This window comes from Cupriavidus sp. L7L (genome assembly GCF_004353535.1).
Classification (GTDB): Bacteria; Pseudomonadota; Gammaproteobacteria; order Burkholderiales; family Burkholderiaceae; genus Cupriavidus; species Cupriavidus oxalaticus_A.
Window position 1 is genome coordinate 1 of record NZ_SMNY01000053.1, and the last position, 106,610, is coordinate 106,610.

A 106,610-nucleotide genomic window follows, 5' to 3' on the forward strand; every position below is an offset into this window, starting at 1 on the left:
GGACCTGGGCGGCGCCGACGTGCATACGCGCCTGTCCGGCGTGGCCGACTACTTCGCGCAGAACGACCACCACGCGCTGAGCCTGGCGCGCAATATCGTGCAGCACCTGAACCGCCGCAAGCCGGACCAGATCCGCCTGCACGAGCCGGTCGAGCCGCTGTACCCGGTGGAAGAACTGTATGGCGTGATCCCCACCGACACGCGCAAGCCCTATGACGTGCGCGAGGTAATCGCGCGCATCGTCGACGGCTCCGAGTTCGACGAATTCAAGGCGCGCTACGGCACCACGCTGGTGTGCGGCTTTGCGCGCATCTGGGGCTACCCGGTCGGCATCGTCGCCAACAACGGCATCCTGTTCTCGGAGTCGGCGCTGAAGGGCGCGCACTTTATCGAGCTGTGCTGCCAGCGCAAGATCCCGCTGGTGTTCCTGCAGAACATCACCGGCTTCATGGTGGGGCGCAAGTACGAGAACGAAGGCATCGCCCGCAATGGCGCCAAGATGGTGACCGCGGTGGCGACGGCGCAGGTGCCCAAGTTCACGGTGATCATCGGCGGCTCGTTCGGGGCCGGCAACTACGGCATGTGCGGGCGTGCCTATTCGCCGCGCTTCCTGTGGATGTGGCCGAACGCGCGCATCTCGGTGATGGGCGGCGAGCAGGCGGCGAGCGTGCTGGCGACGGTGCGCCGCGATGGTATCGAAGCGAAAGGCGGCAAGTGGAGCGCGGAAGAAGAGGATGCGTTCAAGCAGCCGATCCGCGACCAGTACGAGCACCAGGGCCACCCGTACTACGCCAGCGCGCGGCTGTGGGACGACGGCGTGATCGATCCCGCGCAGACGCGCACGGTGCTGGGGCTGGGCCTGTCGGCCAGCCTGAACGCGCCGATCGAAGACATGAAATTCGGCGTGTTCCGTATGTAGCGCCGTCACGGCATCGTCGCTGTCTGCTTTACTGGTTTCATGGCTTCATCGGTTTCATCGGTTTTTTGGCTGCTACTTCCATGCGTTGCGTGACCCGTCTGCTTTCCTGCCTTGCCACGGTGCTGGCCTTGCTGCCGGCGCTGCCGGCGCCGGCGCAGACCGGGGCCGGCACCGGGCAGGCCACGCCGCGCATGCGTTTCACCGAGCAGGTGGTGATGCTGCCCAAGGCCGCGATACCGTCGCGCATCGACCTGGAAGCGACGGTGTTCAAGCCGCCGGGAGAAGGGCCGTTCCCGCTGGTGGTGATCAACCACGGCAAGGCGCCGGGCCGGCCTTTCATGCAGGGGCGCGCGCGCTTCGCGGCGCAGAGCGCCGAGTTCCTGCGCCGCGGCTACGCGGTGGTGCTGCCGATGCGGCAGGGTTTTGCGCGCTCGGGCGGCGCCTACGTGGGCGGCAGCTGCGACATCGAGGCCAACGGCATGATGCAGGCCGACGACGTGGTGGCCGCGCTCGACTACATGGCCACGCTGCCCTATATCGACATGGAGCGCATCGTGGTGATCGGGCAATCGCACGGCGGGCTGACCACGATGGCCTTCAGCACCATCGGCTATCCCGGCGTGCGTGGCGTGGTCAACTTTGCCGGCGGGCTGCGCAACCTGAATTGCGCGGACTGGGAAGACCGGCTGGTCGACGCCTTCGCGAGCTATGGCAGCTCCGCGCGCTACCCGTCGCTGTGGGTGTACGGCGACAATGACAGCTACTGGCCGGTGCCATTGCCCGGCCGCATGTTCAACGCATACAAGGCGCAGGCCAAGGGAGAAGCGGCCAGGGCCTGGCTGGTCGACGTGGGCGACTTCGGCAACGACTCGCACCGGCTGTTCAGCGCGCGCGAAGGCATCCCGCTGTGGCTGCCCGAGGTCGCCGCATTTTTCCACTCGCTCGGCCTGCCGTTCGAGACCGGCTCCTGAGCCGCATCCGCCAATCATTCAGACATCCGCCAACGGAGCGAACCATGGAATTCACCACCCTCACCGTCAATATCGCCAACCACGTCGCCACCGTGACGCTGAACCGGCCCGACGTGCGCAATGCCTTCAACGAGACCGTGATCGCCGAAGTCACCGGCGCCTTCCGCGCGCTCGGCGACATGGACGAGGTGCGCGCCATCGTGCTGGCCGGCAATGGCCCGGCCTTCTGCGCAGGCGCCGACCTGAACTGGATGAAGAAGATGGCCGGCTACTCCGATGACCAGAACCGTGCCGATGCGCTGACGCTGGCGCAGATGCTGCATACGGTGTGGTCGTGCCCGCGCCCGGTGATCGCGCGCATCCAGGGCGACACCTATGCCGGCGGCATGGGGCTGGTTGCCGCGTGCGATATCGCGGTCGCCGCCGAGCACGCGCATTTCTGCCTGTCCGAGGCGCGCCTGGGGCTGCTGCCCGCCACCATCAGCCCCTACGTGATCCGCGCCATGGGCGAGCAGGCGGCGCGCCGCTACTTCATCACCGCCGAGCGCTTCGACTCGGCCGAGGCGCTGCGGCTCGGCTTCGTGCACGCGGTGGTTCCGGCCGAAGCGCTCGACGCCAAGGTGGCCGAGCTGGCGGCCGCGCTGGTCGGCAACAGCCCGAACGCCGTGCGCGAGAGCAAGCGCCTGGTGCAGGAAATCGCGGGGCGGATGATCGATGACGACCTGCTGGCGGATACGGCTGACCGGATCGCGAAGATCCGCGCGTCGGAGGAAGGGAAGGAAGGGGTGCGGTCGTTCCTGGAAAAGCGGTCGCCGTCGTGGCGGCCGGCCTGAGGCTTTAATCCAACCGAGTGTTTGCGCCCCTCTCCCGCGTGCGGGAGAGGGGAGCCACGTTGCAGCACACCGGAAGCTTGCAGCTCCGAAAAAAAGCTCGCCGAATTTTGCGTGGAGATCGCGGCACGCTAAGCGCAAGACTGGTGCTTCATCCCGATAACATCCTCTAATTCCTGTTAAACCACCCCCAAATCAAGAAATTCGGCAACATTGCCAACCCCAAGGAGACATCCCTAACATGACCCTCCCAACCCGTCCGCCAACGTCGCGTACCCGGTCCAGCCGGCAGCGCCAGACACCCGGGCGGTCAACAAAGGAGGGCTACCTTGGATCACCTGTCCCTTTCCCCAGGCGGCGCGCAGTCGCTGGGCCAGCGCAGCCGCAACGCGGTCTGGCACCCCTGCACCCGCCTGCGCCCCGATGACGACGCCCTGCCGCTGGCGATCGTGCGCGGCGAAGGCCCGTGGCTGTTCGATGCCGACAGCCGCCGCTATTTCGACGCCACCAGCTCGTGGTGGGTCAACCTGTTCGGCCACGCCAACCCGCGCATCAACGCCGCGCTGGCGAGCCAGCTGGAGACGCTCGAGCATGTGATGCTCGCCGGCTGCACGCATGCCCCCGCGGTGGAGCTGGCCGAGCGCCTGTCCGCGCTGAGCGGCGGCGCGCTCGGCAATGTGTTCTACGCCTCGGATGGCGCCTCGGCGGTCGAGATCGCGCTGAAGATGAGCTTCCACTACTGGCGCAACACCGGACTGCCGGCCAAGCGGGAGTTCGTCTGCCTGCGCAACGGCTACCACGGCGAGACCGTGGGCGCGCTCGCGGTGACCGACGTGGAGATCTTCCGCGACGCCTACGACCCGCTGATCCGCCGCGCCCACGTGGTGATGTCGCCCGACGCGCGCCAGGCCTTGCGCGGCGAATCGGCCGCCGACGTGGCCGCGCGCGCGCTGGCGGAGCTGGAAACGCTGCTGCGCGAGCGCGCCGGCCAGATCGCCGCGCTGATCGTCGAGCCGCTGGTGCAGGGCGCCGCCGGCATGGCGATGCATGACCCGTCCTACCTCGACGGCGCGCGCGCGCTGTGCGATCGCTACCGGATCCACCTGATCGCCGACGAGATCGCGGTCGGCTGCGGCCGCACCGGGACCTTCTTCGCATGGGAGCAGTCGCGCGGCGAAGCCGCGGCCGAGACGCCGCTGCCCGCGCATGCGTGGCCCGATTTCCTGTGCCTGTCCAAGGGCATCAGCGGCGGCTACCTGCCGCTGTCGCTGGTGCTGTCGCGCCCGGAAATCCAGCGCGCCTTTGTTGCCGACGAACTGGCGCGCAGCTTCCTGCATTCGCACTCATACACCGGCAACCCGCTGGCCTGCCGCGCCGCGCTGGCCACGCTCGACCTGTTTGAGCAGGACAACGTGATCGGTCAGAACCGCGAGCGCGCCCGCTGGCTGGCCGACGCGATGGCGCCGCTGGCCGCCGACGCGCGCCTGCAGCACGTGCGCCAGCGCGGCCTGGTCTGGGCCGCCGATGTGCGCGACGACGTGGCCGGCGCCGATTTCTCATCGCGCTTCCACCATGCCGCGCGCGCGCGCGAGCTGCTGGTGCGCCCCATCGGCAACACGCTGTACGTGCTGCCGCCCTATGTCTTCGATGCCGCGCAGGCAAGCTGGCTGGGCCAGCAATTGCTGGCCACGCTCGACGATGTCACCACCGGCGCGGAGGTCCGCCATGCTGCTTGAACAACTGAAACAGGCCGCCGCACAGCGCCAGCAACTGGCGCTGACGCGCCGCCGCCGCATCGCCCATACCGCGTGCGCGCCGCACCAGGCCGTGGGTGCCGCCGATGCGCAGCCACAGCCGCTGCTGACTTTCTGCAGCAACGATTACCTCGGACTGGCCAACCACCCGGAGGTGATCGCCGCGCTGGCGGAAGGCGCGCACCGCTACGGCGCCGGCAGCGGCGCTTCGCACCTGGTCAGCGGCCATTCGCTGGCGCATGCGCAGCTGGAGGAGGAACTGGCACGCTGGTTCGCGCCGCAAATCCCGCATGCGCAGACGCTGTATTTCTGCACCGGCTACATGGCCAACATGGCGGTGCTGACCGCGCTGGGCACGGCGGGCGCGACGCTGTTCTGCGAATCGCTCAACCATGCCTCGCTGATCGACGGCGCCCGGCTGGCGCGCGCCGACGTGCAGCGCTACCCGCATTGCGACACCGTCGCGCTGGAAGCGCTGCTGGCGGCGAGCACCAGCGAGCGCAAGCTGATCGTCACCGACAGCGTGTTCAGCATGGACGGCAACGTCGCGCCGCTGCGCGAGCTGCTGGCACTGGCGGAGCGCTACGACGCGTGGATCATCGTCGATGACGCGCATGGCTTCGGCGTGCTGGGCGAGCAGGGCCACGGCGTGCTGGAAGCGCTGGGGCTGTCGTCCGAGCGCTTTATCTACATCGGCACGCTCGGCAAGGCCGCCGGCGTGGCGGGCGCGTTCGTCGCCGCGCACGAGACCGTGATCGAGCACCTGGTCAACACCGCGCGGCCATACATCTACACCACGGCCGCGCCGCCGGCGGTAGCGCATGCGCTGCTGGCCAGCCTGGCGATCATCGAAGGCGAGGAAGGCCGGCAACGCCGCGCGCAACTGGCGCGCTGCATCGCGCTGCTGCGCGAAGGCCTGGCGCGGCTGGCGGCCAGCGCGGGTTGGTCGCTGGGCGAGAGCCAGACCGCGATCCAGCCGCTGATCATCGGCGATAACGCCGCGTCGCTGGCGCTGTCGGCGGCGCTGGAAACCGGCGGCATCCGCGTCGGCGCGATCCGGCCGCCGACCGTGCCGGAAGGCACCGCGCGGCTGCGCATCACGCTGTGCGCCGCGCACGACGAGGCCGATGTGCAACGGCTGCTCGACGCGCTGTCCGAGGCGATGCCGCGCAAGGAGGCTGCATGACCGCGCCGCGCAATTTCGCCTGCTTCGTCACCGGTACTGATACCGGCGTCGGCAAGACCCACGCCAGCGCCACGCTGCTGCATGCGTTGAAGGGCGCCGGCTACCGCAGCGCGGGCATGAAGCCCGTCGCCAGCGGCAGCGAATGGCGCGATGGCCACTGGCACAACGACGACGTGGCGCAGCTGCGCGCCGCCAGTTCGGTGACGGTGCCGCTCGGCCATACCTGCCCGTTCCTGCTGCGCACACCGTGCTCGCCGCATCTGGCCGCGGCGCGGGAAGGGGTGCGCATCACCCGCGCGCCGATCCGCGCTGCCTTCGACGCGCTGCGCCGGCAGGCCGACGCTGTGGTGGTGGAGGGCGTGGGCGGCTTCCACGTCCCGCTGGATGCCGGCGCGGTGCGCTGGAGCACCGCCGACCTGGCCGTGATGCTGGGCCTGCCGGTGGTGATGGTGGTCGGCATCCGCCTCGGCTGCCTCAACCACGCCGTGCTGACCGCCGAAGCGATCCGCGCGCGCGGCCTGGTGCTGGCCGGCTGGATCGCCAACCGGGTCGACCCCGACCTGCTGCTGGCCGACGAGAACATCGCCACGCTGCATGCATCGCTGGACGCGCCGTGCCTGGGCGAGCTGCCGTGGCAACTCGACCCCGCCGCCTCAGCAGGGCGCCTCGACCTCGCGCCGCTGTTCGCCGCCACCGCCAGATCCCGGGCCGAGGCCGCCGGCCTCGCCGCCTGAACCACAATCCGACTGAAAACAACATGACCCAAGCCCACACCGTTACCACCATCTCCGCCGAATCGCTGCGCCAGACTGCCCGCCAGCATGCATTGCCCGACGACGCCAAATGGCGCGTCGACGACGTTGCCGCGCTGTTCGCGCTGCCGTTCAACGACTTGCTGTTCCGCGCCCAGCAGGTGCATCGCGAGAATTTCGACGCCAACACCGTGCAGCTCTCGACTCTGCTGTCGATCAAGACCGGCGGCTGCGAAGAGGATTGCGGCTACTGCCCGCAAAGCGCGCACCACGACGCCGGCGTCAAGGCCGAGAAACTGATGGCGCTGGACGAGGTGCTCGACGCCGCGCGCGCCGCCAAGGCCAACGGCGCCACGCGTTTCTGCATGGGCGCCGCCTGGCGCAGCCCCAAGGACCGCCACCTCGAGCCGGTGATGGACATGGTGCGCGAGGTCAAGGCGATGGGCCTGGAGACCTGCGTCACGCTGGGCATGCTCAAGGCCGAGCAGGCGCAGCAGCTAAAGGAAGCCGGGCTGGACTACTACAACCACAACCTGGATACCTCGCCCGAGTTCTACGGCAAGATCATCACCACGCGCACCTACCAGGACCGGCTCGACACCATCGGCCATGTGCGCGACGCCGGCATCAACGTCTGCTGCGGCGGCATCGTCGGCATGGGCGAATCGCGCGAGGCGCGCGCCGGCCTGATCGCGCAGCTGGCCAACATGGACCCGTACCCGGAGTCGGTGCCCATTAACAACCTGGTCCAGGTCGAAGGCACGCCGCTGGCCGGCACCGAGGCGCTGGACCCGTTCGAATTCGTCCGCACCATCGCGGTGGCCCGCATCACCATGCCCGGAGCGATGGTGCGCCTGTCGGCCGGCCGGGAAGCCATGGACGAGGCGCTGCAGGCGCTGTGCTTCATGGCCGGCGCCAATTCCATCTTCTACGGCGAAAAGCTGCTGACCACCGGCAACCCGCAGGCAGATCGCGACCGCGCCCTGCTGGCCCGGCTCGACATCCGCGCGGAGGGTTACGCGGGGTAGTTGAGCGGGATGGTCTCGCGGCAAGGTTACGTGAGATAGCGACGCGGAATTAACCCATTGGACACCTCCCCGCCGTAAGATGCCGATAACGGCATAACAAGGAGGGAGCCATGTTCAGCAAGATCCTGATTGCCAACCGCGGCGAGATCGCCTGCCGCGTGGCCGCTACCTGCCGCCGGCTCGGCATCCGCACCGTCGCGGTGTACTCGGATGCCGACGCCGATGCCCGCCACGTCGCCTTCTGCGACGAGGCCGTCCATATCGGCGGCGCCGCCGCGCGCGACAGCTACCTGCGCGCCGACCACATCATCGAGATGGCGAAGGAGACCGGCGCCCAGGCGATCCACCCGGGCTACGGCTTCCTGTCCGAGAACGAAGCCTTCGCCGAGGCCTGCGCCGCGGCGGGGCTGGTCTTTATCGGCCCGCCGGCCTCCGCGATCCACGCGATGGGCAGCAAGAGCGCGGCCAAGCAGCTGATGGAAAAGGCCTCGGTGCCGCTGGTGCCCGGCTACCACGGCGAAGACCAGGACCCGGCGCTGCTGCGCCGCGAGGCCGACCGCATCGGCTACCCGGTGCTGCTCAAGGCCAGCGCGGGCGGCGGCGGCAAGGGCATGCGCGTGGTCGAGTCGGGCGATGGCTTCGAGGCCGCGCTGGCGTCGGTCAAGCGCGAGGCCAGCGCCAGCTTCGGCGACGACAAGGTGCTGGTCGAGAAGTACCTGACGCGCCCGCGCCATATCGAGATCCAGGTATTTGCCGACACCCACGGCAACTGCGTCTACCTGTTCGAGCGCGACTGTTCGGTGCAGCGCCGGCATCAGAAGGTGCTGGAAGAGGCGCCCGCGCCGGGCATGACCCAGGAGCGCCGCCGCGCTATGGGCGAGGCCGCCGTGGCCGCCGCCAAGGCGGTGGGCTATGTCGGCGCCGGCACGGTAGAGTTCATCGCCAACCAGGACGGCTCTTTCTACTTCATGGAGATGAACACGCGCCTGCAGGTCGAGCATCCGGTCACCGAGATGATCACCGGACAGGACCTGGTCGAATGGCAACTGCGCGTCGCCGCCGGCGAGCCGCTGCCGCTGACGCAGCAGCAACTGCGCATCGACGGCCACGCGCTGGAGGCGCGCATCTACGCCGAGAACCCCGACAAGCAGTTCCTGCCCTCCACCGGCACGCTGCGCTTCCTGCGCACGCCGCCGGCGGTGCAGTTCATGCGCGGCGAGGACGCCCATGGCCCGGCGGGCATCCGCATCGATGCCGGCGTGCGCGAGGGCGACACCATCAGCCCGTACTACGACCCGATGATCGCCAAGCTGATCGTCTGGGGCAAGGACCGGGACGAGGCGCTGGCGCGGATGCGGCAGGCGCTGGCGGCGTATCACGTGGTCGGACTGTCGACCAACGTGGCGTTCCTGCAGCGGCTGGTCAAGTCCGAAGCGTTCCGCACTGCTGATCTGGACACGGGGCTGATCGATCGCAACGAGAAGACCCTGTTCCCGCCGCCGGCCCCGGTCGGCATGGAGATTATCGCGCTGGCGGTCGCCGCACTGCTGGACCGCGAAACGCGCGAGCGCCGCATCGACGCTGCCGACCGGCATTCGCCATGGACTCACGGCGGCGCCTGGCGGCTCAACAGCGGCGCGTCGCGGCAACTGCGCTTCGGCTATGGCGACCAGGTGCTCGACGTGACGCTGCAGGTCAATGCGCGCGGCAGCACGCTGGCCTTCGCCGGACAGTCCGTGCCGTTCTCCGCGGTATGCAAGGCCGACGATATCCGAATCGACCTCGGCACGCGCCGCGTGCATGGACATGTTCATGCTGAGGCGGACGACTTCCACGTGTTCTCCGCGGGCCGCCAGGTGCTGCTGGGCTGGATCGATCCGCTGTCCCACGCCGGCGAGGCCGAAGGCGAGGGCGGCAAGCTGACCGCGCCGATGCCGGGCAAGGTCATCGCCGTGATGGTCGAGGCGGGCAGCACGGTCACGCGCGGCACGCCGCTGCTGGTGATGGAAGCAATGAAGATGGAACACACCATCAGCGCGCCGGCCGACGGCGTGGTCAGCGAAGTGCTCTACGGTGTTGGCGAGCAGGTCACCGAAGGCGCCCAGTTGCTGGCGTTCGGTACCTGATACTTTTACGGAGATCCGGCAGATGCATGCGGACAAGGTCAAGGTCGTTGAAGTCGGCCCGCGCGACGGCCTGCAGAACGAGAAGAATCTGATCCCCACCGAGACCAAGGTGGCGTTGATCGACCAGCTCACCGACGCGGGCTTTCCCAATATCGAAGTGGCATCGTTCGTCTCGCCGAAGTGGGTGCCGCAGATGGCTGACGGAGCGCAGGTCATGGCCGCGATCAGGCGGCGCCCCGGCACCATCTACTCCGCGCTGACGCCGAACATGAAGGGCCTGGAAGGCGCGCTTGCAGCAGGCGCCGACGAGGTCGTGATCTTCGGCGCGGCCAGCGAGGCGTTCTCGCAGAAGAACATCAACTGCTCGATCGCCGAGTCGATGGCGCGCTTCGAGCCCGTGGCCGCGGCCGCCAAGGCGAAGGGCGTGCGGCTTCGCGCCAGCGTGTCGTGCGCACTGGGTTGTCCTTACCAGGGCGAGGTGCCGGTCGATGCCGTGGTCGACGTGGTCCGGCGCATGCGAGAGCTGGGCTGCGACGAGATCGATATCGCCGACACCATCGGTGTGGGCACGCCAGACAAGGTGAAGGCCGTGATGCTGGCCGCGGCCACGGAATTCCCGCTGGCGCAGCTATCCGGGCATTTCCACGATACGTATGGGCATGCGCTGGCCAATGTCGAGGCGAGCCTGGAGGTGGGCATCCGCATTTTCCATGCTTCTGTCGCCGGGCTTGGCGGGTGCCCGTATGCGAAGGGCGCGACCGGTAATGTGGCGACCGAGGCTTTGCTGCAGCGCCTGTCGAGCCTGGGGATGGAGACCGGGGTAGATCTGGACAAGGTCATTGCCGCTGCCGGAATGATCTCCAGGGCCATCGGCAAGCCGGTGCTGCAGTAACGCAAGCGCTCTTGAGGCGGAACGCTTGTCTCATATTGAGACACCTCCCGCCTCATCCTGAGACACCCGCCGCAAACCTGCCTCACAACGCTTGAATTCGCCCGGGGGCTCTCTTAAAGTACCTCTCCAGTTCGCGCCGCCGCCACCACTGCAGCACCGCGCGGCGCGCATAGATGACCCGGCCGCAACGACGGCCAGGCTGGCCACCGGCATCGCCGCAGACCGCTTCCTCGCGGCACCGCGCGACGCCGACCACTGGAGACAAGGCAATGCCCCCCGCACCGACAAGCCTGCTTTGCGATGCCAACGTCGCGCGGCGGGACTTCCTCGATGGCAAGGATGTGCCCGCCGGCGTCGTGTCCGACCTGATCGTGCGCTCATGGCAGCGAGCCGCGCGCGCGGGCGTGCGTCCCGAGCAGCGCATGCTGTTTTCGGATGTGATCACGCACAGCGAAGTCCGCCGCAGCGAAGAAGAGAACCGCACGCTGATCGAACTGGCCGGCGCCGACATGGAGGTGCTGGCCGGCGCCTTTCCGTCGCAGCAATGGATCGTGCTGTGCACCAATGCCGCGGGCGTGATCGTGTCCTCCCACGGGCGCCTTGGCGCTGGGCCTGGCGGGCCGTCGCCACTGCAGCATGGCCGGCGCATTTGCGAGACCGGCATCGGCACCAATGCGCCAGGGTGCCTGCTGGCGGAGGGCGGCAGTGCCGTCGAAATCCGTCGCGGCGAGCATTTCCTGCACGAACTGGTCGACGTGGTCTGCGCGGCCGCGCCGATCTATGACTGCCATGACCGCCTGATCGGCGTGCTCGATATCACCGGCTTCGGCGTCGACTTGCCGGCCTACGCGATCAACCATGTGCGCGCGGCGGCCACGTCGATCGGCAATCGCACCTTTGAGCGGCTGCCCGGTTGCTGCATCGTGCGCCTGCACCACGACCGCCGCATGCTGCATACGCCGGCGGAAGGCATCGTGGCGGTGTCCGCCGACGGCGTGATCGTGGCGGCAAACCATACCGCCCGCGACATGCTGCGGCTCGGCAGCGCCGAGATCGGCGCGATCGATCTCGGCAGCGTCTTTGCCGAAGGCATGCATGGCCCCGGAGGCGCGGTGCAAAGCGTCGTGCGCACGGTCGCCGGCGCGCGCCTGCATGTCTCGGCGAGCGAAACCCAACGTGCGCGTTCCCGTGGCGCCACGCCACGCGCCGAGGACGCCGGTCCGCTGGCCGGCCACCTCATTGCCGATGCCACGCTGGCGCGCGCCTTCGACAAGGCCAGCATGGCGGTCGGCGCGCAGGTGCCGGTGATCCTGCTGGGCGAGACCGGCACCGGCAAGACCATGCTGGCGCGCGCGCTGCATGAGGCCAGCCGGCCGGACGGCAATTTTGTCTCGATCAACTGCTCGGCTATTCCCGAAGGGCTGGCCGAAGCCGAGCTGTTCGGCTATGCCGACGGCGCCTTTACCGGCAGCCGCCGCGGCGGCAGCGCGGGCAAGATCGAGCAGGCCAACCATGGCACGCTGTTCCTCGACGAGATCGGCGACATGCCGCTGGCACTGCAGACCCGGCTGCTGAGCGTGCTGCAGGAGCGCTGCGTCACGCGCGTCGGCGCGGCCAAGCCGATCCCGGTCGACCTGTCGGTAATCTGCGCCACGCACCGCAGCCTGCCGGAACTGGTGCGGCAGGGCGCCTTCCGTGAAGACCTGTATTTCCGCATCAACGGCATGGCGATCCGCGTTCCGGCGCTGCGCGACCGCACCGACCTGCCCGAGCTGATCGCGGCGATGCTGCAGACGCTGGCGCGCGGCCGGCGCAAGGCGCTCGATGCCGATGTGATGGCGCTGCTGATGTCGCATGCCTGGCCCGGCAATGTGCGCGAGCTGCACCAGGTGCTGCGCACTGCGGTGGCGCTGTCTGGCCTCAGCGAGGAAATCCGGCGCGAGCACCTGGACGAAAGCTGGCTGGATGGGGCAACGCGCGTGGCAGTGACTGACATCCTGCCCGCGGCGGGCCAGCCGATGCTGCTGGCGCAGGCGCAGGACGCGCTGATCCAGCGCACCCTCGACGAGCTCAGCGGCAACCGCTCCGAAGCCGCGCGCGCGCTCGGCATCTCGCGCGCAACGCTGTACCGCAAGATGGCGCGCGCCAAGATCCGCTAGACCGGTCCGCCGATCCCTCATGACCCCCGCCCGCCACGCCGTGGCGGCGGGGGTTTTTCCTTGATGGCGTGTCTTGCCTGTATCGAGACATTGGATCAGATTGCGACACACAGGGGCAGCGTCGCAACCACGCTGCCATGCGCAACTGGCGCAAGACAAGCGCAGGTGCGCGATTTGTGCGGCAGGCACGCCGCTTGCGTTGCAGGGCATCGCATTCCAACCAGGGAACAACATGAGGAGACAAGCGATGCACGGCAATGCAGGACTGCTGATCAACGGAAAAATCGTGCAGGGCAGCGCCACGCTCGACGTGGTCAACCCCGCCACCGGCAAGGTGTTCACCACGGTGTCGCGCGCCACCGAGCGCGAGGCTGCTGCGGCGGTCGCCGCCGCCAAGGCCGCGCAGCCGGGCTGGGCCGCGCTGGAACTGCCGCAGCGGCGCGCGCTGCTGCTGCGCTTCGCCGATGCGCTGCACGGCAACGCGGAGGACCTGGCCGCCACGCTGGTGCTGGAGCAGGGCAAGCCGCTGGCCGAGGCGCGTCAGGAACTGCAGTTCGCCGAAGCCTTCGTGCGCCATATCGCCGGGCTGGAGCTGCCGGTATCGCTGGTGCAGGACGACGCCACCCACCGCATCGAGCTGCACCACAAGCCGCTGGGTGTGGTGGCCGCCATCGCGGCATGGAATTTCCCGGTGCTGATCGCTGCCTACAAGCTCGCGCCGGCGCTGCTGATGGGCAATACCGTGGTGCTCAAGCCCGCGCCGACCACGCCGGTGGCAACGCTGCAGCTCGGGGCGATCCTGTCCGACCTGCTGCCGCCGGGCGTGGTCAACATCATCACCGATGCCAATGACCTGGGCAGCTACCTGACCTCGCACCCCGACGTGGCCAAGGTCTCGTTCACGGGCTCGACCGCGACCGGCAAGAAGGTGATGGCAAGCGCCGGCCCGGGGCTGAAGCGCATCACGCTGGAACTGGGCGGCAACGACGCGGCCATCGTGCTCGACGATGCCGACGTGGCGGAAATCGCGCCGAAGATCTTCGGCAGCGCTTTCTACAACTGCGGGCAGGTATGCCTGGCGCTGAAGCGGCTGTACGTGCATGCCTCGGTCCATGACGCGCTGTGCGACGCGCTGGCCGACCTGGCCGGGCGCACGGTGGTAGGCAATGGCGCGGAAGCCGGCGTCACGATGGGCCCGCTGCAGAACGCCATGCAGTACGACAAGGCCGGCCGCTTCCTGGCCAGCGCGCGCCGCGACGGCAAGATCCTGGCGGGTGGCGCCTTGCTCAAGGGCGATGGCTACTTCGTCGCCCCGACCATCGTGCGCGACCTGACCGACCAGAGCGAGCTGGTGACCGAGGAGCAGTTCGCGCCGATCCTGCCGGTGCTGAAGTTCGACAGCATCGACGAAGCCGTGGCGCGCGCCAACGGTACGCCGTATGGGCTGGGTGGCTCGGTGTGGTCCAGCGACGAAGAGCGCGCCTATGGGGTGGCGTGGCGTCTCGACGTGGGTACGGCATGGGTCAACCACCACCTGCATTTCGGCCCGCACATCCCGCTGGTGGGCGCCAAGGAGTCCGGCGTCGGCGTGGAATTCGGGCCGGAAGGGCTGGCCGAGTATGCGCAACTGAGCGTGATCAATATCGCGCGCGCGCAGGCCTGCTGACGCGGCCACGCCCGCTGCGCGGCGGGCGACACAGGCAAGAAGAAAACCGGAAGTCGCGCAGCGCGACCGCGTCTATGCGGGTGGCAACGGCGTCGCCGGCGGCAACCTGGATTCGGACGTAGGCATTGTTCGCTATGGGCGCTTCATGGAGGTCGGTGTTCTGACACGCCAAATCAATTAAGAAGACAGAGGAGACCAAGATGCATAGCAACAAGCAACGCCTGCTGGTGAGCATGGTGGCCGCGGCCAGCGTGGCGCTGCCGGCGCCGATGGCATTCGGCGCCGAAGGCAACGCCGCTCCCCGCCCGGCAAAAAAGGCGCACAAGCCGGCGAACGCCGCCGCGCGCGTGGACGGCGCCGCGATCCGCGCCAACGAGGCCGGCACGCCGAACTGGCCCAGCTACGGCCTGGATTACGCCGAGACCCGCTTCAGCAAGCTCGAGCAGGTCAACGCGGGCAACGTCAAGGACCTGGGGCTGGCCTGGTCCTACGACCTGGAATCGACGCGCGGCGTGGAGGCGACGCCGCTGGTGGTCGATGGCGTGATGTACGTCTCCGCACCGTGGAGCGTGGTGCATGCCATCGACGCGCGCACCGGCAAGCGCCTGTGGACCTACGACCCGCAGGTACCGCGCGACCAGGCCTACAAGGGCTGCTGCGACGTGGTCAATCGCGGCGTGGCGCTGTACCAGGGCAAGGTCTTCGTCGGCGCGTTCGACGGCCGGCTGGTGGCGATCGATGCCGCCACCGGCAAGAAGGTGTGGGAGCAGGACACCATCGTCGATCGCAGCAAGTCCTATACGATCACCGGCGCGCCGCGCGTCTACAAGGGCAAGGTGATCATCGGCAACGGCGGCGCAGAGTACGGCGTGCGCGGCTACATCACCGCCTACGATGCCGAGACCGGCAAGCAGCAATGGCGCTGGTACACGGTTCCGGGCGACCCCGCCAGGCCCTTCGAGAACGAAGCCATGGCAAAGGCCGCGGCCACCTGGGACCCCAGCGGCAAGTACTGGGTCAACGGTGGCGGCGGCACGGTCTGGAACACCATGGCGTTCGACCCCGGCCTGAACCTGATGTACATCGGCACCGGCAACGCCGGCCCGTGGAGCCGCAAGCTGCGCAGCCCGAAGGGCGGCGACAACCTCTACGCGGCCTCCGTGGTGGCGCTGAACCCGGACACTGGCGAATACGTCTGGCACTACCAGGAAACCCCGGGCGACAACTGGGACTACACCTCGACGCAGGACATCATCCTGGCCGACCTGAAGATCGACGGCCAGCCGCGCAAGGTGATCCTGCACGCGCCCAAGAACGGCTTCTTCTTCGTGATCGACCGGACCAATGGCAAGTTCATCTCGGCCAAGAACTTCGTCGACGTCAACTGGGCCTCGGGCTATGACAAGGACGGCCGGCCGATCGAGACGCCGCAGTCGGACACTTCGGGCAAGCCGGCGGATATCGTGCCGGGGCCGTTCGGCGCGCACAACTGGCATTCGATGTCGTTCCACCCGAAGCTGGGGCTGGCCTTTATCCCGGCGCAGCACGTGCCGCTGACGCTGGCCGACAACAAGGAGTGGGCCCACAACCAGAAGGACTCTCCCGAGGCGCATCGCGGCGTGGGCTGGAACCTGGGCATGCTGGTCAATGCCGAGCCCCCCAGGAGCAAGCCGATGGGGCGGCTGATCGCGTGGGACCCGCTGGCGCAGAAGGCGGTATGGCACCAGGACCATGCCGGCCCGTGGAACGGCGGCACGCTCGCGACCGCCGGCAACCTGGTGTTCCAGGGCACGGCGGACGGGCGGCTGGTGGCGTATCACGCCGGCACCGGCGAGAAGCTGTGGCAGGCGCCGACCGGCTCCGGCGTGGTGGCGGCGCCGGTGACCTACCTGCTCGACGGCAAGCAGTATGTGTCGGTGGCGGTGGGCTGGGGCGGCGTGTATGGCCTGAGCCAGCGCGGCAGCGACAGGCAGGCGCCGGGACGGGTCTACACCTTTGTGCTCAACGGCAAGAAGCCGATGCCCGAGTCGGCGCCCTACGCGATGGCGCCGCTGCTGAGCGGGGTGAAATACGACCCGGCCAAGGTCGCCAACGGGCAGAAGCTCTACGTCAACAACTGCGTCTTCTGCCATGGCGTGCCGGGTGTCGACAAGGGCGGCAATATTCCCAACCTGGCCTATGTCGGCGCGCCGATGATCGAGCACCTGGACAAGATCCTGTTCAACGGGCCGTTCGTGCAGAAGGGCATGCCGGATTTCACCGGCAAGCTGACGGCGGAGGACGTGGTCAAGATCCAGGCATTTATCCAGGGCACCGCCGACGCGGTGCGGCCGAAGAAGCCCTGACGGAAGTGCGCGCGCGGGCCGGCACTGGCCCGCGCGCTTCGTGCACGCCAAAGTGGCTGTTCGCCAAATCGGAATTGTTTGGGGCCGCGAATCGCGAGGAAATACCGCCTGGACAAATTTAGCCGTGGTGAGCAGTGAAATGAAAATCCAAGCAACGGAAATCGTGATGGAGGGTGGCGCCGGCGGCGGTTTCTCTCTCGACAATCCCGCCCTCGAAAGCATCGGTGTCCGCATCACGCAGTGGCGCCCCGATTACGTGGAGCTTGAACTGCCGGTCACGTCCAGCATGCTGAACCGCAGCCGCGTGGTCCATGGCGGCACGATCTGCACGCTGCTGGACGCCGCCACCGGCTATGCCGGCCTGTTCTCGGCGCCGGGCGAGGCGGCGCGGCATGCGGTGACGCTGTCGCTGACTTCCAACTTCCTGAGCAACGGCACGGGCAGTGTGTTGACGGCCAAGGGCACCGTCGATCGGCGCGGGCGCTCGATTTTCTTTTCGCGTGCCGAGGTCTGGCTTGACCAGGAGTTGCTGGTGGCGACCGGCGTTGCCACGATGAAATACCTGAAGTAGGCCCACGGGGCGTTCGCGCCCCTTTCTCTTCTTCGGAGGCGGAGCCCGTCCGCCCGATCCGTTCCTCCGGTGCTCCGCGCACCACCCTGGCATCCTTCGCGCGTCTACCCCTTGCGCTTGCCTCGATACTGTATAAATATACAGTTATCGTAAATATCCTATTTCCTCGCTTCCCGCGAGCGACACCGACTTCACATGCCTGCGCAATCGTACGCAGCCCCGCCCATGGCGGCGGAGGGCGTTCTTTTCCCTGCGCCGACGCCGGCCAGGTCCGCAGCCCCGGCAGCCCCGGCAGCCCACGCTACCCGGCAGCAGGCGCTTTTGGCGCTCGAGCAGCGCTATCCCGGCCTGTGGCGCGCCGGCCAGCTTGGCCGTGCCGGCAGCGCCGCGGTGTGCCCGACCGGGTATGACGCGCTCTCGGCCGAACTGCCGGGCGGCGGCTGGCCGGCGGGCGGACTGACCGAACTGCTGACCACGCAGGGGGGCGCGGGCGAACTGCGCCTGCTGCTGCCGGCGCTGCGCGTGCTGGCCGGGGCAGGGCGCCGCATCGCGCTGGTGGCGCCGCCTTGCTTGCCCAATGCCATGGGCCTGGCCGCGGCCGGCCTGCCGGCGCGCCAGCTGTACTGGCTGCGCCCGCCAGCCGGCGCGGCCAAGGCTGCGCAGCAGGCCGACATGCTGTGGGCGGCCGAGCAGGTGCTGCGCAGCCAGGCCTTCGGCGGCGTGCTGGTGTGGCTGCCCGCGGCCCGGCCCGAGGCGCTGCGCCGGCTGCAGGTGCTGGCCCAGGCCGGCGACGCGGTGGTGTGGGCGCTGCGCCCGGCCGCGGCGCTGCGCGAGTCGTCGCCGGCGGTGCTGCGCCTGCTGCTGGCGCCGCAGCCTGGCAATGTGCTGTCGATCACCTTCCACAAGCGACGCGGGCCGGTGCGCGATACGCCGTTGCTGCTGCGCCTGGGCGGGATGGAGGCAGCCACGCGCACGGCCGCCTGGCCCGTGCCCGCCGGCGCCCCGGCCGCCGCGCCTTCCGTTGTGTCTTCGTCTTCTCAGTCTTCTACCGATGCCGTACTGGATCGCGGTGCACCTGCCGCGCCTGCCCCTGGACGCACTGCAGCCCAACTGGCCTGAGCCGGCTGCCTCCAGCCCATCCTCCGTCACCGGCACGCTGCACCATGCGCTGCCGGTAGCAGTGATGGCGCAGGAGCAGGTGGTGCTGGCCAACGGTCCCGCGATGCAGCTGGGCGTGCGCTACGGCATGCGCCGCGGCGGCGTGCAGGCGCTGTCGGCGGACATCGTGCAGCTGGAGCGCGACCCGGTCGCGGAAGAGGCGCTAATGGAAACGGTGGCGCTGGCGCTGCTGCGCTTCACGCCGGCCGTGACCTTCGACGAGGAGCCGGAAGCGGCCACCGTGATGCTCGACGTCACCGCCAGCCTGCGCCTCTTTGGCGGCCACCGCGCGCTGTGCCGCGCGGTGCGCGCCTGCGTGCGCCAGCTCGGCACCATTGCCCAGGTGGGCAGCGGCCCGACCGCGCACGGCGCCGCCTGGCTGGCGCGCCAGCCGCTGCGGCGCACCCGCCGCGGCGTGGTGCGGCCCGCGCGCCGGGCGGTGGGCATGGCGCGGCTGCACCGGCTGACTGCTCAAGGCCAGCGCGGGCGGCGGCGGCAAGGGCATGCGCGTGGTCGAGGCGGGTGAGGGCTTCGAGGCCGCGCTGGCGTCGGTCAAGCGCGAGGCCAGCGCCAGCTTCGGCGACGACAAGGTGCTGGTGGAGAAGTACCTGACGCGCCCGCGCCATATCGAGATCCAGGTATTTGCCGACACCCACGGCAACTGCGTCTACCTGTTCGAGCGCGACTGTTCGGTGCAGCGCCGGCACCAGAAGGTGCTGGAAGAGGCGCCCGCGCCGGGCATGACCGAGGAGCGCCGCCGCGCTATGGGCGAGGCCGCCGTGGCCGCCGCCAAGGCGGTGGGCTATGTCGGCGCCGGCACGGTAGAGTTCATCGCCAACCAGGACGGCTCCTTCTACTTCATGGAGATGAACACGCGCCTGCAGGTCGAGCATCCGGTCACCGAGATGATCACCGGGCAGGACCTGGTCGAATGGCAACTGCGCGTCGCCGCCGGCGAGCCGCTGCCGCTGACGCAGCAGCAACTGCGCATCGACGGCCACGCGCTGGAGGCGCGCATCTACGCCGAGAACCCCGACAAGCAGTTCCTGCCGTCCACCGGCACGCTGCGCTTCCTGCGCACGCCGCCTGCGGTGCAGTTCATGCGCGGCGAGGACGCCCATGGCCCGGCCGGCATCCGCATCGATGCCGGCGTGCGCGAGGGCGACACCATCAGCCCGTACTACGACCCGATGATCGCCAAGCTGATCGTCTGGGGCAAGGACCGGGACGAGGCGCTGGCGCGGATGCGGCAGGCGCTGGCGGCGTATCACGTGGTCGGACTGTCGACCAACGTGGCCTTCCTGCAGCGGCTGGTCAAGTCCGAAGCGTTCCGCACTGCTGATCTGGACACGGGGCTGATCGATCGCAACGAGAAGACCCTGTTCCCGCCGCCGGCCCCGGTCGGCATGGAGATCATCGCGCTGGCGGTCGCCGCGCTGCTGGACCGCGAGGCGCGCGAACTGCGCATCGATGCCGCCGATCCGCACTCGCCGTGGACCCACGGCGGGGCATGGCGGCTCAATGGCGGCGTTTCGCGCCAGCTGCGCTTCGGCTACGGCGACCATGTGCTCGACGTGACGCTGAACACCAATGCGCGCGGCAGCACGCTGATCTATGCCGACCAGGCCGCGCCCTTCGCCAGCACCTGCCAGGCCGACGACCTGCGCGTCAACCTCGGCACCCGCCGTGCGCATGGGCAGGTGCACTGCGACCGCGAGACCTTCCATGTGTTCTATGGCGGGCGGCATGTCGCGCTGGCGTGGCTCGACCCGCTGGCCCACGCCGGCGAGGCCGAAGGCGAGGGCGGCAAGCTGACCGCGCCGATGCCGGGCAAGGTCATCGCGGTGATGGTCGAGGCCGGCAGCACGGTCACGCGCGGCACGCCGCTGCTGGTGATGGAAGCAATGAAGATGGAGCACACCATCAGCGCGCCGGCCGACGGCGTGGTCAGCGAAGTGCTCTATGGTGTCGGCGAGCAGGTGGCCGAAGGGGCGCAGCTGCTGGCGTTCGAGGGCAAGTAAGGGGCGCGTACGGTCCGGGTCCGGCCCGAAGCCTGACCCGGATCGCATTCCTCTGCCAAAATAGCCTTCTGGGTATCTGCTCACCCGTCGTTCCCGCCTGCGCGGGAATGACAGTCGATGCGCGCCCCGCAATATCCCCTGGAGACAAGATGAAGTTGCAGTTGTACGTCCCCGACGGCCGCTATGAGCCGTGGGTCGAAGGCTTTGCCGAAGCCCTGCCCGAAGCCGAATGCGTGACCTGGGAGGGCAGCCGCGGCGAGCCAGCCGACTACGCCGTGGTCTGGCGCCCGCCGGTGGAAATGCTGCGCGGCCGCACCGACCTGAAGGCGGTCTTCAACCTCGGCGCCGGCGTCGACGGCATCCTGCGGCTGCGCGACGAGGCACCCGATGCGCTGCCCGCAGGCGTGCCGATCGTGCGGCTGGACGATGCCGGCATGGCCGCGCAGATGGCCGAGTACGTCACCGCCGCCGTGCTGCGCTATTTCCGCAAGCTCGACGCCTACGAGGCGCAGGAACGCGCCGGCAACTGGAAATTCCTCAAGCCGCATCGCCGCGCCGACTTCACCATCGGCGTGATGGGCGTGGGCACGCTCGGCACCCATATCGCCCGCACGCTGGCCAGCTTCGGCTTCCCGGTGCGCGGCTGGAGCCGCACCGCGCGCGCGATCGAAGGCGTCAGCGGCTTCTATGGCGATGCGGGCCAGGCGCCGTTCCTGGACGGCCTGCGCGTGCTGGTCAATGTGCTGCCGCTGACCCCGCAAACCGAGAGCATCCTGAACACCGGCCTGTTCGCGCGGCTGGCGCAGGGCGCCTATGTGATCAACGTGGCGCGTGGCCAGCACCTGGTCGAGGAAGACCTGCTGGCCGCAGTGCAGTCGGGCCAGGTTGCGGGCGCCACGCTCGACGTGTTCCGCACCGAGCCGCTGCCGGCGGATCATCCGTTCTGGCAGGAGCCGCGCATCACGGTGACGCCCCATATTTCGGCGCTGACCCTGCGCGAGGACAGCATCGCCCAGATCGCCGGCAAGATCCGCGCGCTGCGCGCGGGCCAGCCGATTGCCGGCGTGGTCGACCTGCAGCGCGGGTACTGAGCGCCGCGGCACCCCACAACGAAGAACAGACAGCGAAGAACAGACAGGAGACGGCCATGACCATCCCGAACTACGTGAAGATCGTCGAAGTCGGCCCGCGCGACGGCCTGCAGAATGAAAAGGCCATGGTGCCGACCGACGTCAAGGTCGCGCTGGTCAACCAGCTGACCGACGCCGGCTTCGTCAATATCGAGGCCGCCTCGTTCGTCTCGCCCAAGTGGGTGCCGCAGATGGCCGATGGCGCGGATGTGATGGCCCGCATCCAGCGCCGGCCCGGCACGCTGTACTCGGTGCTGACGCCGAACATGAAGGGCTTCGAGGGCGCCATTGCCGCCGGCGCCGACGAGGTGGTGATCTTCGGCGCCGCCAGCGAGGCGTTCTCGCAGAAGAACATCAACTGCTCGATCGCCGAGTCGATCCGGCGCTTCGAACCGGTCGCCGCCGCGGCAAAAGAGAAGGGCGTGCGCCTGCGCGGCAGCATCTCGTGCGCGCTGGGCTGCCCGTACCAGGGCGAGGTCCCGGTCAGCGCCGTGGTCGACGTGGTGCGCCGCATGCGCGAGCTGGGCTGCGACGAGATCGATATCGCCGACACCATCGGCGTGGGCACGCCGGTGCGCGTGCAGGAAGTGATGCGCGCCGCCGCCGCGGAGTTCGCGCTGGACCGGCTCTCGGGGCATTTCCACGATACCTACGGCCAGGCGCTGTCCAATATCCTGGCCAGCCTGGAAGTGGGCATCGCGATCTTCCACGCCTCGGTCGCCGGGCTGGGCGGCTGCCCGTATGCCAAGGGCGCGACCGGCAACGTGGCCACCGAAGACGTGCTGTACATGCTGCACGGCATGGGCATCCATACCGGCATCGACCTGGAAGCGGTGGTGCGCACCGGCGACTACATCTCGCAGGCGATCGGCCGCGCCAACAGCTCGCGCGTGGGCCGGGCGCTGCTGACCAAGTGGGCCGCCGCCAGCGATGCGGCGCCGGCCTGCGCCTGAGTCCAGAAACAAGGAGAACCCATGACGGCAAGTAACGAAGCGCTGCCCGAATCCGCGCAGCGCGTGGCGGACCTGCTGGCCGGACTCGGCCACGACCGCCCGGTGGTGATGCTGCCCGCCACCGGCAAGACCTCCGCCGAAGCCGCGGCGGGGCTGGGCTGCAGCGTGGCGGAGATCGCCAAGTCGATCATCTTCCGCCGCGTCGAGGACGATGCGCCGGTGCTCGTGATCGCCAGCGGCAGCAACCGCGTCGACGAGGCCAAGGTGGCCGCCCGCGTTGGTGCGCTGGGCAAGGCCGATGCGCGCTTCGTGCGCGAGAAGACCGGCTATGCCATCGGCGGCGTCTGCCCGATCGGCCATGCGGTCGCGCCGGTGATGCTGCTCGACCAGGACCTGTTCCGCTACGACAGCCTGTGGGCCGCCGCCGGCCATCCGCATGCGGTGTTCAACCTGACGCCGCAGCAGCTGCAGCAGATGACCGGCGCGGAGGTTGCCGACGTGGCCGCCGGAGCGCCGGCATGAGCCCCGAGCTACGTCCGGGGCTGACCTTCAGCTGGCAATACACGGTGCCGCCCAAGGCCACCGTGCCGCGCCTGTACGACGATATTCCCTGCTGCCCGGAGATGCCCGACGTGCTGGCCACCGGCTACCTGGTCGGCATCATGGAATGCGCCTGCCTGCAGATGCTGCGCAAGCACCTGGACTGGCCGCGCGAGCAGTCGCTCGGCACGCTGGTCAGCTTCTCGCACCTGGCGCCGACGCCGCCGGGCATGACGGTGACGGTCAAGGGCCAGCTGGTCGAGGTGGACGGCCGCCGCCTGCGCTTCGAACTGAGCGCCTGGGATGGCGAGGACAAGATTTCCGAGGGCGTGCACGAGCGCCACATGATCGACGCGGGCCGCTTCAACGAGAAGGTGGCGGCCAAGGCGGCGCGGCAGCACAAACATGCCTGAAGCGCGCGCGGCAGCCACGCTTGCGGCATTGGCCGCGGAGCTTGCCGCGCAGGCCGCCCGGCTGGAATCGCCGGTGCCCTCGCCGTGCCGCAACGTCTGCCGCATGGACGCCGCCAGCGGCTACTGCGAGGGCTGCCTGCGCACCATCGAAGAGATCGCCGGCTGGTCATCGGCCAGCGACGAAGACAAGCGCCGCATCTGGGCGCAACTGCCCCGGCGCGCCGCCTGGCTGGCGGGCGAGGAGACACCCCCTTGAGCGAAGCATCGATGCCCGCGTTGCCCGCATTGCCCGACACCATGCGCGTGTTCGAGCGCGGCTGGCTGTCGGCCAACAACATCCTGTTCGTCGATGGCGACGAGACCGCGCTGGTCGACACCGGCTACGTCACGCATGCGCCCCAGACGGTGGCGCTGGTCGCTTCCGCGCTGCAGGGACGGCCGCTGGTGCGCATCCTCAACACCCACCTGCATTCGGACCATTGCGGCGGCAATGCCGCGCTGCAGGCACGCTGGCAGCCGCGTACCGCGATTCCCGCAGCCGAAGCCGCGGCCGTGGCCGCGTGGGATACCGAGGCGCTCACCTACCGTGCCACCGGACAGCAGTGCGACCGCTTCGGCTTCGACAGCGTGCTGCACGATGGCGATGCGGTGACGCTGGGCGGCATCGACTGGCAGGTGGTGGCCGCGCCAGGCCATGACCCGCATGCGGTGATGCTGTTCGCACCGGGGCCGCGCATCCTGATTTCCGGCGATGCGTTGTGGGAGAACGGCTTCGGCGTGATCTTTCCCGAGCTGGATGGCGAGAGCGGCTTCACCGAGCAGGCGGCCGTGCTGGCGCGCATCGCGGAGCTCGATGCGCGGCTGGTGATTCCCGGTCACGGGCCCATGTTTACCGACGTCGATGCCGCGGTCGAGCGCGCGACCGCGCGGCTGCGTCACCTCAGCGCCGATCCCGCGCGCAATGCCAGCCACGCGGTCAAGGTGCTGGTGAAGTTCAAGCTGCTGGAGCAGCAGCGGATGGCGCAGGCGGAGCTGGCGCGGTGGATGGCGGAGGCGCCGTTGATGGTGCGGATTCGCGACCGGTTCATGCCGGGGCAGGAGATGGCCGGGATTTCCGCGCAGACGGTGCGGGCGCTGGTGGGAGCGGGCGCGTTGGCGGTGGAGGGGGAGTGGGTGGTGAATCGGGATTGAGGTGGTTGCAGGGCTTGCGCGATGGGAAGCGCCAGCCCTCTCCCCGGCCCCTCTCCCGCTTGCGGGAGAGGGGCCGGGGGATAGGACCGGCGTCTCAACGAAGTCGCGCCAGCCGCTAAGCCGCCACGCGGCCTCAAAACGACGTCCTGAACCCCACCTTCACACTCCTGCCAGCCAGCGGTGCGATATCCCGCAGGATCGACGTCGCATTGCGCGCATCCTGGTTGGTAAGGTTATCCCCGCGCAGGTACACCAGCGTCTGCGTCCCGGCCACCTTGAACTTGTAGGTCAACGCCAGGCTTAGCAGCGTATATGCATCGGTCGGTGTGTCGTTGCTCGGCACGCGCGTCTGCTTGGCCGCGTACGTGACATCCACGCGCGCGCCCCACGGCCCCGCGCCATACACCAGCGCACCGCCCAGGCGCAGCGGTGCCAGCCGCGGCAGCGGCTCGCCGGTGTCGCGGTTCTCGCCACGCACGTAGTCGGCGCGCGCCTCGAAATCCAGCGTGTCGCTGGTGGTCAGCATCTTCTGCAGCAGTCGTGTCTTGCCCTCGGCCTCGAAGCCGTACAGCGTGGCCGGCACCCCCAGGTACTGGAACTCCGGCAGCGAATCCGGGCTGCCCGGGGCGACCACGTCGCCGGCCTCGTCGCGCGCGCGGCCCGTGGCCGACAGCGCCAGGTAATTGGCAAAGCGGCTGTAGTAGCCCGACACGCCCGCGCTGTGCGCCCCCGACTTGAAGCGCACGCCCAGGTCGATCGAGGTGGCGCGCTCCTTGTTGGCGTTGGGGTCGCCCAGCTCCCACGAGCCGGTGGCCACGTGCGGGCCGTTGGCGTACAGCTCGTAGAAGGTCGGCGCGCGTTCCGTGTAGGACAGGTTGCTGGTCAGCGACCACGCCGGGTTGACCTTGTACAGCAGGCCGGCCGAGGCGCTGGTGGCGTTGAAGCTGCGGTTGGCGTCGGCAAAGCGGTCGTTGCCGTTGGCGCTGGCCTTGATGCTGCTGTGGTCGAGCCGGCCGCCGAAGTTGAGCTTGAGGTCGCCCGACGCGGTCAGCGGCAGCTCCTCGAACAGGAACAGCGCGGCGTTGTCGGTATTGGTGCTCGGCACGAACGCTTCTTCGCCCAGCGCCGAGAAGTCGGTATGCCCGAACTGCGTGCCGATCACCCCCGTCATGTTGCCGATCTTCGCGTGCCTGGCCTCGAAGCGCGCGTCCCAGCCGCGGTTCTTGAAGATCGTGCCGGTCTCGCCGCCCTCGATCTCCTTGTGCTCATAGTCGGTGTACCCGAACTTGCCCTTGACCGATTCGATCCAGCCGCCGGTGGTGCCGGCCAGGTTGCGCGCCTCGCCTTCCAGCGCGAAACGGTCCTGCTTCATCTTCAGCCGCACGTCGTCCTCGGCGGGCGTGCCGTAGTCATTGCGGTAGGCGCTGTAGTTGGCGCCGACAAAGCCATCGGCCCAGGTGTAGGAGCCGCCCAGCGAGCCCCCCTGCTGATCGGCGCTGGTGTTGGGCAGGCGGCCGTAGGCCTCGCTTTCACCCTCGGGCAGGGGCTCGGCGGCGCGCAGGCGGTCGCTGCGGGCGTAGCCGGGGATGCGCAGGTCGCTGGTCTTGCGCGCGAACGCGTCGGCATGGACCGCGAACTGGCCGTTGCCGGCCTCGATCAGCGCGCTGGCATTGCGGGCCTGGTCGCCGCCGATGGTGCCGCTGGCATCCACGGCGCCGCCTACGCCTTCGATCGGCTCCTTGGGGATGCGGTTGTCGATCACGTTGACCACGCCGCCAATGGCATTGCCGCCGTACATCAGCGCGGCCGGGCCGCGCACCACCTCGATGCGCTCGGCCACCAGCGGATCCAGCGCCACCGCGTGGTCATAGGACAGGGTCGAAGCGTCGACGGTGCTGCCGCCGTTCTGCAGCACCTTGATGCGGTCGCCGTCCAGGCCACGGATCACCGGGCGGCTGGCATTGGGGCCGAAGTACGTCGATGACACGCCGGGCAGCTTGTCGAGCGTCTCGCCCAGCGTGCTGGCCTGGCGCACGGCCAGCGCGTCGCCGCCCAGCGTCGAGACCGGCGCGACCATGTCGTTCAGTTCGCTGCCGAGCGGGTTGGCGGTGACGACGACTTCGCGCAGCGTGCCGGTAGCAGTGGCGGTGGCAGGAGCGGTTTCGGCGGTGGCCGCAGGCGTGGCGGTCTGCGCGTGCGCGGGCGCTGCCAGGGCAGCGAGCGAGGCGGTCAGGGAGGCGGCAATGGCCGCGAGCGGGGTCAGGCGAGGGGCGCTGTTTTTCGTGCAGTTCTGTTTGGACATGGCGCGCGTAACGAAGCAGTGGCGATCAGCCCCGGGCTGGGCACGGCTGCATGGCGTGGCGTGGCGCGAGCCGCCCCATATGGGACGGCCGCACCAGGCGGGCGGCAGGCGTTCAGCTCAGGAAAATTCGAAAGCCGGGCACGCGGCGATGGCCGCGTCCCGGATCAGGCGAGGGCGATGGCCGACGCCGGTGGCGCGCGCGAATGGAAGGGGTGGGCGGCGGGCAGGTCGGGCCAGCGCCAGGCGAGGTTGGAAGGCTTGACCGGCTTGCCGAAGGCGAGCCGCGGCAGCGGCAGCTTGCCGCACAGCGTGTCGGCCACCGTGGCGCCGTCGAACAGCACGCAGGAGTGGCCGCTGAATTTCTGCGCCAGTGGATGGGAATCGGTATCGGCGTTGGTCGCGTCGGCCTCGGCCGGCGTGACCGACGTGACCGACGCGGCTGCGCTGGTCCCCGGCAGCCCGCCGTGCACGATGCGGTGGGTCAGCCCGGCATGCTGCGCCAGCAGCAGGCATAGCGCCAGCCACAGCGCGAGCCACAAGCCCGGGCCGTGCGCGCGCAGGCGGGTGAACCAGTCAGTGCGCATGGGGATGGTGCGGCGCGCCGCAGCCGCAATCGTCGCCATGGTCATGATCGTGGCCGTGGTCGTGTTCGTGGTCCTCGTCCAGCTCGTCGACCCACGCCGGGAACGGATCTGCGTAGTCCGCCCACGCCTGCGTGCCTGCCGCCATCTCGGCATCGTCCAGCAGGCAGGCATCGAGCCGCGCCGCCAGCGCGGCAGCGTCCAGGTCCAAGCCGATCAGCACCAGCTCCTGGCGGCGGTCGCCAAACGGTGCCGGCGCGCCGTCGACCTGCATGTCGGCCTCGATCCCGGCACGGTCGGCGTCATCGGTCGGCCACTCGGCCGGGTCCAGCGCAGACCACCAGGCGCCGGCGCCGCCGTGGCGGCATACGCCGCCGGCCTGGTTCCAGTCGCCGGCGGTGTCCATGCGGCTGGCCAGCCAGAACAGGCCCTTGGAGCGCAGCACGCTGCCTTGTTCGCGCAGCCATTCGGTATGGATCAGGTCGGCAAAGCGCTGTGGATGGAACGGGCGGCGGCGCCGGTACACCAGCGTCGACACGCCGCTGTCCGGCTCCGGCGCCGTGCCCTGCAGGGCAGCCAGCCAGCCGGGAGCATCCGCGGCGGCGGCGAAGTCGAAGCGGCCGGTGCCGGACACCCGCTGCGGCGGCACGCTGCCGAAGCTGGCCTCGACGATCTCGGCGCGCGGGTTCAGCGCATGCAGCACCGCGCGCAGCCGCGCCAGCTCGCCGGCACTGGCGAGGTCGGCCTTGTTCAGCACGATGACGTCGCAGAACTCGACCTGCGCGGCCAGCACTTCCGCGACGGTGCGGTCGTCTTCCGGGCCCTGCGCCAGGCCGCGGTCGGCCAGGAAATCGGCTTCGTTGAGGTCGGCGAGGAAGGTGGCCGCGTCGACCACTGTCACCAGCGTGTCGGGCTGCAGCGCGGCATCGGGGCCGGCGCCGTGCTCGGCCTCGAACAGGAAGCCCTCGGCGATGGCGAGCGGGTCATCCCGGCCATCGGCCTCGACCAGCAGCGCATCAAAGCGCCCTTGCGCGGCCAGCCGCGCGGCTTCGGCCATCAGCGTGCCGGCATCCGGCAGCACGGTGGCCTCGCAGCCGGGCGGTAGCGGCGCCAGCGTCTGGCCATCCTGCGCGCCGCAGACCAGCACGGCCACGCGCCCGCCGGCGCCTTGCGCAAGCAGGTGGTTCAGCAGCGTGGTCTTGCCGGCGCCGGTAAAGCCGGACAGCACGGTGACAGGCAGGCGATCAGCCATGGCAGGAGAGCGGAAAGGTGGCGAACCGGCGGCGCAAGCAGGGACTGCAAGCAGGGGCCGCAAACAGGCGCGCACCCGGTTGTTGCAACAAAGTTGCGAATTTACCAGAAAGCCCCGGCCGGCGACAGCGGGACGATTCTCATCATGGTAGGCCGTGGCCGGGCCACGACAAGTGCAGCGGTGCCCCGCGCTTGACCACCAATGCAAACGGCCCGGATAAACCGGGCCGTCGTGTCGCGGCTGCGCCGGCCAGGCAGGCCGGCTCAGTTGCCGGGCTTCAGTCCCCGAACAGCTTCTGGCGCAGTTCGCGGCGCTGCTGGGCTTCCAGCGACAGCGTCGCGGTGGGCCGGGCCAGCAGGCGCGGAACGCCGATCGGCTCGCCGGTTTCCTCGCACCAGCCGTAGTCGCCGGACTCGATGCGCTGCAGCGACTGCTCGACCTTCTTCAGAAGCTTGCGCTCGCGGTCGCGCGTGCGCAGTTCCAGCGCATGCTCTTCCTCGATGGTGGCGCGGTCGGCCGGATCCGGCACGATGACGGTTTCGCGCAGGTGTTCCGTGGTCTGGTCAGCGTTCTTCAGGATTTCGTCACGCAGCTGCTCAAGGCGATTCTTGAAGAAGGCGAGCTGCGCCTCGTTCATGTAATCCTTGTCGCTCATCTTCAGGATTTCAGCTTCAGTCAGAAGTTTGTTGCTGCTCATGGTTGCTGCTGATTCTCTTGTTGAGGCGGCCGGCGGCGTCTGGGTCCGCTCGGATTCGCTGTCCGTGCGCTTGCGCGCCACGGTCGTTTCACTCTGGCTGGCTGCAGTCTTGCTGCTTCGCGGGCCTCCCTTCGTTGCGCCCGCTTCGGCGTTCGCCGTACTGCCGCGGGGAGCGGGCGCGGCCTTCACAGGCTGCGCCTTGAGCGTCTCTGCCGCTGCACTACCTGTCTTGCTGCGGCTTTCTTTCGTCTTCGTTGCGGCTGTCATGGGACACCTCTCTCTCGCGTCAGTCAGTGACGGCGCGCGCCGAGGTACCCCTAGCGGAAAGGCGGTCTCCGCACGAAGCACTGCGACCGCACCTGCCCGGCGGCCTGCCTCATGCTGACGACGACCGCCGCCCTGCGGCCCGCCTGTTCAGCGGACCATACCGGCGGCGGAAAAAAGGTGCGCCACCGGTATCAAATCCGGCCTATTGTACTTGAACAAATTTTTCCGAGATACGGGGGAAAGCCAGCCAGCACTTCGGTATTTCCCCGGTACCCCGAACGGGGGTGGCCGTGAACGGTGTCCGAAGGTAGGGACCGCGCATGCGGCGGTCCGTGCACTCAGGCCAGGCAGTTCTCCAGGCCCTTGAGGATGGCGTCCCGCGGCAGGTCCACGCCGATAAATACCATCTTGGTGCCCGGCGTCTCGTCTTCCCACTTGGCGCCGATATCGCTGCCCATCAACTGGTGGACGCCCTGGAACACGACTTTCCGGTCCACGCCCTCCATATATAGTACGCCCTTGTAGCGCAGCAGTTTCTCCCCGTACACCGCCAGGATCCCCGACAGGAATTCCTCCAGCTTGCCGTAGTGGAAGGGCTTTTCGCTGCGGAAGACGAACGACGCGATGCGGTCGGTATGGTGGTGGTGATGGTGGTGGTCGTGCCCGTGGCCATGGTGGTGGTCATGGCCGCAGTCGGTGCCGCAATGCTCGCCGTGCTCGTGGTCATGATCGTGGTCATGCTCGTCGGCGCGCAGGAATTCTGGGTCAAGCTCCAGCTTCTCGTTCAGGTTGAAGCCGCGCAGGTCGAAGATGGTGTCGATCGGCGTCTCGCCGAAATGGGCGGGGCGGATCGGCGCGCGCGGGTTCATGTGCAGCAGGCGGTGGCGCAGCTCGGCCACGTCGCCCTCGCTGACCAGGTCGGACTTGGTGATGAAGATGGCATCGGCAAAGCCCACCTGGCGCTGCGCCTCTTCCTGCTTGTCCAGCTGCAGGTGCGCGTGCTTGGCATCGACCAGCGTGATCACCGCGTCGAGCAGGTAGCGCGAGGCGATTTCCTCGTCCATGAAGAAGGTCTGCGCCACCGGGCCCGGGTTGGCCACGCCGGTGGTCTCGATCACCACGCGGTCGAAGTCGATCTCGCCGGCGTCGCGGCGCGTCAGCAGTTCTGACAGCGCCTGCACCAGGTCACCGCGGATGGTGCAGCAGATGCAGCCGTTGCTCATCTGCACGATCTGTTCGCGGCCGTCCTGCACCAGGATCTCGTTGTCGATGTTTTCCTCGCCGAACTCGTTCTCGATCACGGCGATCTTCATGCCGTGCTGCTCGTTCAGGATGCGCTTGAGCAGGGTGGTCTTGCCGCTGCCGAGGAAGCCGGTCAGGATCGTGACCGGGGTCAGTTTGGACATTTGTTGTTCTCCGGGAAATGAGAGTGCCGGTCAGTGGGCGGCGGGCGTACGCTTGCCGCACTCGGCGCAGACGCCGTTCACGGTCAGTTCGACATGTTCGATGGCAAAGCCGCTGGGCACGCGCGGCGCGGCCGGCTGGGCCGGGGCGCTGGCGTCGTCCAGGCAGAAAGTGCGGTCGCAGCGGGTGCAGTGGAAATGGCTGTGCTGGCGGTGTTCCTGCGCGCGCGCGGCCTCGTGCTCCACCAGGCTGAAGCGGAACACGCGGTCGTTGCCGGCGCGCTTCTGCGCCACGCCTTGCTCCACCAGCCAGTCCAGCACGCGGTACACGGTGACGCGGTCGATGGTCTCGCCCTGCTCGGGCAGGTGGTCGATCACGGCCTGGTGGGTCAGCGCTTCGTCGCTGCCGATCAGGCAGGCCAGGATGCACAGCCGCGGCTGCGTCACGCGCGCGCCCAGCTGGCGCAGGCGCTCGTGGGCGGCTTCAAGGATGGCGGGCGCCGGTCCAGGGGCCGGCCCGTCCGGGCTAATGCGGGTCATGGGCCGATTTAACCATAGGCCCACGGTTGATGCAATTCAGTTGCAACGGTCCCTGGATGCGCCCGGTAGTCCCCGGTAGTCACGGGCGGCGCCGAGGGCGGGGTTTGCGCCTATGATCGACAAGCGACCCAGGAGCGGAGACAAGCCATGCTGAACGACGCCAGCGCGCTGCTGTTCCCTAATTTCGAGCCCTTCCGGCACCGCATCGGCGAGGTCGAGATCGCCGGCGTGCAGGGCGGCTCCGGCCCGCCGCTGCTGCTGTTGCACGGCCATCCGCAAAGCCACCTGATCTGGCACCGGGTGGCGCCAACGCTGGCCGACCACTTCACCGTGATCGCCACCGACCTGCGCGGCTACGGCAGCAGTTCGGCGCCGCCGGGCAACGCCGGGCATGAGCACTACAGCAAGCGCGCCATGGCGCAGGACCAGGTCGGGCTGATGGCGAAGTTCGGTTTCACGCGCTTTGCGCTGTGCGGCCACGACCGCGGCGCGCGCGTGGCGCACCGGCTCTGCGCCGACCACCCCGAAACCGTGAGCCGTGCCATGCTGCTCGACATCGCGCCCACGCTGGCCATGTACGAGCGCACCAGCATGGCCTTTGCCGCGGCCTACTGGCACTGGTTCTTCCTGATCCAGCCCGCGCCGTTCCCCGAGACGCTGATCAACGCCGAGCCCGAGTTCTACCTGCAGAAGCTGGTCGGCCTGCGCCACGCCGGCCCGAGCCCGTTCGCCCCGGACGCGATGGCCGCCTACGTGGCGGCCATGCGCGACCCGGCGCGGGTGCACGCCATGTGCGAGGACTACCGCGCCGCCGCCACCATCGACCTTGAGCACGACCGCGCCGACCGCGAGGCCGGACGCCGGCTGGCGCTGCCACTGCGCGTGCTGTGGGGCGAGCACGGTGTGGTGGCGCGCTGCTTCGAGCCGCTCGGGCTGTGGCAGGAGGTAGCCGCCGATGTCAGCGGCAAGGCGCTGCCGTGCGGGCACTACCTCCCGGAAGAAGCCCCCGAACCGCTACTTGAGGAAATGCTCGGTTTTTTCCGTTGAGCAGCGCCACATGTCGCAAAAGCGTGCCTTTGCGGCCGATCCCTGCCTGTTTCCGGATTTCCCGCCATATGCCGCGGATTGCAGGCGGGTTAGCCCCTATACCTGCGCATTGTCTGGAGTTGCTAACATCATCCCCCGCCCTTGCGGTTTACCGCAGGGGCAGCGGCGCCAGCCGGTCATGGTCCAAGCGCGGCTAGTGAGACCGCGCCAGAGCGCCCCCGCACGAGCAGGGGCCAAGCCGGCGGCAATGCATTGCAAGACGGGTATTGAAGGAACCAGGAGAAGAGAGCATGAAACGAGTGGCAAAGACGATCGCGGCCGCGCTGGCAGTCAGCGCGATGGGCGTGGCGGCAGGCGTGTACGCGCAGGAATTCCCGGGCGGCAAGCCCATTTCGGCCGTGGTGCCGTTCTCGGCGGGCGGCCCGACCGACAAGGTCTCGCGCGAACTGACCGCGATCATGTCCAAGCACCTGGGCGCGACCATCGTGATCGAAAACCTGGGCGGCGCCGGTGGCACCATCGGTGCCAAGAAGGTGGTCCAGGCCAAGAACGACGGCCACACCGTGCTGATCCACCATATCGGCATGGCCACGGCCCCGGCGCTGTACCGAAACCTGGGCTTCGATCCGCTGAAGGACTTCGAGATGGTCGGTGAAATCGCCGACGTGCCGATGATCCTGGTCGGCAACAAGCAGCTGCCGCCGAACAGCTTCAAGGAACTGGTGCCGTATATCAAGGCCAACGCCGCCAAGCTGTCGCTGGCCAACGCCGGCATCGGCTCGGCCTCGCACCTGTGCGGCCTGCTGTTCCAGAGCGCGATCCAGACCGAGCTGACCACCGTGCCGTACAAGGGCGCGGCGCCGGCGCTGACGGATATCCTGGGCGGCCAGGTCAACCTGCTGTGCGACCAGACCACCAACCTGGCCGGCCACCTGAAGGCCCACTCGGTCAAGCCGTACGCAGCCATGCAGGCGCGTCGCGTGGAGGCGTTCAAGGACGTCCCGACGGCAGCCGAACAGGGCATGCCTAACGTGGAAGTGAAGGTCTGGCACGCCATGTACGCGCCCAAGGGCACGCCCAAGCCGGTGATCGACAAGCTGTCGGCCGCCCTGCAGAAGGCCGTGGCCGACCCGGCGTTCCGCGCCAAGATGGCCGAGCTGGGCGCCGAAGCGGCGTCGGCACAGCGCGCCACGCCGGAATCGCTGCGCACCTACCTGACCGCCGAAATCAACAAGTGGACCCCGGTGATCAAGAAGGCCGGCGTCTATGCCGACTGAGCGGACTGATCGGATTGCCAGGGCGCATCGCTTGAAGTGATGCGCCGGGCGCCATGGAAGGGCCATGCGGCAACGCATGGCCCTTTTTGCATCTGGGGGGAGGCGCACGAGGCGCAGCGGCAGCCCCGCGCCCGGCGTCCTATAGTGGTCAGACGCCCGCGCGGCGCGCCGCCTGGGTGGCCCGGCGCACGAAAGGGCTTGAAACGGCCGGGGGCGTCGCCAACTACGGTCGTGACATATTCACGGAAGCCACCATGGAACAGTATCACGGCACTACCATCGTCAGCGTTCGCCGCGGCAACCAGGTCGCACTTGGCGGTGATGGCCAGGTCACTCTCGGCAATATCGTGATGAAGGGCACCGCACGCAAGGTGCGCCGCATCTACAACGGCAAGGTGCTGGTCGGGTTTGCCGGCAGCACGGCCGATGCTTTCTCGCTGCTCGACCGCTTCGAAGCCAAGCTGGAAAAGTACCAGGGCAACCTGACCCGCGCCGCGGTCGACCTGGCCAAGGACTGGCGTTCGGACCGCGCGCTGCGCCGGCTGGAAGCCATGCTGATCACCGCCGACCGCGACACCACGCTGGTCATCACCGGCAACGGCGACGTGCTCGACCCCGAGGGCGGCATCGCCGCGATCGGCTCGGGCGGCGCGTACGCGCAGTCGGCCGCGAAGGCGCTGATGGAGAACACCGAGATGGCGCCGAAGGACGTGGTCGAGAAAGCGCTGACCATCGCCGGCGAGCTCTGCATCTACACCAATACCAACTTCGTCATCGAGACGCTGGAATAAGCGAAGGCGGCAACGCGCGCCCTACTGAACGGATACCATGTCGCACACCATGACCCCGTCGGAAATCGTTTCCGAACTCGACAAGCACATCATCGGCCAGGACAAGGCCAAGAAGGCCGTGGCGGTGGCGCTGCGCAACCGCTGGCGCCGCCAGCAGGTGGCCGAGCCGCTGCGCCAGGAAATCACGCCCAAGAACATCCTGATGATCGGCCCGACCGGCGTCGGCAAGACCGAGATCGCGCGCCGCCTGGCCAAGCTGGCCGACGCGCCGTTCATCAAGATTGAAGCGACCAAGTTCACCGAGGTGGGCTATGTCGGCCGCGACGTCGACACCATCGTGCGCGACCTCGCCGAGATGGCGATCAAGCAGACGCGCGAATCCGAGATGAAGAAGGTGCGCACCAAGGCCGAGGACGCGGCCGAGGACCGCCTGCTCGACGTCCTGCTGCCGCCGCCGCGCGATATCGGCTTCTCGCAGCCGGAAGAGAAGGATTCCAACACGCGCCAGGTGTTCCGCAAGAAGCTGCGCGAGGGCCAGCTGGACGACAAGGAAATCGAGCTGGAACTCGCCGCCGGCGTGCCGAGCATGGACATCATGGGCCCGCCGGGCATGGAGGACATGACCGAGCAGATCCGCTCGATGTTCGCCGGCCTGGGCCAGGGCAAGAAGGCGCGCCGCAAGATGAAGGTGAAGGAAGCCTTCAAGCTGCTGGTCGACGAAGAGGCCGCCAAGCTGGTCAATGACGAGGAGCTCAAGCACAAGGCCATCGCCAACGTGGAGCAGAACGGCATCGTATTCCTGGACGAGATCGACAAGATCGCCAGCCGCAGCGAAATCGGCGGCGGCGAGGTGTCGCGCCAGGGCGTGCAGCGCGACCTGCTGCCGCTGGTGGAAGGCACCACGGTGAACACCAAGTACGGCATGATCAAGACCGACCATATCCTGTTCATTGCCTCGGGCGCGTTCCATCTGTCCAAGCCGAGCGACCTGATCCCCGAACTGCAGGGCCGCTTTCCGATCCGCGTGGAACTGGAGTCGCTGTCGGTGCAGGACTTCGAGGCCATCCTGACGCAGACCGATGCCAGCCTGACCAAGCAGTACCAGGCGCTGCTGAACACCGAAGAGGTCAACCTGGTGTTCGCGCCGGACGGCATCCGCCGACTTGCCGAGATCGCGTTCTCGGTCAACGAGAAGGTCGAGAACATCGGTGCGCGCCGTCTGTACACGGTGATGGAGCGGCTGCTGGAGGACCTGTCCTTCCACGCCACCAAGTCGTCGGGCGAGACCGTGACGATCGACGCGGCCTATGTCGACCAGCGCCTCGGCGACCTGGCCGGCAACGAAGACTTGTCGCGCTACGTGCTGTAAGCGGGCACGCAGGGCCGGAACAAGAAGGGCGCATCACGATGCGCCCTTTTTTTGTCGGGTCGCGGCTGGAATTTGTTGTCAGTACGTATCCGCCTGCCACATCGCGGTAAGCATCGTAAGCATTGGTAAGCACACTGGCGCACCCGCGCGCGGCAATGAGACCCTTGCGCACCTTGACGGTCGATTGACCGGTGCGGGAGCCACCGCATCCCACTCAAACCACTGCCAGGAGAAACCAATGGTCAACTACAAGACCCGCCGCGTGGTGCTTGCCACCGGAGGCTTGCTGGCCGCACTGGCCGCGGCCACGGCATTCCTTTGCATCCGTCCCGCCGTGCCTGCCGTGCAGGCAGCCGAAGTCACGCAGGCCAAACCGGCCACACCTGCTGCACAGGCCAGCGCGCGCGGCGCCGCCAAGGCCGCGGCCGCCACGCTGGCGCTTGAAGCCGGCGCGCTGTTCTCGCTGTCGGACCGGCATGCGGGCGATGCCATGCGCATCGTCGCGCAGGGCGATACTGCCGAGTCCAGCGAAGGGCTGGACTGGGAACACGTGCAGCTGCGCCTGTAAGCGCGGCAGCCGCAATCCGGTTTCCCTACCCTTCTACCGCGACACCGGCCGCTTCCCCAGCTTGCGCTGCAAGGTACGCCGGTGCATGTTCAGCGCCCGCGCCGTGGCGGAGATATTGCCGCCATGCTCGGCCAGCACGCGCTGGATATGTTCCCACTCGAGCCGCGCCACCGACAGCGGCACCGGCTCTTCCAGCGCGGCCTGCGCCGCGTCTTCCGACACCCCCGCCATCAGCGCAGTCAGGATCGAATCGACATTGGCCGGCTTGGCCAGGTACTCGTCCGCGCCTTGCTTGACCGCCGCCACCGCGGTGGCGATGCTGGCATAGCCGGTCAGGATCAGGATGCGCGCGTCCGGCAGCGCCTGGCGCAGCGGCGCGACCAGCTGCAGGCCGGATTCGGCCGGCGCGGTGCTGCCGGCCTCGGGCGGCGGCTCAAGGTGCAGGTCGAGCGTGACGTAGGCAAAGTCGGTTCGGCCCGCCAGCGCCAGCGCGGTGCGGCCGTCATGGGCCACTTGCACGGCGTAGCCGCGGCGCATGAGCGCGCGTGCCAGCGTGCCGGCAAAGACTTCGTCGTCGTCGATGACAAGGAACGAAGTGCCCGCCGGCGCGGTGGCTTCGGGAACCGGTTGGAAGGTGTCGGTCATGGTCAGGAGTCGCGCGTGGGTTCAGGATGCGCTGCGCGCACGCGGCGCCGATAGCGTAGACAGTGCGGGCAGCCGCAGCTCGGCCACGGTGCCGCCGCCGGAGCGGTCGCGCCAGCCCAGTTCGCCGCCCATCTGGCGCGCGCCACTCTGCGCCAGGTACAGGCCGATGCCCTGGCCGCCGTGCTGGCTGGCCACCGGCATTTCGCCGAGCTGGCCGCGCAGTGCCTCGGGAATGCCGTCGCCATGGTCGGCGACGCGGAACGACAGCCACGGCGCCACGTGTCCCGGCTCCATGGCGATTTCCAGCTGCAGCGGCCGGCTGGAGCGGCCGGCGTTCTGCTGGGCGCGCGCGGCGTTGTCGAGCAGGATGGTCAGGATCTGGCCGACGCGCGCGGTCTCCACCGGCTGCGCGCCGGCGCCCGGCGTGGCGCTTGCCTGCAGGCTGGCGTTGGGATGGCGCAGCTGCCAGCGCTCGGCAAAGGCCGGCAGCCAGGCGTCCAGGCGCTGCGGCGCCAGCGTGGCCGAGTCCTCGCGCAGCCGCGCCAGCGTGGTGCGGCACAGCGCCAGCTGCTGCTCGACGGTCTGCAGGTCGGGCAGGTAGCTGCGGATCGGCGTGGCGCCCAGCGCCGCGTCGGAGGCATCGGCGCGCAGCTCGCCGGCGATCACCGCCAGCGTCGCCAGCGGCGTGCCGATCTCATGCGCCACCGCGGCGGCCTGGCCGTTGAGGTCTTCCACGCGCGCCTCGCGCAGCAGCTGCTCGCGCGCCAGGTTCAGCTGCGCCTCGCGCTGGCGCAGCACGCCCGACAGGCGCGCGACGAACATCGCGATCATCACCGCGCTGGCGACGAAGTTCAGCCACATGCCCGCCAGGTGGTAGTTCACCGCGTTGTCGGGGTTGTGCAGGTCCAGCGGCACGTATTCGAACAGCAGCACCGTGTAGCAGGCGAGCGCATAGACCGCCAGCGCGAGCACCTGCCGCCACGGCAGGATGGCCGCGGCGATGGCGAGGCCCGGCAGGTAGAACGACACGAAGGGATTGGTCGCGCCGCCGGTGTAGAACAGGATCGCCGACAGCGCGGTCAGGTCCACCAGCAGCTGCCCCATCAGTTCGGCTTCGCCGGGCGCCGTGTTGCGCCGCGTGTGCTGGCGCAGGCGCAGCGCCGTGATCAGGTTGAACAGCGCCTGGAGCCCGAGCACCACCATCAGCGGCCCATACGGCAGCCGGATGCCGGCGATCGGGTCGCAGGCCAGCAGCGTCAGCGCCTGCCCCGACAGCAGCGCCCAGCGCAGCCAGAACAGCCGCCGCAGCGTCACCTGGCCGTGGCGCGGCGAGCTGGCGGCCGGCAAGGGCGACAGGAAGGGCAGGTCAGGCAAGCGGGATGAGGGGGATGAGGGGGGCACGGCTGCGGCGGTGGTCATGGCGCGAGTGTATCAATGCGGCCGGAAGGTGCCGGCGCGTGCGACACCTTGCCGCATTGGCGGCGCGCCGCCGCGGCTGCCAGACTAGCCGGCTTTGGCCGGCCCGCATGCCCTGGCATGCCTGCACGCGGCGCGCGGTGCCATGTTCTAATCTCTGCTTTCAGGAGAGACAACGATGCAAGCCAAATTCCGCGCGGCCACGCTGGCCGCATCGATTGCCGCACTGGCCACGGCGCTGGCGTCCGGGGCCGCGCTGGCCCAGGTCGACGTCAGCAACGCCTGGGTGCGCGGCACGGTGCCGACGCAGGCCGCTTCGGGCGCGTTCATGGTGCTGCATGCGCACGAGAACGCGAAGCTGGTGGGCGTCTCGTCGCCGGTGGGCGAGGCCGAGATCCACGAGATGAAGATGGAAAACAACGTGATGCGCATGCGGCAGGTCAAGTCGCTCGACCTGCCCAAGATGAAGGACGTAGAGCTGAAGCCGGGCGGCTACCATGTGATGCTGATGGGCCTGAAGAGCCAGCTCAAGAAGGGCGACACCGTGCCCATCACGCTGAAGATCGAGCAGGGCGGCAAGGTGACCGAGCAGAAGGTCAACGCCGAAGTGCGCGACATGGTGCCGGGCGGCGGCCACGCCGGCCACGGCGATCACATGCACTGATCAGCAGAAGCCAGGCCTGGCCCTGGCCGCCAGCCATCATGGCCAACAAGCAGCACGGCACGCGTCAGAAACTGGTGTTCCGCGGGGGCACGCCGCCCGCACGGCCTGCATCCCCCGAACCGCCGGCAAGGCGCCGTGACGCCCGGCCGCAGCCGCCGGTGCCGGGTGCCGCCAAGCCGGCGCGGCGGCGTCAGCCGCGCAAGCTGATCGGCTCTTCCGATTCCTGACTGGCCGCCGCCGCCAGCACGCGCTCGCGCAGCCAGGCGTGGGCCGGATCGGCTTCGGTGCGCTCGTGCCAGATCATGCTGAAGGTGAAGTCTTCCAGCGCAAACGGCGGCTCGAAGATGGCGTAGCGCGAGTCTTCCTCCAGCGCCGACAGGCTGCGCCGCGCCGTGGTCAGCACCAGGTTGGTCCCGGCGATCAGCGCCGGCGCCACGCTCCAGTGCGGCACCACGCAGGCGATCTTGCGCCGCCCGCCCAGCCTGGCGACCGCGGCGTCGATCGCGTCCATGCGTTCGCTGTGGGTGGCCACCAGCACATGCGAGCGCGCCAGGTAGGCCACCTGGTCGAGCCGGCCGGTGTCGCGCACCGTGGCCGCGTCCACCGCGCAGGCATAGCTTTCCCGGAACAATTCGGCCGACTGCACGCCTTCGGGCTGGTAGCTGAACACGCCCAGCGCCATGTCTATCTCGCCATCGGCCACCTGCGCCGTCATGCCCTCGCGGCTGGCCTGCGACACCACCAGGTCGATATTGGGCGCGGCCTTGCGCAAGGCGCGCAGCAGCCGCGGCAGCACCACCAGCGCACCGTAGTCGGACATCGCGAGGCGGAAGCTGCGGCGCGCGGTGGCGGGCTGGAAGCCGCTCGGCCCCAGCAGGATGCGCACCTGCGACAGCGCTTCGGCCAGCGGGCCGGACAGTTCATGGGCGCGTGCGCTCAGCACCAGGCCGCCCTTGCCGCGTACCAGGATGGGATCGTCGAGCAGCTGCCGCAGCCGCCCCAGCGCATGGCTGACCGCCGGCTGGCTCAGGTGCAGGCGCAGCGCGGCGCGTGAGATGTGGCGCTCGGCGAGCAGTGCTTCAAGCACCACCAGCAGGTTGAGGTCGATTCCGCGTAGGCTATTCATTCGGCGAATATTAAACGTATGAAAGCAGAATTGGGAATTCGCTTTGCGATATTTCAAACTGTCAGGCATCGCAGTTTGCCCTACGGAGCGTGACATGTCAGGCATCCAGTTGCCGAATTCTTTCCCGATTTCCTTGCTGTTGCCCCTAGTGTTGCCCCTTGCCACCGCCGTGCTGGCGGGCGCCGTGATCCCGTTCCAGGCGGGCGCCAACGCCACGCTGGCGCGTACGCTGGGACATCCGCTGGGGGCGACGCTGGTGTCGCTGCTGGTCAGCCTGGCGGCGCTGCTGCCCCTGCTATGGCTGCTGCGCGTGCCGCTGCCCGCGGCATCGGTGCTGGCGCGCGCGCCGGCGTGGACGTGGATTGGCGGGGTGCTGGGGGTGTTCTATATCTCGGCCGCCCTGGTGGTGGCGCCGAAGCTCGGCGCGGCCGGCTTTATCGCCGCGGTGGTGGCGGGGCAGGTGCTGGCCGCGCTGGCCGTCGACCAGTTCGGCCTGGCCGGATTCGCTGTGCGGGCCATGACGCCGGCGCGGCTGGCGGGCGCCACGCTGATCGTGGCGGGGATGCTGGTGATGCAGTGGAGCAGCGCCGGCGCGTCGTCCGGCCCTGTGCCGGCGGTTCAGCCCTCGGCGGGCTCCGGCGCCTGATCGCCGCGCTGGCGCGCCGCCAGGCAGCCGGGGCACAGGCAGTGCTGGCCGGGCACGATGCGCCGTGCCGGCAGCAGCGGCTGGCTGGCGCACCAGCACTCGCGCAGCCCCGCCACGTAGCCGCAGACGAAGCCGGCGCCGCATTGGCTGCAATGCTCGACGGGGCGAAGCTGGCCGGTCAGGACGGTGGCGGGATCGGTCATGGTGCGGGAACTGATACGGCGGGAACTGGTACGGCGAAGCGCAAGACAAACGGCAAAGGCCGCGAAAGAAGCTGTGCTGTTGCGCGAACGGAACGCCGGCGGGCCGCCGTGGTGCCCCGTGCGGCGCTTGCGGGGCGGATGGCCGGACCTGCCCGGGCCGCGGGACTCGCGCCCCGCGCGGTTTCTTGTAAAATCGGCGCCTGCCATAGCCGGATGGCGCACTTTCGGGCGATCCCTGTTGCGCGCTGTTGCGTTTTCCCCCGGCTACGCGGCTGTTAGCCATCATACCTGTTGAATCTCACGGATGTCCCCCATGAACGCCGACAACCCCGGGCCTGCCGCGACTGCGGTGGCCGCCATCGCTCCCGCACTGAAAGCCGAGATCCTCGCCGAGGCGCTGCCGTATATCCGCAAGTTCCACGGCAAGACCATCGTGGTGAAGTACGGCGGCAATGCCATGACCGAAGAAAAGCTCAAGCACGGCTTCGCGCGCGACGTGATCCTGCTGAAGCTGGTCGGCATGAACCCGGTGGTGGTGCACGGCGGCGGCCCGCAGATCGATGAGGCGCTGAAGAAGGTCGGCAAGGTCGGCACCTTCGTGCAAGGCATGCGCGTCACCGACGAAGAGACCATGGAAGTGGTCGAGTGGGTGCTCGGCGGCGAAGTCCAGCAGGACATCGTGATGCTGATCAACCAGTACGGCGGCCAGGCCGTGGGCCTGACCGGCAAGGACGGCGGCCTGATCCGCGCCAAGCGCCTGCAGATGCCCGACCGCGAGAACCCGGGCGCCTTCATCGATATCGGCTACGTGGGCGATATCGAGGCGATCAACCCGGCCGTGGTCAAGGCGCTGCAGGATGACGCCTTCATCCCGGTCATCTCGCCGATCGGCTTCTCCGACGACGGCCAGGCCTACAACATCAACGCTGACGTGGTCGCCGGCAAGATGGCCGAGATCCTGAAGGCCGAGAAGCTGGTGATGATGACCAACATCCCGGGCGTGATGGACAAAAAGGGCAACCTGCTGACCGACCTGACCGCGCGCGAGATCGAAGAACTGTTCGCCGACGGCACTATCTCGGGCGGCATGCTGCCGAAGATCTCGTCGGCGCTGGACGCGGCCAAGAGCGGCGTGCATTCGGTGCACATTGTCGACGGCCGCATCGAGCATTCGCTGCTGCTGGAAATCCTGACCGAGCAGGCGTTCGGCACCATGATCCGCTCGCACTGAGCGGCACCGCCGGGGCGGGCCACAACCGGCTGCCCCGGCATCCCATCATCTCCAGAGTCGCCCGGCGTGCCTACCAGTCTTCCTCCTCCGCGCCGTGTCCGCGCTCGCCTGCGCCGCCGTCCCGCCGGGGACAACTCGGGGCGCACGGTCTGGCTGTTCGACCTCGACAACACGCTGCACGATGCCTCGCACGCGATCTTCCCGGCGATCAACCGGCTGATGACCGCCTACGTGGCGCGCGTGCTCGGTTGCGACGAGGCCACCGCCAGCCGCGTGCGGGTGGACTACTGGCAGCGCTACGGCGCGACGCTGCTCGGCATGATCCGCCACCATGGCGTCGATCCCGCCGACTTCCTGCGCGCGGCGCATGAATTCCCGGCGCTGGCCGGGATGGTGCGCGTGCAGCGCGGGCTGGCGGCGCACCTGCGGCGCCTGCCGGGGCGCAAGCTCCTGGTCACCAACGCCCCGCAGGACTATGCGCGCGCTGTGCTGGACATCGCCGGCATCGGCCATTGCTTCGAGCGCGTGGTGGCGATCGAGCAGATGTGGGTGCATGGCCACCTGCGGCCCAAGCCGGACCGCCGCATGCTGCGGCGCCTGCTGGTGCAGGCGCGCGTGGCGCCGCATCGCGCGGTGCTGGTGGAGGACACCGTGTCGCACCTCAAGCGCTATGCCGGCACCGGCATCCGCACCGCCTGGGTGACCGGCTACCTGCGCACCATGGCGCCGTCGCGCCCGCATGACGTGCCTGGCGCGCCCAATTCGGCGCAAGACGATGGCAGCCGGCGCGATGCGGCGGTCCGCTCGACGCTCGAGGCGGAAGAAGACCGCCGCGCCGGCCACGCCGCGCAGGAGCATTCGGTCACGCTGGTGGCCGCGGAATCACAGGTTCCGCAGGCACCGCAGGCGCAGTCCGGCAACGCGCCTCGCGTGCGGGCCCGCGTGGCGAACCGGCCGGCCTATGTGGACATAAAAGTACAATCGATGCATCAACTCCAACGACGAATGCGGAGAAACGGGTCATGACGCAAAGCAACGGGGACCAGCCGGAGGCAGTCATTGCAGGCGGAGCCGACGAGATGGACACACCCGCGGACACGCCCGCGGCGCCTGCCGCGCCGGCGCGCAAGCGCCCGCGGCCGGGCGAGCGCCGCATCCAGATCCTGCAGACGCTGGCGACCATGCTCGAGCATCCGCGCGGGGAAAAGATCACCACCGCCGCGCTGGCCGCGCGCCTGAGCGTGTCCGAGGCGGCGCTGTATCGCCACTTCGCCAGCAAGGCGCAGATGTACGAGGGCCTGATCGGCTTTATCGAGCAGACCGTCTTCGGCCTGATCAACCAGATTGCCGACAAGGAAGAGCACGGCCTGCGCCAGGCACAGGCGATCGTGCGCATGCTGCTGTCGTTTGCCGAGAAGAACCCGGGCATGACGCGCGTGCTGACCGGCGAGGCGCTGGTGGGCGAGCACGAGCGGCTGCAGGAACGCATCAACCAGGTGGTGGACCGCATCGAGGCCTCGCTGCGCCAGTGCCTGAAGGTGGCAGTGACGCAGGCCGAATTCCCCGCGGATGCCGACATCCCGGCGCGCGCCGCGCTGATCATGGCGACGGTGCAGGGCCAGTGGCACCGCTATGCCAAGAGCGGTTTCCGCAAGTCGCCGTCGGACCATGCCGAGGCGCATCTGCGGGTGCTGCTGGGCTGAAACCGACACGCCGGGCCGATTGCTCTATAATTGCCCGGTCGCGCCGATTTGATGACTGGCTTGCGGGCGCGCGGCAGCTATGGGACTAAGGGACCAAGGGACCAAGGGACCAAGGGACCCCGGTCCGGGCTGCCACTATAAATGCGGCTAAAGAGGTTGGGTCGGCGCCCCATGTCACCACGACAATGATCGCCGGCACGCGGAATCCCGCAAGGAATCCAGTGAATCCCGACTTGGCTGCGATGCTTCACACGCAAATGCCGGTCGGGTTTTTTTATGCCCGTTCGCCGCGGGCCCGGATTCCATGACTGATGTCGCCTTGCCGTCTGCGCCCAGCGCACTCGCCCCGCTGTCGACCGATTCGGTCGGCGTGGTTACGCCGCAGCGCATGCACTTCGCCGAGCCGCTGAAGCTGCGCAACGGCACGTCCCTCGCCGGCTACGACCTGATGGTCGAGACCTACGGCACGCTCAACGCGGCGCGCTCCAACGCGGTGCTGGTGTGCCACGCGCTCAATGCCTCGCACCATGTCGCCGGCGTCTACGCCGACAACCCGCGCGACCTGGGCTGGTGGGACAACATGGTGGGCCCGGGCAAGCCGCTCGACACCAACCGCTTCTTCGTCATCGGCGTCAACAACCTGGGCTCGTGCTTCGGCTCGACCGGGCCGATGAGCGTGAATCCCGCGACCGGCCTGCCTTATGGCGCGACGTTCCCGGTGGTGACGGTGGAGGACTGGGTCAACGCGCAGGCGCGCGTGGCCGACGCGTTCGGCATCACGCAGTTCGCCGCGGTCATGGGCGGCAGCCTCGGCGGCATGCAGGCGCTGGCCTGGAGCCTGATGTACCCGGACCGTCTGCGCCACTGCATCGTGGTCGCGTCCACACCCAAGCTGTCGGCGCAGAACATCGCCTTCAACGAGGTGGCGCGCAGCGCCATCCTGTCGGATCCGGACTTCCACGGCGGCAACTACTACGCGCATGGCGTCAAGCCCAAGCGCGGGCTGCGCGTGGCGCGCATGATCGGCCATATCACCTACCTGTCGGACGAGGACATGGCGGAGAAGTTTGGCCGCGAGCTGAAGGCGGAAGACATCCGCTTCTCGTTCGATGTCGAGTTCCAGGTGGAAAGCTACCTGCGCTACCAGGGCGACAAGTTCGCCGAGTACTTCGACGCCAACACCTACCTGCTGATCACGCGCGCGCTGGACTACTTCGATCCGGCGCTGGCCTATGGCGGCGACCTGACCCGCGCCATCGCGCAGACGCAGGCGAGCTTCCTGGTGGCCAGCTTCAGCACCGACTGGCGCTTCGCGCCCAGCCGCAGCCGCGAGCTGGTCAAGGCGCTGCTGGACAACAAGCGCCCGGTCTCCTACGCCGAGATCGACGCGCCGCATGGCCACGATGCCTTCCTGCTCGACGACCCGCGCTACCACAACCTGATGCGCGCCTACTACGACCGCATCGCAGAGGAGATCGGCGCATGAACGCCCTGGCCAATCCCAATATCCTGGCGCTGCGCCCCGACTTCCGCGCGATCGCGCGCTGGATCGAACCCAACTCCACCGTGCTCGACCTGGGCTGCGGCGACGGCAGCCTGCTGCGCGTGCTGCAGGACGAGCTCGACGTGCAGGCGTACGGCATCGAGATCCGCGACGAAGGCGTGCTGGCGTGCGCGCAGAAGGGCGTGCATGTCATCCAGCAGAACCTGGAAGGCGGGCTGGCACTGTTTGAGGACAAGAGCTTCGACACGGTGATCCTGTCGCAGACGCTGCAGACCATCCACAACACCGCACAGGTGCTGCGCGACACGTTGCGGGTGGGGCGCGAGTGCATCGTGTCGTTCCCGAACTTCGGCTACTGGCCGCACCGGCTGTCGGTGTTCCGCGGGCGCATGCCGGTGTCGGAATCGCTGCCTTACCAGTGGTACAACACGCCCAACGTGCGCGTGCTGACCATCAGCGATTTCGAGGAGCTGGCGCCTACGGTCGGCTTGCGCGTCATCGACCGCGTGGTGATGCACGAGGGCATTACCGTTAACTGGGGCGTCAACTGGCGCGGCAGCCTGGCGGTGTACCGGGTCTGCGCGGCCTGACAGGCTTGGCCCTCCCGCACTGTCCCTGATAGTTGCGGCGGGCGCTGGGCAAGGACTGATCAGGCCGGCAGGCCGGTCGCGGTGGCGGCGAGGTGGTCGACAAAGGCGCGCACCTTGGGCGGCACGTGCCGCGTCGGGGTGTACACCGCGTAGGCCGTGCCGATGTAGGGCTCGAGGATGTCCCAGTCCGGCAGCACGGCGACGACGCGGCCCTCGTCCAGCGCGCTGCCCAGCGAGAAATCCGGCACCAGCCCGATGCCGGCGTCGCCTTCCACCATCGTCATGATCGCCAGGCTGTTGTTCAGCGTCAGCCGCGGCGGGATGCGCACCACCACGGCCTCGCCGCCGGCCTGGTGGCGCAGCGTCCAGCGCTCGCCGAAATTGCCGTAGCCCAGGTACAGGCAGCGCGCCGCCGGCAACTCGGCCGGCGCGGCGGGCGTGCCGTGCCGCGCCAGGTAGCGCGGCGAGGCCACCAGCCGGTAGCGCACTTCGCGCAGCGGCCGCGCCGCCAGGCCCGGCGCCAGTTCGCGCGCGATGCGCACCGCCACGTCGAGGCCCTCCTCGACCAGGTCGACCATGCGGTCGGCCAGGGTCAGCTGCAGGTCCAGCGCGGGGTATTTCTGCAGCAGCGCCGGCAGGCGCGGCGCCAGCCAGGCCTGCCCGAACGCGACCGGCGCGCTGACGCGCAGCACGCCATGGGGCGTGCCGCCGTGCTCGCCGGCCAGCGCGGTGACCTCGCGCGCGGCGGCGGTCATGCGTGCGCAGGCGGCGTAGACCGACTGGCCCAGCTCGGTCAGCGCGAAGGCGCGCGTGGTCCGCTGCAGCAGGCTGGCGCCGAGCGTCGCTTCCAGCCGCGACACGTGCCGGCTGACGCCCGAAGGCGTCATGCCGAGATCCTGCGCCGCAGCGGAGAAGCTGCCGCATTCGACCACGCGGGCGAAGACGGCCATCGCATTGAGTGGTGTATCCGACATGCCCAGTCTCCAATCCTTGAGCGCAACTCAAATACTAATTGAGCTTTAGCGGGATTGTTGAGTGGATGGCATGCTGGAACAATGCCGCCATTGCATCCCCGGAGTGCCCCATGCCTTCTCCTCAATCCATGCCAGGCGGTGCCTGGCGCATGGTCGCGGCCATGGTGCTGTCAGGCACCATCGGCTGGTTCGTCGTCACCAGCGGGCAGCCGCCGCTGGACGTGGTGTTCTTCCGCTGCATCTTCGGCGGCGCCGCGCTGCTGGGCACACTGACGCTGCAGCGCGGCTGGGTGCGCATGAGCCGCGCGCAGCTGGGGTGGCTGGCGCTGGGCGGCGTCACGCTGGTGCTCAACTGGCTGGCCCTGTTCTCGGCCTATGCTTGCAGCGGCATTGCGATTGCGACCGTGGTCTACCACACCCAGCCGTTCTTCCTGCTGTTGCTGACCTCGGCGATGCAGCGCGAGCCGTTCCCGTTCGCCAGGCTGCCGTGGCTGGTGCTGGCCTTTGCCGGCGTGATGCTGATCACCGGGCTGGAGCACGGCGGCACCGGCGCCGCGATGCTGGCCGGGATCGGCCTGGCGCTGCTGGCGGCACTGCTGTATGCGGTCACGACCATGGCCACGCGCCGGCTGCAGGCGATTCCGCCCGGGCAGATTGCGGGCCTGCAGATGGTGCTGGGCGTGGTGATGCTGGCACCGCTGGCGCATCCCGCGGCCGGCAGCTATCAGACCGGCACCTGGGCCGCGCTGCTGGCGCTGGGGCTGATCCATACCGGCGTCATGTACACCCTGCTGTACGGCGCCTTCCAGCGGCTGAGCGTGGTGTCGATCGCCACGCTGTCGTTCGTCTATCCGCTGGTGGCGATCGTCATCGACGTGATGGTGTTCGGCGTCGTGCTCGGGCCGCTACAGGTCGCGGGCATGCTGCTGGTGCTGCTGGGTGTGATCGCCAACCAGCTCGGCTGGAGCGTGGCGTGGCGGCGCCGGGCACAAGGCTGATGCGCCTTCTGGAGCGCTTGCATGCGGGGACGGTTGACCGAACTCCTGACTACGGTTAGTGTAGGCAGCTATCGAACGATCGTTCTATTTGCGCCCTTGCCATGACTGCTACCGCTGCCGCCCTGTCCGCCTCCGCCCCCATCGCGCTGCATGCGTTCGACGACGCCATCGCCCTGGAGGCCGCCGGAGAAAATCGCTTCCTGGGCCGCACCACACCGGCCTACTGGAACATGATCGGCCCGTTTGGCGGCATCACCGCCGCCACGCTGCTGCAGGCGGCGCTGCTGCATCCGCAACGGCTGGGCGACCCGATCGCGCTGTCGGTCAACTTTGCCGGCCCGATCGCCGAAGGCCCGTTCGAGATCGAGGCGCTGCCGGTGCGGACCAACCGCTCGACCCAGCACTGGAACCTGACGCTGCGCCAGGGCGATGCCGTGGCCACCACCGCCACCGCCGTGTTCGCGGTGCGCCGCGAGACCTGGGCCTGCGGCGAGGCGGTGATGCCCGAGGTGCCGGGCGCCGACACGCTGCCGGCGATGGGCGGCTTTGCGCCGGTGCGCTGGCTCAAGTCCTATGACATGCGCCCGGTGCGCGGCGCCAAGCCGACCGCCGAGGCCGGCACCGAGCACCCCGACAGCCTGACCCAGTTCTGGCTGCGCGACGCGCCGGCGCGCACGCCGGACTTCGCCGCGGTGGCGTCATGGGCGGACAGCTTCTACCCGCGCATCTTCCTCAAGCGCGCGGGCTTCGTGCCGGCCGGCACGGTGTCGATGACCACGTATTTCCACGCCGATGCGCCCACGCTGGCGGCGCTGGGCGACCGCCACGTGCTGGCCAGCGCGCAGGCGCAGGTCTTCCAGCAGGGGTACTTCGACCAGCGCGCGCAGCTATGGAGCCCGGCAGGCCAGCTGCTGGCCAGCTCGCACCAGATCGTCTACTACAAGGAATAAGCAAGGAACAAGCAGGGCGGGGCTCAGGCGATCGCTTCGCGCGCCTGGGTTTCGTAGCGGTGCACGGTGTTGCGCATTGCCCAGAGCAGCATCACGCCGGGCAGCGCCACCGCCACGGTGCCGAGGTAGAACGGCGCCCAGCCCCAGGCCTCGACCATGTAGCCGGAGGTCGGCCCGACATAGACCCGGCCCACCGACGCCAGCGCCGACAGCAGCGCATACTGCGTGGCCGAGAACGAGCGGTTGCACAGCGTCATCAGCAGCGCCACGAAGGCCGCGGTGCCCATGCCGCCGCACAGGTTTTCCACCGCGATGGTCGCGCCCATGGTCCACAGGTGCGGCGGCGTCACGGCGAGTATCCAGTAGCCCAGGTTCGATACCGCCTGCAGCACACCGAACACCATCAGCGAACGGTACAGCCCCAGCCGCACCATCAGCGTGCCGCCGAACAGCGCGCCGATGATGGTGGCGGCCAGTCCCAGTGTCTTGTTGACGATGCCAACCTCGCCGGCCGAGAAACCCACGCCGCGGATCAGGAAGGTGGTCGACAGGCTGCCGGCAAAGGCGTCGCCCAGCTTGTACAGCACGATCAGCAGCAGCAGCCACCATGCGCCGGGCCGCGCGAAGAAATCGCGCAGCGGGCCGAGCACCGCCTCTTCCAGCGAGCGCGGCGCGCGCGCGGGCACGTCGGGCTCGGGCGCCCACAGCAGGGTCAGGATGCCCACGGCCATCAGCGCCGCCATCAGCAGGTAGGTCTGCTGCCACCCGAGCACGCGGTCGGCCAGCCACAGCGCCAGGCCGCCCGAGACCAGCATCGCCAGCCGGTAGCCCAGCACCTTCACCGCCGCGCCGGCGCCGCGCTCGGCCGGACGCAGCACGTCGGTGCTGTAGGCGTCGAAGACAATGTCCTGCGAGGCCGACAGGAAGGCCACCAGCGTAGCCAGCGCCGCCAGCGTCCACAGCGCCTCGCGCGGCGGGCAGAACGCCATCGCGGCGATGCCCGCCACCAGCCCCAGCTGCGTCAGCAGCAGCCAGCCGCGGCGCCGGCCCAGCAGCGGCGGCGTGTAGCGGTCCATCAGCGGCGCCCACAGGAACTTGAAGATATAGGCCTGGCCCACCAGCGAGAAGAAGCCGATGGTCTTGATATCCAGGCCCTCGACCGTCATCCAGGCCTGCAGCGTGCCGGAGGTGAGCGCCAGCGGCAGCCCGGAGGCAAAGCCCAGGGTCAGCATGGCGCCGATGCGGCGGTTGCGGAAGATATCGAGATAGGCCTGGAAAGTCATGGATGCGCGGGGGGTGGAGCGCCGCGCGGCTGCGCGGGCGCCGTGTATTATTGCATCACCTGTTCGCCGCCCCGCCACTTGCGCTGCGGCAGCGTTGCCAGGGATCGCACCGGTCCGCCGCCACGATCCCTCCACTGCGCCCGAGGAACCGCAAATGCTCCGCCCCCAGCAATGTGTCCAGCGTCCGATTCGTGTCCGGCTCGTCCGCGCGCTCGCGCTGGCGGCGGCGTTGCTGGCCTGGTCCGGCATGCCCGCCCAGGCGCAGGAAACCGAATCGGGAGGCATCAGCATCCAGCGCGGCGGCTCGGCGGTGCGCAATATCGTGCCCGCCGAGGCGATCGAGCAGCAGGCCGCGCAGGAGTACGAGCAGCTCAAGCAGGAAGCCATCGCCAAGCGCGCGCTGGCCGGCGACGACAACCCGCAGCTCAGGCGCCTGCGCGCGATCGGCAAGCGGCTTCTGCCGCAGACCGTGCGCTGGAACGAGCGCGCGCGCAACTGGCCGTGGGAGATCAACCTGATCGGCTCGAAGCAGGTCAACGCGTTCTGCATGCCGGGTGGCAAGATCGCCGTCTACACCGGCCTGCTTGACCAGCTCAAGCTGACCGACGACGAGGTCGCGATGGTGATGGGGCACGAGATCGCGCACGCGCTGCAGGAGCATGCGCGCGAGCGCGCCGCCAAGTCCGAGATCACCAACCTCGGCGCCAACGTCATTTCGCAGTTGTTCGGCTTCGGCAACCTGGGCAACATGGCGCTCGGCACCGGGGCGCACCTGCTGACACTGCGCTTCTCGCGAGCCGACGAGACCGAGGCCGACCTGATCGGCATGGATATCGCCGCGCGCGCCGGCTTCGATCCGCGCGCCGCGGTGTCGCTGTGGCAGAAGATGGGCAAAGTGTCGCAGTCGGGCACTGATTTTTTGTCGACGCACCCGTCCGGGCGCAGCCGCATTGCCGACCTGGAAAAGCACATGCCCGAGGTGCTGCCACTCTACGCACGCGCGATCAATACCCCGGTCGACAGGCTGCCACCGTACCGCGCCAATATGGCGGGACTGGGCGATGCGCCGGTCGACGCGGGCGACGACGACAGAAGCAAGCCGCTGAAGCGCTAGCCGCTGCTTGCGGCGCCTGGCGCCGGCAACCAGGGCGGCCACCGGATCGAAGGACAATGCGACAACCGCAGGGGAACCCGCATGAGCCTGAACCGCATGAGCCCGTCGGAGCAACGGGCCGCCTATATGCTGATCTTCGCGGGCAGCGAGGCCGAGCCCGACCGCTTCACCAGCGACCTGCCGGTCAGCTCCGAAGTCTGGCTGCTGTATGCGTCGGGAGAATCGTTCGAGGTGCCGCGCGGGCTGTTGCTGACCCCGCACCACGCCGCGGGCATTGCCGCCCTGCGCACTGCGGTGCTGCGCCGCCTGCCGGCGCTGGCCGAGCCGGCGGCGGCAGGCCAGCGCTTCCTGGCGGCAAATGAATCGCACCTGCTCGCGCAGATCGATTTCTTCGACATGCTCAGGCTGCTGCCGCTGACGGCATGGTGGCACCGGGAGGTACGGCTGCCGATGGCCAGCGCCAGCTGGTCAACCGCCGCGCGCCACGCGCTCGAGCGCAGCCTCACCGGCGACGCCTTCGTGCGCTGGCTGGGCGAGTCGGTGCTGGCCCATGTGTCCAGCGAGACAGCCATTGCGAGGTTCAAGGACATCGGCTACACCGCTTCCCGGACGCGCTTCGGCGGCATCCCGGCGCCGGCCGGCCAGGCGCTGGGACGGCTGGTCAATGTCGCCGCGCAGTATGTTGCCCTGACCTTGCTGGGACTGGACGACGACAGCTTCCCGCCCGGCGGCCTGACCCGGCGCATCGGGCAGGCGAGCCGGCAGGTGCTTGAAACGCTATGGGCCTGCCTGCAGGACGACCATGCGGCGCCGCCGGATGCCGATGCCGCGGATGCGGCGAAGGTGGCCGCAGTGGCGCCGCTGTGGCGCATCTCGGTCAACCGGCCGGCAGAGCACGCGGTGTTTTCGTCGCGCAAGACCGTGAAGGCGGATGCGGCGATCCGCGTGTTCGATACCGGCGGGCAGGGCGTGCGCTGGGCGGTGATCGACTCCGGCATCGATGCGCGCCATCCGGCGTTCTTCGATCCCGCCAGGCTGGAGGGAGCGCTGCCGGTCAGCGACGGCCTGATCGCACCGCGTCTGTCGCGCGTGGTCAGGACGCTGGATTTCACCCGCCTGTCGGCGATCACCAGCGGCCGCCTGCCGCCCATGCCCAAGGGCAAGCGCGGCCCCGGCGAGGCCGAGCTCAGGGAGCGCATCGCGGCGATCTCCGACGACCTCGCCAACGGCCGCATCATCGACTGGTCCGTGATCGAGCCGCTGCTGGAAATCAGCCAGGAAGACCTGGCGCAATACGTGCCGCCGGGCGGCAGCCACGGCACGCACGTGGCCGGCATCATCGGCGCCGGCTGGCCGTCTTCGGCCTACCTGGCGCGGCCGGAGCCCATGCCGCTGCCGCCCGAGCTTGCCGAAAGCGGCGATGTCAGCGGCATCTGCCCGCGTATCGAGCTGCTCGACCTGCGCATTTTCGATGCGCAGGGCAGGGGCGATGAGTTCGGCATCCTGGGCGCGCTGCAATATGTGCGCTGGCTCAACCAGAGCCGCGACCGGCAATATGTGCACGGCGTCAACCTCAGCGTGGCGCTGCGCCATGACGTGCGCACCTACGCCTGCGGCAGCACGCCGGTGTGCGTCGAATGCGACCGGCTGGTGGCCAACGGCGTGATCGTGGTGGCGGCGGCCGGCAACTATGGCTATGACGAGCAATACGCGGCCGCGCACATGGGGGCGGGCTTTCGCGGCCAGACCATTACCGATCCTGGCAATGCGCGCACCGTGATCACGGTGGGAGCGACCCATCGTACCGATCCCTACCGGTACGGCATCTCTTATTTCTCCAGCCACGGTCCCACCGGCGATGGCCGCATCAAGCCCGACCTCGTGGCACCCGGGGAGAAGATTACCTCCACCGTGCCCGGCGGCACGCTGGCGTCGATGGATGGCACCAGCATGGCCGCGCCGCATGTGTCCGGCGTGGCCGCGCTGCTGCTGTCGCGCAACAATGAGCTGATGGGCCAGCCCGAGACCGTCAAGGCCATCCTGTGCGACGCGGCCACGGATCTTGGGCGCGAGCGCGCATTCCAGGGGGCCGGGCTGGTGGATGCGTTGCGGGCGCTGCAGCGCGTGTAGGCCGCGCCGGTTTCCGGCCAGTAAAAAAGCCGGCAGTGCCGGCTTTTTTGTTGTGTCCAGGAAGCAGCCGTATCAGGCCTGCAGCCCCGTGGCCTCGTCGGCACCGACATGCACGTTCATGCATTGCACCGCCGCGCCGGCCGCACCCTTGCCCAGGTTGTCCAGGCGCGCGACCAGGTTCAGGCGCTCGGGGGTGCCGAACACGAACAGGTCGACACGGTTGGTGTCGTTGTTGGCCTGCACGTCGAAGAAACCGTCGTCGAGGTTGTCCTCGCTGTTGTACGGCATCACGCGCACGAACTGCTCGCCTTCATAGTGCTTGCGGTAGATGTCGACGATCTGCTCCGGGCTCACCTTGCGCGCCAGGCGCTCGCCGAACACCGGCACCGTCACCGCCAGGCCCTTCAGGAAGTTGCCGACGATCGGGTTGAAGATCGGGTCCGACGACAGGCCGCCCTGCACGCGCATCTCGGGCAGGTGCTTGTGCTGCAGCGCCAGCGCGTACGGGCGCGGGCTGTGCAGCTTCGGGTTACCGCCGGCTTCAAAGTCGGCAATCATCTTCTTGCCGCCGCCGCTGTAGCCGGTCAGCGAGAACGCCGTCACCGGGTAGTCGCGCGGCAGCACGCCGGCATCGACCAGCGGCCGCACCGCCAGCACGAAGGCGCTGGCGTGGCAGCCCGGCACGGCGATACGCTTGCTGGCACGGATCTTCTCGCGCTGGCCGCGCACCAGTTCCGGCAGGCCATAGGCCCAGTTGTCGGCGGTACGGAACGCCGTGCTGGCGTCGATCACGCAGGTATTCGGGTTGGTCACCAGCGACACCGCCTCGCGCGAGGCCACGTCGGGGAGGCACAGGAAAGCGACGTCGGCGGCATTCAGGAAGCGTGCTCGCTCGGCCGGGTCCTTGCGCTTGTCATCGGCAATGCGCAGCAGTTCCACGTCGGAACGACCGGAAAGATAGTCAAGCAGCCGGAGACCGGTCGTGCCTTCCTGACCATCGACGAACACTTTGAAAACCATGGCGGACTCGCTCTATGAAATGCGGGGGAATACGCGTGAATGCGCGCGTGAATGCGAAGTATCTCCTGCCGGGCGCAGGGGCGAACCTGCATTGTAGCGGGGATGGGGGCCGGTCGCAGGGGTTTGTACCGATTGGATTCTTGCGGTTTGGCACAGTTCGCGGCTTGCGGGATTTAACCAGGTAGGTTAATTTTCATGGAGAAGGGGACGGCGCATTACAAGCTGGCACGGGTACGGGATCTGCTACAGGCGGGGCGGCTGAGGTTGACGCGATCTGCTTTCGTTGGGGCGTCCAGCATGGGATTGAATGAGGCTGCAGTGCGGGAACTGTTACTGCGGCTCGACTCTCGTGATTTCTATAAGAGCATGACAACGTATGAGGATCACCGGCTATGGCAGGACGTCTACAGGCCTGTCACGCGACACGGGGCGTTGTATTTGAAGCTGATCGTCGTGGACGACGTGCTGGTCGTGTCATTCAAGTTTCGATAGCTATCCGCTACGGATGCAGGGAGGTACCGAAATGAAGTGCCCGGAATGCGGCGGCGCTGAACTGGTGGATGAAGTCAGGGATGTGCCTTATACCTACCGTGGCGAGTCCACGCTGATACGCGGCGTGCGGGGCGACTGGTGCCCGAAGTGTGGCGAAGGCGTTATGCCGAGGGGCGACGACTCGTTGGGTGAAGCGATGCTCGCCTTTAACAAGCAGGTCAATGCCAAACTGGTCGATCCGGCCTTTATTGTGCAAGTGCGGAAGAAGCTTCGCCTCGACCAACGCGAAGCCGCCGAAATCTTCGGAGGCGGTGTCAACGCCTTTTCGCGCTACGAGACCGGCCGGATGCTGCCCCCGCTGGCGCTCGTCAAGCTGCTGAAACTCCTTGACCGCCACCCGGAACTGCTAGAGGAAATCCGGGCGGCCTGACTACATCGCTCAGAGCGGATAGTCATAATCGATCGACAGCGGCGCGTGGTCGCTGAACTTCTCGTCCTTGTAGATCGAGCAAAGCCGCGCCGTGTCGGCGATCTTCGCCGTTGCCAGGTGGTAATCGATGCGCCACCCCACGTTCTTGGCATAAGCCTGGCCGCGGTTGCTCCACCACGTGTACTGGTCCGGGCGCGGGTCGAGCTTGCGGAACACATCGACGTAGCCATGGACGTCGAACAGCTCGCCGATCCAGGCACGTTCCTCCGGCAGGAAGCCCGAGTTTTTCAGGTTGCCCTTCCAGTTCTTGATATCGATTTCCTTGTGCGCGATGTTGACGTCGCCGCACAGAACGATCTCGCGCCCGCTGGCCTTCAGCTGCAGCAGGTGGGGCAGGAAAGCCTCCATGAAGCGGAACTTGGCCAGCTGGCGTTCCTCGCCGCTGGAACCGGAAGGCACGTACACCGAGATCACTGCAAGGTGCGGGTACTGCACTTCCACATAGCGGCCTTCGCCGTCGAACTCGGCGTTGCCGAAACCAGTGATGACCCGCTCAGGCTTGTGCCGCGTGTACAGGCCCACGCCGCTGTAGCCCTTCTTCTCCGCATAGTGGAAGTAGCCGTGGTAACCGTGTGGCGCCAGGAACGCTTCGGTCATGTCTGCGGCCTGTGCCTTCAGTTCCTGCACGCAGACCATGTCCGCGTCCTGCTTGCCCATCCAGTCGAAAAAGCCCTTCTTGGACGCGGAGCGGATGCCGTTGAGGTTGGCGCTGATAATCCGTAACATTCGGGGAAATTTTGAATTCAGAGAGAAATGATGACGCAGCAGAACACGCCGGCCGCCTTGCCCGAGGGCATGCAGGGCACCGACCTGAGCCAGACCTTTATCCGCTTTGCGCTCGACGCCGGCGTCCTGTCCTTTGGCGAATTTGTCACCAAGGCCGGCCGCAAGTCGCCCTACTTCTTCAATGCCGGCCTGTTTAACCAGGGCGCGATGCTCGGCGAGGTGGCGCAATTTTATGCGAAAACCCTGCTGTCCTCGGGCGTGCAGTTCGACGTGCTGTTCGGGCCGGCCTACAAGGGCATCACGCTGGCCTCGGCGACCGCGGTGGCGCTGGCCGGCATGGGACGTGACGTCGGCTTCGCCTACAACCGCAAGGAAGCCAAGGACCATGGCGAAGGCGGCACGCTGGTTGGCGCCAAACTGCAGGGCAAGGTCGTCATCGTCGACGACGTCATTTCCGCCGGCACCTCGGTGCGTGAATCGGTCAACCTGATCCGCGCCGCCGGCGCCGAGCCGGCCGCCGTGCTGATCGCGCTGGACCGCATGGAAAAGAGCGGGACCGCCGACCAGGTTGGCACGCATTCGGCCGTGCAGGACGTGCAGCGCGAATTCGGCATCCCCGTGATCGCGATCGCCAGCCTGAAGGACCTGCTGGCCTATCTCGACGCGTCGCAGGACCAGTCGCTGGCTGCTTCGCGCGAGGCCGTGTCGGCGTATCGGCAGCGCTACGGCGTCTGACGAAGCCTTGCGCCCGCGCGCGGATGCGCCGGGCGCTGCAACGATCCAGGGCAGGCGGAAAATCCAATCGGCAGGGGGCGTGCGTGGCGGCGAAAGAGCGGCAGGAACGGGCAGGGCGGCAGCCGGCAGCGGCGGCAGCGAAGGAAGCGGAAAGCGAAACAGCCAAGACCAACGGCAACGGCGATTCGCTGGCCGAGCGCGGCGCGCAGGTGCGTCCGCGCAAGCCGGTGCGCCAGGACGCCAAGGCGCCCGACAGGCCCGCGCATGAAGCCTATGCCGTGCGCGCACTGGTGCTGCAGGGCGGTGGCGCGCTCGGTGCCTACCAGGCCGGCGTGTACCAGGGCCTGGCCGAAGGCGGGATCTACCCGAACTGGGTCGCCGGTATTTCCATCGGCGCGCTCAATGCCGCGGTGATTGCCGGCAATCCGCCCGAGCGGCGCATCGAACAGCTGCGCGCGTTCTGGGAACACATCTGCGCGCAGCCGTGGCTGCCCAGCCTGTCGCCCACCTGGCTGACCGACGGCGCCGAGAGCTGGCCCGAGCCGCTGCGCGTCTGGTTCGACGGCCTGCATGCCACGCGCGCCATGGTCGAAGGCCAGCGCGGCTTCTTCCAGCCGCGCAGCTGGGTGGAGCTGATGATGCGCTATGCCGAACCCGGCCGCGCCAGTTTCTACGACACCTCGCCGCTGAAGGCCACGCTGGAGCGCTTCGCTGACTTCGACCTGATCAACCATCGCCCCGACCTGATGCGGGTCTCGGTGGGCGCGGTCAATGTGCGCACGGGCAATTTCGCCTATTTCGACAACACCCGCGACAAGCTCTGCCCCGAGCATTTCATGGCCTCGGGTGCGCTGCCGCCGGGTTTCCCGGCGGTGGAGATCGACGGCGAGTACTACTGGGACGGCGGTCTCGTGTCCAACACCCCGCTGGCCGAGGTGCTGACCGCGCAGCCGCGGCGCGACGCGCTGATCTTCCAGGTCGACCTGTGGAGCGCGCGCGGCAAGCTGCCGCATGACCTGATCGATGTTGCCGAGCGCGAGAAGGAGATCCGCTATTCCAGCCGCACCCGCGCCATTACGGACTACATGCGCGAGCAGCAGAACATGCGCCGCATGCTCAACGAGGTGATGGCGCTGGTGCCGCAATCCAAGCGCAACAGCGAGTGGTACCGCCGCGCCGCCGAACAGGCCTGCGACGCGCGCCGTAACGTGATCCAGCTGATCTACCGCGACAAATCGTTTGAGAACATGGCCAAGGACTACCAGTTCGGCCTGCTGACCATGAACGAGCACTGGACCAGCGGCCTGGACGATATCCGCCAGACGCTGCGCCATCCGCACTGGCTGGCGATGCCCAGCCGCGAGCACCCGTTCGTCACGCACGACGTGCATCGCGGGAATGGTGGCTGAGGCGGCTGAGGTGGCTGAGCCGGGCGGCCAGCCGTCTGCACCGGGGCGCTATTCGACCTTGATGTTCGCCAGTTCCGGCTTGGTCGGCGGGTAGGCGGGCTTCAGGTCTTCGAACACCCGCGTCAGGATCTCCGCCACCATCAGGTTGCGGTGCGTCTTGGAATCGGCCGGCACCACGTACCACGGGCATTCCTGCGTGCTGGTCGCCATGATCGCGGCCTCGTACGCATCCATGTAGGCCTTCCAGTGCTTGCGCTCGGCGAGGTCGGTGGTGTCGAATTTCCAGTGTTTTTCCGGGTCTGCCAGCCGCGCCTCCAGCCGCGCCTTCTGCTCGTCGCGCGAAATATGCAGGAAGCATTTGACGATGGTGGTGCCGGTCTCGGTCAGCATTGCCTCGAAATCCCGGATCTGGCGGAAGCGCCGTTCGGTTTCGGCATTGTCGATCCAGCCGTGCACGCGCGTGACCAGCACGTCTTCATAGTGGCTGCGGTTGAACACCACGATCTCGCCGGCCCTGGGCACCTGCAGGTGAATGCGCCACAGGTAGTCGCGCGCCAGTTCATTGGGCGTGGGCGCCTTGAAGCCGACCACGCGGATGCCCAGAGGATCGAAGCTGCGGAACACGCCGCGCACGGTGCCGTCCTTGCCGCTGGTGTCCATGCCCTGCAGCACGACCAGCAGCTTGCGGCGGTGTTCGGCGTAGAAGATGTCCTGCTTTGCGTCCAGGCCCTCGCTCAGTTCGGCAATCAGGGCCAGGTCCTCGGCCTTGCCGCCGCGCGACAGCGGCTTGCTGCCGGGAGGGAAATCGGCAAGGCGGAATCGCTTGCCCGTCGTGATGCGGAAATCGTCCAGCGGCATGGGCGCTCCATCGGTATGACCTGCAAGATCAGGGAATGGGCGCCCCGCCTGGGCCGGAAACAATGCGGGCTGTGTCGTGGGGCGCGCTGCCCCTATGGTCAGGCCGGCAGGGCCGCCAGGTCAATGGTGCCTTCGAACACCGTGGTCGCCGGGCCGGTCATGCGCACCGGTTCGGCGCCGCCGTCCCAGGCAATGGTCAGGTCGCCGCCATGCGTATGCACCTTGACCGGCGAGTCCAGCAGGCCGCGCCGGATGCCGGCGACCACCGCTGCGCAGGCGCCGGTGCCGCAGGCCAGCGTCTCGCCGGCGCCGCGCTCGTAGACGCGCAGGCGAATGGTGTTGCGGTCCTGCACCTGCATAAAGCCGGCATTGACGCGGTTGGGGAAGGTGGCGTGCTGCTCGATCACCGGGCCGTCCTGCAGCACGGGGAAGTCCTCGACGTCGTCCACCACCTGCACCGCATGCGGGTTGCCCATCGACACCGCCGAGATCCACGCGGTGCGGCCGTTGACCTCCAGGCCGTAGACCGTATCCACGCCTTCAGCCCGGGTCGGCAGCCCCTCGGCACGGAACGGCACCTGGGCCGGTTCCAGCTCGGGCGCGCCCATGTCCACGGTGACCTGGCCGTCGTCCTGCAGCGTCAGCGTGATCACGCCCTTCATCACCTCCACGCGCACCGAGCGCTTGTCGGTCATGCCCTTGTCGCTGACAAAACGCACGAAGCAGCGCGCGCCGTTGCCGCAGTGCTCGACCTCGCTGCCGTCGGCATTGAAGATGCGATAGCGGAAGTCGACATCGCCGCGCGACGGTTTTTCGACCACCAGCATCTGGTCGGCGCCCACGCCGAAATGCCGGCTGGCGAGCGCGCGCCATTGCGCGGGCGTCAGGTCGATCTGCTGGTGGATGCCGTCGAGCACGACAAAGTCGTTGCCGGCGCCATGCATCTTGGTGAACTGGAGTTTCATGGTGGGGATTGTAGCCGCGGCTCGCGCAAGTTGCTGCCGCCCTCGGCGGACGCTCAATAGATCTCGGGTTCGCCCGGCAGGCGGTGCTTGAAGCGCTTGTGCACCCAGTAATAGTCAGGCACGCGCGGGCGGATGCAGTCCTCGAAGAAGGCATTCATGCGGCGCGTGTCGTCGGTGACGCTTTCGCCGGGGTAGTTGTCCCAGGCAGGCAGGATGCGCAGCACGTAGCCCTGGTAGTCGGGAAGCATCTCGGTGTAGATCGGCACAACCTTGGCGCCGGTCAGGCGCGCCAGCCGCGACACCGATGTCAGCGTCAGCGCCTGCACGCCGAAGAACGGCACGAATTCCGAATCGCGTTCGCCGAAGTCCATGTCGGCGATCAGCTGCAGCGCTTCGCCCTTCTTCAGGCAGCGCAGGATGTCGCGTGCGCTGTCGTTGCGCGAAATCATGTTGGCGCCGAAGCGGCCGCGCGCGTGCTTGAGGAAGCCATCGAACAAATCATTCTTCTGCCTGGTGTACAGCGATGCGCCGGAACGCCCCACATGCTCGCGCAGGTGGATGGTCAGCCGGATCGCACCGGCCTCCACGCCAGACAGGTGCAGCGTGACCAGGATATGCGGCGTGCCGTCCAGCGACACCAGGTCGGCCTGGTCGTCGATCTGCACCCAGCGGCGCATCTGCGCCTCGCTGCCGGTCCAGAAGATGCCGCGCTCGGCAAAGCTGCGGAACACGGTGCGGAAGCTCTGGCGCGACAATTCGTCGATCTCGGCCTCGGTCTTGTCCGGGAAGCACAGGCGCAGGTTGGCCTGCACCACGCGGCGGCGTGCGCTGGGAATCAGGTAGAGCAGGCTGCCCAGCGCTTCGCCGAAGCGGGCAACGAACGGATATGGAAGTTTGCCCAGCACCGTGAGCAGGCCGATGCCGAGCCAGGTGAACACGCGGCTCATGAAATCGATTGGTCAGTGGTCGGCTCGGTGCTGCGGCTGGGGGCGGCGGCGGGCCCCTTGTAGCGGCTGTATCCCCACAGGTACTGGGTGGGACACTGCCTCACCAGGATCTCGACGGCCTGGTTGATCACCGCGGCCGCTTCGGCCGGGTCGTCCGGCAGCATGCCGCCCTCATTGAGCACATGCAGGTGGGCGCGATAGCCCGCGCCTTTCGGCAGCCGTTCCGCAAAGACCGCGACCACCGGCGCGCCGGTCAGCTGCTGTAGCCGGTGCACCAGCGCCATGGTGTAGGCCGGCTTGCCGAAGAACGGCGCCCAGTTACCCTCGCCGCCGCTGGGTACCTGGTCCGGCAGGATCCCCACCGCCTGGCCGCGCTTGAGCGCCTTGACCAGCATCCGCACGCCGCGCGGCGTGGCGGGCGCCATGTGCATATTGGGCCGGGTGCGCATCTTTTCGATCCAGTCGCGCAGCCAGGGCTGGTGTGGCGGCTTGAACAGCGCGGTGACCGGGCGCACCAGCGCGTGGGACTGCGGCAGCACTTCAAAGCAACCCAGATGCGGCGTCAGGATGATGAGGCCCTTGCCTCGGGCCTGCAGCTTTTCCAGTTCCGGCCACATGTAGTCGTCGAAGCCATGCAGCCGTGCGCCGATCTTCTTGCGGCTCCAGAAATAGGGCATCTCGATCATCATGCGCCCGGCCGAGCGGGCGGCTTCATCGATCATCGCCTGCGTGGCGTCGGGAAACGCCAGGCGGAAATTTTCATTCAGGCGCTGGCCGTAGCGGCCGGGCAGCCGTGCTGCCAGCAGTCCGAGCGCGCCGCCTGCGGCCTGCAGCAAGCGCAGTGGGAAACGGGAGATCAGCCAGAAAAGAAAGGTCATCGGCGTGGATTGCAGTCCGGGCTGCAAACAGGTCAAATCCGGCGCATTTTTTTCCCGGCGCGGAATTCAGTTCCACGCCGGCTTGCCGTAAATCCGGGCAAACGGCATGCAGTGGCGGCAGCGTGTTGCGTCGGCGCCTTTGGCGCGCTGCAACGAGCCCGGCAGGCGCGTATAATAGCGTGTATCGCCGAGTTAACTGACAACTTGCGGGGCGATGCAGCTCAAACCGGGCTGTTTTAAATACCGCTAAAGCGTCGCCGCCATGAACCCGACCGGGTGGCACGCAATAGCCAACCTGGAGAATAAGTTCGTGGCAAACGACTTCCTTTTTACTTCGGAATCGGTTTCCGAAGGCCATCCCGACAAGGTCGCCGACCAGATTTCCGACGCCGTCCTCGACGCCATCCTGGCGCAGGACAAGTATGCGCGTGTGGCCGCCGAGACGCTTTGCAACACCGGCCTGGTGGTGCTGGCAGGGGAAATCACCACGACCGCCAACGTCGACTACATCCAGATCGCGCGCGACACGATCAAGCGCATCGGCTACGACAACACCGAATACGGCATCGACTACAAGGGCTGCGCCGTGCTGGTGGCCTATGACAAGCAGTCGCCGGACATCGCCCAGGGCGTGGACCGCGCCTCGGACGACTACCTGAACCAGGGGGCCGGCGACCAGGGCCTGATGTTCGGCTACGCCTGCGATGAGACGCCGGAGCTGATGCCGTTCCCGATTTACTACGCGCACCGCCTGGTCGAGCGCCAGTCGCTGCTGCGCCGTGACGGCCGCCTGCCCTGGCTGCGTCCGGACGCCAAGTCGCAGGTGACGGTGCGTTATGTCGACGGCAAGCCGCACAGCGTCGATACCGTAGTGCTGTCGACGCAGCATTCGCCGGATATTACGCAGGCGCAGATCCGAGAAGCCGTGATCGAAGAGATCATCAAGCCGGTGCTGCCGGCCGAGATGCTGAAAGAAACCACGTATCTGGTGAACCCGACCGGGCGTTTCGTGATCGGCGGCCCGCAGGGCGACTGCGGCCTGACCGGGCGCAAGATCATTGTCGATACCTATGGTGGCGCTTCGCCGCACGGTGGCGGTGCGTTTTCGGGCAAAGACCCGTCCAAGGTGGATCGCTCGGCTGCCTATGCGGCGCGTTATGTGGCCAAGAACGTGGTGGCCTCGGGGCTGGCGCGCCAGTGCCAGGTACAGGTGAGCTATGCCATCGGCGTGGCGCGGCCGATCAATGTGACGGTGTACACCGAAGGTACCGGCAAGATTCCGGACGCCAAGATTGCGGAACTGGTGCAGGAGCATTTTGACCTGCGGCCGAAGGGTATTGTGCAGATGCTGGATCTGCTGCGTCCGATTTATGAGAAGACTGCGGCTTACGGCCACTTTGGGCGTGAAGAGCCGGAGTTCTCTTGGGAGGCTACGGATAAGGCGGCTGCCTTGCGCGCTGCTGCTGGACTGTAAGTGGGTCTTCGGAGTCCGGATCCTCGACTCCTGCACTTCTGACTTCGGCAAGCCCCGCTGGCCCGCAAGGGACGGTGGGGTTTTTTGTTTTTGGTGGTGGGTCGCCGTTGATGACATGCTGTCGGGTGTTTGGGTACCCGCTGTCACTGTCGCTGTTGATGACATGCTGTCGGCCGTTGAACCGCCTGGTTCCGCCCTGCGGGCCCGCCCTGCGGGCGTAGGCCGCCTGCTGCCGGCGTCAACGCGGGGACGCCTACGGCTGCGCTGCGCGCGCTCAGTATCGTAGGTCGGGAGCTCTGGCACGGCGGAGCGCATCGCTGCGCTCGCACAGCGCCGTCGTGAAAGACGCCAGGCCCGAAGCCGGGGCGAGGGGACGTGGGCGCAGCCCTGCCACCTTAGGGCCGGCGCACAGCGCAGCCGTAGGCGTTCCTGCGTCGCCGCCGGCAGCAGGGGCCACGCCCAGCTCTGGGCTCGTTCAATCATCGCAGGCGGTTCAACAGCCGACAGCATGTCATCAACAGCGACAGCAGACGCTAAAACAGCCAACAGCATGTCACCAGGCCAGAAAACCCCCGCCCCCTGCGCCCCAATCGCCACCCAAACACCCAGGTAGTAAAATCCCAACCACCACAAAATTCCTTCACGGGGGTCCCGTCCCCAGAGGACTGCCATGCCCGCAGCACCAGCCATTTCCAATGCCACCGCGCCGACCCGCTCCGCGTCGGGACGCAGCCTCGACCTGATCCGCCCACAGCCCTACACCAACTGGGCCCCCCAGGTCACCCCCGAGGAACGCGCCACCCTTCGCCGCGAGCTGGAGCAGGGCGCGGTGCTGTATTTCCCCAACCTGAAATTCCACTTCGAACCCGGCGAGGACCGCTTCCTCGACGCCCGCTATTCCGACGGCAAATCCAAGAACATCAACCTCCGCGCCAACGACACCGCGGTGCGCGGCGCGCAGGGCACCCAGCAGGACCTGTCCGACCTCTACACGCTGATCCGCCGCTATGCCGACAACAGCGAGTCGCTGATCCGCACGCTGTTCCCCGAATACATCCCCCACATGACCCGCGCCGGCACCTCGCTGCGTCCCAGCGAGATCGCCGGCCGCCCGGTCAGCTGGCGCAAGGACGACACCCGCCTGCACGTCGATTCCTTCCCGTCCAACCCGATGCTGGGCAAGCGCCTGCTGCGCGTGTTCCATAACATCGACCCGGCCGCGCCGCGAGTGTGGCGCGTGGGCGAGCCATTCGGTGATTTCGCGCAGAAGTTCGTGCCGAAGACCCACGGCATGTGGCCGGGACAGGCGGCGCTGATGAAGCTGCTGCATATCACCAAGCGCAAGCGCTCGGAATACGACCACCGCATGCTGCAGCTCCACGACCTGGCCAAGGCCGACCTGGACTACCAGCGCGACGTGCCCCAGCAGGAATTCCATTTCCCGCCCGGTTCGACCTGGATTGTCTTCAGCGACCAGTTGCTGCACGCCGCCATGCGCGGGCGCGCGATGATGGAGCAGACCATCTATCTCGAGCCGCAGGCGATCTCCGACCACACCCACTCGCCCGAGGCCGTGCTGTCGCGCATGCTCGGGCGGCCGATGCTGGTGTCCTGACCCGCAGGCCAGACGCGCAGTCGGTTGCAACACCCCGGGGCATCGGGATGGCGCGCCGGCTGCCGCGCGCATCACTTGAAGGCCAGCCAGGGCCATTGATGCCTGTTCCTCCATCGGCATGACAACCGCCCGCCCGGACCACCAACGCCGGCACGCCGCAACCCTTCACCCCCGCTCAGGCTAGCGCCTACACTGAATTTCACGGCTTGCCATCCGCTGGCCCGGCTGACTCTCGCCGCCTGCGGACATGCGGGGAGACAGATGGAAACCACCTACGACTACGTCATCGTCGGCGCGGGATCGGCGGGCTGTGCGCTGGCCGGAAGGCTGGCCGACAGCGGGGACGACACCATTGCCCTGGTCGAGGCCGGCCAGCACGACCACCATGTGCTGGTACGCACACCCGCCGCGTGCGCCGCCATGCTGCCGCGCGCCAGCGCACGCAACTATGCCTACGGGACCGTGCCGCAGCCGGGACTGAATGGCCGGCGGGGCTACCAGCCGCGCGGACGCGGCCTGGGCGGCTGCTCGTCGATCAACGCGATGATCTACACGCGCGGACGGCCCGCCGACTACGACGACTGGGCCGCCGCAGGCTGCGACGGCTGGTCATGGGACGACGTGCTGCCGTATTTCCGCCGTGCGGAATGCAATGAGCGCCTGGCCGGCAGCGACGACGATCCGCTGCATGGCGGCAACGGCCCGCTCCATGTATCGGACCTGCGCACGCCAAATCCCTTCGCCGAGCGCTTTATCGAGGCCGCGCAGCAGGCGGGCTACCTGCGCAACGATGACTTCAACGGCGAAGAGCAGGAGGGCGTGGGCTGGTACCAGGTCACGCAGCATGCGGGCGAGCGCTGGAACGCGGCGCGCGCCTACCTGCACGGCGGCAACACGCGCGACAAGGCCTGCAACGGCGGGCGCGCGCGGCTGCAGGTGCTGACCGGCACACAGGCCCTGCGCATCGTCTTCGAGGGCCGCCATGCGGCCGGCGTGCTGGTCGCGCGCGACGGCCGCCAGCAACTTCTGCGCACACGGCGCGACGTGATCGTTTGCGCCGGCACCTTCGGCTCGCCGCAATTGCTGCTGGTGTCCGGCGTGGGACCGGCGGCGCAGCTGCGCGAGCTTGGCATCGACGTGGTCCACGACCTGCCCGGCGTGGGCGCCAACCTGCAGGACCATCTCGACATCATCCTGCACAAGCGCGTGGCGGCGCCCGAGTTGTTCGGCGTGTCGTTCAGCGGCTTCATGACCCTGCTGTCGGAAATGCTGCGCTACCGGCGCGAACGCACCGGCATGCTGTCGAGCAACTTCGCCGAGGCCGGCGGCTTCATACGCAGCCGCCCCGAACTGGCCGAGCCCGACCTGCAGCTGCATTTCGTCGTCGGCATGGCCGACAACCACATGCGCCGGCTCAACTTCGGCCACGGCTACTCCTGCCACGTATGCGTGCTGCGTCCGCGCAGCCGCGGCGAGGTGCGGCTGGCATCGGCCGATATCCGCGAGGCGCCGCTGATCGACCCGCGCTACCTCAACGATGTGCGCGACCTCGACGACATGGTTGCCGGCGTGCGCATCGTGCGCCGGATCTTCGCGCAGCCGCAGCTGGCCAGCTATGGCGGGCGCGAGCTGTACTCCGCGCACCTGCGCGCCGACGGCAGCGACGATGCCGACGTGCGCGAGATGATCCGCGCACGTGCCGACACCATCTATCACCCCGTGGGCACCTGCCGCATGGGCATGGACGCGCTGGCGGTGGTCGACCCGCAGTTGCGGGTGCGCGGCGTGGAAGGGCTGCGCGTGGTCGATGCCTCGGTCATGCCGACGCTGGTCGGTGGCAACATCAACGCGCCCGCGATCATGATCGGCGAACGCGCGCATGACCTGATCCGCTACGCGCCGCGGGTGATGCTGCGCGTGCTGGAGTCGATGGAGGCGTGACGCAAGCGCCGGGTCTGCGCGGCTAGCCTTCGAAGCCGCGCGATGCCACGCGCTTCAGCAATTCGGCCTCCGCATCCAGCGTGCCGAACACGCGTCCATGCTGGCGCCCAAGCCGGCTGGCGACAAACAGCTCCGCATTCTCCGCATCGGCATGCGCCAGCATCAGCGCCGCCTGCGTGGTCAGCACCAGCCCCTGCGCAAAGCGGCGCGCGTTGGCCTCCAGGTGCTCCGGCGCTTCGCGCAGCAGCGCCTGCAGCGATGCCAGCTCGGCGCGCACCGCTGGATGGCCGCCGGCGCGGCGCTGCAGGTCCTGCAGCAGGCGCGCGCCGTCGTCGGGGTTGCGCTGGATCGCGCGCAGCACGTCCAGGCACATGATGTTGCCCGAGCCTTCCCAGATCGAGTTGACCGGCGCTTCGCGGTACAGCCGCGCCATCGGGCTTTCTTCGACGTAGCCGTTGCCGCCCCAGACTTCCATCGCCTCGCCGGTGGCCTCGATGGCGCGCTTGCAGATCCAGAACTTGGCCGCTGGCGTGACCACCCGCTTCCACGCGGCGGCGAGCGGGTCGGGGTTGTCGCCCTCGGCGTGCTCGAAGGCGTGGCCCAGTTCCATCATCAGCAGCGAGGCCGCTTCGGATTCCAGCGCCAGGTCCGCCAGCACATTGCGCATCAGCGGCTGGTCGGCCAGCAGGCGGCCGAAGGCGCTGCGGTGGCGCGTATGGTGCAGCGCCTGCACGAAGGCCGCGCGCAGGATGGCCGAGCTGCCGATCACGCAGTCGAGCCGCGTATTGGTCGCCATCTCGATGATGGTGGGGATGCCGCGTCCTTCCTCGCCGATCAGGATGCCGGTCGCGTCGCGGAACTCGACCTCGCTGCTGGAGTTGGAGCGGTTGCCGAGCTTGTCCTTCAGGCGCTGGATCTGGATCGGGTTCTTGCTGCTGTCGTCGCGGAAGCGCGGCACGAAGAAGCACGACAGCGGGCCGTCTTCGGCGCCCATGCGCGCCACCACCAGGTGCGCGTCGCACATCGGCGCCGAGAAGAACCACTTGTGCCCGGTCAGCGCGTATTCCGCGCCGCGGCCTTCGCCACGCACGGCGCGCGCCACGGTGGTGTTGGCGCGCACGTCCGAGCCGCCCTGTTTCTCCGTCATGCCCATGCCGATCATGATCGCGGTCTTGTCGCGCCAGGGCAGGTCGCGCGCATCATGCTCGCTCGCATACAGGCGCGGCTCCAGCTCGGCGAACAGCGCGGTTTCCTTGCGCAGCACCGGAATGCTGGCGAGGGTCATGGTGGGCGGGCACAGCGAGCCGGACTCAACCTGCGCCTGCAGGAAGTAGCCCGCGGTGCGCGCGCTCCACACGCCCGCGCGCGGCAGCGCGAAGGGCAGGGCCTGCAATTGCTGGCTGCGCAGCAGCGACAGCAGTGCGTGCCAGCTTGGGTGGAATTCCACGGAATCGATGCGCTCGCCGGTGCGGCTGTGCGTGTGCAGCTCGGGCGTATGGCGGTTGGCGTCGGCGGCCCATTGCTGCACTTCCGGCTCGCCCAGCCGCGCGCCGAACTGCCCCAGCGCCTCGGCATGCCAGCCGCCGCCAAGCCGCTCCAGCGCGGCGCGGACGATGGGATCGCAGCCGAAGAGGTTGTAGTGCGCAAGGTCCGGCACCTGGTTGAAGACACGATGCGTGGCGGCGTCGGTCATTTTGGGAGGTCTCCTGGATCGGTTCGATGCTTGCCCTTTGCTTTGCATGGTAGAGCACCTGACACGCGTTTGAGTGCATGCTCGGCCGCTTGATGCCTGTTTTTGCGCTGCACCATGCGCGATTCGATACCTATGCGCACAGGTGTGGCACCACAAACGACGGGGAACTGGCACTGGCGCCCACCGGTGCTCTGTGCTTAAATTCACCCCGTTGGATGAAACAGGGGTGCCGTACGGATGGGCCGTGCGGCTGAGAGAGTCCCTTCGAACCCGATCCGGTTAGTACCGGCGTGGGAAGTTTCAGCAAGACCAAGCCTCTAGTCCCTCCGGGACTCGCCGCCCAGGCCACCACGCCGCCGGCAGCGCTCACAGGGCTCCTGGTTTCGTCCACCCCGCAAGAGAGAGGACGACACCCATGGCCCGTACTGCCCCCGCTGCTTCCTTCGAATCGCTCGAGAGCGACCTCGACCAGAAATTTGCCTACCCGGCTTCCAGCAAGACCTACCTGACCGGCAGCCGCCCGGATATCCGCGTGCCGCTGCGCACGATCCTGCAGACCTCCACGCGCACCGAGAAGGGCGAGATGCCCAACCCGCCGATCCCGGTGTACGACACCTCGGGCCCGTACAGCGACCCGGACGTGCATATCGACCTGAAGGCCGGCCTGCCGGCGGTGCGCGCCAAGTGGATCGAAGAGCGCGGCGACACCGAAGTGCTTCCCGGCCTGTCGTCGGAATACGGCCGCGACCGCGCCAACGACCCGGCCACCGCGCACCTGCGCTTTGCCCAGCTGACCAACCCGCGCCGCGCCAAGGCCGGTGCCAATGTGTCGCAGATGCACTATGCGCGCAAGGGCATCATCACGCCTGAAATGGAGTACGTGGCGCTGCGCGAATCGCTGAACCTGCAGGCGCTGTACGACAAGCCCGAATACAAGGCGCTGCTGCGCCAGCACCCCGGCAACGCGCTGGGCGCCGGCCTGCCGCTGCGTCCGGAAGACATCACGCCGGAATTCGTGCGCCAGGAGATCGCCTCGGGCCGCGCGATCATTCCCGCCAACATCAACCACACCGAGCTGGAGCCGATGGCGATCGGGCGCAATTTCCGCGTCAAGATCAACGGCAACCTGGGTAACTCCGCCGTGACCTCGTCGCTGGCCGAGGAAGTGGAAAAGATGGTGTGGTCGATCCGCTGGGGCGCAGACACCATCATGGACCTGTCGACCGGCAAGCACATCCACGAAACCCGTGAGTGGATCCTGCGCAACTCGCCGGTGCCCATCGGCACGGTGCCGATCTACCAGGCGCTGGACAAGACCGGCGGCATCGCCGAGGACCTGACCTGGGAGATGTTCCGCGACACGCTGATCGAGCAGGCCGAACAGGGCGTGGACTACTTCACCATCCACGCCGGCGTGCTGCTGCGCTACGTGCCGCTGACCGCCGACCGCGTCACCGGCATCGTCTCGCGTGGCGGTTCGATCATGGCCAAGTGGTGCCTGGCGCACCACAAGGAAAACTTCCTGTACACGCACTTCGACGAGATCTGCGAGATCATGAAGGCGTACGACGTGTCGTTCAGCCTCGGCGACGGCCTGCGTCCGGGCTGCATCGCCGACTCCAACGACGATGCCCAGTTCGGCGAGCTGCGCACGCTGGGCGAGCTGACCGCCAAGGCGTGGAAGCACGACGTGCAGGTGATGATCGAAGGCCCGGGCCACGTGCCGCTGCAGCGCATCCAGGCCAATATGGACGAAGAACTCAAGCATTGCTACGAGGCGCCGTTCTACACCCTGGGACCGCTGGTGACCGACATCGCCCCCGGCTACGACCACATCACCAGCGGCATTGGCGCGGCCAATATCGGCTGGATGGGCACGGCCATGCTGTGCTACGTCACGCCCAAGGAGCACCTGGGCCTGCCGGACAAGGAAGACGTGCGCGAAGGCATCATCACCTACAAGATCGCTGCCCACGCCGCGGATCTTGCCAAGGGCTGGCCGGGCGCACAGCTGCGCGACAACGCGCTGTCCAAGGCACGCTTCGAGTTCCGCTGGGAAGACCAGTTCAACCTCGGCCTGGACCCGGAACGCGCGCGTTCGTACCACGACGCCACGCTGCCGGCAGAGGGCGCCAAGATCGCCCACTTCTGCTCGATGTGCGGGCCGAAGTTCTGCTCGATGAAGATCACGCAGGAAGTGCGCGACTACGCGGCATCGCTGCCCAAGGAAGCGCAGCAGGGCATGGAAGAAAAGTCGATCGAGTTCCTGAAGAAGGGCAGCAAGATCTACTCGTAAGGCAACGGCAGTACGGGCATGGCCTCGCAACCATGCCCGCGCATGTTCCGCCGCCGCGCAGCGCCCCGCGCGGCGGCACAGACAACAAGGAGGCCGGCGCGGCGGCATGCCCGCATGCCCATGCGCCGGCACAACATCCCTCATGACAGCAGTACAGTCGTTTGACGTCGCCATCCTTGGGGCCGGACTTGCCGGCCGCCTGGCTGCCTGGCAACTGGTGCGCAGCGGCGCCCGCGTGGCGCTGGTGGAGCGCGCCGGGCCGGACGGCGCGGGTTCGGCCGCCTACGTGGCCGCGGCCATGCTGGCGCCGCTGGCGGAATCGGCCATCGCCGAGCGCCGCATCGTCGATCTGGGCATCGCCAGCGTCGACCTGTGGCGGGCGTGGCTGGCCGAGTTGCCGGAGCCGGTGTTCTTCCAGGAGGACGGCACGCTGGTGGTCTGGCATGCGCGCGACCGCGGCGAGATGTCGCTGTTCACCAGCCGCATGCGCGCGGTGGCGCCGCCCGAGCTGGTGTCGCAGCGGCTGCGGGCGCTGGACGGCAAGGGCGTGGGCGAAGTCGAGCCGGCGCTGGCGGGCCGCTTCCCGCAGGGGCTGCTGCTGGCCGGCGAGGGCCAGCTCGACAACCGCGGCGTGCTGCGCGCGCTGCTGTCGTGCGCGGTCAGCGAGGGCGTGCATTGTGTCTGGGAAGCCGGCGAGGTAGAAGCCGACACGCTGCCGGCGCTGGGCATCCGCGCCGACGTGGTGCTGGATTGCCGCGGCCTGGGCGCGCGCGCGGCGTGGCCGTCGCAGCCCGGCGGCAGCGCGCCCGGACTGCGCGGGCTGCGCGGCGAAGTGGTGCGCGTGCATGCGCCCGACGTGAAGCTGCACCGGCCGGTGCGGCTGCTGCATCCGCGCTACCCGATCTATATTGCTCCCAAGCCCAACGACCTGTACGTGATCGGCGCGACCGAACTGGAAAGCGAGGACGATTCGCCGATGAGCGTGCGTTCCGCGCTGGAGCTGCTGTCGGCGGCGCATTCGCTGCATCCCGCTTTCGGCGAGGCACGCGTGCTGGAACTGAACGTGCAGCGCCGCCCCACGCGGCCCGACCACCTGCCGGCGATCCGCGTCGACCAGCAGGCGCGCGTGGTGCGCGTCAACGGCCTGTACCGCCACGGCTTCCTGATCGCGCCGGCGGTGACCGAGGCCGCGTGCGCGGTCGTGGGCGCGTTGCTCAAGGGCGATCCTGCCGCCCATGCAGTGCCTGCCGCGCTGCGCTGGCCCGGCATGATCGAGGCAGTGACGGAAGCGCCGGCCGCAACGCTGCACGCGCGCACCGGGCTGCTGCACTAACGCAAGACTGACATGGAAATCCTGCTCAACGGCCGACCTCTCGCCCTTGCCGAATCCGCCACACTGGCGGATGCGGTGGTCGTGGCGAAGATCGCGCCCCCTTTTGCCGCGGCGGTCAACGGCCAGTTCGTGCCGCGCGCCGCGCATGCCAACACCCCTCTTGCGGCCGGCGACCGCATCGACCTCGTGCAACCCGTGACGGGAGGCTGACCCCATGACATTCGAACCTTCCGAAACCCTGCGCGATCCGTTCGTGCTGTATGGCGAGTCGTTCGGCTCGCGCCTGCTGCTGGGCACCGCGCGCTATCCGTCGCCGGCCACGCTTGAAGCGGCCGTGCAGGCCTGCGCGCCGGCCATGATTACCGTCGCGCTGCGCCGCCAGGGCGCGGTGGGCGACGGCGAGGGCGGCCAGGCGTTCTGGCAGATGCTCAAGGCGCTGAACGTGCCGGTGCTGCCCAACACCGCCGGCTGCTTCACCGCGCAGGAGGTCATTACCACCGCGATGATGGCGCGCGAAGTATTCGAGACACCGTGGATCAAGCTCGAGCTGATCGGCGACGACTACACGCTGCAGCCCGACACGCTCAACCTGCCCGCTGTGGCCGAGACCCTGATCAAGGAAGGCTTCAAGGTGCTGCCCTACTGTACCGAGGACCTGGTGCTGTGCCGCCGGCTGCTCGACGTCGGCTGCCAGGCGCTGATGCCGTGGGCCGCGCCGATCGGCACCGGCCGGGGCGCGGTGAATCCGCATGCGATGCGCGTGCTGCGCGAGCGCCTGCCGGATACGCCGCTGATCGTCGATGCCGGCCTGGGCCTGCCGTCGCACGCGGCGCAGGTGCTGGAGTGGGGCTACGACGGCGTGCTGCTCAACACCGCGGTGGCGCAGGCCGCCTACCCGGTCAACATGGCGCGCGCGTTCGCGCAGGCCGTGGAAGCGGGCCGCACCGCGTACCTGGCCGGCCCGATGCCCGAGCGCGAGGTGGCGCAGGCCAGCACGCCGGTGGTCGGCATGCCGTTCTGGCATGCGGAGGCGGAGCAGCGGGAGCAGCGCGCATGACCCGCCGCCCCGTCCACGTTCCCAGCGACGGTCCGCTGCGTGCGGCAGTGCTGGAGCATTATGGCGAGACCTTCGGCATCGACGACAAGCCGTGGCAGGCCTGGCGCCTGGAAGACGCGCCTGAGCATCCCGGCGCGCACGATGTGCTGCTGTCCGACGGCGAAGCCACCGAAGAAGCCATTGCGCGCGTCGCCGCCAGCGGCGCTACGCTGATCGAGACCGACCGCGAGGGCGGCCGGTGGATTGACACGGTGCGCTCGCCGATGGGCACCTGGGTGTTCTCGGTTGCCGCGGACAGCGACCAGCCGCATTCGGCAGCGTTCGTCGCGGTACTGCTGGCGAGCCTGTCGCTGCATTTCCCCGCGCATGATGCGCTGGCGCTGGCGCGCGCCTGGGCGCCGGGCTCGGCCGACTGGCCGACGGATTTCGCGCGTTTCCCGCACGTGCGCCATGTCGCGCTGGTGGCGCCGGAGCAGGCCGTCGAGCCGTTCGCGCCGTGCCCCGCGCTGGGCCTGTACGTGGTCGTGCCGAGCGCGGAATGGATCGAGCGCCTGGCGCCGCTGAACGTGCCGACGGTGCAGTTGCGCTTCAAGTCCGACGATCCCGCCGCGGTGCGCGCCGAGATCGCGCGCGCGGCCAGGGCCATGCAGGGCTCGTCGTCGCGCCTGTTCATCAACGACCACTGGCAGGCGGCGATCGACTACCACGCCGCCAATGGCGCGCAGAGCGGCATCTACGGCATCCACCTCGGCCAGGAAGACCTCGACGACGCCGACCTCGACGCGATCCGTGCGTCCGGGCTGCGGCTGGGCATATCCACGCACGGTTACGCCGAGATGCTGCGCGTCGCGGCGATCCGTCCGAGCTACCTGGCGCTGGGCGCGATCTTCCCGACCACGACCAAGGTGATGCCGACCCAGCCGCAAGGCATGGGCCGTTTCCGCGCATATGCAAAGCTGATGCAGCCGGTGATCCCGTCGCTGGTCGGCATCGGCGGCGTCAATGCCACGAATATGCGCGAAGTGCTCGCCGTGGGTGTCGGCAGTGCCGCAGTGGTGCGCGCCGTTACCGAGGCCGACGACGTGCCGGCCGCGGTGGCGCATCTCGTCAGCCTGTTCCCGACCGGCTGAGCGCGCGATTACGTGCAGAGTGTGTCCGGCGGTGTGCTCCCCTCTCTCCTTGACAGAGGGGAGCACACCGCACCTGGTGAGGGGCATCGCGTCGCCAAGATTTGTGCGACATTCGCCCAGCCGCGGGAACCGAAGCGGACCCCGCCGCTATGATGTCGGGCAGCATTCCCCGCCAACCATCCCGCATCGCGCACCATGTCGACCCAGCTCCCCGAGATCATTCCCGCCGCTCCCGGCACGCCTGAGAAGCCCTATTTCGGCATCGATGTCCCGCTGATGCGCTATTTCGGCCTGCAGCCGGAGGTGATCGAGGAGGGCTACTGCCGCACGCGCCTGCCGGCGCACCCGCAGCTGGTGAACAGCCGCGGCGACGTGCACGGCGGCACGCTGATGGCGACGCTGGACTTCACGCTCAGCGGGGCGGCGCGCTCGCATGCGCCCACGGAAACGGGCGTGATCACCATCGACATGTCGACCCACTTCCTTGCCGCCGCGCGCGGCGAGCTGACGCTGGAAGCGCGCTGCCTGCGCCGCGGCGCGCGCATCGCCTTCTGCGAAGGCGAAGTGAAGGATGCGGCCGGCACCGTGGTGTGCGTGGCGCGGGCGGCGTTCAAGCTGGTGCCGCTGTCCAGCGGCGGCAACTGATCCCTGCCTGAACCTGCCCGAAAAACCCGGCCGCTCAGTCCTGCAGCGGCCGGTACACCTGTTCGAACCTCGCGCGCTCGGTGATGCCATAGTCGCCGGGCGCGTATTGCATCAGCCAGTCGCCCGGCTTGCCGTGCAGCACGTCGCCGCCGGCGCTGCGTTCGATGCTGAAGGCCTCGTGCATCTCGCGCGCCAGCACCGGGATCGGCTTGTTGCGATAGGCGCCGTCCTGGCCGTGCACCAGCGGCGGGATGGCGTCGTACTTGGGGTCGAAGCGGTCGCGCGACACGCACCAGCGGTCGCCGGTGCGGCTGGTGATCAGCGCATCGCCGGGCTGGTAGCGGTTGGGGCCTTCGCGGCTGACCAGCTCGCCAGCCTCGGTGGCGAATGCAACGTCGACGACTTCATGCTTGAGGTAGAAGGCGGCGTCGGGATCGCTGCGCAGATCGATATGGGTGAGCCTCTGCATCTCGCGCTCAACCCAGCGCGCGCGGCGCGAAGGCGTGGTTCAGCGGGCCGTTGCCGCTGCCAAGCCGCAGTCCTGCGCCGGCCGCGATGGCCTGCGCCACATAGTCCAGCGCCTTGCCCGCGGCATCTTCCAGCGCATCGCCACGCGCCAGCTGCGATGCGATGGCCGCTGCCAGCGTGCAGCCGGTGCCATGCAGGTTGCGGGTATCGACGCGCGGGTGCGTGAACATGCGCACGGTCCCGTCCTTCAGCATCAGCAGGTCGTCCAGCCCGCCGGCAATGCCGGCCGCGCCATCGTCTTCCAGGTGGCCGCCCTTGAGCAGCACGGCCGGGCAGCCCATCGCGATCAGGTCGGCGGCGGCCTGTTCCATGTCGGCGCGGCGCGCAATCCTGCGGCCCAGCAGGTAGGAGGCCTCGGGCAGGTTGGGCGTGACCAGCAGCGCGCGCGGGAACAGCAGCCGCACCATGGCCTGCGTGGTGGCGTCGTCGGACAGCGTCGCGCCCGAGGTCGAGATCATCACCGGGTCCACCACCAGCTTGCGGATGCTATGCCGGTCCGCCGCCGCGGCCACGGCCTCGACGATGGCGGCGGTGCCCAGCATGCCGGTCTTGGCCGCGTCCACGCCGATATCGCCGGCCACCGCGTCGATCTGCGCGGCCACCATGTCGGCCGGGATCGCATGCACGCCGGTCACGCCAAGCGTGTTCTGCGCGGTGATCGCAGTGATCGCGCTCATGCCGAAGCAGCCCAGCGCGGAGAAAGTCTTCAGGTCGGCCTGGATGCCGGCGCCGCCGCCGGAGTCGGAGCCGGCGATGGTCAGGGTGCGGGGTGGCGTTGGGATCATCTGTGAGGAAATCAAGGAGGGCCGGTGCGCAAGGCGGCCGGGCACGCTACAATACCGCCACTCCGAGGAGCGTTGCAACGGATGCGGTAGGCAAAAAGTGCTACCCCATGCATCCGCCAGGCTCGGACTGTCTTCAACGGCGCTCGCTGATCCGTGGTTTCGCACGGAGGCGAGTCGACCTATCCGCCCGCTGCGCATGTGCCCGCTGCCATGCCGCCGCCCGATTTCCCGATCTCGTCACCTGCGTGCCACTCTTCACCGGAGTGAAACATGAACGCCGTGACCGACCTGAAGCAAGACTACCTCGTCGCCGATATCAACCTGGCCGGCTGGGGCCGCAAGGAAATCGCCATTGCCGAGACCGAAATGCCCGGCCTGATGGCAATCCGCGACGAATTCGCCGCCGCGCAGCCGCTCAAGGGCGCGCGCATCGCCGGCTCGCTGCATATGACGATCCAGACCGCCGTGCTGATCGAGACGCTCCAGGCGCTGGGCGCCGACGTGCGCTGGGCCTCGTGCAACATCTTCTCGACGCAGGACCACGCCGCCGCCGCCATCGCCGCGGGCGGCACGCCGGTGTTCGCCTTCAAGGGCGAATCGCTGAAGGAATACTGGGACTTCACGCACCGCATCTTCGACTGGGCCGACGGTGGCACCCCGAACATGATCCTCGACGACGGCGGTGATGCCACGCTGCTGCTGCACCTGGGCGCGCGCGCCGAGAAGGACCAGTCGCTGATCGCCAACCCGGGCAGCGAGGAAGAAACCTACCTGTTCGCCGCGATCAAGGAAAAGCTGGCGAAGGACCCGAGCTGGTACAGCCGCAACCTGGCAGCCATCCGCGGCGTGACCGAGGAAACCACCACCGGCGTGCATCGCCTGTACCAGATGGCCCAGAAGGGCGAGCTGCGCTTTCCGGCGATCAACGTCAACGACTCCGTCACCAAGAGCAAGTTCGACAACCTGTACGGCTGCCGCGAATCGCTGGTCGACGGCATCAAGCGCGCCACGGACGTGATGATCGCCGGCAAGATCGCCATCGTGGCCGGCTACGGCGACGTGGGCAAGGGCAGCGCACAGGCGCTGCGCGCGCTGTCGGCGCAGGTGTGGGTCACCGAGATCGACCCGATCTGCGCGCTGCAGGCCGCGATGGAAGGCTATCGCGTGGTGACCATGGACTACGCCGCCGAGCATGGCGATATCTTCGTCACCTGCACCGGCAACTACCACGTCATTACGCATGAGCACATGGCCAAGATGAAGGACCAGGCCATCGTCTGCAACATCGGCCACTTCGACAACGAGATCGACATCGCCTCGATCGAGAAGTACGAGTGGGACGAGATCAAGCCGCAGGTCGACCACGTGAAGTTCCCGGACGGGAAGAAGCTGATCATCCTGGCCAAGGGCCGCCTGGTGAACCTGGGCTGCGCCACCGGCCATCCGTCGTACGTGATGAGCAGCTCGTTCGCCAACCAGACCATCGCCCAGATCGAGCTCTGGCAGGAACGCGACAGCGGCAAGTACCCGGTCGGCGTCTACACGCTGCCCAAGCACCTGGACGAGAAGGTCGCGCGCCTGCAGCTGCGCAAGCTGAACGCGCAGCTGACCGAGCTGACCGAGCAGCAGGCCGCTTATATCGGCGTGAAGAAGGAAGGCCCGTACAAGGCGGATCACTACCGCTATTGATGCGCGCAGTGAGGTAGCAACTCCCCTCTTCCGCTTGCGGGAGAGGGAGCAATCCCGCCATTGAGCCAACCAAGGAGCCGTCATGAGACTACTGGTCGTCTGGATCATCAACGCCGTTGCGCTGTTCGTGCTGCCGTACATCATCCCGTCGATCCACATCAAGAGCTTCGGCTCGGCGATGCTGGCGGCGCTGGTGCTGGGCCTGGTCAACACGCTGATCCGTCCGATCCTGGTGATCCTGACGCTGCCGGTCACGCTGCTGACGCTGGGGCTGTTTATCTTCGTCATCAACGCGCTGCTGTTCCTGTTTGTCGGCAACCTGCTGTCGGGCTTCACGGTCGGCGGCTTCTGGGCGGCCTTGCTGGGCTCCATCCTGTACAGCGTGATCTCGTGGCTGCTGTCCAGCCTGCTGCTGGGCAACCGCGACGACTGACCTTATTTCGCGCGCCGCGCCAACGCGACGCGCCACCATCATGCAAGACCGCTACTTCAGCTTTGAATTCTTCCCGCCCAAGACGGCGGAGGGCCTGGAAAAGCTGCGCAACACGCGCGCGCAGCTGGCTCCGCTCAAGCCCAAGTACATCTCGGTGACGTTCGGCGCCGGCGGCACCACCCAGCAGGGCACGCTCGACGCCGTGCTGGAAATCCAGCGCGAAGGCATCGAGGCCGCGCCGCACCTGTCGTGCGTGGGCTCGTCGCGCGAGAGCATCCGCGCAATCCTGCAGCAGTACCGCGAAGGCGGCATCCGCCATATCGTCGCGCTGCGCGGGGACATGCCGTCGGGCATGGGCGAGATCGGCGAGTTCCGCTACGCCAACGAGCTGGTGGAGTTCATCCGTGCCGAGACCGGCGACTGGTTCAATATCGAAGTCGCAGCGTACCCGGAGTACCACCCGCAGGCGAAGTCGCCGCGCCATGACCTCGACAACTTCGTGCGCAAGGTCAAGGCCGGTGCCGACTCGGCGATCACGCAGTACTTCTACAACGCCGACGCGTACTTCCGCTTTGTCGACGACGTGCGCGCGCAGGGCGTGGAAGTGCCGATCGTGCCGGGCATCATGCCGATCACCAACTACTCGCAGCTGATGCGATTCTCCGAGATGTGCGGCGCCGAAGTGCCGCGCTGGGTGGCCAAGCGGCTGGAGAGCTTCGGCGACGACCGAGAATCGATCCGCGCCTTCGGGCTGGACGTGGTCACCGCGCTGTGCGAGCGGCTGCTCGCCGCGGGCGTGCCGGGGCTGCATTTCTACACGCTCAACGCGGCCGCCGCGACCAAGGCGATCTGGCAGCGGCTGAAGCTGTAAGGAACCCGCTGAAGAAGAGAGCGGTTTTGGGTGCTCCAAAGCGGCTCGATCTTGCCAGGCAAGGTGTTCTCCCTCTCCCCTCATGGACCTCATGGGGAGAGGGGAGCCTGCTGCATGCGTCCGTGGTGCCACCAGCGTACTGACACGGCAAATCGGTGCCATACTCGCCCCATGGTCACCGCCACCTTCCGCTTCTACGAGGAACTGAACGACTTCCTCGCGCCGGACCAGCGCCGGCGTGACCTGCCCTGCGCGTGCGCGCGCGCCGCGACCGTCAAGCACATGATCGAGGCGCTGGGCGTGCCGCACACCGAAGTCGAGCTGATCCTGGTCAACGGCGAATCCGCCGTCTTCGAGCGCCAGCTGCGGGACGGCGACCGGGTCTCGGTCTATCCCAAGTTCGAACGTCTCGACGTCACGCCGCTGCTGCGCGTGCGCGAACATCCGCTGCGCGCGACGCATTTCGTTGCCGACGCGCATCTGGGCGGACTGGCGCACCTGCTGCGCATGACCGGCTTCGACACCCTCTACGACAACCACTTCGAAGACAGCGAGATCGAGCGCATTGCGGTCGACGAAGGCCGCATCGTGCTGACGCGCGACCGTGAACTGCTCAAGCGCCGCGGCATCACGCACGGCTGCTATGTGCGGGCGCTCAAGCCGCGCCAGCAGGTGCGCGAGATCTTCGCGCGGCTCGACCTGGCGCGCAGCGCGCGGCCGTTCTCGCTGTGCCTGGACTGCAACGTGCCGCTGCACGCGCTGGAAGCGGCCGCCGCGGCCGGGCGGGTGCCAGACGGCGTGCTCGAGCGCCACCGCAGCTTCGTCACCTGCGACCAGTGCCGGCGGGTATTCTGGGAAGGCTCGCACTGGCGCTGCATGCGCGCGCTGGTGGACGAGCTGGTGCAGGCCGGCTGAACCCGGCCGTAGCCCGCACGCTGCTGTCACCCTATCGGGCTAGAACGCCCCCGCTTCGGTAACGATCCAGTCCATCGCCACGTCATGCGGCTGCGCGGGCAGTGCGATGCGGCACGCTTCATAGCCGATGCCGATCGCCACGGGCCGCTGCGCCATTGCCGCCAGCGTGCGGTCGTAGAAGCCGCCGCCGTAGCCCAGGCGGAACTTGTCCGGGCTGAAACCGACACAGGGAATGACCAGCGCGTCGGGCGTCACGGCCTCGGTGCCGTCGGGGACCGGGATGCCATAGTGGCCCCTGGTCATCGGCGTGTCCGGGTCCCAGCGATGGAAGTCCAGCGGCGCGCCGGGCCGGCTTACCGCCGGCAGCGCCGCCTGGCGCGCGGGCACCGCCGCGAGCCATTGCGCGACCGCGCCGCGCGCGTCGAACTCCTGCTGGATCGGCCAGTAGAAGCCAAGGCAGCGCACGGCCAGGCCCGCCAGCAGCTCGGACAATGCGGCGGCGATGCGCGCATCGGCATCGTCGCGCGCGGGCAGGGCGGCACGCAAGGACAGCAGGCGCGCGCGCTGCGCGCGGCGGTCCTCCGCAAGGTCGATTGGCGAACTGCCGGAGGAGGTGGCGGCCGAGGTGGCGGAACTTGAGGACATGGCGTGGGATAATGCCCGCGTCCGAACCAACACGGACGGCGGAAGCTGCTGCGGCCCTTGCCTTGCATGGCGGCACCGGCGCCGCCGTCATCGACAAGGAAGCAAAGAATGCTGAAGGGAGTATATCTGCAGCGTGCAGGGCGGGCCGCCTGGATCGCCATGGCATGTGCACTGCTTGTCACGCCGGTCCATGCGCAGAAGCGCCCGCAGGCGCCCATGCGCCAGCAGCAGCCGGCGGTGATCCCGAGCGATCCGGACGAGGCCTTCGCCGCGCTGCGCGAAGCGGCGCGCAAGAATGACGTGGAGCGCGCCTACGCGATCTCGGCCACGCTGGTCGACTACCCGATCCCGTCGTACGTCGAGTACTTCCGCATCAAGCCGCAGATGTTCGACGCCAGCGGCCTGGCGCGCATCGACGCGCCCGACGACCAGGTGCGCGCCTTCCTGCAGCGCTACAAGGGCCAGGCCATCGCCGACCGCATGCGCAACGACTGGCTGCTGGTGCTGGGCAAGAAGCGCGACTGGGCCAGCTTCGATGCCGAGTATCCGCAGTTCGCGCTCAAGGACGACACCCAGGTCGAATGCTATGCGCTGCTGTCGCGCGCGCTCAAGGGCCAGAACGTTGCCGCCGAGTCGCGCCAGGCGCTGAGCGATCCGCGCTATTTCGGCGAAGGTTGCGTCGACCTGATCGGCTACCTGGTGCAAAGCCAGCAGATCCAGCGCAGCGATGTCGCCTTCCACGCGCGGCTGGCGCTGGAGCAGAACTACCTCACGCTGGCCGGCAAGATCGCCGCGCTGCTGCCCGATGCACGCGTCGACGGCGACGCACTCGCCACCATCGTCAAGATGGCGCGCACCGATCCCAACCAGGCCGTCGCCTACCTGGGTACCGTCCAGGGCACGCTGTCGCGCGACGAGCAGGGCGCCGCCTGGGGCGTGATCGGCCAGTTCGCGGGCAAGAAGCTGATGCCGGAAGCGGCCAACTACTACCGCCGCCAGATGGACCTGGGCGGCAACCAGTGGTTGTCCGACGACTCCCAGGAATGGCGCGTGCGCGCCGCGCTGCGCCAGGGCGACTGGAAGCAGGTGCGCCAGGCAGTCGAGCTGATGCGTCCCGAGCTGCGCGCCAAGGACCCGGCGTGGCTCTACTGGTACGGCCGCGCGCTCAAGGCCGAAGGCCGCGACACCGAGGCGCAGCAGAACTTCCAGCAGATCGCCGGCCAGTTCAACTTCTATGGCCAGCTCGCCAGCGAAGAACTGGGCAACCGCATCACGCTACCGGCGCGCACCGCCGTCGGCGATGCCGAAGCCAATGCCATGCGCGCGCGCGCCGGCTTCCAGCGCGCGCAGAAGTTCTACGCGATGAACATGCGCTTCGAGGGCAACCGCGAATGGAACTGGGAATTGCGCGGCATGAACGACCGCGAGCTGCTCGGCGCGGCGGAGTACGCGCGCCGTCTCGAACTGCTCGACCGCACCGTCAATACCGCTGACCGCACCCGCAACGAGCATGACTTCGAGCTGCGCTTCCTGATGCCGTACCGCGACATCATGCAGCGCGCGACCGACGATGTCGGCCTCGACATGGCGTGGGTCTACGGCCTGATCCGGCAGGAATCGCGCTTCCTGATGAACGCGCGCTCGTCCGCCGGCGCGCACGGCCTGATGCAGGTGATGCCGGCGACGGCCAAGTACGTGGCGCGCAAGATCGGCATGAACGACTTCTCGCCGCAGATGATGGGCGATCCCAACATCAACATCCTGCTCGGCACCAATTACCTGAACATGGTGCTGACCGACCTGGACAGTTCCTGGGCGCTGGCGTCGGCGGCATACAACGCCGGTCCGGGCCGGCCCAAGGCCTGGCGCAGCACGCTGGCGCGGCCCGTGGAAGGCGCGATCTTTGCAGAGACCATCCCGTTCAATGAAACGCGCGGCTATGTGAAGAATGTGCTTTCCAACGCTACGTACTATGCTGCATTGATGAGTGGCCGGCCGCAGTCGCTGAAATCGCGCCTGGGGACGGTCGCGCCGTCGCCGGTGACCACGACCAGCCTGCCCTGACGGGCACCCGACGGGACGGGCCGCTGGTGTGCCGCGCCGGGCGCGTCGCGGCGGCCTGGCTTGCGCAATGCGCCGCGACGTGCAGTCCACTTTGCACGGAGGCATCATGCAGACCAGCAACGTCCTCGTCATCGGTGGCGCCGGCTTTATCGGCAGCCACCTTGTCTCGCGCCTGGCCGGCGCCGCCTCTGCCTCGGGTGCGCCGCTGGAACCCGGCAGCAATCCCGATTCGCCGATCGCCCCCGACCGCATCGTGGTCGGCACCCGCAACGTCGAGCACGCGCAGCACCTGTTGCTGCTGCCGCGCGTCGAGGTAGTCGAACTGGGGCTGGCCGACAATGCCGCGCTCGACGACGCCATCGGCTCGCTCGGGGTCGACGGCATCGTCGTCAACCTGGTGGGCGTGCTGCACGGCGAGCGTGCCGATCCCTACGGCGAGGCCTTTGCCAGCGCTCATGTGGAAATGGTGCGGCAGATCGTGGCCTCGTGCCTGTCCACCGGCGTGCGCCGGCTGTTGCATATGAGTGCGCTTGGCGCCGACAGCCAGGGGCCGTCGATGTACCTGCGCAGCAAGGGCGACGGCGAGCGCATCGTGCGCGCCAGCGGGCTGGACTGGACCATCCTGCGGCCGTCGGTGGTGTTCGGCCCCGACGACCATTTCCTCAACCTGTTCGCGCAGATGCAACAGATGGCGCCGGTGGTGCCGCTGGCGTGCGCACAGGCGCGCTTCCAGCCAGTGTTCGTGCAGGACGTGGTGCAGGCCTTCCTCAATGCCATGGTCAACCCTGCCACCATCGGCCGCGGCTATGAGCTGGGCGGCCCGCAGGTCTATACGCTGGAGGAGCTGGTGCGCTTCGCCGGCCGCGCATCCGGCCATCCGCGCCCGGTGATCGCGCTGCCGGATGCGCTGGCGCGGGTGCAGGCGACCATCATGGAACACATGCCGGGCGATCCGCTGCTGTCGCGCGACAACCTCGACTCGATGCAGCTGGACAACGTGCTCGAGCATCCGGTCGCGCCGGAGCTGGACCTGCATCCGGCCAGCCTGGAATCCGTGATGACCGACGCGCTGGCGGGGCGCAATCGCGATGCCGCGCTGACCTCGATGCGCGCCAGCGTGCACCGCTGAAGGGCGGGCGGGTCAGGGCCGCGGGTGGCCTATGTGACCCATTTTCGGATCGGTTGCGAGAGCAATTCACTTTGAGGCAGGCGGGCGCGCTGGCAAAATGACCGGTCCGGCGCGCCGCCGCCGTCTCCCTTCGCCTCCCCCCAAGGACCTACGATGAAGCTCGTCATCGGCAACAAGAATTACTCCTCCTGGTCGCTGCGCCCCTGGCTGCTGATGCGCCAGGCCGGCATCGAATTCGAAGAGGTACAGGTGCGCCTGTTCACCGGCAGCTTCGCAGCCGAGATCGCGCGTTATTCGCCGGCCGGCAAGGTACCGGCGCTGGTCGACGGCGACGTCACCGTGTGGGACTCGCTGGCGATCGCCGAGTACGTGGCCGAGCGTTTCCCGGAAAAGACGCTGTGGCCCGCCGACCGTGCCGAGCGTGCGGTGGCGCGCGCAATCTGCGCCGAGATGCATTCCGGCTTCACCAACCTGCGCAGCCAGTTGCCGATGAACGTGACCGCGGTGCTGCCCGGACGCGGCTGGAACGTGGCGGTGCAGCGCGACGTCGACCGTATCGCCGCGATCTGGAGCGGGTTGCGCCAGCAGCATGGCGCGCGCGGCCCGTTCCTGTTCGGCGAGTTCACCGTGGCCGACGCCTTCTTTGCGCCGGTGGTGAGCCGCTTCGCCACTTACGGCATCCACCTGCCGGAAGACGCCAAGGCCTATGCCGACTTCATGCTGGCGCTGCCGACCATGCAGGAGTGGATCGCCGCCGCGCGCGAGGAGCGCGATTTCCTGGCCGACGACGAGCCTTACCGCCTGTCGCCCGAGCGGCCCGACGCGATCATCGTCAACCACTGAGACTGAGCGATACCGCCGGCGCCGGCGCGCCGGCACCAGAGAAGAGGCCACAACGATGCAGGTGTATGCCGTCGGCGGCGCGATCCGCGACGAACTGCTGGGCAAGCCCAGCCAGGACCGCGACTACGTAGTCGTCGGCGCGACCCCGCACGAGATGGTAGCTGCGGGCTATCGCCCCGTCGGCAAGGATTTCCCGGTCTTCCTGCATCCGCGCACCCACGAGGAATACGCGCTGGCGCGCACCGAGCGCAAGACAGCGATGGGATACAAGGGTTTTGCCTTCTACTGCGAGCCCGATGTCACGCTGGAAGACGACCTGGTCCGGCGCGACCTGACCATCAATGCGATGGCGCGCGAGGTCGATGCCGATGGCAACCTGGTCGGCCCGGTGCTCGACCCGCACGGCGGCCAGCGCGACCTGCAGGCCCGCCTGTTCCGCCATGTCTCGGATGCCTTCGCCGAGGACCCGGTCCGCATCCTGCGGCTGGCGCGCTTTGCCGCGCGCTTCCACGGGTTCACCGTCGCCGCCGAGACCCAGCGCCTGATGCGCGAGATGGTGGCGGCCGGCGAGGTCGATGCGCTGGTGCCCGAGCGCGTCTGGCAGGAACTGGCGCGCGGCCTGATGGAAGCGCATCCGTCACGAATGTTCGAGGTGCTGCGCGACTGCGGCGCGCTGGCACGGCTGCTGCCCGAGCTTGACTGCCTGTGGGGCGTGCCGCAGCGCGCCGACTACCATCCCGAGGTCGATACCGGCGTGCACGTGATGATGGTGATCGATACCGCCGCGGCGATGGGCGCGCCGTTGCCGGTGCGTTTTGCCGCGCTGGTGCACGACCTGGGCAAGGGCACCACGCCCGAGGACGTGCTGCCGCGCCACGTCGGCCACGAGATGCGCAGCGTCAAGCTGCTGGAAGAGGTCTGCGCGCGGCTGCGCGTGCCCAACGGCTGCCGCGACCTCGCGCTGGTGGTGGCGCGCGAGCATGGCAATATCCATCGTTCGCTGGAATTCAGCGCCGCCGCGGTGGTGCGGCTGCTGGAACGCTGCGACGCGCTGCGCAAGCCCGACCGCTTCGCGCTGGCGCTGCAGGCGTGCGAGGCCGACAAGCGCGGCCGCAAGGGCTTCGAGCACAGCGACTATCCGCAGGCGGAGCGCCTGCTGGCGGCGCGCGAAGCCGCCGCTGGCGTCGATGCCGGCGCGATCGCGCGCGCCTGCGCGGACGGCGTGGGACAGATCAAGGACCGCGTCCATGCGGCCCGTGTCGCCGCGGTGGCGCAGCGGCTGGGCGAGCACGCGGCGGATTGAATGTCCGCTGCGGCTGTTCCTATAACAGCTTGCCGATCACCAGCGCCACCAGCGACAGCAGGATCGTCGATGCAAACGGCAGCACGAATTCCCGCCCGAACACGCGGAAGCGCACGTCCCCGGGCAGCCGTCCCAGCCCGAACTTCTGCAGCCACGGCAGCGCCGCGGACAGGATGATCACGCTCAGGAAGATAGTGAGGGTCCAGCGCAGCATGGCGTTCGCGATGGCTTACAAGGTATGGCAGCGGTCGCCGCGGGCGAAGCCGGCCAGCGGCTCGCTCTGGTCCGTGCCGTCGTCCAGGCCCCGCGTCAGCGCGATGACCTTGAACAGCTCGCCCATTTCCGCTTCGGACAACAGCTTCTGCACGGCGTTGGCCTGCGGCAGGAAGGCGCGCGCATCGGACGGGTCAAGCGCCATCAGCAGCTCGGTGATGCCGGCGTTCATCAGGAAGCGCGCCTGCGAGGCAAAGCCCGACACCGTCAGCCCGGTTTCCACCGCGGCGGCGGCGATGCCGCTGAAATTGACGTGCGTGGTGATGTCCTGCAGGCCCGGGTAGAGGAACGGGTCCGGGTGTGCGTGATGCCGGTAGTGGCACATCAGCGTGCCGCCGGCGCGCTGCGGATGGTAGTACTCGGCGGCGGGGAAGCCGTAGTCGATGAAGAAGGCGGTGCCGCGCGCCAGCATCGCGCCGACGGCACGCATGAAGCCTTCGGCCTCGGCGTGGGTTTCGGTGACGACATCGTGGTCGCCGGGGATGTCGCGGAGCATCGCCGGCACGTCGGCATCGGCGAGCACGCGGTCCTCGAAGCGGAACGCGGCGGCCGCGCCGGGTTCGGTGCCCGCCACGCCGCTGCGCGTCACGCCGCGCTCGTGCCAGCGGCCGCCGGTGCGTGCGTAGAGCTGCACCGGCATTGCATCGAGCACTTCGTTGCCGACGATGACGCCCTCGAAGCTGTCGGGCAGCGCATCCAGCCAGCGCACGCGCGCGGCCAGGTGCTGGGCGCGCTGCGCCAGCGTTTCCTGCTGGCGCGCGCGCAGCTCACCGGACAGTTCGACGATCGCGTATTCCTGTGGCAACAGGCCTTCCTGCTCCAGCCCCAGCAGCAGGTCAGCGGCCAGGCGGCCGGTGCCGGCGCCGAATTCCATCATGTGTGGCAGGCCCTGCGCGATCAGCGGCGCGAACTGGCGCGCCAGCGTGCGCGCGAAGAACGGGCTCAGTTCCGGCGCGGTGATGAAGTCGCTGCCGTCGCGGGCATCGCGCCCGAACTTGGCCGAGCCGCCGCTGTAGTAGCCCAGGCCGGGCGCATACAGCGCCAGCGCCATATAGCGGTCAAAGCCGATCCAGCCGCCGGCCGCATCGATCGATTCGCCAATACGGGCTGTAAGGGTATCGGACGCGGCCTGCGCGTCGGCGGGGGGAAGGGGTAAACTAGCGGCTTTCTGCATCCCGCGATTGTAGCAATGCCCGCATCCGATACCTCGGCACCCGCTGCCGCCCAGCCTGCAGCCGCTGCCGCCACGGCCCAGTCCGCCGCCCGCGGCGTCGCCCTCGTCACCGGCGGCGCGCGCCGCCTGGGCCGCGCCATTGCGCTGGAACTGGCCACGCAGGGCTGGGACGTGGCCGTGCACTGCCACCGCTCGGTGGACGAGGCCGAGGCGCTGGCGACCAGGATCCGCGGGCTCGGCCGCCGTGCCGCGGTGCTGCGTGCCGATCTCGCCGACGAAGCCGCCACCGGCCGCCTGATCGCGGACTGCATTGCCGCGCTGGGCCTGCCGACCTGCCTGGTCAACAACGCCTCGCTGTTCCAGTACGACGTGGCGACCAGCTTCTCCTATGCGTCGCTCGATACGCATATGCGCACCAATGTGGCGGCGCCGTTGCTGCTGGCGCGCGAGCTGCACAAGGCGCTGGCCGCCGCCGCGGATGGCGACAAGGACAAGGCCGCCGAACCGCGCGGCGTGGTGATCAACCTGCTCGACCAGAAGCTGGACAACCTGAATCCCGATTTCCTGTCATACACGCTGTCCAAGGCCGCGCTGCAGACCGCCACGGTGCAGCTGGCGCAGGCGCTGGCGCCGCGCATCCGCGTGGTTGGCGTGGCGCCGGGCATCACGCTGGTGTCGGGCGAGCAGTCGGAGCAGAGCTTCCGCCGCGCGCATCGCGTGACGCCGCTGGGCCAGTCGTCGACGCCCGAGGATATCGCCCAGGCGGTGGCCTACCTCGCACAGGCGCGCGCCGTCACCGGCACCACGCTGTACGTGGACGGCGGCCAGCACCTGATGCCGCTGGCGCGCGACGTGATGTTCCTGACCGAGTAAGCTGGCGCCTGTACGCCAGGCACGCCGGCAAGCCGTACCCTGATGTGCCGCGCCCCCCGGCGCGGCGTTCCCTTTTCTAGTCTTTTCTCCCAGCCATGACCATGCTCGCCGCTCTTTCCCACCCCAGCCTGCAGGACTGCCGACGCATGTTCCTGCGCAACTATGAAGTGCAGATCAATATCGGCGTGCATGAGTTCGAGAAGAAGGGCGAGCAGCGCGTGCTGATCAATATCGACCTGTTCGTGCCGCTGGAAGAATGCACCCCGCACGCCGACAAGCTCGACGAAGTGGTCGACTACGACTTCATGCGCAATACCGTGGCCGAGCGCATGGCGCAGGGCCACGTCCACCTGCAGGAAACGCTGTGCGACGACGTCGCGCGCGCCATGCTGAAGCATCCCAAGGTGCGCGCCGTGCGCGTGTCGACCGAGAAGCCCGACGTGTACCCGGACTGCGATTCCGTCGGCGTCGAGGTGTTCCACATCAAGCAGGGCGCTTGAGCCGGCAGCTGCGTTATCTGCGGCTGCCCGGCGCCTGCGGCGCGCGGGCGCCTGAAGTAAAATGTTGCCCCTTCGCGCGCTGCCGGCCATTCCATCCGGCAGGCGCCATGCAACAGGATGCTCCATGAGCCACTCGAACAATTTCTACCGCCTCGAGACGAGGCTGCAATCGCAAACCGGCAAGGCCATCGGCGACTTCGGCATGATCGAGGACGGCGACACCGTGCTCGTCTGCATGAGTGGCGGCAAGGACTCGTACACCATGCTGTCGGTCCTGATGGCGCTGCAGAAGCGCGCGCCCATCAAGTTCAGGCTGATCGCGATGAACCTGGACCAGAAGCAGCCGGGTTTCCCGGAGCACGTGCTGCCCGAATACCTGAAGTCGGTGGGCGTGGAATACCTGATCGTCGAGGCCGATACCTACTCGATCGTCAAGGAGAAGGTGCCCGAGGGCAAGACCACCTGCTCGCTGTGCTCGCGCCTGCGCCGCGGCGTGATCTACCGCACCGCCAAGGAGCTGGGCGCCAACAAGATCGCGCTGGGCCACCACCGCGACGACATCGTCAACACCTTCTTCCTGAACATGTTCTTCGGCGGCAAGATGAAGGCCATGCCGCCCAAGCTGGCCACCGACGATGGCGCGCATATCGTGATCCGCCCGCTGGCGTACTGCTCGGAGAAGGACATTGCGTCGTACGCACGCGCGATGGAGTTCCCGATTATCCCGTGCAACCTGTGCGGCTCGCAGGAGAACCTGCAGCGCAAGAAGGTCAGCGAGATGCTGCAGGAGTGGGAGCGGCAGAACCCGGGCCGTATCGACAATATCTTCTCGGCGCTGCGCAACGTGGTGCCCTCTCACCTGGCCGATACCGAGCTGTTCCCGTTCACGGGGCTGGCTACCGGGCTGGCCAAGGTGGACGAGGCTTCGCTGTTCGGTGAGACCACATTCCAGCAGCAGCCGCTGGTGTTCGCGGGCAGCATGGAAGAGAACCGGATGGAGTTCGTGCGCTTCGAGCGCCCGCCGGTGTCCGCGCCCGGGGCGGAGCAGGCCGGCGCGCCGCAGTAACGCCGCCAACCGCCACCACATGGCAACAATGCCCGCGCGAGCGGGCATTTTGCATGTGTGCTGCCAAAGCTCAGTTCGTCGCTGCCGACTGCACCGGGGCGTTCGCCTTCTCCCGCATCAGCGCGTTGGTATCGTCGATCCACCTCTGGAACCGGTCCTGCGCATGTGCCTTCTGCTTCGGCGTGGTCATGTTGGCGATCGCCACGGTCAGCGCAATGCCGGCGCTGGTACTGGCATCGTGGCTCACGGCATGCTTGCCCGGCGGGTTCTGCCAGTAATCGCGGAAGCGCCGCAGCAGGTCCATCACCTGCGGCTTGGACGGCTGCGTGGCCTGCACGTAGCGCACCATCTTGAGCCATTCCTGCTGGCGCGCCACCCGCTCGGCGTAGCGCGACTCGGCGTTCTCGACCACCGGCAGCACCGCCGCACGGATCTGCTTTTCCTGCTCGCCGGAGAAATCGCCATAGACCAGCCGCGCATAGTCCATCACCTTGTCGAAACGGGCGTCGACCCGCTCGGCCGGGTTGGGGTTCAGGAATTTCTTGCGGTATTTGGCGTTGCCCTCGGCGAATTTCTTCTCCATGCGGGCGATCTGGTCGGGCGTCAGCGTCAGCAGAAAGTCGGCCATGTCGGGCATGGCCTGCTCGTACGAGCGGCGCGCCAGCTGCTGCGAGGCGTCCTGGAAGTGCTCGACCATGGCCGGCGTCACCGGCTGGCGGACCTCTGCCTTGGCCTGCTGCAGCAGGCCCGAGATCTCGGGCAGCTGGGACTTGCGGTGCCAGGCGAAGAAGCGCGCGATGGCCTCGCGCGTGAGCGGCTCCTGGGCCGAGGTGACATCGACATAATTGTCGATCCACCAGTAGGCCAGCCGGTCACCCTGCTGGTACCCGAGTTTCATCGCGTTGCATGCGCACAGCGCCGCGGCGCTGAAAATCACCAAAATCCGCCGCGCCCACCGATTGTGAAATTCGGAAACAGCGCCGGGTTGCGCAGAAATCGCCATGTTAAAATCGGCGCGCATTGCAGCCGGGCCGCTTCGATCGCCGCCAGCCCAAGACTGGCAAGGGTTTGCGGGATTCCGCACCGACCGGGCCCGGACCTGCAGCCAAGCTGGGCGGCGAAGACCGCGAATCACCCGGTTGGCGCTTTTCAGAATATTTTCGGACACACTCACTTAGGGGTCTCCTTGTGAATATCGTCATTCTCGCCGCGGGCATGGGCAAGCGAATGGTTTCCGATTTGCCCAAGGTACTGCACCCGGTTGCCGGGCGGCCCATGCTGGCGCACGTCCTGGATACGGCTCGCGCGCTGTCGCCGTCGCGGCTGGTCGTAGTGGTCGGCCACGGCGCCGCGCATGTGCGCGAGGCGGTCGCGGCCGACGATGTGGCCTTCGCCGAACAGGCCCAGCAGCTGGGCACGGGCCATGCGGTGATGCAGGCACTTCCATTGTTGGACGACAGCCAGCCGACATTGGTTCTGTACGGTGACGTGCCGCTCACAACCGCAGCCACGCTCAAGGCACTGGTGGCCGAGGCAGGCTCGGAGCGCTTCGGCGTGCTGACGGTCGAAATGCCCGATCCGACCGGCTATGGACGTATCGTACGCGACGCGGCGGGCAGCATCGTCCGCATCGTCGAGCAAAAGGATGCCAGCGAGGCCGTCAAGGCCATCCGCGAAATCAACACCGGCATTATCGTGTGCCCGACGGGCCACCTCAGGCGCTGGCTGTCAACACTCGGCAACGACAATGCCCAGGGCGAGTACTACCTGACCGACACGGTCGAGCGCGCCGCCACGGAAGGTGTCGAGATCGTCTCGGCGCAGCCGGCGGCGATCTGGGAGACGCTCGGGGTCAACAGCAAGCTGCAGCTCGCTGAAGTGGAACGCATCCACCAGGGCAACCAGGCGCGCCGCCTGCTCGAAGCCGGCGTGACGCTGCTGGATCCGGCGCGCATCGATGTGCGTGGCGAGCTGACCTGCGGGCGTGATGTCACCATCGATGTCGGCTGCGTGTTCGAAGGCCGCGTGCACCTGGAAGACGGCGCCAGCATCGGCGCCCATTGCGTGATCCGCAACAGCACCGTGGGTGCCGGCGCGCAGTTGCACCCGTTCTGCCATGTCGACAGCGCCAGGATCGGTCCTGCCGGGCGCATCGGGCCGTACGCGCGGCTGCGTCCGGGCACCGAACTGGGCGAAGATGTCCATATCGGCAACTTCGTCGAGGTCAAGAATGCCCAGGTGGCAGCGCACAGCAAGGCCAATCACCTGGCCTATGTTGGAGACGCCACAGTGGGTTCGCGCGTCAATATTGGCGCCGGCACGATCACCTGCAACTATGACGGTGTCAACAAGCACCGCACGGTGATCGAGGACGACGTCTTTATCGGCTCCGATACGCAGCTGGTCGCGCCGGTGACGGTACGCCGCGGTGCCACGCTGGGTGCGGGCACCACGCTGACCAAGGAAGCGCCTGCGGATAAGCTGACGCTGTCGCGCGCCAAGCAGTTGACCGTCGACGCATGGCAGCGTCCGGTCAGGCAGCCGAAGAAGTAATCGCCAGGCCGCCGCGTGAGCGGCCAAGGAAAGCGCCGGCCCGGGACGGGCGGCGCGATTGATTGGACAGGGCGCCGCAGTGGGCGCCAGCAACGGGGGTTCAGCATGTGTGGCATCGTCGGCGCGGTTTCGACGCGCAATATCGTTCCGGTCCTGATCGAGGGGCTGCGCCGCCTGGAATACCGCGGCTATGACTCGTGCGGCGTCGCCGTCGTGCGCGACGATGCGGTCGAGCGCGCGCGCACCGTGTCGCGCGTGGCCGACCTGGATGCGCAGACGCAGGCTTCGGGCCTGTCCGGCTTCACCGGCGTGGCGCATACGCGCTGGGCCACCCATGGCAAGCCCGATACCGTCAACGCCCACCCGCACCTGTCGGGCGAGACCATCGCGCTGGTGCATAACGGCATCATCGAGAACTATGAGCCGCTGCGCGAGGAACTGCGCGCGGTCGGCTACGGCTTCGAGTCGCAGACTGACACCGAAGTCGTCGCGCACCTGATCCACCAGGCCTACACCTATCCCAGCAGCGCCACCCGCGGCGACCTGTTTGCCTCGGTGCGCGCCGTTACCAAGCGCCTGCACGGCGCCTATGCCATCGCCGTGTTCGCCAAGGACCAGCCCGGCGTGGTGGTCGGCGCCCGCGCCGGCTCGCCGCTGGTGGTGGCGCTGGGCGAGAACGAGGCCTTCCTCGCGTCCGACGCGCTCGCCGTGGCCGGCACCGCGAACCGCATCATCTACCTCGAAGAGGGCGATGTGGTCGAGATCTCGCTCGACGGCGTCGTCATCCATGACGCGCAGGACCACGCGGTCGAGCGTGAAGCGCGCCTGGTCGAGGCCCATGCCGCATCGGTCGAGCTGGGGCCGTACCGCCACTTCATGCAGAAGGAAATCTTCGAGCAGCCGCGCGCGCTGGGCGACACGCTGGAGGGCGTGGAAAGCATCACGCCGGCGCTGTTCGGCGATAACGCCGCCGAGGTCTTCGCCGGCATCGACAGCGTGCTGATCCTGGCCTGCGGCACCAGCTACTATTCCGGTTGCACCGCCAAGTACTGGCTCGAAAGCATCGCCAAGATCCCGACCCAGGTCGAGGTCGCCAGCGAATACCGCTATCGCGACACCGTGCCCAATCCGCGCGCGCTGGTGGTGGTGATCTCGCAATCCGGCGAAACCGCCGACACCATGGCCGCGCTGCGCCACGCGCGCGCGCTCGGCCACGTGCATACGCTGTCGATCTGCAACGTTGCCACCAGCGCCATGGTGCGCGAGACCGAACTGCGCTTCCTGACCCGTGCCGGCACCGAGATCGGCGTGGCCTCGACCAAGGCCTTCACCACGCAGCTGGCCGGGCTGTACATGCTGACGCTGGCGCTGGCCAAGGTGCGCGGCCTGCTGACCGAGGAAGCCGAGGCCAGGGACCTGGCCAACCTGCGCCACCTGCCGGCCGCGCTGCACGGCGTGCTGGCGCTGGAGCCGCAGATCATCGCCTGGTCCGAAGACTTTGCGCGCCGCGAGAACGCGCTGTTCCTGGGCCGCGGCCTGCACTACCCGATCGCACTCGAAGGCGCGCTCAAGCTCAAGGAAATCTCGTACATCCACGCCGAGGCGTATCCGGCCGGCGAACTGAAGCACGGCCCGCTGGCGCTGGTGACCGAAGCGATGCCGGTGGTCACGGTCGCGCCCAACGATGCGCTGCTGGAAAAGCTGAAGTCCAACATCCAGGAAGTGCGCGCGCGCGGCGGCCGCCTCTATGTGTTCGCCGACAGCGATACGCAGATCCAGTCGTCGGACGGCATCCAGGTGATCCGCATGCCCGAGCACTATGGCGACCTGTCGCCGATCCTGCACGTGGTGCCGCTGCAGCTGCTGGCGTATCACACGGCATGCGCTCGCGGGACCGACGTGGACAAGCCGCGCAACCTGGCGAAGTCGGTGACGGTGGAGTAAGGAAGCCGCAGCGCAATGTCATAAAAGCAAAGAGGCCCTTCCGGGCCTCTTTGCTTTTGGGTCCGCTCAGAACACGATCGCCGCCGTCCCCATGAACGTGCTGGTGCTGTCGAGCCGGTTCTTGCTGGCAATGGTCGGCACCCAGCGCAGGCTCATCGACAGGTGGCTTTTCGCGCCGATCTTGGTGTCGTAGGTGACGATCGGCCCGAGCGCCCAGTCATGGCCGCGGAAGCCGTTGAGGCGGTCGGCCAGCGGACCGCTGTCGTCGCCCAGCTGCTGCGTGGTGCCGGCGATCAGGCCCACGCCGGCGCCGTTGGCGAAGCGCTTGAGCAGCATCGTGTCGAGCGTGAACAGCGGCGCGTTCTGGTAATCGGTGGCGTTGTTGCGCGTGTAGAACTGGAGCCCGGCCACCGCATCGAATTCGAGCCCGTGCTCGGGGAACAGCCGGGTGTAGGCCATCTGCGGGATAAAGGTCCAGTTGTTCAGGCTGGGATTGGCCAGTGCGTTGGGATCGTACTTGCCGGTCGGCGCCCAGATGTTCAGGCTCAGCGCCACGTGTTCGGTCTTGGAGAAGTGGTAGCCGGCGATCAGCGGCGTGAAATAGATGTCGAACAGGTTCGACGCGGTGTCCTGGGTGCTGGCGCTGACGCCGCCGATGCCGGCATTGGCCGTGACCTTGGTCCACACGTAAGGCAGCGTGAAGCTGGAGGCAAAGTTCCACGCGCCGGGCCCGGTGTCCCAGACCTTCATCACGGTTGCCAGCGTGAAGGCGACCTTGCCGTCGACATCCAGCGCTGCCTTGCCGCCAATCGGCACGCTGCGGCTGCCGCCGACCGATCCGTCTAGGTAGATCTCGCCGAGGTTGACCGCCAGGATGGGTTCGGGCGAGACGATGCCGGCATTGGGCGTGACGCTGGTCCCGGTGACGGGCCGGCCGAGCGCGCCTTCGGTAGCGCCGGCACTGGTTGCCGCGCCCAGCAGCGGCAGGGCTGGAGCCAGGGTAGCGAGCAGCCGCCTGGCGGTCTTGGTTGGCATGCGTGAGCCTCCGGAGCGACCTCGGTGGAAGGTGTGACCCGCGGCCAACATAGCATGCCGGTCCGGCTCGCGATCTGAAGATTTTTTCCCGGCTGCCCTGAGAATTTCTAGTGAACCGGTACGGCGCCGGACTCTGCCGCCGGGTAGTCCGCCAGTGCCGCGTGCACCTGGGCCACGAATGCGCGGGTTGCCGGCGACGGCGTATGTCCGGCCAGCGACACGATCCCGTACTGCGCGCGCAGGTCATGGCGCGGGCGCATCTGCAGCGGCACGGCCGTGCCTTGCGCGCACGCGTCGGCCATCATCGCCACCGGCACCAGCGCGACGGCATCGCCGGACAGCATCAGCGCGCGCAGCGCGTGCATGTCATTGCAGGTGGCGGTGAGCAGGCCGGTGCTGTCGTCATCGGCCGCGCCGCTGCCGGCGGCCTGCATCGCCTCTCGGAAGAACTGCCGGATATGGGCCGGCAGCCGCGGACCGGCCACGGGATAGTCGCGCAGGCTGGCAAGGCTGATATCGCCTTGATGTGCCAGCGGGTGCGCGGCGCGCACGAAGAAGCCGGTCTCCAGCGCGGGCAGGCGCTCGATCTGCAAGTGGCCGAACTGGGCCAGGCTGCGGCTTTCGCCGACGAAGACATCGAGGCGCTCGGCTTCCAGCGCGCGCAGCATGGTGGTGGTGTCGGCGGTCTCCACGTCGATGCGCAGGCGCGGATAGCGCCGCACCAGCGCTTCCAGTACCGGGTCGAGCAGGAACGATGCCGCGAACGGTCCGAAGCCGGCGCGGATCTCGCCGATCTCCACTTCGTCCAGCAGTTGCAGGTCGCGGCGCAGTTCGCGGCTTTCGCGCAGCATCCGGCGCGCGCGTTCCAGCACCAGCGTGCCGGCGGCGGTGGGACGAACCTTGCCGTAGCTGCGGTCGACCAGTGCGCCGAGGTCGGCCTCCAGCGCCTGGATGCTGCGCGTCAGTGCAGGTTGCGACAGGTGCAGCGCCGCGGCCGCGCGCGCGAAGCTGCCTTGTTCGACCAGGGTGACGAAGTGATGCAGCTGGCGCAGGCCCATCAACTTAACCTTATATGCATGGAAATCTGAAAAATATTGCATTGGACGTATTTTCTCAAGCCCGCTACCGTTGTTCTCCAAAACCATAAAGACGATCTGGAGACGACATGAAACGACGCGCATGGCTCTCGCTCGCAATCAGCGGGCTTTCCCTCAGCCTCGGCCTGCCGGCCGCGGCACAGACCTATCCGGCCAAGCCGATCCGCCTGGTGGTGCCCTACGTGGCCGGCGGCGGCACCGACACCATCGCCCGCGCGATGGGCGAGAAGCTCAGCAAGCGGCTGGGCCAGCCGGTGGTGGTGGAGAACAAGGCCGGCGCGTCCGGCATCATCGGCACCGATGCCGTGGCCAAGGCGGCGCCGGACGGCTACACGCTGCTGATGACGCTGACGCAGTCGGTGCTCACCAACCAGTTCCTGTTCGAGAAGCTGCCGTACGACCCGCGCAAGGACCTGACCATGATCAGCGTGCTGGCCGACGCGCAGCTGGTGCTGGTGGCGCACCCGTCGGTGCCGGCACGCACGCCGCGCGAGCTGGGCGACTATGCCCGCGCCCAGGCCGGCAAGGCTACCTATGCCTCATGGGGCGTGGGCTCGCTGTCGCACCTGAGCGGCGCCTACCTCAGCAAGCTCACCCGCGGCAACGCCACCCACGTGCCCTACAAGGGCGAGGCACCGATGCTGCAGGACCTGCTCGGCGGCCAGGTGCAGTTCGGCTTTGCCAGCATCCTGACCGCCAGGCCGTATATCGAGAGCGGCAAGCTCAAGGCGCTGGCCGTTACCGGCACGCAGCGCAGCAGCGCGCTGCCCGCGATGCCGACCTTTGCCGAGCTGGGCATGCAGGACAGCGCATTCAAGACGGTAGGCTGGATCGGGCTGGTGGCCCCGGTCGGCGTGCCGGCGCCCATCCTGGCCAGGCTCGAAAGCGAGGTGAAGGCGATCCTGCAGACCCCCGACATGCAGGCGCGCATGGTCGCGCTGGGGTTGCGCACGGTAGGCAGCTCGCCGGCAGAGGCGCAGGCGCTGTATGCGCGCGACTGGCCGGTGCTGAAGACGCTGGTCGCGGATTCGGGCGCGCGGCTCGAATGATTTCCTTCCGGTTCCTGCCATGGCGGGCGCCGCGGCAGGATGCCGTGTGCGCCCGTTTTTTTATTCACCAGTATTGTCCGGAAGGCCGGCGTATTAATGCCGGATGCGCCGGATGCGGCTTTTCATGCGCTAACGAAAACCGAATGGAAACCATTGCCATTCTCATATGCAATGGCGCCGGGATAATCGGCCAATAACAGCCGAATTTGCTTGATGTCCCCCTTTGCCGGGCTACCATGAAAGGCACGGCGCAATATTGTCTGCAGCGGCGCGCTGGCCACGATAATGAAAATTGATCCACCCGAATCGAGGGGGCGGTGGTGATGTCATGAAAAGCGACAAGAAAGCGATTCAGATGCTCAACGGCCAGCTCCGGCATGAGCTGACCGCCATCAACCAGTATTTCCTGCATGCGCGCATGTACCGGCATTGGGGGCTCAATGCTTTGGGCAAGCACGAGTACGAAGAATCGATCGAGGAAATGAAGCATGCCGACAAGCTGATCGAGCGCATCCTGCTGCTCGATGGCTTGCCCAACCTGCAGGACCTCGACAAATTGCTGCTCGGCGAAAACACCGAAGAAATGCTCGGCTGCGACCTGAAGCTGGAACAGGTTTCGCAGGCCAGTTGCAAGGATGCGATCAAGTATCTGGAGTCGATCGGCGATTATGTTTCGCGCGAGGTGGTGGTCGATATCCTGGAAGCCACCGAATCGCATATCGACTGGCTCGAGTCGCAAATCGAGCTGATCGGCAAGGTTGGCCTGCAGAACTACGTCCAGTCGGCCATTGGCGAGATCGGCGACTGACTGGCGCCGGTGCCGGCGCTGCCGTCCGCGCAGCGCCCTGCAGACTTTTCCATTTCCCGCTACACTGCGGCCCGCAGCACGACGCGCCGGCATGGCGCGCCATCCACGGCGGGGTGGCAGAGTGGTGATGCAACGGCCTGCAAAGCCGTGTACGACGGTTCGATTCCGGATCCCCGCCTCCAGTTTTCCTCTCCTGTAGCGCCATTCCCTTCTTCCCACCTGCGCCGCGTTATGCACGCGATGGGGTGCGCCTGCGCCAAGTTGCCGCCATTGCCCTGTGCGTAATGCGGCGGGCCAATTTCCGACACCGGTTTGCCCTGTTCTTCCCTGATAGTACAAAACGATCGAATCGGTTAGTGTTGGGCGGTCAGGCCAGACCGGCCTGTGCGCACAGAGCGCCGCCAGGATGGCGGTGCGACCATGCCGGGCTTCCATGGTGTTCCCGTCGCCAAGTGATGTGAAGAAAAGAGGCTCCTGATGATGAAAGACCTGCGAATCCGGGCGGCGATGCCCTCGGACGCGCCAGCGGTGGGGGCGCTGCTAGAGCGCTGCGGCCTGCCGACCGACGATGTGTTCCGCGTGCTGGAGCACTTCCATGTGGCCATCCTCGAATCGAGGATCATCGGCTGCGCCGCCGGCGAGCCGTTCGGCCAGACCGTGGTGATCCGCTCGGTGGCGGTATTGCCCGAGCACCGCGACCAGGGCGTGGCGACGCATGTGGTGCGCGCCGCGCTGATGCGCGCGCGCTCGAATGGCCTGCAACGCGCGGTGCTGCTGGCATCGAGTTGCCCGAGCTATTTCGCGCGCTACGGCTTTACGCTGGTGCCGGCATCGAAACTGCCGCAGGAGGTGCTGTCGTCCGGCGAATTCCAGCGGCACACCGATACGCCGCCGCTGTGCATGTGGTGCGAGCTGAGCTGACCGCACGCCCAAGCGTGGCGCGCGCTTTCCGCGTGCTTGGTTCCGCGGGTGTTTCAGTGCGTGCTCTCGCAGCGGCTGATCTCGACGGTCACGTGCACCAGCTCCTCATGCACGGACAGCGCCTGGCGCACGCGCAGCGGCGTCAGCGTGGCGTCATGCGTGACCAGGCAGACGATGCAGGCAAAATGCTGGCGGCCGACGCGCCAGACATGCAGGTCGGTCACGCCGGTGCCTTCGTCGCCAGGGCGGCCGTCGCGGTCTAGCCCGGCCAGCACCTCGCGCACTTCTTCGACCACCGGGTGGTCCATCTCGCGGTCCAGCAGCACGGTGCCGCTCTGGCGCAGCAGGCCGATTGCCCACTTGCCGACCAGCGCCGCGCCCACCAGGCCCATCACCGGGTCGAGCCAGGCCCAGCCCAGCCACCAGCCGCCGGCCAGCGCCACGATGGCCAGCACCGAGGTGGCCGCATCGGCCAGCACGTGGACGTAGGCCGCGCGCAGGTTGATGTCGTGGTGGTGGCCGTGGCCATGGTCGTGGTCATGCCCATGATGGTGATGCCCGTGGTCATGTCCATGGTCATGACCGTGCCCATGAGCATGTCCGCCCAGGATCAGCGCGCAGCCGAGGTTGACCAGCAGCCCCAGCGCGGTCACGATCATCGCCTCGCGGTAATGAATTTCCTGCGGGCTGAACAACCGCTCGACCGAACCCGCCGCCATCAGCGCCGCAATGCAGAGCAGGAACACGGCACTGGCAAAGGCGGCCAGCACTTCGATCTTCCATGCGCCAAAGGCAAAGCGCCAGTCGCTGGCGTAGCGGCGCGCGGCCGCGTAGGCAAAGGCGGACAGGCCGATGGCCAGCGCGTGCGAGCTCATGTGCCAGCCGTCGGCCAGCAGCGCCATCGAGTTGAACCAGAGGCCGGCGGCGATTTCCACCACCATCACGACGGCGGTGATCATCATCACCAGGCGCGTGCCGCGCTCGGCGTTGCGGTTGCCACCGTCGAAGGTATGGCTGTGGGTCCATGCGGACAGGTCATGGGTATGCATGGTCGGATTTGCTGTGTACTGGAAGTCAATATGGATGCAGCAAGGGTAGCAGAGCGCCGCGGTGCGGCCGGCGGCATCCCTGCCGGTGGCAGGGGCGGGCCGGCAGCGATAGATTCATGAATCTGTCGACCGAATGAGTGTCTTCGCAGGAAATCCTGTCGCACCGCTTAGTGATTACACTAGCCCGCACGGATGCAGACGGCCGCCCGCCGGCCATGGAGACAGACGATGTTCGAAGGATTCACGCCGCACCGGATCGATTGCGGCGACGTTGCCATCCACGCGGTGGCCGGCGGCCAGGGGCCTGCCTTGCTGTTGCTGCATGGCCACCCGCAGACCCATGCGATCTGGCACAAGGTGGCGCCCGAACTGGCGCGGCATTTCACCGTGGTGGCCGCCGACCTGCGTGGCTATGGCGACAGCGGCAAGCCCGCGGGTTTGCCGGACCACGCCAACTACAGCAAGCGCACCATGGCCGCCGACCAGCTCACGCTGATGCGCGCGCTCGGCTTCGAACGGTTCAGCGTGCTGGCGCACGACCGCGGCGCGCGCGTGGCGCACCGGCTGGTGCTCGATCATCCACAGGCGGTGACGCGGCTGGTGACGCTGGATATCGCCCCCACGCTGGCGATGTACGCGCAGGCCAGCGAGGCCTTTGCCCGCGCCTACTGGCACTGGTTCTTCCTGATCCGGCCGGCGCCATTCCCGGAAACGCTGATCGAAGCGGATCCCGCGCTCTACCTGCGCCAGACCATGGGTGCCCGCAGCGCCGGGCTGGCGCCGTTCACCGATGCCGCCATGGCCGAGTACCTGCGCTGCCTGAGCCTGCCCGGCGCCGCCCACGGGCTGTGCGAGGACTACCGCGCCAGCGCCACCATCGACCTCGAGCATGACCGCGCCGACCTTGCCGCGGGCCGCATGGTCGAGTGCGAGATGCTGGCGCTGTGGGGCGAGCAGGGCGCCGTGGGGCAGTGTTTCCGGCCGCTGGACGAATGGCGCAAGGTGGCGCGGCGCGTGCGCGGGCATGCGCTGCCGTGCGGCCACTACATTGCCGAAGAGATGCCGGAGCGCCTGCTGGAGGAAGTGCTGCCGTTCCTGCGCGGCTGAAGGTCCCACCCACCGGTTACCCCTCCGACCCGCGGCATCTTGCCGCATCAGCGCCTGTTGCATGCCGCAATAGGCGCTTTTTCGTGTTCCCACGTTACGAAAAGCCCCCAGACCATCTCAGGGAAATACAATCGCCGCTTACATACATTCATGAATGGATGTATGATTTTGCGAAGAATTCATATTCCCGCAACGACTTTATTGTCGCCCCCGAGATGACATATCGCTTTATCGCTATCGCACTGGTGACCTGGGTGGGCATCTGCGCCACCGCAGGCCTGGTCGTCGAACGCCTCTGGAGTTGAGGCAGCGCCCTGGGAACGGCGCCGGCCCGCGCTCCCGCCACGAACCACACTACCGCTTCTGAAGTAGCCGGGTATCAGGGTATCAGGCGGCCGCGGCACGCGGCGCCTGTGCCAGGCTGTCAAAGAACTGCCACAGCTGCGGCGCATCGCCGGTGGCCACGTTGAAGCGGATCCACGGCGAGTCGGTCTCGTCCGGCTCGAAGTACGAGCCCGGCGCCAGCCAGATGCCGTGCTCCAGCGCCAGCGTGGCCAGCTGGTTGCCGCTCAGCGGCTCGCCGCGCCGGCTCGCCTGCAGCCGCTGCTGGGTGTCTTCGCACAGCCGCGCCCAGGCGAACATTCCGCCTTCGGGGCGCAGCAGCACCTCCAGGCCGTGCGCCTCCATCTTTTCCGTCACCAGGTCCTGCTGCGCGCGCAGCCGCTCGGCCAGCGCGGCCACGTGGCGACCGTAGTGGCCGCTGGTCAGCACCGAGTAGACCAGGCGCTCGGTCACTTCGGACGAGGTCAGCCCGACCGCCATCTTGGTCCGCGCGAAAGCCTTGGCCAGGTCCGGGCTGGCGGCAAGGTAGCCCACGCGCAGCGACGGCGTGATGGTCTTGGAAAAGCCATTGACGTAGACCACCTGCGACAACCCGTCCATGGCCGCCAGCATCGGCGAGCCAGCCGGCGCCAGCTCGCGGTAGATATCGTCTTCCACCACCAGCAGCCGGTGCTGCTCGGCGAGCTGCAGCACGCGGAAGGCGTTCATGCTGCTGAGGCTGGCGCCGGTCGGGTTCTGCAGCACGGTGTTGACGAAGAGGGCGCGCGGGGCGTGGGCGCGGATCGCGTCGTCGAGCGCATCGGTGTCGAGCCCGGCCGCCGAACGCGGCACGCCGATGACGCGCAGCCCCGCCAGCCGCAGGATCTGCAGCAGGTTGCAGTAGCAGGGCGATTCTACCAGCACGGTGTCGCCGCCGCGCAGCAGCGTGCGCACCACCAGGTCCAGCGCCTGGGTCGCGCCCTGCGTCAGCACCACCTGCTGCGCCTGCAGCGGGATGCCGTACTGGCCGAGGCCGGTGGCGATATGCTCGCGCAGCGGCGCGAAACCATACGGATGGCCGTAGCCAGACAACTGCGCCGCAGGCACCCGGGCCGAGGCGCGCATAGCCTGGTGCAGGCCTTCCTCGTTGAGCCAGTCCCCCGGGAGCCAGCCGGCGCCGGCCTTGATCGGCACGGAATGATCGGCGAACACATCCGACAGCAGCCAGGCCGCGTTCAGCCCCGGCGCTTCCCATTGCGGCGCACGGGCGCTGCCGGTGGGCGCGTGACGGTGCGCCACGGTGTAGCCGGAGCCCGGCCGCGCGGCCAGGTAGCCCAGCGCGGTCAGCCGCCCGTAGGCCTCGGCCACGGTGAAGGTGCTGACCTGGTGGTGCTGGGCAAAGCGGCGTACCGACGGCAGCGTGGCACCGGCGCGCAGCGCGCGCTGCTCCACCAGCTCGGCGATGCCGGCGACGATCTGCTCGGTCAGGGTTTCGCCGCCGCGGCGGCTGCGGGTCAGGTTCAGGGTCAGCATCGGAAGCGTTGCACTAGGCACCTCGGTAGGCGCGAACCTGTACAGTTTAGCGGCCGCACAGGGGCGACGCGCGCAGGCCCATTCCGAGTAGCGAAAATTGCCGCAGTGCAGCGTGGGATGCCGCACGGTGCTGGCAAATGCTGCGTGGCACGGTGGCGGTCGCGGCGGGCGCCGCGGCTGCTTGCCTGTACGGTTTGGCGTGATCAAACTGTACGGTAAGGCGGTGCTGTCCGGACTGTATATTTTGTCGGCCAGACGCCGCCGGTAGAGTGGCCGTCATTGCCGCCGTTTCCGTGCCTGCTTCAGTGCCCGCCACTCTCAGCGGGCCGGAACGGCACCAGCCAACCGACCCGCCCAATTGCCCCGAGGAGGACGTATGGACGCCGCCAAGACCGTGATTCCCGATCTCGATGCCCTGTGGATGCCCTTCACCGCCAACCGCCAGTACAAGGCGGCGCCGCGCCTGCTCGCGTCGGCAAGCGGCATGTACTACACCACCCACGACGGCCGCCAGATCCTGGATGGTTGCGCCGGCCTCTGGTGCGTGGCCGCGGGCCACTGCCGCAAGGAAATCGCCGACGCCGTCGCGCGCCAGGCGGCAACGCTGGACTATGCGCCGCCGTTCCAGATGGGCCACCCGCTGTCGTTCGAGGCCGCCACCAAAGTGGCCGCGGTCATGCCGCAGGGACTGGACCGCATCTTCTTCACCAACTCGGGTTCGGAGTCGGTCGACACCGCGCTGAAGATCGCGCTGGCGTACCACCGCGCGCGCGGCGAAGGCCAGCGCACCCGCTTTATCGGCCGCGAGCGCGGCTACCACGGCGTTGGCTTTGGCGGCATGGCGGTGGGCGGCATCGGCCCGAACCGCAAGGCCTACTCGGCCAACCTGATGCCGGGCACGGATCACCTGCCGGCTACGCTCAACATCGCCGAGGCCGCCTTCTCCAGGGGCCAGCCGCAATGGGGCGCGCATCTCGCCGACGAGCTGGAGCGCATCCTTGCGCTGCATGACCCGGCCAACGTCGCCGCCGTGATCGTCGAGCCGCTGGCCGGCTCCGCCGGCGTGCTGGTGCCGCCGCTCGGCTACCTGGAAAAACTGCGCGAGATCACCAGCAAGCACGGCATCCTGCTGATTTTCGATGAAGTGATCACCGCCTTCGGCCGCCTCGGCGCGGCCACCGCGGCCGAGCGCTTCAACGTGACGCCGGACCTGATCACCATGGCCAAGGCGATCAACAACGCGGCGGTGCCGATGGGCGCCGTGGCGGTGCGCCGCGAAGTGCACGATGCCGTAGTCAATGCTGCCGCGCCGGGCACGATCGAGCTGCTGCATGGCTACACCTACTCCGGCCACCCGCTGGCAGCCGCCGCTGCGGTGGCCACGCTCGACCTGTACCAGCGCGAGAACCTGTTCGGCCGCGCGGCCGAGCTGTCGCCGGTGTTCGAGGCGGCGGTGCACAGCGTGCGCGGCGCGCCGCACGTGAAGGACATCCGCAACTTCGGCATGGTGGCCGGGATCGAGCTGGAGCCGCGTCCGGGCCAGCCCGGCGCGCGGGCCTACGAGGCCTTCCTCAAGTGCCTGGAGCTGGGCGTGCTGGTGCGCTACACCGGCGACATCCTGGCGTTCTCGCCGCCGCTGATCATCTCGGAAGCGCAGATCGGCGAACTGTTCGATACGGTGAAGAAAGCGCTGCAGGACATCAAATAAGCGGCGCACGCCGCCTCGCATTGCCGCCGGCCCTTCGGGGCCGGCTCTCTCCCTCTCTCTCCCTGATTGCAAGCCACGGCGCGCGCCGTGGCCATCGAAGGAATCCCAAGTGAGCATCGCAGAAAACCGGCAACTGGCCGAAATCCATCATTACATCGGCGGTGCCGTGCGCCGCGCCGGCGGCCAGCGCCTGGCTGACGTATTCAATCCCGCCACCGGCGAAGTTGCGGCGCGCGTGGCACTTGGCACCGCACAGGACGTTGCCGACGCCGTGGCTGCCGCCAAGGCCGCGTTCCCCGCATGGGCCGAGACGCCGCCGCTGCGCCGCGCGCGCATCCTGTTCAAATTCAAGGAGCTGCTCGACCAGCACCATGACGACCTGGCCGCGCTGATCACGCGCGAGCATGGCAAGGTGTTCTCCGATGCCAGGGGCGAAGTCACGCGCGGCATCGAGGTGGTGGAGTTTGCCTGCGGCATTCCCAACCTGCTCAAGACGGACTTCACCGACAACATCGGTGGCGGCATCGACAACTGGAACCTGCGCCAGCCGCTGGGCGTGGTGGCGGGGATCACGCCGTTCAACTTTCCGGTGATGGTGCCGATGTGGATGTTCCCGGTGGCGCTGGCATGCGGCAATACGTTCGTGCTGAAGCCGTCGGAGCGCGATCCTTCGCCCAGCTTGCTGATTGCCGATCTGTTGCGCCAGGCTGGCTTGCCCGATGGCGTGTTCAACGTCGTGCAGGGGGACAAGGAAGCAGTCGATGCGCTGCTGGCGCATCCGGATGTGCAGGCCTTGTCGTTCGTTGGCTCGACG

The 106,610-nt window shown here is 68.1% G+C and carries 99 protein-coding genes, 1 tRNA gene, 1 pseudogene and 2 riboswitches; of the genes and pseudogenes, 72 read left to right on the forward strand and 29 right to left on the reverse strand.

Features of this window, described 5'->3' with window-relative positions; genetic code table 11:
- The 22 genes and pseudogenes from E1J61_RS33390 to E1J61_RS33500 form a co-directional block, all read left to right on the forward strand.
- On the forward strand, nucleotides 1-919 hold a 919-nt coding region (locus tag E1J61_RS33390; RefSeq protein WP_305791069.1), incomplete at its 5' end, for a carboxyl transferase domain-containing protein.
- A gap of 80 nt (nucleotides 920-999) precedes the next feature.
- Nucleotides 1,000-1,890, forward strand: coding sequence for a dienelactone hydrolase family protein (locus tag E1J61_RS33395; protein ID WP_133098113.1), 891 nt, complete (start codon nucleotides 1,000-1,002; stop codon nucleotides 1,888-1,890).
- 44 nt (nucleotides 1,891-1,934) lie between these two features.
- On the forward strand, nucleotides 1,935-2,723 hold the full coding sequence (locus E1J61_RS33400; protein WP_133098114.1) for an enoyl-CoA hydratase/isomerase family protein: 789 nt from the start codon (nucleotides 1,935-1,937) through the stop codon (nucleotides 2,721-2,723).
- A gap of 326 nt (nucleotides 2,724-3,049) precedes the next feature.
- Nucleotides 3,050-4,456, forward strand: a complete 1,407-nt coding sequence (gene bioA, locus E1J61_RS33405) for an adenosylmethionine--8-amino-7-oxononanoate transaminase (protein ID WP_133098115.1) — start codon at nucleotides 3,050-3,052, stop codon at nucleotides 4,454-4,456.
- The gene (gene bioF / locus E1J61_RS33410; protein WP_133098116.1) at nucleotides 4,446-5,660 is read left to right on the forward strand and encodes an 8-amino-7-oxononanoate synthase; all 1,215 of its coding nucleotides are present in this window, start codon (nucleotides 4,446-4,448) and stop codon (nucleotides 5,658-5,660) included. The genes bioA and bioF overlap by 11 nt, the downstream gene beginning before the upstream one ends.
- Nucleotides 5,657-6,394, forward strand: a complete 738-nt coding sequence (gene bioD / locus E1J61_RS33415; protein ID WP_133098117.1) for a dethiobiotin synthase — start codon at nucleotides 5,657-5,659, stop codon at nucleotides 6,392-6,394. Before bioF ends, bioD begins: the two co-directional genes overlap by 4 nt.
- Nucleotides 6,395-6,417: 23 nt before the next feature.
- Entirely contained in the window at nucleotides 6,418-7,440 is a 1,023-nt protein-coding gene (bioB, locus tag E1J61_RS33420; RefSeq protein ID WP_133098118.1) for a biotin synthase BioB, read from the forward strand.
- A 110-nt stretch (nucleotides 7,441-7,550) separates the two neighbouring features.
- Entirely contained in the window at nucleotides 7,551-9,566 is a 2,016-nt protein-coding gene (locus E1J61_RS33425) for an acetyl/propionyl/methylcrotonyl-CoA carboxylase subunit alpha (RefSeq protein WP_133098119.1), read from the forward strand.
- Between the two features lie 22 nt (nucleotides 9,567-9,588).
- Nucleotides 9,589-10,458 carry a hydroxymethylglutaryl-CoA lyase gene (locus E1J61_RS33430; RefSeq protein WP_133098120.1) on the forward strand — a complete coding sequence of 290 codons (870 nt, stop codon included), beginning with the start codon at nucleotides 9,589-9,591 and terminating at the stop codon, nucleotides 10,456-10,458.
- Nucleotides 10,459-10,727: 269 nt separating this feature from the next.
- A complete protein-coding gene (locus E1J61_RS33435; protein ID WP_133098121.1) occupies nucleotides 10,728-12,617 on the forward strand; it encodes a sigma-54-dependent Fis family transcriptional regulator in 1,890 nt (629 codons plus the stop codon).
- Nucleotides 12,618-12,864: 247 nt separating this feature from the next.
- The gene (locus E1J61_RS33440) at nucleotides 12,865-14,283 is read left to right on the forward strand and encodes an aldehyde dehydrogenase family protein (protein ID WP_133098122.1); all 1,419 of its coding nucleotides are present in this window, start codon (nucleotides 12,865-12,867) and stop codon (nucleotides 14,281-14,283) included.
- A 200-nt stretch (nucleotides 14,284-14,483) separates the two neighbouring features.
- A complete protein-coding gene (locus tag E1J61_RS33450) occupies nucleotides 14,484-16,628 on the forward strand; it encodes a PQQ-dependent dehydrogenase, methanol/ethanol family (RefSeq protein WP_243737085.1) in 2,145 nt (714 codons plus the stop codon).
- A gap of 139 nt (nucleotides 16,629-16,767) precedes the next feature.
- Nucleotides 16,768-17,199, forward strand: coding sequence for a PaaI family thioesterase (locus tag E1J61_RS33455; protein WP_240745773.1), 432 nt, complete (start codon nucleotides 16,768-16,770; stop codon nucleotides 17,197-17,199).
- Nucleotides 17,200-17,424: 225 nt separating this feature from the next.
- Entirely contained in the window at nucleotides 17,425-18,318 is an 894-nt protein-coding gene (imuA, locus tag E1J61_RS33460) for a translesion DNA synthesis-associated protein ImuA (RefSeq protein WP_133098201.1), read from the forward strand.
- Nucleotides 18,251-18,823: pseudogene (locus tag E1J61_RS33465) on the forward strand (DNA polymerase Y family protein); the annotation flags it as partial. The gene imuA and the pseudogene E1J61_RS33465, both read left to right, overlap by 68 nt.
- Before the next feature lie 37 nt (nucleotides 18,824-18,860).
- Nucleotides 18,861-20,378: a biotin/lipoyl-containing protein gene (locus E1J61_RS33470; RefSeq protein ID WP_243737086.1), complete on the forward strand. Its 1,518-nt coding sequence runs from the start codon at nucleotides 18,861-18,863 to the stop codon at nucleotides 20,376-20,378.
- Nucleotides 20,379-20,527: 149 nt separating this feature from the next.
- The gene (locus tag E1J61_RS33475) at nucleotides 20,528-21,469 is read left to right on the forward strand and encodes a glyoxylate/hydroxypyruvate reductase A (protein ID WP_133098123.1); all 942 of its coding nucleotides are present in this window, start codon (nucleotides 20,528-20,530) and stop codon (nucleotides 21,467-21,469) included.
- A gap of 56 nt (nucleotides 21,470-21,525) precedes the next feature.
- Entirely contained in the window at nucleotides 21,526-22,461 is a 936-nt protein-coding gene (locus tag E1J61_RS33480) for a hydroxymethylglutaryl-CoA lyase (protein ID WP_133098124.1), read from the forward strand.
- A gap of 21 nt (nucleotides 22,462-22,482) precedes the next feature.
- A complete protein-coding gene (locus E1J61_RS33485; RefSeq protein ID WP_029047310.1) occupies nucleotides 22,483-22,983 on the forward strand; it encodes a YbaK/EbsC family protein in 501 nt (166 codons plus the stop codon).
- The gene (locus tag E1J61_RS33490) at nucleotides 22,980-23,414 is read left to right on the forward strand and encodes a thioesterase family protein (RefSeq protein WP_133098125.1); all 435 of its coding nucleotides are present in this window, start codon (nucleotides 22,980-22,982) and stop codon (nucleotides 23,412-23,414) included. The genes E1J61_RS33485 and E1J61_RS33490 overlap by 4 nt, the downstream gene beginning before the upstream one ends.
- Nucleotides 23,407-23,670, forward strand: a complete 264-nt coding sequence (locus E1J61_RS33495) for a DUF1289 domain-containing protein (RefSeq protein ID WP_133098126.1) — start codon at nucleotides 23,407-23,409, stop codon at nucleotides 23,668-23,670. Before E1J61_RS33490 ends, E1J61_RS33495 begins: the two co-directional genes overlap by 8 nt.
- Before the next feature lie 11 nt (nucleotides 23,671-23,681).
- On the forward strand, nucleotides 23,682-24,605 hold the full coding sequence (locus tag E1J61_RS33500) for an MBL fold metallo-hydrolase (protein ID WP_133098202.1): 924 nt from the start codon (nucleotides 23,682-23,684) through the stop codon (nucleotides 24,603-24,605).
- Nucleotides 24,606-24,738: 133 nt separating this feature from the next.
- Here E1J61_RS33500 and E1J61_RS33505 read toward each other — a convergent pair whose 3' ends face one another.
- The 6 genes from E1J61_RS33505 to E1J61_RS33530 form a co-directional block, all read right to left on the reverse strand.
- Nucleotides 24,739-26,907, reverse strand: a complete 2,169-nt coding sequence (locus E1J61_RS33505; RefSeq protein WP_133098127.1) for a TonB-dependent receptor — start codon at nucleotides 26,905-26,907, stop codon at nucleotides 24,739-24,741.
- Nucleotides 26,908-27,071: 164 nt separating this feature from the next.
- Nucleotides 27,072-27,536 carry a hypothetical protein gene (locus E1J61_RS33510; protein ID WP_133098128.1) on the reverse strand — a complete coding sequence of 155 codons (465 nt, stop codon included), beginning with the start codon at nucleotides 27,534-27,536 and terminating at the stop codon, nucleotides 27,072-27,074.
- Complete coding sequence (locus tag E1J61_RS33515; protein ID WP_133098129.1) at nucleotides 27,481-28,740, reverse strand: GTP-binding protein; 1,260 nt, start codon at nucleotides 28,738-28,740, stop codon at nucleotides 27,481-27,483. Before E1J61_RS33515 ends, E1J61_RS33510 begins: the two co-directional genes overlap by 56 nt.
- Before the next feature lie 277 nt (nucleotides 28,741-29,017).
- The gene (gene dksA, locus E1J61_RS39005) at nucleotides 29,018-29,704 is read right to left on the reverse strand and encodes an RNA polymerase-binding protein DksA (RefSeq protein WP_239477827.1); all 687 of its coding nucleotides are present in this window, start codon (nucleotides 29,702-29,704) and stop codon (nucleotides 29,018-29,020) included.
- Nucleotides 29,705-30,042: 338 nt separating this feature from the next.
- Nucleotides 30,043-31,110, reverse strand: coding sequence for a GTP-binding protein (locus E1J61_RS33525; RefSeq protein WP_133098130.1), 1,068 nt, complete (start codon nucleotides 31,108-31,110; stop codon nucleotides 30,043-30,045).
- A 30-nt stretch (nucleotides 31,111-31,140) separates the two neighbouring features.
- The gene (locus E1J61_RS33530) at nucleotides 31,141-31,647 is read right to left on the reverse strand and encodes a Fur family transcriptional regulator (protein ID WP_133098131.1); all 507 of its coding nucleotides are present in this window, start codon (nucleotides 31,645-31,647) and stop codon (nucleotides 31,141-31,143) included.
- A gap of 147 nt (nucleotides 31,648-31,794) precedes the next feature.
- Here E1J61_RS33530 and E1J61_RS33535 point away from each other — a divergent pair, with 147 nt between their 5' ends.
- The 5 genes from E1J61_RS33535 to E1J61_RS33555 all read left to right on the forward strand — a co-directional run bounded on the left by E1J61_RS33535 (nucleotide 31,795) and on the right by E1J61_RS33555 (nucleotide 36,699).
- Entirely contained in the window at nucleotides 31,795-32,694 is a 900-nt protein-coding gene (locus tag E1J61_RS33535) for an alpha/beta fold hydrolase (RefSeq protein ID WP_133098132.1), read from the forward strand.
- A gap of 290 nt (nucleotides 32,695-32,984) precedes the next feature.
- Nucleotides 32,985-33,971 carry a tripartite tricarboxylate transporter substrate-binding protein gene (locus tag E1J61_RS33540; protein WP_133098133.1) on the forward strand — a complete coding sequence of 329 codons (987 nt, stop codon included), beginning with the start codon at nucleotides 32,985-32,987 and terminating at the stop codon, nucleotides 33,969-33,971.
- Between the two features lie 254 nt (nucleotides 33,972-34,225).
- Entirely contained in the window at nucleotides 34,226-34,762 is a 537-nt protein-coding gene (gene hslV / locus E1J61_RS33545; protein ID WP_012351483.1) for an ATP-dependent protease subunit HslV, read from the forward strand.
- A gap of 37 nt (nucleotides 34,763-34,799) precedes the next feature.
- Nucleotides 34,800-36,131 carry an ATP-dependent protease ATPase subunit HslU gene (gene hslU, locus E1J61_RS33550; protein WP_133098134.1) on the forward strand — a complete coding sequence of 444 codons (1,332 nt, stop codon included), beginning with the start codon at nucleotides 34,800-34,802 and terminating at the stop codon, nucleotides 36,129-36,131.
- A gap of 238 nt (nucleotides 36,132-36,369) precedes the next feature.
- Complete coding sequence (locus E1J61_RS33555) at nucleotides 36,370-36,699, forward strand: hypothetical protein (RefSeq protein WP_133098135.1); 330 nt, start codon at nucleotides 36,370-36,372, stop codon at nucleotides 36,697-36,699.
- A gap of 33 nt (nucleotides 36,700-36,732) precedes the next feature.
- Here E1J61_RS33555 and E1J61_RS33560 read toward each other — a convergent pair whose 3' ends face one another.
- Nucleotides 36,733-37,344: a response regulator transcription factor gene (locus tag E1J61_RS33560; RefSeq protein WP_133098136.1), complete on the reverse strand. Its 612-nt coding sequence runs from the start codon at nucleotides 37,342-37,344 to the stop codon at nucleotides 36,733-36,735.
- Nucleotides 37,345-37,365: 21 nt separating this feature from the next.
- The gene (locus E1J61_RS33565; RefSeq protein WP_133098137.1) at nucleotides 37,366-38,763 is read right to left on the reverse strand and encodes an ATP-binding protein; all 1,398 of its coding nucleotides are present in this window, start codon (nucleotides 38,761-38,763) and stop codon (nucleotides 37,366-37,368) included.
- Between the two features lie 175 nt (nucleotides 38,764-38,938).
- Between E1J61_RS33565 and E1J61_RS33570 the strand changes: the two genes are divergently transcribed.
- The gene (locus E1J61_RS33570; protein WP_133098138.1) at nucleotides 38,939-39,424 is read left to right on the forward strand and encodes a copper chaperone PCu(A)C; all 486 of its coding nucleotides are present in this window, start codon (nucleotides 38,939-38,941) and stop codon (nucleotides 39,422-39,424) included.
- Nucleotides 39,425-39,614: 190 nt separating this feature from the next.
- Here E1J61_RS33570 and E1J61_RS33575 read toward each other — a convergent pair whose 3' ends face one another.
- On the reverse strand, nucleotides 39,615-40,550 hold the full coding sequence (locus E1J61_RS33575) for a LysR family transcriptional regulator (RefSeq protein WP_133098139.1): 936 nt from the start codon (nucleotides 40,548-40,550) through the stop codon (nucleotides 39,615-39,617).
- A 94-nt stretch (nucleotides 40,551-40,644) separates the two neighbouring features.
- Between E1J61_RS33575 and E1J61_RS33580 the strand changes: the two genes are divergently transcribed.
- Nucleotides 40,645-41,196, forward strand: coding sequence for a DMT family transporter (locus E1J61_RS33580; RefSeq protein WP_133098140.1), 552 nt, complete (start codon nucleotides 40,645-40,647; stop codon nucleotides 41,194-41,196).
- On the opposite strand, the gene E1J61_RS33585 is transcribed toward E1J61_RS33580, so the two are convergent.
- Nucleotides 41,169-41,399 (reverse strand): cysteine-rich CWC family protein, encoded by a 231-nt coding sequence (locus tag E1J61_RS33585; protein WP_133098141.1) that lies wholly within the window; start codon nucleotides 41,397-41,399, stop codon nucleotides 41,169-41,171. The genes E1J61_RS33580 and E1J61_RS33585 overlap by 28 nt on opposite strands.
- A gap of 313 nt (nucleotides 41,400-41,712) precedes the next feature.
- Between E1J61_RS33585 and argB the strand changes: the two genes are divergently transcribed.
- From argB to metW, 5 genes are all read left to right on the forward strand, one after another.
- Nucleotides 41,713-42,630 (forward strand): acetylglutamate kinase, encoded by a 918-nt coding sequence (gene argB, locus E1J61_RS33590; protein ID WP_084254770.1) that lies wholly within the window; start codon nucleotides 41,713-41,715, stop codon nucleotides 42,628-42,630.
- A 66-nt stretch (nucleotides 42,631-42,696) separates the two neighbouring features.
- Entirely contained in the window at nucleotides 42,697-43,656 is a 960-nt protein-coding gene (locus E1J61_RS33595; RefSeq protein WP_133098142.1) for a pyrimidine 5'-nucleotidase, read from the forward strand.
- Nucleotides 43,653-44,333, forward strand: coding sequence for a nucleoid occlusion factor SlmA (slmA, locus tag E1J61_RS33600; protein WP_195428588.1), 681 nt, complete (start codon nucleotides 43,653-43,655; stop codon nucleotides 44,331-44,333). Before E1J61_RS33595 ends, slmA begins: the two co-directional genes overlap by 4 nt.
- A gap of 304 nt (nucleotides 44,334-44,637) precedes the next feature.
- Nucleotides 44,638-45,819 carry a homoserine O-acetyltransferase gene (locus E1J61_RS33605; protein WP_133098143.1) on the forward strand — a complete coding sequence of 394 codons (1,182 nt, stop codon included), beginning with the start codon at nucleotides 44,638-44,640 and terminating at the stop codon, nucleotides 45,817-45,819.
- The gene (metW, locus tag E1J61_RS33610) at nucleotides 45,816-46,427 is read left to right on the forward strand and encodes a methionine biosynthesis protein MetW (protein ID WP_063241126.1); all 612 of its coding nucleotides are present in this window, start codon (nucleotides 45,816-45,818) and stop codon (nucleotides 46,425-46,427) included. Before E1J61_RS33605 ends, metW begins: the two co-directional genes overlap by 4 nt.
- A 59-nt stretch (nucleotides 46,428-46,486) precedes the next feature.
- Here metW and E1J61_RS33615 read toward each other — a convergent pair whose 3' ends face one another.
- A complete protein-coding gene (locus E1J61_RS33615; protein ID WP_133098144.1) occupies nucleotides 46,487-47,401 on the reverse strand; it encodes a LysR family transcriptional regulator in 915 nt (304 codons plus the stop codon).
- A 110-nt stretch (nucleotides 47,402-47,511) separates the two neighbouring features.
- Here E1J61_RS33615 and E1J61_RS33620 point away from each other — a divergent pair, with 110 nt between their 5' ends.
- On the forward strand, nucleotides 47,512-48,399 hold the full coding sequence (locus E1J61_RS33620) for a DMT family transporter (RefSeq protein ID WP_133098145.1): 888 nt from the start codon (nucleotides 47,512-47,514) through the stop codon (nucleotides 48,397-48,399).
- 101 nt (nucleotides 48,400-48,500) lie between these two features.
- Complete coding sequence (locus E1J61_RS33625; RefSeq protein WP_133098146.1) at nucleotides 48,501-49,349, forward strand: acyl-CoA thioesterase II; 849 nt, start codon at nucleotides 48,501-48,503, stop codon at nucleotides 49,347-49,349.
- 23 nt (nucleotides 49,350-49,372) lie between these two features.
- Here E1J61_RS33625 and E1J61_RS33630 read toward each other — a convergent pair whose 3' ends face one another.
- Nucleotides 49,373-50,632 carry a muropeptide transporter gene (locus tag E1J61_RS33630; protein WP_133098147.1) on the reverse strand — a complete coding sequence of 420 codons (1,260 nt, stop codon included), beginning with the start codon at nucleotides 50,630-50,632 and terminating at the stop codon, nucleotides 49,373-49,375.
- Between the two features lie 154 nt (nucleotides 50,633-50,786).
- Between E1J61_RS33630 and E1J61_RS33635 the strand changes: the two genes are divergently transcribed.
- Together E1J61_RS33635 and E1J61_RS33640 are read left to right on the forward strand one after the other, a co-directional pair.
- The gene (locus E1J61_RS33635; protein ID WP_133098148.1) at nucleotides 50,787-51,746 is read left to right on the forward strand and encodes a M48 family metallopeptidase; all 960 of its coding nucleotides are present in this window, start codon (nucleotides 50,787-50,789) and stop codon (nucleotides 51,744-51,746) included.
- An 81-nt stretch (nucleotides 51,747-51,827) separates the two neighbouring features.
- The gene (locus E1J61_RS33640) at nucleotides 51,828-53,876 is read left to right on the forward strand and encodes a S8 family peptidase (protein WP_133098149.1); all 2,049 of its coding nucleotides are present in this window, start codon (nucleotides 51,828-51,830) and stop codon (nucleotides 53,874-53,876) included.
- A gap of 72 nt (nucleotides 53,877-53,948) precedes the next feature.
- On the opposite strand, the gene argC is transcribed toward E1J61_RS33640, so the two are convergent.
- On the reverse strand, nucleotides 53,949-54,896 hold the full coding sequence (argC, locus tag E1J61_RS33645; protein WP_133098150.1) for an N-acetyl-gamma-glutamyl-phosphate reductase: 948 nt from the start codon (nucleotides 54,894-54,896) through the stop codon (nucleotides 53,949-53,951).
- A 195-nt stretch (nucleotides 54,897-55,091) separates the two neighbouring features.
- On the opposite strand from argC, the gene E1J61_RS33650 reads away from it, so the two are divergent.
- Together E1J61_RS33650 and E1J61_RS33655 are read left to right on the forward strand one after the other, a co-directional pair.
- Nucleotides 55,092-55,388, forward strand: a complete 297-nt coding sequence (locus E1J61_RS33650; protein WP_133098151.1) for a type II toxin-antitoxin system MqsR family toxin — start codon at nucleotides 55,092-55,094, stop codon at nucleotides 55,386-55,388.
- A 31-nt stretch (nucleotides 55,389-55,419) separates the two neighbouring features.
- Nucleotides 55,420-55,818: a type II TA system antitoxin MqsA family protein gene (locus E1J61_RS33655; RefSeq protein WP_133098152.1), complete on the forward strand. Its 399-nt coding sequence runs from the start codon at nucleotides 55,420-55,422 to the stop codon at nucleotides 55,816-55,818.
- A gap of 9 nt (nucleotides 55,819-55,827) precedes the next feature.
- Here E1J61_RS33655 and E1J61_RS33660 read toward each other — a convergent pair whose 3' ends face one another.
- Nucleotides 55,828-56,604 (reverse strand): exodeoxyribonuclease III, encoded by a 777-nt coding sequence (locus E1J61_RS33660; protein ID WP_133098153.1) that lies wholly within the window; start codon nucleotides 56,602-56,604, stop codon nucleotides 55,828-55,830.
- Between the two features lie 30 nt (nucleotides 56,605-56,634).
- Here E1J61_RS33660 and pyrE point away from each other — a divergent pair, with 30 nt between their 5' ends.
- Nucleotides 56,635-57,339 carry an orotate phosphoribosyltransferase gene (gene pyrE / locus E1J61_RS33665; RefSeq protein WP_371704959.1) on the forward strand — a complete coding sequence of 235 codons (705 nt, stop codon included), beginning with the start codon at nucleotides 56,635-56,637 and terminating at the stop codon, nucleotides 57,337-57,339.
- Nucleotides 57,340-57,422: 83 nt separating this feature from the next.
- Entirely contained in the window at nucleotides 57,423-58,748 is a 1,326-nt protein-coding gene (locus tag E1J61_RS33670; protein WP_133098155.1) for a patatin-like phospholipase family protein, read from the forward strand.
- 48 nt (nucleotides 58,749-58,796) lie between these two features.
- Here the strand turns inward: E1J61_RS33670 and E1J61_RS33675 are convergent, their stop codons facing one another.
- The 4 genes from E1J61_RS33675 to E1J61_RS33690 form a co-directional block, all read right to left on the reverse strand.
- A complete protein-coding gene (locus tag E1J61_RS33675) occupies nucleotides 58,797-59,606 on the reverse strand; it encodes a polyphosphate kinase 2 family protein (RefSeq protein WP_133098156.1) in 810 nt (269 codons plus the stop codon).
- A 98-nt stretch (nucleotides 59,607-59,704) separates the two neighbouring features.
- The gene (dapF, locus tag E1J61_RS33680) at nucleotides 59,705-60,571 is read right to left on the reverse strand and encodes a diaminopimelate epimerase (RefSeq protein ID WP_133098157.1); all 867 of its coding nucleotides are present in this window, start codon (nucleotides 60,569-60,571) and stop codon (nucleotides 59,705-59,707) included.
- 53 nt (nucleotides 60,572-60,624) lie between these two features.
- On the reverse strand, nucleotides 60,625-61,518 hold the full coding sequence (locus E1J61_RS33685) for a lipid A biosynthesis lauroyl acyltransferase (RefSeq protein WP_133098158.1): 894 nt from the start codon (nucleotides 61,516-61,518) through the stop codon (nucleotides 60,625-60,627).
- On the reverse strand, nucleotides 61,515-62,396 hold the full coding sequence (locus tag E1J61_RS33690) for a lysophospholipid acyltransferase family protein (protein WP_133098159.1): 882 nt from the start codon (nucleotides 62,394-62,396) through the stop codon (nucleotides 61,515-61,517). Before E1J61_RS33690 ends, E1J61_RS33685 begins: the two co-directional genes overlap by 4 nt.
- A 310-nt stretch (nucleotides 62,397-62,706) precedes the next feature.
- On the opposite strand from E1J61_RS33690, the gene metK reads away from it, so the two are divergent.
- The 3 genes from metK (at nucleotide 62,707) to E1J61_RS33710 (ending at nucleotide 67,426) form a co-directional block, all read left to right on the forward strand.
- Nucleotides 62,707-63,870 carry a methionine adenosyltransferase gene (metK, locus tag E1J61_RS33695; protein WP_133098160.1) on the forward strand — a complete coding sequence of 388 codons (1,164 nt, stop codon included), beginning with the start codon at nucleotides 62,707-62,709 and terminating at the stop codon, nucleotides 63,868-63,870.
- Between the two features lie 670 nt (nucleotides 63,871-64,540).
- Nucleotides 64,541-65,485 (forward strand): Kdo hydroxylase family protein, encoded by a 945-nt coding sequence (locus tag E1J61_RS33705; protein WP_133098162.1) that lies wholly within the window; start codon nucleotides 64,541-64,543, stop codon nucleotides 65,483-65,485.
- A 261-nt stretch (nucleotides 65,486-65,746) separates the two neighbouring features.
- Nucleotides 65,747-67,426 (forward strand): GMC family oxidoreductase, encoded by a 1,680-nt coding sequence (locus E1J61_RS33710; protein ID WP_133098163.1) that lies wholly within the window; start codon nucleotides 65,747-65,749, stop codon nucleotides 67,424-67,426.
- Nucleotides 67,427-67,448: 22 nt separating this feature from the next.
- Here E1J61_RS33710 and E1J61_RS33715 read toward each other — a convergent pair whose 3' ends face one another.
- Nucleotides 67,449-69,119, reverse strand: a complete 1,671-nt coding sequence (locus tag E1J61_RS33715) for an acyl-CoA dehydrogenase family protein (protein ID WP_133098164.1) — start codon at nucleotides 69,117-69,119, stop codon at nucleotides 67,449-67,451.
- A gap of 212 nt (nucleotides 69,120-69,331) precedes the next feature.
- Nucleotides 69,332-69,433: riboswitch (TPP riboswitch) on the forward strand.
- Between the two features lie 101 nt (nucleotides 69,434-69,534).
- Between E1J61_RS33715 and thiC the strand changes: the two genes are divergently transcribed.
- The 6 genes from thiC (at nucleotide 69,535) to E1J61_RS33745 (ending at nucleotide 75,580) form a co-directional block, all read left to right on the forward strand.
- The gene (thiC, locus tag E1J61_RS33720; protein ID WP_133098165.1) at nucleotides 69,535-71,415 is read left to right on the forward strand and encodes a phosphomethylpyrimidine synthase ThiC; all 1,881 of its coding nucleotides are present in this window, start codon (nucleotides 69,535-69,537) and stop codon (nucleotides 71,413-71,415) included.
- A 142-nt stretch (nucleotides 71,416-71,557) separates the two neighbouring features.
- Complete coding sequence (locus tag E1J61_RS33725) at nucleotides 71,558-72,748, forward strand: FAD-dependent oxidoreductase (RefSeq protein WP_133098166.1); 1,191 nt, start codon at nucleotides 71,558-71,560, stop codon at nucleotides 72,746-72,748.
- A 12-nt stretch (nucleotides 72,749-72,760) separates the two neighbouring features.
- Nucleotides 72,761-72,958 carry a sulfur carrier protein ThiS gene (gene thiS / locus E1J61_RS33730; RefSeq protein WP_029047356.1) on the forward strand — a complete coding sequence of 66 codons (198 nt, stop codon included), beginning with the start codon at nucleotides 72,761-72,763 and terminating at the stop codon, nucleotides 72,956-72,958.
- 4 nt (nucleotides 72,959-72,962) lie between these two features.
- Entirely contained in the window at nucleotides 72,963-73,805 is an 843-nt protein-coding gene (locus E1J61_RS33735) for a thiazole synthase (protein WP_133098167.1), read from the forward strand.
- Nucleotides 73,802-74,935: a thiamine phosphate synthase gene (locus E1J61_RS33740; protein ID WP_133098168.1), complete on the forward strand. Its 1,134-nt coding sequence runs from the start codon at nucleotides 73,802-73,804 to the stop codon at nucleotides 74,933-74,935. The genes E1J61_RS33735 and E1J61_RS33740 overlap by 4 nt, the downstream gene beginning before the upstream one ends.
- 195 nt (nucleotides 74,936-75,130) lie before the next feature.
- The gene (locus E1J61_RS33745) at nucleotides 75,131-75,580 is read left to right on the forward strand and encodes a PaaI family thioesterase (RefSeq protein WP_063241153.1); all 450 of its coding nucleotides are present in this window, start codon (nucleotides 75,131-75,133) and stop codon (nucleotides 75,578-75,580) included.
- A 34-nt stretch (nucleotides 75,581-75,614) separates the two neighbouring features.
- Here E1J61_RS33745 and E1J61_RS33750 read toward each other — a convergent pair whose 3' ends face one another.
- Both E1J61_RS33750 and thiD read right to left on the reverse strand, forming a co-directional pair.
- The gene (locus E1J61_RS33750) at nucleotides 75,615-76,049 is read right to left on the reverse strand and encodes a PGDYG domain-containing protein (RefSeq protein WP_133098169.1); all 435 of its coding nucleotides are present in this window, start codon (nucleotides 76,047-76,049) and stop codon (nucleotides 75,615-75,617) included.
- Nucleotides 76,050-76,056: 7 nt separating this feature from the next.
- Nucleotides 76,057-76,893 carry a bifunctional hydroxymethylpyrimidine kinase/phosphomethylpyrimidine kinase gene (gene thiD / locus E1J61_RS33755; RefSeq protein ID WP_165971601.1) on the reverse strand — a complete coding sequence of 279 codons (837 nt, stop codon included), beginning with the start codon at nucleotides 76,891-76,893 and terminating at the stop codon, nucleotides 76,057-76,059.
- Between the two features lie 58 nt (nucleotides 76,894-76,951).
- A riboswitch (S-adenosyl-L-homocysteine riboswitch) is annotated at nucleotides 76,952-77,045 on the forward strand.
- Nucleotides 77,046-77,163: 118 nt separating this feature from the next.
- On the opposite strand from thiD, the gene ahcY reads away from it, so the two are divergent.
- From ahcY to E1J61_RS33775, 4 genes are all read left to right on the forward strand, one after another.
- Nucleotides 77,164-78,582 (forward strand): adenosylhomocysteinase, encoded by a 1,419-nt coding sequence (gene ahcY, locus E1J61_RS33760; protein WP_133098171.1) that lies wholly within the window; start codon nucleotides 77,164-77,166, stop codon nucleotides 78,580-78,582.
- A gap of 82 nt (nucleotides 78,583-78,664) precedes the next feature.
- Nucleotides 78,665-79,015, forward strand: a complete 351-nt coding sequence (locus tag E1J61_RS33765) for a phage holin family protein (protein WP_133098172.1) — start codon at nucleotides 78,665-78,667, stop codon at nucleotides 79,013-79,015.
- Between the two features lie 40 nt (nucleotides 79,016-79,055).
- Nucleotides 79,056-79,886: a methylenetetrahydrofolate reductase [NAD(P)H] gene (gene metF, locus E1J61_RS33770; RefSeq protein WP_133098173.1), complete on the forward strand. Its 831-nt coding sequence runs from the start codon at nucleotides 79,056-79,058 to the stop codon at nucleotides 79,884-79,886.
- A gap of 171 nt (nucleotides 79,887-80,057) precedes the next feature.
- The gene (locus tag E1J61_RS33775) at nucleotides 80,058-80,801 is read left to right on the forward strand and encodes a Mut7-C RNAse domain-containing protein (protein WP_133098174.1); all 744 of its coding nucleotides are present in this window, start codon (nucleotides 80,058-80,060) and stop codon (nucleotides 80,799-80,801) included.
- 39 nt (nucleotides 80,802-80,840) lie between these two features.
- Here the strand turns inward: E1J61_RS33775 and E1J61_RS33780 are convergent, their stop codons facing one another.
- The gene (locus tag E1J61_RS33780) at nucleotides 80,841-81,446 is read right to left on the reverse strand and encodes a 5-formyltetrahydrofolate cyclo-ligase (RefSeq protein WP_133098175.1); all 606 of its coding nucleotides are present in this window, start codon (nucleotides 81,444-81,446) and stop codon (nucleotides 80,841-80,843) included.
- Between the two features lie 108 nt (nucleotides 81,447-81,554).
- Between E1J61_RS33780 and E1J61_RS33785 the strand changes: the two genes are divergently transcribed.
- From E1J61_RS33785 to E1J61_RS33800, 4 genes are all read left to right on the forward strand, one after another.
- The gene (locus E1J61_RS33785) at nucleotides 81,555-83,510 is read left to right on the forward strand and encodes a lytic transglycosylase domain-containing protein (protein WP_133098176.1); all 1,956 of its coding nucleotides are present in this window, start codon (nucleotides 81,555-81,557) and stop codon (nucleotides 83,508-83,510) included.
- A gap of 106 nt (nucleotides 83,511-83,616) precedes the next feature.
- Entirely contained in the window at nucleotides 83,617-84,639 is a 1,023-nt protein-coding gene (locus E1J61_RS33790; RefSeq protein ID WP_133098177.1) for a complex I NDUFA9 subunit family protein, read from the forward strand.
- Between the two features lie 153 nt (nucleotides 84,640-84,792).
- Nucleotides 84,793-85,482, forward strand: a complete 690-nt coding sequence (locus E1J61_RS33795) for a glutathione S-transferase family protein (protein WP_133098178.1) — start codon at nucleotides 84,793-84,795, stop codon at nucleotides 85,480-85,482.
- 55 nt (nucleotides 85,483-85,537) lie between these two features.
- The gene (locus E1J61_RS33800) at nucleotides 85,538-86,785 is read left to right on the forward strand and encodes a multifunctional CCA addition/repair protein (RefSeq protein WP_133098179.1); all 1,248 of its coding nucleotides are present in this window, start codon (nucleotides 85,538-85,540) and stop codon (nucleotides 86,783-86,785) included.
- Between the two features lie 19 nt (nucleotides 86,786-86,804).
- Here E1J61_RS33800 and E1J61_RS33805 read toward each other — a convergent pair whose 3' ends face one another.
- Both E1J61_RS33805 and E1J61_RS33810 read right to left on the reverse strand, forming a co-directional pair.
- Complete coding sequence (locus E1J61_RS33805) at nucleotides 86,805-86,999, reverse strand: DUF2905 domain-containing protein (protein ID WP_133098180.1); 195 nt, start codon at nucleotides 86,997-86,999, stop codon at nucleotides 86,805-86,807.
- Nucleotides 87,000-87,014: 15 nt separating this feature from the next.
- Nucleotides 87,015-88,232: a class I SAM-dependent methyltransferase gene (locus E1J61_RS33810; RefSeq protein WP_133098181.1), complete on the reverse strand. Its 1,218-nt coding sequence runs from the start codon at nucleotides 88,230-88,232 to the stop codon at nucleotides 87,015-87,017.
- A 15-nt stretch (nucleotides 88,233-88,247) separates the two neighbouring features.
- On the opposite strand from E1J61_RS33810, the gene E1J61_RS33815 reads away from it, so the two are divergent.
- From E1J61_RS33815 to ttcA, 3 genes are all read left to right on the forward strand, one after another.
- Complete coding sequence (locus tag E1J61_RS33815) at nucleotides 88,248-89,105, forward strand: SDR family oxidoreductase (RefSeq protein ID WP_133098182.1); 858 nt, start codon at nucleotides 88,248-88,250, stop codon at nucleotides 89,103-89,105.
- Nucleotides 89,106-89,200: 95 nt separating this feature from the next.
- Nucleotides 89,201-89,605 (forward strand): dihydroneopterin aldolase, encoded by a 405-nt coding sequence (locus E1J61_RS33820; RefSeq protein WP_133098183.1) that lies wholly within the window; start codon nucleotides 89,201-89,203, stop codon nucleotides 89,603-89,605.
- A 124-nt stretch (nucleotides 89,606-89,729) separates the two neighbouring features.
- Entirely contained in the window at nucleotides 89,730-90,671 is a 942-nt protein-coding gene (gene ttcA, locus E1J61_RS33825) for a tRNA 2-thiocytidine(32) synthetase TtcA (protein WP_133098184.1), read from the forward strand.
- A 70-nt stretch (nucleotides 90,672-90,741) separates the two neighbouring features.
- On the opposite strand, the gene E1J61_RS33830 is transcribed toward ttcA, so the two are convergent.
- A complete protein-coding gene (locus E1J61_RS33830; RefSeq protein WP_133098185.1) occupies nucleotides 90,742-91,569 on the reverse strand; it encodes a DUF6279 family lipoprotein in 828 nt (275 codons plus the stop codon).
- A 290-nt stretch (nucleotides 91,570-91,859) separates the two neighbouring features.
- Here E1J61_RS33830 and glmU point away from each other — a divergent pair, with 290 nt between their 5' ends.
- Together glmU and glmS are read left to right on the forward strand one after the other, a co-directional pair.
- Nucleotides 91,860-93,224, forward strand: coding sequence for a bifunctional UDP-N-acetylglucosamine diphosphorylase/glucosamine-1-phosphate N-acetyltransferase GlmU (glmU, locus tag E1J61_RS33835; RefSeq protein ID WP_133098186.1), 1,365 nt, complete (start codon nucleotides 91,860-91,862; stop codon nucleotides 93,222-93,224).
- Between the two features lie 105 nt (nucleotides 93,225-93,329).
- On the forward strand, nucleotides 93,330-95,168 hold the full coding sequence (glmS, locus tag E1J61_RS33840; protein WP_133098187.1) for a glutamine--fructose-6-phosphate transaminase (isomerizing): 1,839 nt from the start codon (nucleotides 93,330-93,332) through the stop codon (nucleotides 95,166-95,168).
- A 66-nt stretch (nucleotides 95,169-95,234) separates the two neighbouring features.
- Here the strand turns inward: glmS and E1J61_RS33845 are convergent, their stop codons facing one another.
- Nucleotides 95,235-96,203: a transporter gene (locus tag E1J61_RS33845; protein WP_133098188.1), complete on the reverse strand. Its 969-nt coding sequence runs from the start codon at nucleotides 96,201-96,203 to the stop codon at nucleotides 95,235-95,237.
- Nucleotides 96,204-96,310: 107 nt separating this feature from the next.
- The gene (locus tag E1J61_RS33850; RefSeq protein ID WP_133098189.1) at nucleotides 96,311-97,261 is read right to left on the reverse strand and encodes a LysR family transcriptional regulator; all 951 of its coding nucleotides are present in this window, start codon (nucleotides 97,259-97,261) and stop codon (nucleotides 96,311-96,313) included.
- Nucleotides 97,262-97,368: 107 nt separating this feature from the next.
- On the opposite strand from E1J61_RS33850, the gene E1J61_RS33855 reads away from it, so the two are divergent.
- From E1J61_RS33855 to E1J61_RS33870, 4 genes are all read left to right on the forward strand, one after another.
- A complete protein-coding gene (locus tag E1J61_RS33855) occupies nucleotides 97,369-98,349 on the forward strand; it encodes a tripartite tricarboxylate transporter substrate binding protein (protein ID WP_133098190.1) in 981 nt (326 codons plus the stop codon).
- Nucleotides 98,350-98,677: 328 nt separating this feature from the next.
- Nucleotides 98,678-99,157 carry a bacterioferritin gene (bfr, locus tag E1J61_RS33860; RefSeq protein ID WP_133098191.1) on the forward strand — a complete coding sequence of 160 codons (480 nt, stop codon included), beginning with the start codon at nucleotides 98,678-98,680 and terminating at the stop codon, nucleotides 99,155-99,157.
- Nucleotides 99,158-99,264: 107 nt separating this feature from the next.
- Nucleotides 99,265-99,339: transfer RNA gene (locus tag E1J61_RS33865), tRNA-Cys, on the forward strand.
- 295 nt (nucleotides 99,340-99,634) lie between these two features.
- A complete protein-coding gene (locus E1J61_RS33870) occupies nucleotides 99,635-100,078 on the forward strand; it encodes a GNAT family N-acetyltransferase (protein ID WP_133098192.1) in 444 nt (147 codons plus the stop codon).
- A gap of 53 nt (nucleotides 100,079-100,131) precedes the next feature.
- Here the strand turns inward: E1J61_RS33870 and dmeF are convergent, their stop codons facing one another.
- Nucleotides 100,132-101,127 carry a CDF family Co(II)/Ni(II) efflux transporter DmeF gene (gene dmeF, locus E1J61_RS33875; protein ID WP_133098193.1) on the reverse strand — a complete coding sequence of 332 codons (996 nt, stop codon included), beginning with the start codon at nucleotides 101,125-101,127 and terminating at the stop codon, nucleotides 100,132-100,134.
- A 228-nt stretch (nucleotides 101,128-101,355) separates the two neighbouring features.
- Between dmeF and E1J61_RS33880 the strand changes: the two genes are divergently transcribed.
- Both E1J61_RS33880 and E1J61_RS33885 read left to right on the forward strand, forming a co-directional pair.
- Nucleotides 101,356-102,234: an alpha/beta fold hydrolase gene (locus E1J61_RS33880; protein ID WP_133098194.1), complete on the forward strand. Its 879-nt coding sequence runs from the start codon at nucleotides 101,356-101,358 to the stop codon at nucleotides 102,232-102,234.
- A gap of 83 nt (nucleotides 102,235-102,317) precedes the next feature.
- The gene (locus tag E1J61_RS33885) at nucleotides 102,318-102,539 is read left to right on the forward strand and encodes a hypothetical protein (protein ID WP_133098195.1); all 222 of its coding nucleotides are present in this window, start codon (nucleotides 102,318-102,320) and stop codon (nucleotides 102,537-102,539) included.
- Nucleotides 102,540-102,621: 82 nt separating this feature from the next.
- On the opposite strand, the gene E1J61_RS33890 is transcribed toward E1J61_RS33885, so the two are convergent.
- On the reverse strand, nucleotides 102,622-104,088 hold the full coding sequence (locus tag E1J61_RS33890) for a PLP-dependent aminotransferase family protein (RefSeq protein WP_133098196.1): 1,467 nt from the start codon (nucleotides 104,086-104,088) through the stop codon (nucleotides 102,622-102,624).
- Between the two features lie 376 nt (nucleotides 104,089-104,464).
- Here E1J61_RS33890 and E1J61_RS33895 point away from each other — a divergent pair, with 376 nt between their 5' ends.
- On the forward strand, nucleotides 104,465-105,796 hold the full coding sequence (locus E1J61_RS33895) for an aspartate aminotransferase family protein (RefSeq protein ID WP_133098197.1): 1,332 nt from the start codon (nucleotides 104,465-104,467) through the stop codon (nucleotides 105,794-105,796).
- A 109-nt stretch (nucleotides 105,797-105,905) separates the two neighbouring features.
- On the forward strand, nucleotides 105,906-106,610 hold a 705-nt coding region (locus E1J61_RS33900; RefSeq protein ID WP_133098198.1), incomplete at its 3' end, for an aldehyde dehydrogenase family protein.

Bases quoted from the DNA above. Each gene is read 5' to 3' on its own strand.
- E1J61_RS33395 (WP_133098113.1), top strand. From the start codon at position 1,000: ATGCGTTGCGTGACCCGTCTGCTTTCCTGCCTTGCCACGGTGCTGGCC.
- E1J61_RS33400 (WP_133098114.1), top strand. From the start codon at position 1,935: ATGGAATTCACCACCCTCACCGTCAATATCGCCAACCACGTCGCCACC.
- bioF (WP_133098116.1), top strand. From the start codon at position 4,446: ATGCTGCTTGAACAACTGAAACAGGCCGCCGCACAGCGCCAGCAACTG.
- bioD (WP_133098117.1), top strand. From the start codon at position 5,657: ATGACCGCGCCGCGCAATTTCGCCTGCTTCGTCACCGGTACTGATACC.
- bioB (WP_133098118.1), top strand. From the start codon at position 6,418: ATGACCCAAGCCCACACCGTTACCACCATCTCCGCCGAATCGCTGCGC.
- E1J61_RS33425 (WP_133098119.1), top strand. From the start codon at position 7,551: ATGTTCAGCAAGATCCTGATTGCCAACCGCGGCGAGATCGCCTGCCGC.
- E1J61_RS33430 (WP_133098120.1), top strand. From the start codon at position 9,589: ATGCATGCGGACAAGGTCAAGGTCGTTGAAGTCGGCCCGCGCGACGGC.
- E1J61_RS33435 (WP_133098121.1), top strand. From the start codon at position 10,728: ATGCCCCCCGCACCGACAAGCCTGCTTTGCGATGCCAACGTCGCGCGG.
- E1J61_RS33440 (WP_133098122.1), top strand. From the start codon at position 12,865: ATGCACGGCAATGCAGGACTGCTGATCAACGGAAAAATCGTGCAGGGC.
- E1J61_RS33450 (WP_243737085.1), top strand. From the start codon at position 14,484: ATGCATAGCAACAAGCAACGCCTGCTGGTGAGCATGGTGGCCGCGGCC.
- E1J61_RS33455 (WP_240745773.1), top strand. From the start codon at position 16,768: ATGAAAATCCAAGCAACGGAAATCGTGATGGAGGGTGGCGCCGGCGGC.
- imuA (WP_133098201.1), top strand. From the start codon at position 17,425: ATGGCGGCGGAGGGCGTTCTTTTCCCTGCGCCGACGCCGGCCAGGTCC.
- E1J61_RS33470 (WP_243737086.1), top strand. From the start codon at position 18,861: ATGCGCGTGGTCGAGGCGGGTGAGGGCTTCGAGGCCGCGCTGGCGTCG.
- E1J61_RS33475 (WP_133098123.1), top strand. From the start codon at position 20,528: ATGAAGTTGCAGTTGTACGTCCCCGACGGCCGCTATGAGCCGTGGGTC.
- E1J61_RS33480 (WP_133098124.1), top strand. From the start codon at position 21,526: ATGACCATCCCGAACTACGTGAAGATCGTCGAAGTCGGCCCGCGCGAC.
- E1J61_RS33485 (WP_029047310.1), top strand. From the start codon at position 22,483: ATGACGGCAAGTAACGAAGCGCTGCCCGAATCCGCGCAGCGCGTGGCG.
- E1J61_RS33490 (WP_133098125.1), top strand. From the start codon at position 22,980: ATGAGCCCCGAGCTACGTCCGGGGCTGACCTTCAGCTGGCAATACACG.
- E1J61_RS33495 (WP_133098126.1), top strand. From the start codon at position 23,407: ATGCCTGAAGCGCGCGCGGCAGCCACGCTTGCGGCATTGGCCGCGGAG.
- E1J61_RS33500 (WP_133098202.1), top strand. From the start codon at position 23,682: ATGCCCGCGTTGCCCGCATTGCCCGACACCATGCGCGTGTTCGAGCGC.
- E1J61_RS33505 (WP_133098127.1), bottom strand. From the start codon at position 26,907: ATGTCCAAACAGAACTGCACGAAAAACAGCGCCCCTCGCCTGACCCCG.
- E1J61_RS33510 (WP_133098128.1), bottom strand. From the start codon at position 27,536: ATGACCATGGCGACGATTGCGGCTGCGGCGCGCCGCACCATCCCCATG.
- E1J61_RS33515 (WP_133098129.1), bottom strand. From the start codon at position 28,740: ATGGCTGATCGCCTGCCTGTCACCGTGCTGTCCGGCTTTACCGGCGCC.
- dksA (WP_239477827.1), bottom strand. From the start codon at position 29,704: ATGACAGCCGCAACGAAGACGAAAGAAAGCCGCAGCAAGACAGGTAGT.
- E1J61_RS33525 (WP_133098130.1), bottom strand. From the start codon at position 31,110: ATGTCCAAACTGACCCCGGTCACGATCCTGACCGGCTTCCTCGGCAGC.
- E1J61_RS33530 (WP_133098131.1), bottom strand. From the start codon at position 31,647: ATGACCCGCATTAGCCCGGACGGGCCGGCCCCTGGACCGGCGCCCGCC.
- E1J61_RS33535 (WP_133098132.1), top strand. From the start codon at position 31,795: ATGCTGAACGACGCCAGCGCGCTGCTGTTCCCTAATTTCGAGCCCTTC.
- E1J61_RS33540 (WP_133098133.1), top strand. From the start codon at position 32,985: ATGAAACGAGTGGCAAAGACGATCGCGGCCGCGCTGGCAGTCAGCGCG.
- hslV (WP_012351483.1), top strand. From the start codon at position 34,226: ATGGAACAGTATCACGGCACTACCATCGTCAGCGTTCGCCGCGGCAAC.
- hslU (WP_133098134.1), top strand. From the start codon at position 34,800: ATGTCGCACACCATGACCCCGTCGGAAATCGTTTCCGAACTCGACAAG.
- E1J61_RS33555 (WP_133098135.1), top strand. From the start codon at position 36,370: ATGGTCAACTACAAGACCCGCCGCGTGGTGCTTGCCACCGGAGGCTTG.
- E1J61_RS33560 (WP_133098136.1), bottom strand. From the start codon at position 37,344: ATGACCGACACCTTCCAACCGGTTCCCGAAGCCACCGCGCCGGCGGGC.
- E1J61_RS33565 (WP_133098137.1), bottom strand. From the start codon at position 38,763: ATGACCACCGCCGCAGCCGTGCCCCCCTCATCCCCCTCATCCCGCTTG.
- E1J61_RS33570 (WP_133098138.1), top strand. From the start codon at position 38,939: ATGCAAGCCAAATTCCGCGCGGCCACGCTGGCCGCATCGATTGCCGCA.
- E1J61_RS33575 (WP_133098139.1), bottom strand. From the start codon at position 40,550: ATGAATAGCCTACGCGGAATCGACCTCAACCTGCTGGTGGTGCTTGAA.
- E1J61_RS33580 (WP_133098140.1), top strand. From the start codon at position 40,645: ATGTCAGGCATCCAGTTGCCGAATTCTTTCCCGATTTCCTTGCTGTTG.
- E1J61_RS33585 (WP_133098141.1), bottom strand. From the start codon at position 41,399: ATGACCGATCCCGCCACCGTCCTGACCGGCCAGCTTCGCCCCGTCGAG.
- argB (WP_084254770.1), top strand. From the start codon at position 41,713: ATGAACGCCGACAACCCCGGGCCTGCCGCGACTGCGGTGGCCGCCATC.
- slmA (WP_195428588.1), top strand. From the start codon at position 43,653: ATGACGCAAAGCAACGGGGACCAGCCGGAGGCAGTCATTGCAGGCGGA.
- E1J61_RS33605 (WP_133098143.1), top strand. From the start codon at position 44,638: ATGACTGATGTCGCCTTGCCGTCTGCGCCCAGCGCACTCGCCCCGCTG.
- metW (WP_063241126.1), top strand. From the start codon at position 45,816: ATGAACGCCCTGGCCAATCCCAATATCCTGGCGCTGCGCCCCGACTTC.
- E1J61_RS33615 (WP_133098144.1), bottom strand. From the start codon at position 47,401: ATGTCGGATACACCACTCAATGCGATGGCCGTCTTCGCCCGCGTGGTC.
- E1J61_RS33620 (WP_133098145.1), top strand. From the start codon at position 47,512: ATGCCTTCTCCTCAATCCATGCCAGGCGGTGCCTGGCGCATGGTCGCG.
- E1J61_RS33625 (WP_133098146.1), top strand. From the start codon at position 48,501: ATGACTGCTACCGCTGCCGCCCTGTCCGCCTCCGCCCCCATCGCGCTG.
- E1J61_RS33630 (WP_133098147.1), bottom strand. From the start codon at position 50,632: ATGACTTTCCAGGCCTATCTCGATATCTTCCGCAACCGCCGCATCGGC.
- E1J61_RS33635 (WP_133098148.1), top strand. From the start codon at position 50,787: ATGCTCCGCCCCCAGCAATGTGTCCAGCGTCCGATTCGTGTCCGGCTC.
- E1J61_RS33640 (WP_133098149.1), top strand. From the start codon at position 51,828: ATGAGCCTGAACCGCATGAGCCCGTCGGAGCAACGGGCCGCCTATATG.
- argC (WP_133098150.1), bottom strand. From the start codon at position 54,896: ATGGTTTTCAAAGTGTTCGTCGATGGTCAGGAAGGCACGACCGGTCTC.
- E1J61_RS33650 (WP_133098151.1), top strand. From the start codon at position 55,092: ATGGAGAAGGGGACGGCGCATTACAAGCTGGCACGGGTACGGGATCTG.
- E1J61_RS33655 (WP_133098152.1), top strand. From the start codon at position 55,420: ATGAAGTGCCCGGAATGCGGCGGCGCTGAACTGGTGGATGAAGTCAGG.
- E1J61_RS33660 (WP_133098153.1), bottom strand. From the start codon at position 56,604: ATGTTACGGATTATCAGCGCCAACCTCAACGGCATCCGCTCCGCGTCC.
- pyrE (WP_371704959.1), top strand. From the start codon at position 56,635: ATGACGCAGCAGAACACGCCGGCCGCCTTGCCCGAGGGCATGCAGGGC.
- E1J61_RS33675 (WP_133098156.1), bottom strand. From the start codon at position 59,606: ATGCCGCTGGACGATTTCCGCATCACGACGGGCAAGCGATTCCGCCTT.
- dapF (WP_133098157.1), bottom strand. From the start codon at position 60,571: ATGAAACTCCAGTTCACCAAGATGCATGGCGCCGGCAACGACTTTGTC.
- E1J61_RS33685 (WP_133098158.1), bottom strand. From the start codon at position 61,518: ATGAGCCGCGTGTTCACCTGGCTCGGCATCGGCCTGCTCACGGTGCTG.
- E1J61_RS33690 (WP_133098159.1), bottom strand. From the start codon at position 62,396: ATGACCTTTCTTTTCTGGCTGATCTCCCGTTTCCCACTGCGCTTGCTG.
- E1J61_RS33705 (WP_133098162.1), top strand. From the start codon at position 64,541: ATGCCCGCAGCACCAGCCATTTCCAATGCCACCGCGCCGACCCGCTCC.
- E1J61_RS33710 (WP_133098163.1), top strand. From the start codon at position 65,747: ATGGAAACCACCTACGACTACGTCATCGTCGGCGCGGGATCGGCGGGC.
- E1J61_RS33715 (WP_133098164.1), bottom strand. From the start codon at position 69,119: ATGACCGACGCCGCCACGCATCGTGTCTTCAACCAGGTGCCGGACCTT.
- thiC (WP_133098165.1), top strand. From the start codon at position 69,535: ATGGCCCGTACTGCCCCCGCTGCTTCCTTCGAATCGCTCGAGAGCGAC.
- E1J61_RS33725 (WP_133098166.1), top strand. From the start codon at position 71,558: ATGACAGCAGTACAGTCGTTTGACGTCGCCATCCTTGGGGCCGGACTT.
- thiS (WP_029047356.1), top strand. From the start codon at position 72,761: ATGGAAATCCTGCTCAACGGCCGACCTCTCGCCCTTGCCGAATCCGCC.
- E1J61_RS33735 (WP_133098167.1), top strand. From the start codon at position 72,963: ATGACATTCGAACCTTCCGAAACCCTGCGCGATCCGTTCGTGCTGTAT.
- E1J61_RS33740 (WP_133098168.1), top strand. From the start codon at position 73,802: ATGACCCGCCGCCCCGTCCACGTTCCCAGCGACGGTCCGCTGCGTGCG.
- E1J61_RS33745 (WP_063241153.1), top strand. From the start codon at position 75,131: ATGTCGACCCAGCTCCCCGAGATCATTCCCGCCGCTCCCGGCACGCCT.
- E1J61_RS33750 (WP_133098169.1), bottom strand. From the start codon at position 76,049: ATGCAGAGGCTCACCCATATCGATCTGCGCAGCGATCCCGACGCCGCC.
- thiD (WP_165971601.1), bottom strand. From the start codon at position 76,893: ATGATCCCAACGCCACCCCGCACCCTGACCATCGCCGGCTCCGACTCC.
- ahcY (WP_133098171.1), top strand. From the start codon at position 77,164: ATGAACGCCGTGACCGACCTGAAGCAAGACTACCTCGTCGCCGATATC.
- E1J61_RS33765 (WP_133098172.1), top strand. From the start codon at position 78,665: ATGAGACTACTGGTCGTCTGGATCATCAACGCCGTTGCGCTGTTCGTG.
- metF (WP_133098173.1), top strand. From the start codon at position 79,056: ATGCAAGACCGCTACTTCAGCTTTGAATTCTTCCCGCCCAAGACGGCG.
- E1J61_RS33775 (WP_133098174.1), top strand. From the start codon at position 80,058: ATGGTCACCGCCACCTTCCGCTTCTACGAGGAACTGAACGACTTCCTC.
- E1J61_RS33780 (WP_133098175.1), bottom strand. From the start codon at position 81,446: ATGTCCTCAAGTTCCGCCACCTCGGCCGCCACCTCCTCCGGCAGTTCG.
- E1J61_RS33785 (WP_133098176.1), top strand. From the start codon at position 81,555: ATGCTGAAGGGAGTATATCTGCAGCGTGCAGGGCGGGCCGCCTGGATC.
- E1J61_RS33790 (WP_133098177.1), top strand. From the start codon at position 83,617: ATGCAGACCAGCAACGTCCTCGTCATCGGTGGCGCCGGCTTTATCGGC.
- E1J61_RS33795 (WP_133098178.1), top strand. From the start codon at position 84,793: ATGAAGCTCGTCATCGGCAACAAGAATTACTCCTCCTGGTCGCTGCGC.
- E1J61_RS33800 (WP_133098179.1), top strand. From the start codon at position 85,538: ATGCAGGTGTATGCCGTCGGCGGCGCGATCCGCGACGAACTGCTGGGC.
- E1J61_RS33805 (WP_133098180.1), bottom strand. From the start codon at position 86,999: ATGCTGCGCTGGACCCTCACTATCTTCCTGAGCGTGATCATCCTGTCC.
- E1J61_RS33810 (WP_133098181.1), bottom strand. From the start codon at position 88,232: ATGCAGAAAGCCGCTAGTTTACCCCTTCCCCCCGCCGACGCGCAGGCC.
- E1J61_RS33815 (WP_133098182.1), top strand. From the start codon at position 88,248: ATGCCCGCATCCGATACCTCGGCACCCGCTGCCGCCCAGCCTGCAGCC.
- E1J61_RS33820 (WP_133098183.1), top strand. From the start codon at position 89,201: ATGACCATGCTCGCCGCTCTTTCCCACCCCAGCCTGCAGGACTGCCGA.
- ttcA (WP_133098184.1), top strand. From the start codon at position 89,730: ATGAGCCACTCGAACAATTTCTACCGCCTCGAGACGAGGCTGCAATCG.
- E1J61_RS33830 (WP_133098185.1), bottom strand. From the start codon at position 91,569: ATGAAACTCGGGTACCAGCAGGGTGACCGGCTGGCCTACTGGTGGATC.
- glmS (WP_133098187.1), top strand. From the start codon at position 93,330: ATGTGTGGCATCGTCGGCGCGGTTTCGACGCGCAATATCGTTCCGGTC.
- E1J61_RS33845 (WP_133098188.1), bottom strand. From the start codon at position 96,203: ATGCCAACCAAGACCGCCAGGCGGCTGCTCGCTACCCTGGCTCCAGCC.
- E1J61_RS33850 (WP_133098189.1), bottom strand. From the start codon at position 97,261: ATGGGCCTGCGCCAGCTGCATCACTTCGTCACCCTGGTCGAACAAGGC.
- E1J61_RS33855 (WP_133098190.1), top strand. From the start codon at position 97,369: ATGAAACGACGCGCATGGCTCTCGCTCGCAATCAGCGGGCTTTCCCTC.
- bfr (WP_133098191.1), top strand. From the start codon at position 98,678: ATGAAAAGCGACAAGAAAGCGATTCAGATGCTCAACGGCCAGCTCCGG.
- E1J61_RS33870 (WP_133098192.1), top strand. From the start codon at position 99,635: ATGATGAAAGACCTGCGAATCCGGGCGGCGATGCCCTCGGACGCGCCA.
- dmeF (WP_133098193.1), bottom strand. From the start codon at position 101,127: ATGCATACCCATGACCTGTCCGCATGGACCCACAGCCATACCTTCGAC.
- E1J61_RS33880 (WP_133098194.1), top strand. From the start codon at position 101,356: ATGTTCGAAGGATTCACGCCGCACCGGATCGATTGCGGCGACGTTGCC.
- E1J61_RS33890 (WP_133098196.1), bottom strand. From the start codon at position 104,088: ATGCTGACCCTGAACCTGACCCGCAGCCGCCGCGGCGGCGAAACCCTG.
- E1J61_RS33895 (WP_133098197.1), top strand. From the start codon at position 104,465: ATGGACGCCGCCAAGACCGTGATTCCCGATCTCGATGCCCTGTGGATG.